This is a genomic window from Roseateles sp. P5_E4 (assembly GCF_054049255.1).
Window position 1 is genome coordinate 114,660 of record NZ_JBFUMS010000008.1, and the last position, 114,076, is coordinate 228,735.

General features: G+C 67.1%; 99 protein-coding genes and 2 pseudogenes (2 of these 101 only partly in view). 45 read left to right on the plus strand and 56 right to left on the minus strand.

The window, feature by feature from the left end; all coding sequences use genetic code 11:
• Positions 1–2,102, minus strand: partial view of a glycosyl hydrolase 2 galactose-binding domain-containing protein gene (locus ACXJLH_RS16670; RefSeq protein WP_457445359.1) — the 5' portion only. It extends 397 nt beyond the left edge of the window; the window shows 2,102 of its 2,499 coding nt (coding positions 1–2,102); the start codon lies at positions 2,100–2,102; its stop codon lies off the left edge, out of view.
• Between the two features lie 317 nt (positions 2,103–2,419).
• On the opposite strand from ACXJLH_RS16670, the gene ACXJLH_RS16675 reads away from it, so the two are divergent.
• Genes ACXJLH_RS16675 through ACXJLH_RS16705 form a run of 7 tightly spaced genes read left to right on the plus strand, consistent with a single transcriptional unit; the run spans position 2,420 to position 11,043 of the window.
• Complete coding sequence (locus ACXJLH_RS16675; protein WP_457445361.1) at positions 2,420–3,652, plus strand: extracellular solute-binding protein; 1,233 nt, start codon at positions 2,420–2,422, stop codon at positions 3,650–3,652.
• Positions 3,649–4,533, plus strand: a complete 885-nt coding sequence (locus tag ACXJLH_RS16680; protein ID WP_457323061.1) for a carbohydrate ABC transporter permease — start codon at positions 3,649–3,651, stop codon at positions 4,531–4,533. Before ACXJLH_RS16675 ends, ACXJLH_RS16680 begins: the two co-directional genes overlap by 4 nt.
• Entirely contained in the window at positions 4,530–5,408 is an 879-nt protein-coding gene (locus ACXJLH_RS16685) for a carbohydrate ABC transporter permease (protein WP_457445363.1), read from the plus strand. Before ACXJLH_RS16680 ends, ACXJLH_RS16685 begins: the two co-directional genes overlap by 4 nt.
• A gap of 1 nt (position 5,409) precedes the next feature.
• Entirely contained in the window at positions 5,410–7,569 is a 2,160-nt protein-coding gene (locus tag ACXJLH_RS16690) for a GDSL-type esterase/lipase family protein (RefSeq protein ID WP_457445365.1), read from the plus strand.
• The gene (locus tag ACXJLH_RS16695) at positions 7,566–8,864 is read left to right on the plus strand and encodes an AGE family epimerase/isomerase (RefSeq protein ID WP_457445367.1); all 1,299 of its coding nucleotides are present in this window, start codon (positions 7,566–7,568) and stop codon (positions 8,862–8,864) included. The genes ACXJLH_RS16690 and ACXJLH_RS16695 overlap by 4 nt, the downstream gene beginning before the upstream one ends.
• Before the next feature lie 4 nt (positions 8,865–8,868).
• A complete protein-coding gene (locus ACXJLH_RS16700; protein WP_457445369.1) occupies positions 8,869–10,005 on the plus strand; it encodes a glycoside hydrolase family 5 protein in 1,137 nt (378 codons plus the stop codon).
• 3 nt (positions 10,006–10,008) lie between these two features.
• A complete protein-coding gene (locus tag ACXJLH_RS16705; RefSeq protein ID WP_457445371.1) occupies positions 10,009–11,043 on the plus strand; it encodes a glycoside hydrolase family 5 protein in 1,035 nt (344 codons plus the stop codon).
• Here ACXJLH_RS16705 and ACXJLH_RS16710 read toward each other — a convergent pair.
• Positions 11,015–12,013, minus strand: a complete 999-nt coding sequence (locus tag ACXJLH_RS16710; RefSeq protein ID WP_457445373.1) for a saccharopine dehydrogenase NADP-binding domain-containing protein — start codon at positions 12,011–12,013, stop codon at positions 11,015–11,017. The genes ACXJLH_RS16705 and ACXJLH_RS16710 overlap by 29 nt on opposite strands.
• Before the next feature lie 89 nt (positions 12,014–12,102).
• Between ACXJLH_RS16710 and ACXJLH_RS16715 the strand changes: the two genes are divergently transcribed.
• Positions 12,103–12,690 (plus strand): TetR/AcrR family transcriptional regulator, encoded by a 588-nt coding sequence (locus ACXJLH_RS16715; protein ID WP_457445375.1) that lies wholly within the window; start codon positions 12,103–12,105, stop codon positions 12,688–12,690.
• Here ACXJLH_RS16715 and ACXJLH_RS16720 read toward each other — a convergent pair.
• Positions 12,687–13,643, minus strand: coding sequence for a tripartite tricarboxylate transporter substrate binding protein (locus ACXJLH_RS16720; RefSeq protein ID WP_457445377.1), 957 nt, complete (start codon positions 13,641–13,643; stop codon positions 12,687–12,689). The genes ACXJLH_RS16715 and ACXJLH_RS16720 overlap by 4 nt on opposite strands.
• 169 nt (positions 13,644–13,812) lie before the next feature.
• Here ACXJLH_RS16720 and ACXJLH_RS16725 point away from each other — a divergent pair, with 169 nt between their 5' ends.
• Positions 13,813–14,613, plus strand: a complete 801-nt coding sequence (locus ACXJLH_RS16725) for a class II glutamine amidotransferase (protein ID WP_056203912.1) — start codon at positions 13,813–13,815, stop codon at positions 14,611–14,613.
• Here ACXJLH_RS16725 and pgm read toward each other — a convergent pair whose 3' ends face one another.
• From pgm to garD, 3 genes are all read right to left on the minus strand, one after another.
• Entirely contained in the window at positions 14,614–16,269 is a 1,656-nt protein-coding gene (gene pgm, locus ACXJLH_RS16730; RefSeq protein WP_457445379.1) for a phosphoglucomutase (alpha-D-glucose-1,6-bisphosphate-dependent), read from the minus strand.
• 124 nt (positions 16,270–16,393) lie between these two features.
• Complete coding sequence (locus tag ACXJLH_RS16735; RefSeq protein ID WP_457445381.1) at positions 16,394–17,557, minus strand: tellurite resistance TerB family protein; 1,164 nt, start codon at positions 17,555–17,557, stop codon at positions 16,394–16,396.
• Between the two features lie 276 nt (positions 17,558–17,833).
• Positions 17,834–19,423 (minus strand): galactarate dehydratase, encoded by a 1,590-nt coding sequence (garD, locus tag ACXJLH_RS16740; RefSeq protein ID WP_457445383.1) that lies wholly within the window; start codon positions 19,421–19,423, stop codon positions 17,834–17,836.
• Positions 19,424–19,534: 111 nt separating this feature from the next.
• Here garD and ACXJLH_RS16745 point away from each other — a divergent pair, with 111 nt between their 5' ends.
• From ACXJLH_RS16745 to ACXJLH_RS16770, 6 genes are all read left to right on the plus strand, one after another.
• Positions 19,535–20,260, plus strand: coding sequence for a FadR/GntR family transcriptional regulator (locus tag ACXJLH_RS16745; protein ID WP_457445385.1), 726 nt, complete (start codon positions 19,535–19,537; stop codon positions 20,258–20,260).
• A gap of 107 nt (positions 20,261–20,367) precedes the next feature.
• Positions 20,368–21,279: a 5-dehydro-4-deoxyglucarate dehydratase gene (gene kdgD, locus ACXJLH_RS16750; RefSeq protein ID WP_056204504.1), complete on the plus strand. Its 912-nt coding sequence runs from the start codon at positions 20,368–20,370 to the stop codon at positions 21,277–21,279.
• A 31-nt stretch (positions 21,280–21,310) separates the two neighbouring features.
• Positions 21,311–22,273, plus strand: coding sequence for a Bug family tripartite tricarboxylate transporter substrate binding protein (locus ACXJLH_RS16755; RefSeq protein ID WP_457445387.1), 963 nt, complete (start codon positions 21,311–21,313; stop codon positions 22,271–22,273).
• 183 nt (positions 22,274–22,456) lie between these two features.
• The gene (gudD, locus tag ACXJLH_RS16760) at positions 22,457–23,785 is read left to right on the plus strand and encodes a glucarate dehydratase (RefSeq protein ID WP_457445389.1); all 1,329 of its coding nucleotides are present in this window, start codon (positions 22,457–22,459) and stop codon (positions 23,783–23,785) included.
• Positions 23,786–23,791: 6 nt separating this feature from the next.
• Positions 23,792–25,231, plus strand: coding sequence for an aldehyde dehydrogenase family protein (locus tag ACXJLH_RS16765; protein WP_457445391.1), 1,440 nt, complete (start codon positions 23,792–23,794; stop codon positions 25,229–25,231).
• 64 nt (positions 25,232–25,295) lie between these two features.
• Entirely contained in the window at positions 25,296–26,660 is a 1,365-nt protein-coding gene (locus tag ACXJLH_RS16770; RefSeq protein WP_457445393.1) for an MFS transporter, read from the plus strand.
• Here the strand turns inward: ACXJLH_RS16770 and pelA are convergent.
• Positions 26,644–27,948: a pectate lyase gene (pelA, locus tag ACXJLH_RS16775; RefSeq protein WP_457445395.1), complete on the minus strand. Its 1,305-nt coding sequence runs from the start codon at positions 27,946–27,948 to the stop codon at positions 26,644–26,646. The two genes, ACXJLH_RS16770 and pelA, sit on opposite strands and share 17 nt — an antisense overlap.
• Before the next feature lie 95 nt (positions 27,949–28,043).
• Here pelA and ACXJLH_RS16780 point away from each other — a divergent pair, with 95 nt between their 5' ends.
• Both ACXJLH_RS16780 and ACXJLH_RS16785 read left to right on the plus strand, forming a co-directional pair.
• Complete coding sequence (locus tag ACXJLH_RS16780) at positions 28,044–29,420, plus strand: metallophosphoesterase (protein WP_457445397.1); 1,377 nt, start codon at positions 28,044–28,046, stop codon at positions 29,418–29,420.
• A gap of 194 nt (positions 29,421–29,614) precedes the next feature.
• Positions 29,615–31,051, plus strand: coding sequence for a S41 family peptidase (locus ACXJLH_RS16785; RefSeq protein WP_056203945.1), 1,437 nt, complete (start codon positions 29,615–29,617; stop codon positions 31,049–31,051).
• Positions 31,052–31,133: 82 nt separating this feature from the next.
• Here ACXJLH_RS16785 and ACXJLH_RS16790 read toward each other — a convergent pair whose 3' ends face one another.
• On the minus strand, positions 31,134–31,523 hold the full coding sequence (locus ACXJLH_RS16790) for a nuclear transport factor 2 family protein (protein WP_457322576.1): 390 nt from the start codon (positions 31,521–31,523) through the stop codon (positions 31,134–31,136).
• The gene (locus ACXJLH_RS16795; RefSeq protein WP_056203956.1) at positions 31,520–31,987 is read right to left on the minus strand and encodes a VOC family protein; all 468 of its coding nucleotides are present in this window, start codon (positions 31,985–31,987) and stop codon (positions 31,520–31,522) included. The genes ACXJLH_RS16790 and ACXJLH_RS16795 overlap by 4 nt, the downstream gene beginning before the upstream one ends.
• A gap of 45 nt (positions 31,988–32,032) precedes the next feature.
• Here ACXJLH_RS16795 and ACXJLH_RS16800 point away from each other — a divergent pair, with 45 nt between their 5' ends.
• The gene (locus tag ACXJLH_RS16800; RefSeq protein ID WP_457445399.1) at positions 32,033–32,650 is read left to right on the plus strand and encodes a TetR/AcrR family transcriptional regulator; all 618 of its coding nucleotides are present in this window, start codon (positions 32,033–32,035) and stop codon (positions 32,648–32,650) included.
• 3 nt (positions 32,651–32,653) lie between these two features.
• Here the strand turns inward: ACXJLH_RS16800 and ACXJLH_RS16805 are convergent, their stop codons facing one another.
• The gene (locus ACXJLH_RS16805; protein ID WP_056203961.1) at positions 32,654–33,820 is read right to left on the minus strand and encodes an MFS transporter; all 1,167 of its coding nucleotides are present in this window, start codon (positions 33,818–33,820) and stop codon (positions 32,654–32,656) included.
• Between the two features lie 56 nt (positions 33,821–33,876).
• On the opposite strand from ACXJLH_RS16805, the gene ACXJLH_RS16810 reads away from it, so the two are divergent.
• The 6 genes and pseudogenes from ACXJLH_RS16810 (at position 33,877) to ACXJLH_RS16835 (ending at position 38,858) form a co-directional block, all read left to right on the plus strand.
• Positions 33,877–34,623 (plus strand): HesA/MoeB/ThiF family protein, encoded by a 747-nt coding sequence (locus ACXJLH_RS16810; protein ID WP_457322568.1) that lies wholly within the window; start codon positions 33,877–33,879, stop codon positions 34,621–34,623.
• A pseudogene (locus ACXJLH_RS16815) lies at positions 34,611–34,643 on the plus strand (hypothetical protein). The gene ACXJLH_RS16810 and the pseudogene ACXJLH_RS16815 overlap by 13 nt, the downstream one beginning before the upstream one ends.
• A gap of 47 nt (positions 34,644–34,690) precedes the next feature.
• Entirely contained in the window at positions 34,691–35,566 is an 876-nt protein-coding gene (locus ACXJLH_RS16820) for an LOG family protein (protein ID WP_457322566.1), read from the plus strand.
• Entirely contained in the window at positions 35,563–36,483 is a 921-nt protein-coding gene (gene rocF / locus ACXJLH_RS16825; protein ID WP_057300882.1) for an arginase, read from the plus strand. Before ACXJLH_RS16820 ends, rocF begins: the two co-directional genes overlap by 4 nt.
• 90 nt (positions 36,484–36,573) lie before the next feature.
• Complete coding sequence (locus ACXJLH_RS16830; protein ID WP_056203975.1) at positions 36,574–37,407, plus strand: phosphodiesterase; 834 nt, start codon at positions 36,574–36,576, stop codon at positions 37,405–37,407.
• Between the two features lie 29 nt (positions 37,408–37,436).
• Positions 37,437–38,858 carry an amidohydrolase family protein gene (locus ACXJLH_RS16835; protein ID WP_457445401.1) on the plus strand — a complete coding sequence of 474 codons (1,422 nt, stop codon included), beginning with the start codon at positions 37,437–37,439 and terminating at the stop codon, positions 38,856–38,858.
• A gap of 71 nt (positions 38,859–38,929) precedes the next feature.
• On the opposite strand, the gene ACXJLH_RS16840 is transcribed toward ACXJLH_RS16835, so the two are convergent.
• The 4 genes from ACXJLH_RS16840 to ACXJLH_RS16855 form a co-directional block, all read right to left on the minus strand.
• Positions 38,930–40,249 carry a sensor histidine kinase gene (locus ACXJLH_RS16840; protein WP_056203981.1) on the minus strand — a complete coding sequence of 440 codons (1,320 nt, stop codon included), beginning with the start codon at positions 40,247–40,249 and terminating at the stop codon, positions 38,930–38,932.
• A gap of 122 nt (positions 40,250–40,371) precedes the next feature.
• Positions 40,372–41,931 (minus strand): methyl-accepting chemotaxis protein, encoded by a 1,560-nt coding sequence (locus ACXJLH_RS16845; protein ID WP_056203985.1) that lies wholly within the window; start codon positions 41,929–41,931, stop codon positions 40,372–40,374.
• A 52-nt stretch (positions 41,932–41,983) separates the two neighbouring features.
• Entirely contained in the window at positions 41,984–42,442 is a 459-nt protein-coding gene (locus ACXJLH_RS16850) for a cache domain-containing protein (protein ID WP_056203988.1), read from the minus strand.
• Between the two features lie 171 nt (positions 42,443–42,613).
• On the minus strand, positions 42,614–43,426 hold the full coding sequence (locus tag ACXJLH_RS16855) for a DUF429 domain-containing protein (protein WP_457445404.1): 813 nt from the start codon (positions 43,424–43,426) through the stop codon (positions 42,614–42,616).
• Between the two features lie 38 nt (positions 43,427–43,464).
• Here ACXJLH_RS16855 and ACXJLH_RS16860 point away from each other — a divergent pair, with 38 nt between their 5' ends.
• Positions 43,465–45,171 carry a diguanylate cyclase gene (locus tag ACXJLH_RS16860; protein WP_457445406.1) on the plus strand — a complete coding sequence of 569 codons (1,707 nt, stop codon included), beginning with the start codon at positions 43,465–43,467 and terminating at the stop codon, positions 45,169–45,171.
• Positions 45,172–45,318: 147 nt separating this feature from the next.
• On the plus strand, positions 45,319–45,678 hold the full coding sequence (locus tag ACXJLH_RS16865; RefSeq protein ID WP_457445408.1) for a hypothetical protein: 360 nt from the start codon (positions 45,319–45,321) through the stop codon (positions 45,676–45,678).
• On the opposite strand, the gene ACXJLH_RS16870 is transcribed toward ACXJLH_RS16865, so the two are convergent.
• The gene (locus tag ACXJLH_RS16870) at positions 45,675–46,595 is read right to left on the minus strand and encodes a LysR family transcriptional regulator (protein WP_457445409.1); all 921 of its coding nucleotides are present in this window, start codon (positions 46,593–46,595) and stop codon (positions 45,675–45,677) included. The genes ACXJLH_RS16865 and ACXJLH_RS16870 overlap by 4 nt on opposite strands.
• Positions 46,596–46,697: 102 nt before the next feature.
• Here ACXJLH_RS16870 and ACXJLH_RS16875 point away from each other — a divergent pair, with 102 nt between their 5' ends.
• Positions 46,698–47,357, plus strand: a complete 660-nt coding sequence (locus ACXJLH_RS16875) for an NAD(P)-dependent oxidoreductase (protein WP_457445411.1) — start codon at positions 46,698–46,700, stop codon at positions 47,355–47,357.
• Between the two features lie 5 nt (positions 47,358–47,362).
• Here the strand turns inward: ACXJLH_RS16875 and ACXJLH_RS16880 are convergent, their stop codons facing one another.
• A complete protein-coding gene (locus ACXJLH_RS16880) occupies positions 47,363–48,271 on the minus strand; it encodes a LysR substrate-binding domain-containing protein (RefSeq protein WP_457445413.1) in 909 nt (302 codons plus the stop codon).
• A 119-nt stretch (positions 48,272–48,390) separates the two neighbouring features.
• Here ACXJLH_RS16880 and ACXJLH_RS16885 point away from each other — a divergent pair, with 119 nt between their 5' ends.
• Positions 48,391–48,798 carry a RidA family protein gene (locus tag ACXJLH_RS16885; protein WP_457445415.1) on the plus strand — a complete coding sequence of 136 codons (408 nt, stop codon included), beginning with the start codon at positions 48,391–48,393 and terminating at the stop codon, positions 48,796–48,798.
• A 32-nt stretch (positions 48,799–48,830) separates the two neighbouring features.
• Positions 48,831–49,862, plus strand: a complete 1,032-nt coding sequence (locus ACXJLH_RS16890; RefSeq protein WP_457445416.1) for an asparaginase — start codon at positions 48,831–48,833, stop codon at positions 49,860–49,862.
• Between the two features lie 24 nt (positions 49,863–49,886).
• Here ACXJLH_RS16890 and ACXJLH_RS16895 read toward each other — a convergent pair whose 3' ends face one another.
• Entirely contained in the window at positions 49,887–50,381 is a 495-nt protein-coding gene (locus ACXJLH_RS16895) for a hypothetical protein (protein WP_457445418.1), read from the minus strand.
• A gap of 228 nt (positions 50,382–50,609) precedes the next feature.
• Between ACXJLH_RS16895 and ACXJLH_RS16900 the strand changes: the two genes are divergently transcribed.
• From ACXJLH_RS16900 to ACXJLH_RS16915, 4 genes are all read left to right on the plus strand, one after another.
• On the plus strand, positions 50,610–51,266 hold the full coding sequence (locus ACXJLH_RS16900; RefSeq protein WP_457445420.1) for a TetR/AcrR family transcriptional regulator: 657 nt from the start codon (positions 50,610–50,612) through the stop codon (positions 51,264–51,266).
• 155 nt (positions 51,267–51,421) lie between these two features.
• A complete protein-coding gene (locus ACXJLH_RS16905; protein WP_457445422.1) occupies positions 51,422–52,873 on the plus strand; it encodes an efflux transporter outer membrane subunit in 1,452 nt (483 codons plus the stop codon).
• A 5-nt stretch (positions 52,874–52,878) separates the two neighbouring features.
• On the plus strand, positions 52,879–53,967 hold the full coding sequence (locus ACXJLH_RS16910; RefSeq protein WP_457445424.1) for an efflux RND transporter periplasmic adaptor subunit: 1,089 nt from the start codon (positions 52,879–52,881) through the stop codon (positions 53,965–53,967).
• Between the two features lie 12 nt (positions 53,968–53,979).
• Positions 53,980–57,078: an efflux RND transporter permease subunit gene (locus tag ACXJLH_RS16915; RefSeq protein WP_457445426.1), complete on the plus strand. Its 3,099-nt coding sequence runs from the start codon at positions 53,980–53,982 to the stop codon at positions 57,076–57,078.
• Here ACXJLH_RS16915 and ACXJLH_RS16920 read toward each other — a convergent pair.
• From ACXJLH_RS16920 to hutC, 6 genes are all read right to left on the minus strand, one after another.
• Positions 57,065–58,618, minus strand: a complete 1,554-nt coding sequence (locus ACXJLH_RS16920) for a methyl-accepting chemotaxis protein (protein ID WP_056204025.1) — start codon at positions 58,616–58,618, stop codon at positions 57,065–57,067. The two genes, ACXJLH_RS16915 and ACXJLH_RS16920, sit on opposite strands and share 14 nt — an antisense overlap.
• 150 nt (positions 58,619–58,768) lie before the next feature.
• Positions 58,769–60,166, minus strand: coding sequence for a formimidoylglutamate deiminase (hutF, locus tag ACXJLH_RS16925; protein ID WP_056204028.1), 1,398 nt, complete (start codon positions 60,164–60,166; stop codon positions 58,769–58,771).
• A complete protein-coding gene (gene hutG / locus ACXJLH_RS16930) occupies positions 60,154–60,954 on the minus strand; it encodes an N-formylglutamate deformylase (protein WP_457445428.1) in 801 nt (266 codons plus the stop codon). Before hutG ends, hutF begins: the two co-directional genes overlap by 13 nt.
• The gene (gene hutI / locus ACXJLH_RS16935; protein WP_056204033.1) at positions 60,951–62,138 is read right to left on the minus strand and encodes an imidazolonepropionase; all 1,188 of its coding nucleotides are present in this window, start codon (positions 62,136–62,138) and stop codon (positions 60,951–60,953) included. The genes hutG and hutI overlap by 4 nt, the downstream gene beginning before the upstream one ends.
• The gene (locus ACXJLH_RS16940) at positions 62,135–62,674 is read right to left on the minus strand and encodes a HutD/Ves family protein (RefSeq protein WP_056204036.1); all 540 of its coding nucleotides are present in this window, start codon (positions 62,672–62,674) and stop codon (positions 62,135–62,137) included. The genes hutI and ACXJLH_RS16940 overlap by 4 nt, the downstream gene beginning before the upstream one ends.
• A gap of 69 nt (positions 62,675–62,743) precedes the next feature.
• Complete coding sequence (hutC, locus tag ACXJLH_RS16945) at positions 62,744–63,463, minus strand: histidine utilization repressor (protein WP_457445430.1); 720 nt, start codon at positions 63,461–63,463, stop codon at positions 62,744–62,746.
• Between the two features lie 67 nt (positions 63,464–63,530).
• On the opposite strand from hutC, the gene hutU reads away from it, so the two are divergent.
• Positions 63,531–65,207, plus strand: a complete 1,677-nt coding sequence (hutU, locus tag ACXJLH_RS16950; RefSeq protein WP_457445432.1) for a urocanate hydratase — start codon at positions 63,531–63,533, stop codon at positions 65,205–65,207.
• A gap of 8 nt (positions 65,208–65,215) precedes the next feature.
• On the plus strand, positions 65,216–66,721 hold the full coding sequence (gene hutH, locus ACXJLH_RS16955; RefSeq protein WP_457445433.1) for a histidine ammonia-lyase: 1,506 nt from the start codon (positions 65,216–65,218) through the stop codon (positions 66,719–66,721).
• Here hutH and clsB read toward each other — a convergent pair.
• From clsB to ACXJLH_RS17005, 10 genes and pseudogenes are all read right to left on the minus strand, one after another.
• Positions 66,715–67,977: a cardiolipin synthase ClsB gene (gene clsB / locus ACXJLH_RS16960; RefSeq protein ID WP_457445435.1), complete on the minus strand. Its 1,263-nt coding sequence runs from the start codon at positions 67,975–67,977 to the stop codon at positions 66,715–66,717. The two genes, hutH and clsB, sit on opposite strands and share 7 nt — an antisense overlap.
• Positions 67,974–68,765 carry an endonuclease/exonuclease/phosphatase family protein gene (locus ACXJLH_RS16965; RefSeq protein ID WP_056204046.1) on the minus strand — a complete coding sequence of 264 codons (792 nt, stop codon included), beginning with the start codon at positions 68,763–68,765 and terminating at the stop codon, positions 67,974–67,976. Before ACXJLH_RS16965 ends, clsB begins: the two co-directional genes overlap by 4 nt.
• Before the next feature lie 79 nt (positions 68,766–68,844).
• On the minus strand, positions 68,845–69,315 hold the full coding sequence (gene nudB, locus ACXJLH_RS16970; protein ID WP_457321861.1) for a dihydroneopterin triphosphate diphosphatase: 471 nt from the start codon (positions 69,313–69,315) through the stop codon (positions 68,845–68,847).
• A 34-nt stretch (positions 69,316–69,349) separates the two neighbouring features.
• Positions 69,350–70,144, minus strand: a complete 795-nt coding sequence (locus tag ACXJLH_RS16975) for a CsgG/HfaB family protein (protein ID WP_457321859.1) — start codon at positions 70,142–70,144, stop codon at positions 69,350–69,352.
• Positions 70,145–70,287: 143 nt separating this feature from the next.
• Positions 70,288–72,081, minus strand: a complete 1,794-nt coding sequence (gene aspS, locus ACXJLH_RS16980; RefSeq protein ID WP_457445437.1) for an aspartate--tRNA ligase — start codon at positions 72,079–72,081, stop codon at positions 70,288–70,290.
• A gap of 87 nt (positions 72,082–72,168) precedes the next feature.
• Entirely contained in the window at positions 72,169–72,849 is a 681-nt protein-coding gene (locus ACXJLH_RS16985; protein ID WP_056204058.1) for a DUF502 domain-containing protein, read from the minus strand.
• 12 nt (positions 72,850–72,861) lie between these two features.
• Positions 72,862–73,167 (minus strand): FmdB family zinc ribbon protein, encoded by a 306-nt coding sequence (locus ACXJLH_RS16990; RefSeq protein WP_056204061.1) that lies wholly within the window; start codon positions 73,165–73,167, stop codon positions 72,862–72,864.
• A gap of 46 nt (positions 73,168–73,213) precedes the next feature.
• Complete coding sequence (locus ACXJLH_RS16995; protein WP_457445439.1) at positions 73,214–74,677, minus strand: sodium:solute symporter family protein; 1,464 nt, start codon at positions 74,675–74,677, stop codon at positions 73,214–73,216.
• Between the two features lie 159 nt (positions 74,678–74,836).
• Positions 74,837–76,300 (minus strand): annotated as a pseudogene (ubiB, locus tag ACXJLH_RS17000) (ubiquinone biosynthesis regulatory protein kinase UbiB); the annotation flags it as partial.
• A complete protein-coding gene (locus ACXJLH_RS17005) occupies positions 76,297–76,851 on the minus strand; it encodes a hypothetical protein (protein ID WP_056204072.1) in 555 nt (184 codons plus the stop codon). The pseudogene ubiB and the gene ACXJLH_RS17005, both read right to left, overlap by 4 nt.
• Positions 76,852–76,984: 133 nt before the next feature.
• On the opposite strand from ACXJLH_RS17005, the gene ACXJLH_RS17010 reads away from it, so the two are divergent.
• From ACXJLH_RS17010 to rfbC, 8 genes are read left to right on the plus strand one after another with little or no spacing between them, the layout of a single operon-like run.
• A complete protein-coding gene (locus tag ACXJLH_RS17010; RefSeq protein WP_157282104.1) occupies positions 76,985–78,373 on the plus strand; it encodes an undecaprenyl-phosphate glucose phosphotransferase in 1,389 nt (462 codons plus the stop codon).
• Positions 78,354–79,613, plus strand: a complete 1,260-nt coding sequence (locus ACXJLH_RS17015) for a hypothetical protein (protein ID WP_457353797.1) — start codon at positions 78,354–78,356, stop codon at positions 79,611–79,613. The genes ACXJLH_RS17010 and ACXJLH_RS17015 overlap by 20 nt, the downstream gene beginning before the upstream one ends.
• Positions 79,613–80,632: a UDP-glucose 4-epimerase GalE gene (galE, locus tag ACXJLH_RS17020; RefSeq protein WP_457445440.1), complete on the plus strand. Its 1,020-nt coding sequence runs from the start codon at positions 79,613–79,615 to the stop codon at positions 80,630–80,632. The genes ACXJLH_RS17015 and galE overlap by 1 nt, the downstream gene beginning before the upstream one ends.
• Positions 80,629–82,062, plus strand: coding sequence for a mannose-1-phosphate guanylyltransferase/mannose-6-phosphate isomerase (locus ACXJLH_RS17025; RefSeq protein ID WP_235532102.1), 1,434 nt, complete (start codon positions 80,629–80,631; stop codon positions 82,060–82,062). The genes galE and ACXJLH_RS17025 overlap by 4 nt, the downstream gene beginning before the upstream one ends.
• Positions 82,059–83,114: a dTDP-glucose 4,6-dehydratase gene (gene rfbB / locus ACXJLH_RS17030; RefSeq protein ID WP_056204081.1), complete on the plus strand. Its 1,056-nt coding sequence runs from the start codon at positions 82,059–82,061 to the stop codon at positions 83,112–83,114. Before ACXJLH_RS17025 ends, rfbB begins: the two co-directional genes overlap by 4 nt.
• A 4-nt stretch (positions 83,115–83,118) precedes the next feature.
• Complete coding sequence (rfbD, locus tag ACXJLH_RS17035; protein WP_457445442.1) at positions 83,119–84,000, plus strand: dTDP-4-dehydrorhamnose reductase; 882 nt, start codon at positions 83,119–83,121, stop codon at positions 83,998–84,000.
• An 8-nt stretch (positions 84,001–84,008) separates the two neighbouring features.
• Positions 84,009–84,893 carry a glucose-1-phosphate thymidylyltransferase RfbA gene (gene rfbA, locus ACXJLH_RS17040; protein ID WP_457445444.1) on the plus strand — a complete coding sequence of 295 codons (885 nt, stop codon included), beginning with the start codon at positions 84,009–84,011 and terminating at the stop codon, positions 84,891–84,893.
• Between the two features lie 5 nt (positions 84,894–84,898).
• Complete coding sequence (rfbC, locus tag ACXJLH_RS17045) at positions 84,899–85,450, plus strand: dTDP-4-dehydrorhamnose 3,5-epimerase (RefSeq protein ID WP_056204089.1); 552 nt, start codon at positions 84,899–84,901, stop codon at positions 85,448–85,450.
• Positions 85,451–85,467: 17 nt separating this feature from the next.
• Here rfbC and ACXJLH_RS17050 read toward each other — a convergent pair whose 3' ends face one another.
• From ACXJLH_RS17050 to pstS, 20 genes are all read right to left on the minus strand, one after another.
• Positions 85,468–86,559 (minus strand): sugar phosphate nucleotidyltransferase, encoded by a 1,092-nt coding sequence (locus ACXJLH_RS17050; RefSeq protein ID WP_457445446.1) that lies wholly within the window; start codon positions 86,557–86,559, stop codon positions 85,468–85,470.
• 84 nt (positions 86,560–86,643) lie between these two features.
• Complete coding sequence (locus ACXJLH_RS17055; RefSeq protein ID WP_056204096.1) at positions 86,644–87,969, minus strand: UDP-glucose dehydrogenase family protein; 1,326 nt, start codon at positions 87,967–87,969, stop codon at positions 86,644–86,646.
• A gap of 66 nt (positions 87,970–88,035) precedes the next feature.
• The gene (locus tag ACXJLH_RS17060) at positions 88,036–89,043 is read right to left on the minus strand and encodes an NAD-dependent epimerase (RefSeq protein ID WP_457445448.1); all 1,008 of its coding nucleotides are present in this window, start codon (positions 89,041–89,043) and stop codon (positions 88,036–88,038) included.
• A gap of 146 nt (positions 89,044–89,189) precedes the next feature.
• The gene (locus tag ACXJLH_RS17065) at positions 89,190–90,014 is read right to left on the minus strand and encodes a glycosyltransferase family 2 protein (protein WP_056204099.1); all 825 of its coding nucleotides are present in this window, start codon (positions 90,012–90,014) and stop codon (positions 89,190–89,192) included.
• Positions 90,015–90,042: 28 nt separating this feature from the next.
• A complete protein-coding gene (locus ACXJLH_RS17070) occupies positions 90,043–91,128 on the minus strand; it encodes a glycosyltransferase family 4 protein (RefSeq protein ID WP_056204101.1) in 1,086 nt (361 codons plus the stop codon).
• Between the two features lie 12 nt (positions 91,129–91,140).
• The gene (locus ACXJLH_RS17075) at positions 91,141–93,573 is read right to left on the minus strand and encodes a hypothetical protein (protein ID WP_457445450.1); all 2,433 of its coding nucleotides are present in this window, start codon (positions 93,571–93,573) and stop codon (positions 91,141–91,143) included.
• A 32-nt stretch (positions 93,574–93,605) separates the two neighbouring features.
• On the minus strand, positions 93,606–94,616 hold the full coding sequence (locus ACXJLH_RS17080) for an acyltransferase family protein (protein ID WP_457445452.1): 1,011 nt from the start codon (positions 94,614–94,616) through the stop codon (positions 93,606–93,608).
• Positions 94,606–95,961, minus strand: a complete 1,356-nt coding sequence (locus ACXJLH_RS17085; protein WP_457445454.1) for a hypothetical protein — start codon at positions 95,959–95,961, stop codon at positions 94,606–94,608. The genes ACXJLH_RS17080 and ACXJLH_RS17085 overlap by 11 nt, the downstream gene beginning before the upstream one ends.
• Before the next feature lie 6 nt (positions 95,962–95,967).
• On the minus strand, positions 95,968–97,182 hold the full coding sequence (locus tag ACXJLH_RS17090; protein ID WP_157282113.1) for a glycosyltransferase family 4 protein: 1,215 nt from the start codon (positions 97,180–97,182) through the stop codon (positions 95,968–95,970).
• 11 nt (positions 97,183–97,193) lie between these two features.
• Positions 97,194–98,330: a glycosyltransferase family 4 protein gene (locus tag ACXJLH_RS17095; RefSeq protein WP_162247866.1), complete on the minus strand. Its 1,137-nt coding sequence runs from the start codon at positions 98,328–98,330 to the stop codon at positions 97,194–97,196.
• Positions 98,327–99,580, minus strand: coding sequence for a lipopolysaccharide biosynthesis protein (locus tag ACXJLH_RS17100; protein ID WP_056204117.1), 1,254 nt, complete (start codon positions 99,578–99,580; stop codon positions 98,327–98,329). The genes ACXJLH_RS17095 and ACXJLH_RS17100 overlap by 4 nt, the downstream gene beginning before the upstream one ends.
• Before the next feature lie 91 nt (positions 99,581–99,671).
• Positions 99,672–100,379, minus strand: coding sequence for an exosortase-associated protein EpsI, B-type (gene epsI / locus ACXJLH_RS17105; RefSeq protein WP_082533011.1), 708 nt, complete (start codon positions 100,377–100,379; stop codon positions 99,672–99,674).
• 4 nt (positions 100,380–100,383) lie between these two features.
• Positions 100,384–101,220 (minus strand): exosortase B, encoded by an 837-nt coding sequence (gene xrtB, locus ACXJLH_RS17110; RefSeq protein WP_457445457.1) that lies wholly within the window; start codon positions 101,218–101,220, stop codon positions 100,384–100,386.
• Positions 101,221–101,343: 123 nt separating this feature from the next.
• Positions 101,344–102,201, minus strand: coding sequence for a CpsD/CapB family tyrosine-protein kinase (locus ACXJLH_RS17115; protein WP_056204125.1), 858 nt, complete (start codon positions 102,199–102,201; stop codon positions 101,344–101,346).
• Entirely contained in the window at positions 102,201–103,631 is a 1,431-nt protein-coding gene (epsF, locus tag ACXJLH_RS17120; RefSeq protein ID WP_457325249.1) for a chain length determinant protein EpsF, read from the minus strand. Before epsF ends, ACXJLH_RS17115 begins: the two co-directional genes overlap by 1 nt.
• A gap of 24 nt (positions 103,632–103,655) precedes the next feature.
• Entirely contained in the window at positions 103,656–104,393 is a 738-nt protein-coding gene (gene epsE / locus ACXJLH_RS17125) for a polysaccharide export protein EpsE (protein WP_235532104.1), read from the minus strand.
• 104 nt (positions 104,394–104,497) lie between these two features.
• Positions 104,498–105,490: an EpsD family peptidyl-prolyl cis-trans isomerase gene (locus ACXJLH_RS17130; protein WP_457445459.1), complete on the minus strand. Its 993-nt coding sequence runs from the start codon at positions 105,488–105,490 to the stop codon at positions 104,498–104,500.
• A 329-nt stretch (positions 105,491–105,819) separates the two neighbouring features.
• Positions 105,820–106,551, minus strand: coding sequence for a bifunctional demethylmenaquinone methyltransferase/2-methoxy-6-polyprenyl-1,4-benzoquinol methylase UbiE (gene ubiE, locus ACXJLH_RS17135; RefSeq protein ID WP_457390614.1), 732 nt, complete (start codon positions 106,549–106,551; stop codon positions 105,820–105,822).
• Positions 106,552–106,568: 17 nt separating this feature from the next.
• Positions 106,569–106,961, minus strand: a complete 393-nt coding sequence (locus ACXJLH_RS17140) for a gamma-butyrobetaine hydroxylase-like domain-containing protein (RefSeq protein WP_457445461.1) — start codon at positions 106,959–106,961, stop codon at positions 106,569–106,571.
• Positions 106,962–106,975: 14 nt separating this feature from the next.
• Complete coding sequence (gene pstS, locus ACXJLH_RS17145) at positions 106,976–108,019, minus strand: phosphate ABC transporter substrate-binding protein PstS (protein WP_457390613.1); 1,044 nt, start codon at positions 108,017–108,019, stop codon at positions 106,976–106,978.
• Positions 108,020–108,133: 114 nt separating this feature from the next.
• On the opposite strand from pstS, the gene ACXJLH_RS17150 reads away from it, so the two are divergent.
• Complete coding sequence (locus ACXJLH_RS17150; protein ID WP_457445463.1) at positions 108,134–110,164, plus strand: M13 family metallopeptidase; 2,031 nt, start codon at positions 108,134–108,136, stop codon at positions 110,162–110,164.
• A gap of 691 nt (positions 110,165–110,855) precedes the next feature.
• On the opposite strand, the gene ACXJLH_RS17155 is transcribed toward ACXJLH_RS17150, so the two are convergent.
• Positions 110,856–112,673, minus strand: a complete 1,818-nt coding sequence (locus ACXJLH_RS17155) for a S8 family peptidase (RefSeq protein WP_457445465.1) — start codon at positions 112,671–112,673, stop codon at positions 110,856–110,858.
• Between the two features lie 437 nt (positions 112,674–113,110).
• On the opposite strand from ACXJLH_RS17155, the gene ACXJLH_RS17160 reads away from it, so the two are divergent.
• Entirely contained in the window at positions 113,111–113,608 is a 498-nt protein-coding gene (locus ACXJLH_RS17160) for a hypothetical protein (RefSeq protein WP_056204144.1), read from the plus strand.
• On the opposite strand, the gene ACXJLH_RS17165 is transcribed toward ACXJLH_RS17160, so the two are convergent.
• Complete coding sequence (locus ACXJLH_RS17165) at positions 113,581–114,030, minus strand: HIT family protein (RefSeq protein ID WP_457445467.1); 450 nt, start codon at positions 114,028–114,030, stop codon at positions 113,581–113,583. The two genes, ACXJLH_RS17160 and ACXJLH_RS17165, sit on opposite strands and share 28 nt — an antisense overlap.
• Positions 114,027–114,076, minus strand: the 3' end of a protein-coding gene (locus ACXJLH_RS17170) for a DUF3683 domain-containing protein (protein WP_457445469.1). Its footprint extends 3,805 nt past the window's final position; 50 of the gene's 3,855 nt are visible here — the last part of the coding sequence; the start codon falls outside the window, past its right edge; it ends in the stop codon at positions 114,027–114,029. Before ACXJLH_RS17170 ends, ACXJLH_RS17165 begins: the two co-directional genes overlap by 4 nt.

A 114,076-nucleotide genomic window follows, 5' to 3' on the forward strand; every position in this document is an offset into this window, starting at 1 on the left:
CGGGTGCTGGCGAGCTGGCGTCCATCCATCGCGAACAGGCGCAGCTGCAACGCCAGTTCACAGGCCTGAGCCTCGCCGTTCATGACGGACAGCCGCGCCTGCCCTGCCTCCAGCCGCACGGCTACGGCCAGCGGCGCCAGGGCGCGGCGCACGGCATGCCAGGCCGGCTTGACCGTGCCCGAAGAGTCGATGAGGGCCCAGCTCGTCACAGGCCAGCAATCGTTGAGCTGCCAGACCAGGGCACCGCCCACGGCGCGCGCGCCGGGCCGCTGCCAGCGGCGGCGGAAGTCCTGGTAGGCCACCCGCATGGCCTCGGCCTGCACGAACTGCGTCGCGTAGACGTGATCCGCCAGCGTGCCGCCCACGCGCAGGTTGTCGGCCAGATAGACCGACAGGCGCCGATGCCCGTCCGGCCCCGCCGCCGAGCCGGCCTTGTTGTGCCACTGCACCGTGCGGCTCTCGGGGAAGCGCTCGGCTTTGGGCAGCACCGATTCGAACAAGGCCAGCGAGGGATGCGACTGCATGCCGAATTCGCTGACGAAGCGCGCCTGCACGTCGCCATAGCGTTGGTAGGGCAGCATCTGCTGGTGCCAGACCTCCCAGCTGTGGCGGTCGCCCACGGTCGCGTCGGAGGACTTGGCGCCGTCGCCTGGGGTGAAAGGGCTGCCCGGCCAGTAGGTGGTGTCCGGGTCCAGTGCCGCGCAGATCTCGGGCAGCAGGCCCTCGTAGATCGCCCGCGCCTCGAAGCGTTCGGCCGGCACGCCCGGGCCGGCCAGGCCGACGGACTCGGCCAGCATGTAGTCCTCGTTGTTGCCGCACCAGAGCGCCATGCAGGCGTGGTGGCGCAGACGCTTCACGGCGCCCTCAGCCTCCGCACGCACGCTGGCGAGGTAGTCGGCGTTGGCGGGGTAGAGACCACAGGCGAACATGAAGTCCTGCCAGACCAGCAGGCCGAGCTCGTCGCAGGCCTCATAGAAAGCCTCGTGCTCATAGATGCCGCCGCCCCAGACGCGCAGCATGTTCATGTTGGCCGCCGCCGCCTGGGCCACGCGCTCGCGGTAGCGCGCCGGCGTGATGCGCTCCAGCAGGTTGTCGTCGGGAATCCAGTTCGCGCCACCGGCAAAGAAGGCCTGGCCGTTGACCTCGAAATGGAAGCTGCTGCCCGCCTCGCCTTCGACGGGGACCTGCACAAGGCGCAGCGTGCGCAGGCCGATGCGGCGGCTGTCCTGCGCCACGACCTGATCGCCGTCCAGCAAGTGGGCCACCAGCGTGTACAGCGGTTGCCCGCCCAGGCCGCGGGGCCACCAGAGCTGGGCCTCGCTGACATTCAGCGTCGCACACGCTGCATCGGCTGGCACGACCTGGCGGGTCACGCTGCGGCCGTCGGCGTCCAGCAGCTCGAAGGCGCAGCGCAAGCCGGCGGCACCGGCGGGCCGCGCCGAGACCTGCAGCGTCGCGCGTCGCCCAGCCACATCCACGTCGCTGCGGCAGTGCAAGTCGTCGATGCGCGCCGACCAGCTGTGCCGGCGCACCGCGCGCCAAGGGCCGCTGACGAGGAGCTCGGGACCCCAGTCCCAGCCAAAGTGGTACTGCGCCTTGCGGGCATGCAGACGGGCGCTGTCGCCGTTCCAAAGCTGACGCTTGCCATGCACGGCCTCGACCTCGCGGGCACGCCCCAGCGGCGGCTCGAAGCACAGCAGCAGTTCGTTGCGCCCGGGCTGCAGGCGGCGGCGCACATCGACCCGGCGCGGCACGAACATGTTGTCCGATGCCAGCAGCTTCTCGCCGTTGAGCCAGACGCTGCAATAGGTGTCCAGGCCCTCGAAGACCAGGTCCTCGTGGTCGGCCAGTGCGCCGGCCTCGAAGCCCAGCCGCCAGGCCCAGCGGCGCTCGCCGACCCAGCGCACCTCGGCCTCGTTCATGCCGTAGAAGGGATCGGGAATGCGCCCGGCCGCCAGCAACGCGCCATGGGCCGTGCCGGGCACAGTGGCCGGCAGCCAGGCATCAGCGGGCAGGGCCGACAGCGCCGGCCCGCCAAGGCCCTCGGGCGCCTCGGCCAGCAGCCAGCCGTCATGCAGATCGATCAGTCGTTCAGGGCTCACGTGTCGGAGTCGTTGCGGTTGCGTTGCACACCAGCCCGCGGCGGGAGACCCCGAGCCGAACGGCACGCTTCGCCGTTCAGCCTCTGCGCCGCGCCTCAACGCGGCCGCGGCTTGTCTCCTGCTTCGCCACAAGCAAAGCTAAACATTGTTCTGTTGCGCATTCTGTTTCTCTACGACAACGCTAGCACTCGGGGATATTCCTGATGTTTTCTGGAAGAGACAGTCAACACAGCCGCTCAACTGCCGCACATAATCCGGTCCGTTTAGTAAACAACAACGAGACAAAGTGGCCAAGCCGGCCACGCGCTTCCCCCGCAATGAAAGCCCTGCTCACCCAGGCGGCGCTGGTCCTCGGTCTCGCTGCCGGCGTGCCACTCGCTCACGCCGCCCGCCTGGTCATCTGGATGGTGGGCGACGACAAGACGCCCCAGGTCATGCAGCCGGCCGTCGCCGCCTTCCGCGCCGCCCATCCGGATGTCACCGTGGAAGTGCGCGACGTGCCCTGGGCTGACGCGATGACCAAGTACTCCGCGGCACTGGCCAGCCGGCGTGGGCCCGATCTCGTCACCGGCAGCACCTCGTACGCGATCGCGCTCGGCGCCAAGGGCGCGCTGGTCGACCTGAACCAGGCTGCGCCCGACCTCGCCCGCCAGCTCGAACAGCACGCCAACCCCGGCGCGCTGCGCGCCATCCGCCGCCCGGACGGCCGCCTCTACGGCGCCCCCTTCGACATGCATGTGCAGCTGCAGTACTACCGCAGCGACCTGGCTGCCGAGGCACCCGGAGACTGGGAAAGCTTCATCCGTGTCGCCCGCGCGCAACGCGCCCAGGGACACGGCTTTGCACAGCAATGGGGCAATACCAGCTGGCTGGGCTTCTACCCCTACCTGCGCCAGGCCGGCGGGGCCGTCTACGACGCCAACTGCGCACGCGCCGTCATCGACAGCCCCGAGGCCGTGCGTGCGCTGACCTATTACGCGCGCCTGTACCACGAGCTGCAGGCACCCACGGATGGCTGGCCCGACGCCGACGGCGGCCTGGAAAGCGGCGCCTACGGGCTGATGCAGTCCGGCACCTGGCTGCTGTCGCGAATGGACATGGTTCACAAGGGCCTGGTCGGGCGGTGGGCCGCCGCGCCGCTGCCCATCGGCCCGACGGGCAAGCGCACCGCAGTGCTGGGCGGCACGGTGCTGGCCATCACACGCTTTTCGCCCAATCGCGAGCTGGCATTGGACTTCATGCGCACCGTCTACCAGCCCGAGGTCACGCGCCGCATGGCCGAGGCCGCGCTGGCCTACGGCGGCATGTGGCTGCCCTCCGGCCGGCAGGATCAGATCGCCACCCTGCCCCTGCCCCACCGTGAGGCCCTGCTGACCCAGCTCGCCGACGCCGAGGGCCCGCCGCCCTGCCCCGCATGGATGCGCCAGGACTACATCGTCACCCGCGCCGTGCAGCGCGTCGTGCTGGCCGGCGGCGACCCGCAGGTGGAGCTGAGCCGCGCTGCCGCCGTCATGAACCGTGCACTGGCCGCATTGGGATCGCAGCCATGATCTGGCGTCGCCATGGCCGTGACATGTTGCTCGTCGCGCCCTTCTTCGCCCTGTTCGGCCTGTTCGGCGTCTGGCCCGTGCTGCGCTCGGCCTGGCTGAGCTTCACGGACTACCACGCCACCGACGCCCCCAACTGGATCGGCCTGCGCAATTACGCCGAACTCTTCGCCGACGAGCGCTTCTGGACGGCGCTGGGCAACACCGCCACCTACATGGCCTCGGTGTCGGTCATCGCCGTGCTGCTCGGCCTCGTGCTGGCGCTGAACTTCGGCAGCAACTCGCGGCTGCACCAGTGGGTGCGCGTGGCCTTCTTCCTGCCGGCCGTGGCCGGCGGCGTCGGCGCCATCTCAGCCTGGAAGTGGCTCGCCAACTCCGAGGCCTATGGCCTGTTCAACAGCATCCGCGCGGCCGTCGGCCTGGAGCCGGCGCGCTTCCTCGGTGACCCGCAATGGACGATGCCCGTTCTCGTCCTCGTCGGCGTCTGGTCGGTGCTCGGCTACAACCTCGTCATCTTCGTCGCCGGCCTGCGCGCCATCCCCGAAGAGCTCTACCAGGCCGCGCGTCTGGACGGCGCCTCACGCTGGCAGCAGTTGCTGCACATCACGCTGCCCAACCTGCGCCCCACGCTGGTCTATGTGAGCGTGACCGGCATGATCGCCAGCTTCCAGGTCTTCTATGAGCCCTATCTGCTCTACGGCGCGGTCGAGACGCTCGGCGGCCCGCTGGACTCGGCGCTGATGCTGGTGACCTATCTCTTCGACCGGGGCTTCCGCCAGCTCGACCTGGGCCTGGCCTCGGCGGCCGCCTGGGTGCTGACGACGCTGCTGTTCGGCCTGACCTGGCTGAACCTCAAGCTGATCGGCCGGGAGGGCGGGCGATGAAGTGGACTCGCATCCTCCAGGCACCGCTGTGGCTGCTGGTGCCCGCCATGCTGCTGCCCTACTACTGGATGGCCGCCGGCGCCTTCAAGACCGTGGCCGAGCTGCTGCGCCAGCCGCCCACGCTGCTGCCCCACGCTCCCACGTCGCGCAACTTCTTCAACCCCGACTGGGCCGGCACCACGGCCGACCCCGACAAGCTCGCCGGCATCCTGCAAGTGCAGGTCGAGGGCCACGGCTTCCTGCGCTTTTATGCCAACAGCCTGCTCGTCACCATCGTCGTCACGGTCGTCAGCCTGCTGGCCGCGTCCCTCGTCGCCTTCGTGCTGACCAAGCGGCCCTTCCCCGGCAGCCGCTGGCTGTTCCGCGCGCTGCTGGTGTCGATGATGCTGCCGTGGGAAGTCACCATCGTGCCCAACTTCGTCACTGTGGCGCAGCTGGGCTGGATCAACACGTACGCCGCCCTGCTGGTGCCGGGCCTGGCGAAAGCCTTCGTCGTCTTCTACTTCCGCCAGGCCATGCTGAGCGTGCCCGACGAACTCATCAGCGCCGCGACCCTGGACGGCGCCGGCACGCTGCGCATCTGGTGGAGCGTCGTGCTGCCCATGCTGCGGCCAGCTCTGGCGGCGATTGCCATCCCGGTGGCGGTGGGCGAGTGGAATAACTTCCTGTGGCCGCTGCTCGTCGTCAACGACGCGGCCACGCTGACCCTGCCGCTGCAACTCGGCAAGATGGCGGGCGACCTGAGCTTCAACCCGCAATCGGCCGCCGTGTTGATGGCGGGGTCGCTGCTCGCCTCGCTGCCGGCCGTCGTGCTCTTCCTGGTTTTCCAGAAGCAGTTCGTTGCCGGGCTGCAAGCGGGCGCCACCAAGGGCTGACATGAGATTTCTGAAGGGATTCGCGTTGTACTTGTCATTGATGCTGCCGACCGTCGGCCAGGCGGCAAACGACCCACGGCTGCAGGCCGTCATGCAAAGGCTGGACGCTGGCGAGGCGATCACCTTGGCCACCATTGGCGGCTCCATCACGACCGGCTACGCCGCCCAGCCTCCCCGCGAGCGCGGCTGGGCGGCCCTGCTCGCCAGGTCGCTCGGCCCCAAGGCCAGGCTGGTCAACGCCGGCGTCAGCGGCACGGACTCCGCCGCCGGTGTGCAGCGGCTGCAGACGCAGGTGCTGGACAAGTCGCCCGACCTGGTCATCGTCGAGTTCGGCGTCAACGACCAGTGGCTGGATCCGGCCGTGCGCGGCAGCAGCTATGAAGCCATCCTGCGCCGACTGTTGACTTCCAAGAAGCCGCCCGCGGTCGTCGTGCTCGGCCTGACGCAGCAGGGCAACCAGGCGCGCGACGCGGTCGATGCGCAGCTGAAGCTGGCCGCTCACTACGGCCTCGCCGCGCTGGACTTCGGCCGCTGGATGCAGGCCCGCGTCGATGCCGGCGAAGACCGCTGGGCGGCTCTCTACGACGAGCCCGTCCACCCGAACGCCACCGGCCATCAGCGCATCGCGCTTGCGCTGGCCGAGACACTGCGGGCAGCCGCCCGCGGGCCGGTCGCCGCGCCCGCGCCGCTGCCCGATCCCGTCTACGGCCGCGCCCACGAGTTCACGCGGATGCTGGCCGGCGAGACCCTCAAGCCCTACCAGGTGCATGGCTTCGAGCGTGGCGGCGAGGTGCATCCCGAGTGGACCGGCCAGCAGCCCGGCTGGGTCAGCAAGGCCGACGATGCCGAGGCTCATTTTATCGTCTGGGGACGCGAGGTCGCGGTCTTCCACGCCGAAAGCGAGCACTACCGCAACCTCGAAGCCTGGGTGGACGACGGGCCCGTCGTCACGCTCCGCGGCCAGGTGCCGGAACGCAAGGGCTACCTCGGCTGGCACTACGCCGTCGTCGGTCGCGAGCTGGAGCCCGGCGCCCACCTGCTGCACGTGCGCGTGAAGAAGGACGAATGGACCGGCAGCGGCCGCCCGGCGAGCCTGCTGGCCGTCATGTCGGCCGGCATCTTCCCGCCCGAACTCCACCCGAGCGATTTCGTGCGCGAGGCGCCGTCAAGCAAGCCAGGCCTGATAGCCGCGGACGATCCCAAGCTGCGCTGGATCGGCCGCATCGGCAGCGCGCCCGGCGGCAAGCTGCTGGCGTGGAGCGGCAGCGAGCTGCGCGCCCGCTTCACCGGCGACCAGCTCACGCTGCGCCTGGCACCGTCGCGCGGCGGTATCAACCATTTCACCGTCGAGGTCGACGGCCGCCGCCACGCACTGGCGCTGCGCAGCAGCGGGCTGGCCGACTGGCGGCTGCCCTTGACGGCCGGAGAACACGAGCTGCGCCTCGTCAAGCGTACCGAGGCTTCGCAGGCTGAAAGCCTCTTCCTGGGTCTGCGTCTGGCCGAAGGCGGCAGGCTGCTCGACCCTCCGCCACTGCGCCCGCTCAAGTTCGAGTTCTATGGCGACTCCATCACCGCAGGCGCATGCAATGGCGACATCGGCGAAGACCAGTACGCCGACATGTCCACCCACGACGGCACGCGAGCCTATGGCGCGGTGACGGCTGCCAGGCTGGGCGCGGACTACGTCGGCATTGCTGTCAGCGGCATCGGCATCACGGCCACCTGGGACCAGTTGCTGATGCCCGAGGTCTGGAACCGTTATGCACCGCGGCTGGACGCACCGGTTGCGCCGCCCGAAGCACGCGCGCCCGACGTGGTGCTGCTCAACCTCGGCCAGAACGACCATGGCTTCCCGGCTTCGAAGGGCCAGACCATCGCCGCTGACTTCGGCCCGCGCTATCTCGCCTTCGTACGCGGCCTGCGCGCGCGCTACCCGCAAGCCAAGATCGTGCTGCTGATGGGCGGCATGTCGGCCCCGCGCGAACAACCCGCCATCCCGCGTGCCGTGCTGGGCGCCATGCAGACGCTGCGCGCGGAAGGCGACGCCAAGGTCTGGTCCTACCGCTTCGAGGCCTTCTCCTGGGCCCATCCGCGCATCGACGTGCATACCTTGATGGCCGACGAGTTGACCCGTTTCCTGAAAGACGAGGTGCTGAAATGATCCCAGTTCCCGACATGCGCCAGCCCGCAGCGTTGTGGGCGCACATGCGCCACACGCTGGACTTCTACGCGCCGCGTGCGCGCGACGAAACCGGCGGCTGCTTCCAGTTCTTCAAGGACGACGGCACGATCTACGACCGCCGCACCCGCCACCTCGTCAGCAGCACGCGCTTCGTCTTCAACCACGCGCTGGCCTGGCGCTGGTTTGGCGGACCTGTTCACGACGTCGCGCACGCACTGGCCTTCGTCAACCAGGTCCATGCTCAGCCGCAAGGGGGCTATGCCTGGGTGCTGGACTGGCACGACGGCCGCGCCACGGTGCTCGACGGCGCCAACCATTGCTACGGCCTGGCCTTCGTGCTGTTGGCCAACTCGCACGCCACGGAAGCCGGCGTGCCCGGCGCGCGCGAAGGCATCGCCGCCACCTTCGAACTGATGGAGCAGCACTTCTGGGAACCCGCCCACGGCCTCTACGCCGACGAGGCGACGCCGGACTGGGGCATCGGTCCCTACCGCGGCCAGAACGCCAACATGCACGCCTGCGAAGCCATGCTGGCCGCTCACGCCGCCACCGGTGAATCTCGCTACCTCGACCGTGCGCTGACCCTGGCCACGTCCATCGCCCAACGCCAGGCGGCGCTCGCGGGCGGCCTCGTCTGGGAGCACTACAAGACCGACTGGACACCCGACTGGGACTACAACCGCGACGACAAGACCAACATCTTCCGGCCCTGGGGCTTCCAGACCGGCCACCTCACCGAGTGGACCAAGCTGCTGCTGATGCTGGAGCGTCGCCTGGGCGCGGCGGCACCCGGCTGGCTGGTGCCGACGGCGCGCCACTTCTTCGACACCGCCATGCAGCGCGGCTGGGACGGCGTTCACGGCGGCCTCGTCTATGGCTTCGCGCCGGACGAATCATGGCGCCCCCCGCCTGCGGGTACGCAGTCGTCCCCCCGAGGGGGACACGCCGGCCTTGGGAGCGGCCCGGCGCCCGACATGAAGGTGTGCGACGCCGACAAATACTTCTGGGTCCAGGCCGAAAGCCTTGCCGCCGCCGCCTGGCTGGCCGTACGCACCGGCGACGACGCCTACTGGGCCTGGTACGACCGGATCTGGACCTACGCCTGGCAGCACTTCGTCGACCACGAGCACGGCGCCTGGTATCGCATCCTCGCGCCCGACAACAGCAAGGTCACCGACGAGAAAAGTCCCGCCGGCAAGACCGATTACCACACCATGGGTGCCTGCCAGGACGTGCTGGCCGCGCTCGGCGTGCAACCGCCGGCGCGGGGCTGACGCCATGGGCCGCCTTGCCACTGCCCTGCTGATCGCGCTGCTTGCTGCCTGCGGTGGCGGAGGTGGTGGTGCCGCCGCCGAGCCGGCACCGCCCACGCCCACAGACCCCTGGGCCGCCTACCCGACCACGCCGTCCGGGACACCGCCCGGCGCCTCGGCACAGGCCCGCACCGCCGCCGCGGCGCTGGGCGGCGGCATCAACTTCGGCAGCATGCTGGAAGCGCCCAGCGAAGGCGCCTGGGGGCTGAAGGTCGAAGACGAATTCATCCAGCTCGTCGGCCCGAGCGCCAGCCCGTCTTACAGCCAGGCGGTGCGCCTGCCGGTGCGCTGGAGCAACCACGCCAGCCTGGATGCCGCAGCCACCATCGATGCCGCCTTCATGACCCGCGTCGAAGGCATCGTCACCAAGCTGCTCGCGCGCAATGTCACCGTCGTGCTGAACATGCACCACTACCACCAGCTCGATGGCGACGCCGTCGAGTCGGGTGAAGCCAGCGTCGCGGCGGACGTGGTGCAGTTGCGCTTCCTGGCCATGTGGCGCCAGATCGCTGAGCGCTTCGCCAATGCCGGGCCGGGCCTGGTGTTCGAGCTCTACAACGAGCCGCACAACAAGCTCGAGGCCGACTGGAACACCCTGGCCTCGCGCGCCCTGCGCGTGGTGCGCGCCAGCAACCCGAGCCGTATCGTCATGATCGGCCCGGTGCAGTGGAACAGTCCCTGGGCGCTGTCCAAGCTGCAGCTGCCGGCCGACGCCAACCTGCTGCTCACCGTCCACCATTACGAGCCATTCACCTTCACCCATCAGGGTGCGGAATGGGTCAGCCCCTCACCGCCCGTGGGCGTGGATTGCTGCGACGCCACCCAGCTGGCCAAGATCCGCGAAGGCCTGGACCTGGCCGCCAACGAAGGCAAGCGCCTGGGCTACCCCGTGGTGGTCGGCGAGTTCGGCGCCTACAGCCGCGCGGCACTCGGCGCCCGGGTGCGCTACCTGAAGGCGATGCGCGCCGAGATGGCCGCCCGCCAACTGCCCTGGATGTACTGGGAACTGGCCTCGGGCTTCGGCCTCTATGACCCGCAAGCCCATGCCTGGCGGACCGACCTGGTCCAGGCGCTGTACGGCACCACCCTGACGAAGGACTGATCCATGAAGCTGCGACACCTCGCCACCACCTGCCTGCTGGCGTCCCTCGTCCAGGGCGTCTGCGCGGCCGAACTGCTGCCCTGGCGCGGCATCAGCCTGTCCAGCGCCGAGTGGGGCGAGAAGCTGCCCTTCCCCGGCATCTATGGCAAGGACTTCGTCTACCCGACGGTGGCCAGCACGGCCTACTACCAGGCCAAGGGCATGAATCTGATGCGCATCGCCTTCCGCTGGGAGCGCCTGCAGCCGGCGTTGAACGGCGAGTTCGACCCGACGGAACTCGCTCGCCTTCGCGAGTTCGTCGACGGCACGACCGCCCGCGGCCTGCATGTGCTGCTGGACCCGCACAACTACGCCGCCTACAAGGAGGTGCATGTCGGCAAGCCCGAGGTGCCCATCGCCGCGTTTGCCGACTTCTGGCGGCGCCTGGCCCTGCAGTTCAAGGACAACCCGAAAGTGCAGTTCGGCCTCGTCAATGAGCCGCGCAACATGCCGACCGAGACCTGGGGCCAGGCCGCCCAGGCCGCCATTGATGCCATCCGCAAGACCGGCGCTACCAACCTCATCACCGTGCCCGGCAACGGCTACACCGGCGCCTGGAGCTGGTTCGAGTCCAAGTGGTACGGCACACCCAACGCCGAGGTCATGGGCCAGGTGCGCGACCCGCTGGACCGCATGGTCTTCGAAGTGCACCAGTACTTCGACAAGGACGGCTCCGGCACCAGCCCCGAATGCGTCAGCCCCGAGACCGGCGCGGAGCGGCTCAAGCGCTTCACCGAATGGCTGCGCAAGAACAAGCGCCGCGCCATCCTGGGTGAGCTGGGCGGCGGCGCCAATGCCGTCTGCGAGCAGGCCGTGACCGGCGCGCTCAAGCATCTGCAGGCCAATGCCGACGTCTGGGACGGCTGGCTGTGGTGGGCCGGTGGCCCGACCTGGGGCGACTATTTCCTGTCCCTGGACCCCACCGCCGAGGGCCGCGACAAGCCGCAGATGCGCTGGCTGGCGCCTTTCCTCAGCCCAATTGCAGTTCAAACTCCCTGAGCGACTGAAGGAAGTCCTTGGCGTCGAAGGCCTCACCCAGGGCGAGCGCACCGCTGCGCTTGAAGGATGGCTGCAGCATGCGCTCGGCTGCCTCCACCACAAGCGGCGCCGACACCGCATAGATGTCCTGGCCACGGGCGATGGCCTTTCTCGCGCTCGCCCCTTCGCCGGCTTGGACCACCATCTCGAAGCGCTGCGCTGAACGGCCCTGCGCGTCACTGGCCTCGGGCGGCGGCGTGGTGGTGTCGCGGATCTCCTGCAGGGACGACAGCGTCAGCCACGAGCGCAGGTTCTGCACGCGCAGATGGCGGGCGATGGTGATGACCTCGCTGAAGGGCAGTTCGACCATGGCCTGCTCGCCGTGGCCCGCACCGAAGGTCCAGTCACGCTGGGCTGCGGGGGTCGGCATGCGCACGATCTGGCCGCCTTGCAGCACAACGCGCGGCACCTGGTTGCGCTCACCGGTCTTGCGCGTGCCCTCGGTGGGCCACCAGTGGTCCAGCGCGATGGCGATGGCCAGGTCGTGCACGGCGCCGTCGCCCATCAGCGCCGTCGCCAGCAGGTCAGCCAGCCCGCCATAAAAGCCCGCCGCCGGAATGATGGCGACGCCAGCCACGCGAGCCCGGGCATCGAAGTTCTCGAAGACGGCTTCAGCGCTGGCCTGCTCGGCGGTCACGTCGATATAGCCGCAGCCGGCGCGCAGCGCGGCCTCGATGACCGGCGCCGCCGTGTCGAGAAACGGCCCGGCGCAGTTGATGACCACGCCGCAGCCCTGCAGTGCCGCGTCCAGCGCGGCCGCGTCGTCAATGGTCGCGACCCGCGCCTCCACGCCAGCCGGCAGTCGCGACGCATCCCGCCCGATCGCCACAACCTTCAAGCCACGCCTCAGCGCCTCGTTGACGACGAATCGCCCGGTGTGCCCGCCGGCACCGTAGACCGCGACCGCCTTCTTGCCCAAATCCTTGCTCATGATCATCCTTTTGAAACGAGACAGACCTGTCTGTTCTTTGAACGATACAGAATGGTCTGTATCGTGTCAACACCGAATCGACCGCCGTGATGAACATGCCTGCTGAAACTGCCCCCGAAGCTCAGAACGTCCGCGAGCGACTGCTGGGCGTGGCGTCCGAGCTGTTCTACAAGAACGGCGTTCGCGCGGTCGGCATCGATCTGGTCATCGAGCAGGCTGGCGTCGCCAAGAGCAGCCTGTACCGCCACTTCCGCACCAAGGACGACCTCATCGTGGCCTTCCTGGAGCGCGAGGACGTGGACTTCTGGGCGACCTGGGACCGGGTCGCCGCGGAAAACGCGGGCGACGCGAAGGCCGAGCTGGAAGCGCACATGCGCTGGATCGGCGAGCGCCTGGGTCGCGCCAACTACCGGGGCTGCCCACAGATCAATGTGGCGGCCGAGTTCGCCGAGCAAGACCACCCGGCGCGAGGCGTGGCGCGCGCCCACATGCAGGCGCTGCGATCCCGCCTCACGGTCATCGCCCAACGCCTGAAGGCACGCGCGCCGAAGGTACTCGCCGCTCAGCTGGCCTTGCTCGTCAATGGCGCCTTCGTCAGCGCCGAGCTGCTGACGCCCGATGAAGCGACGGATGTGCTGCTGGCCGCGATGCGCGCCCTCGTCGAAGCCGACCGCTAGTCTTCCTTCATCTGCGCCGCCTTGGCCACCGGCGCCAGGCGGGCCTTTTCGGCGACGAGGAACTTGCGGAAGTCCTCGCGGCTGCCGCCCGTCGGGTCGATGGCCAGCGGGATGAGCTTGGCGCGCAGCTCGCTCGTCTTCAGCGCCGCATTCACGGCCGCATTGAGTTTGTCGAGGATGGCCTCGGGCGTGCCCTTGGGCGCGAACACGCCCGACCAATGGCCAATGAAAACGTCGTTGAAGCCCTGCTCCTGGGCGGTGGCCAGGTCGGGCAAAGCCGCGATGCGACGGTTCCACGTCGAGGCGATGGCCTTGAGCTTGCCGGCCTTCACCATCGACAGCACGACGGGGCTGGCCTCGGAGGTCGCATCGACCTGGTTACCGACAACGGCCGCCATGCCTTCGGAGCCGCTCTTGAAGGGCACGATCTGCAGCTTGGCGCCAGCCTTGAGCTTGAGCATCTCGGCCACGAAATGCGGCGTGCTGCCGGTGCCGGCCGTCGCGAAGTTCAGCCCCTGGCCTTTCCTGGACGCCGCGATCAGGCCCTTCAGATCCTTGATGGCCGAGTCGCCCGGCACGACGACGACCGAGGGGCTGACGGCCATCATGACGACGGGCACGAGGTCGTTCTCGGCATAGGGCATGCGTGTCTTGATCAGCGCATTGGTGATGACACCGGCCGCCGGCGTCAGGAAGGTGTAGCCGTCAGGCGCGGCCTTGGCCACATAGGCCGCGCCGATCATGGAGCCCGCGCCGGGTTTGTTCTCGATGATGATCGGCTGCCCCAGCTGCTTGGCCGTGGCTTCGGCCACCGTGCGGGCGACGATGTCGTTGGCGCCGCCGGGGCCAAAGGGCACGACGAAGTGCAGGGGCTTGGACGGCCAGGCCGTTTCCTGGGCATGGGCGGTCAGTGCAAGCAGCAGAGCTGCGACGGGAACAAGGCACTTCGGCACGGGCGTCTCCTGAAGGCGGTACAGCCCAGCCTAACGCCCTGCGGCGCGCCCGCGAAACGTGAGAACCCGCACAGGCATGAGCTCATGACAAAAGCTTTGTTGGGTTTTGTGTCATCGGCCTGCAGACTTGCAGCGTTGCCACCCGTACCGACAGCTTCCGCCACCACCGATGTGTGAGCTTTTCGCCCTCAACAGCCGCCAGCCGGCCGCCGCCACCTTCTCCCTCAGCGGCTTCGCCGCTCGCGGCGGGCGCACCGCAGACCATGTCGACGGCTGGGGCGTGGCCTTCCACGACGGCGAGCGCTGCGAAGTCACCGTTGAGGACAGCCCGGCGGCCGAATCCGAACTGGCGCGTCATTTCGGCCACCACCCGGTGCAGGCACGCAACATCCTCGCCCACATCCGCAAGGCCACCCAGGGCGCCCGCACCCTGGAGAACTGCCACCCCTTTCGCCGCGACTGGGCAGGTCGCACCTGGGTCTTCGCGCACAACGGCGACCTGAAGGACTTTCACCCCCAGCTGGACGGGAGCTTCACGCCGGCCGGCCAGACCGACAGCGAACGAGCCTTCTGCTGGTTGATGCAGAAGCTCCAGCAGCGCTTTGGCAACCAGCCGCCCGACTGGCAGCAACTGGCCGAAACGCTGACGCCCTGGATCCACGAGATCGCCGAGCACGGCCGCTTCAACCTGCTGCTGACCGATGGCCGCGCCATGCTGGCGCATGCGTCCACCAAGCTGCACTGGCTGCAGCGCCGCCCGCCCTTCGGCCACGTCTCCTTGCGCGATGGCGACCTGAGCGTGGACTTGGCCACCGTCAACAACCCGGCTGACCGCATGGCGCTGGTCTCCACGGAGCCGCTGACCCATGGCGAGGCCTGGCAGGCGTTCACAGCCGGTGAAGTGCGTGTGTTCCAGGACGGCGATTGCGTCTTCGTCAGCGAAGGCGTGGCCGAACTCGCGGCTGCCTGATCAAGGCGCAGCCAGCGCCTCGTCTACCACGCCGCGCGCTTCCTGGAGCAGCAGCTGCAGATGCGCCTCGTCGCGGAAGCTCTCCGCATAGACCTTGTAGATGTCCTCGGTGCCCGACGGCCGCGCGGCGAACCAGCCACTGGCCGTGCACACCTTGATGCCACCGATCGCCGCGCCGTTGCCCGGCGCACTGCTCAGCACCGCAGTGATGGGCTCGCCTGCCAGTGTCGTCGCCTGGACGTTCGCAACCGTCAGCGCGGCCAGCCTGGCCTTCTGCTCGCGCGTGGCCGGGCCTTCGACGCGGTCGGCGTGCGGTGTGCCGAGGGCCGCCGTCAGGCTCTGGTAGTACACCCCCGGGTCGCTGCCGGTGCGCGCCGTGATCTCGGCCGCCAGCAGCGCGGCGGCGATGCCGTCCTTGTCGGTCGTCCACACGCGGCCATCACGGCGCAGCATTGATGCGCCCGCACTCTCCTCGCAGCCCAGGCCCAGGCTGCCTTCAGCCAGGCCCGGCGCAAACCATTTGAAGCCGACGGGCGCCTCGAACAGCGGGCAGCCCAGGCGCCGCGCAATGCGGTCGATCAGCGCCGTCGTGACGACGGTCTTGCCGACGGCCGCGTTCGCGCGCCAGCCGGGCCGGTGGCGGAACAGATAGTCCACGGCGACGCTGAGGTAGTGGTTGGGCGGCATCAGGCCGGCACTGCGGGTGACGATGCCATGGCGGTCATGGTCGGTGTCGCAGGCAAAGGCCACGTCGAAGCGATCGCGCAGGCTCGTCAGCCTTTGCATGGCCCAGGGCGATGACGGGTCCATGCGGATCTGGCCGTCCCAGTCCAGCGTCATGAAGGCGAACCGCGGATCCACCTCGTTGCTGACAACCGTCAGTGGCAGGCGGTAGTGCTCGGCGATCGCAGGCCAGTAGGCCACACCCGCGCCACCCAGCGGGTCCACGCCCAGTTGCAGGCCGGCCGCGCGGATCAGGTCGAAATCAATGACCTGCCCCAGCGACGCCACATAGCTGCCGAGGAAGTCGTACTCATGGCAGGCCGACGTGGTGAGCGCCCGCTCGGCGTCCTTGCGCAGGACGCCTTCAAGCGAATGCTTCAGATACTCGTTGGCAGCCGCCTGGATGCCCGCCGTGACGTCGCTGCCCGCCGGCCCGCCATGCGGTGGGTTGTATTTGAAGCCGCCATCTCGCGGCGGGTTGTGCGAGGGCGTCACGACGATGCCGTCGGCGCGCTGCCAGCCTTCGCGGCCGCGGTTGTATTCAAGGATAGCCAGCGACACGGCCGGTGTCGGCGTGAACTGGCCCGCCGGCGCCAGCATCACGTCCACGCCATTGGCCACCAGCACCTCCAGTGCGCTGAGCACAGCGGGCTCGGACAGCGCATGCGTGTCGGCGCCCAGAAAGAGCGGGCCCGCGATGTCGCTCTGCTTCCTGTGGTCGCAGATGGCCTGCGTGATGGCCAGCACATGCCATTCGTTGAACGAGCCATCCAGGGCCGAGCCGCGATGGCCCGACGTGCCGAAGCTGACCTGCTGTTCGGCGCAGCTCGGGTCGGGCTGGCGCGAAAAATAGGCTTCGCGCAACGCCTCGACGTCGATGAGGACATCGGGTGGCGCGGGCTTGCCGGCAAGAGGGTGGCGTTCGGCACTCATCGTTCGGGGCTCTCCCGTTCTTCGGTGAGACCATACTGCCAGCATGGCGCGGCCACGGTGCCGGACATCGGCACACAGGCTTGCAGGCCCCGACCTACAGGCAACTCAATTGCCGCACGGCGTCTCAGCGGCCAGACCGTTTCTTGATTCGCTCAATGCCGGTCTTGGCAAAACTCACCGAGCGCTTGGCCGCATCCTGGACTTGGGCTGCGGCGGGCAGCTTGTCCTGAGCCCATGAGGCGGCCTTTTGCACGGACTGCTGGACCTGCGTCGCGGCTGTGCCGGCCGCGGCCTGCAACTGCTCGGGCGAGGGCAAGCGCTCACGTGTCCAGTCAGCGGCGTCCTTGGCCGACGTGCCCAACTGCTCGGCACCCGACCTTGCGCCATGCCACGCCTTGGTCGCTGCGGTGCCGGCCGCGGCCTGCAGCTCCTCGGGCGAAGGCAGGCGCTCGCGCGTCCAGCCGGCCGCCTCCTTGGCCGAAGCGCCCAGCTGTTCGGCCGCCTTGCCCGCGCCCGACCTGGCGGTGACCCAGGCCTTGGTGAGCGGGCCGTCAGGCTCTTGCAGCAACAGCGTCAGGCTGGCTGCCAATGCCGCCTCCTCGGCCTCGGACAGCGGACCGCCAGCCTCCAGCAATCGGCGCAGGAACTGGCCGAGATCGGCGGCGATGGCCTTGTGGTTGCAGTCGGGGTTGGCGTGCAGGAAGGCCGACAGCTCAGCGGCCACCTCCTCGACCGAGCCTTGCATCACGCCCGGCTCGATCTGCGCGATGGCCCGCGTGACGAAGCTGGCGTCCAGGCCCCAGTCGTCCACCAGGTGTTGCACCAGCGCTTGCCGCTCGGCAGGCTCGATGTGGCCATCCACCGCGGCCAGCCGCAGCGCCAGCGGCGCGATGAGGTCGAAGAGGGCCAGGCCCAGCGTGTCCAGCGGCGTGTTCAGGAACTTGGGGATCTCGATGACACGCGCGCCCTTGGTGTCACCCAGCCACCGGTACAGGCCGTAGCAGGCGCCGCCCGAGGCCAGCGCGGCCAGCGCCACCCAACCGATGGGCGTGGTGGCGGCCCCGATGCCCAGCACTCCCGACTTCACGACGGCCGCGCCCGCGCCTGCGGCGCCCAGCACGTCCCAGACCTCGCGGGTGCGGTTGATCATGCGCAGGGACTTGTAGGCGTTCTCGCCGATGGCGAGCCTGGCCTTGAAGCGCAAGGGCTCGGCGACTACCTGCGTCACGCCTTCAAGCGCGGTTCCGGGTTCGGCTGGGTCCACTGTCGGTTGCTGCTGGGTCGTCATGGCGACCAAGCATAGAACGAGAGGGTGCACATCGTGGACGGCGCGGTCTTCGGGCCGAGCGCCGGGCCGCTCCCTAGCCGGCCCGGTTGGCGATGTGCTCGCGGCTCGATGCCGCGAGCATCGCCGTCCCCTCGGGGGCTGAGGCCGGACACATGGCGCCCAGTGGGCGGCATGTGCCTGCCGAAGAGCTGCGGCGCGAGCCGCAGCGCGGTCTGCAAGACCGACTGGGCTTGCCCGCGTTTAGCAGGGCAAGACTGGGCGAGGGGCAGCGTTATTTCAGGTGACAGGCGCGGGGTTGAACAGCACCAGGCTGTTGTGCAGCTTCCAGTGCTCGGCCCAGGTCTTCTTGCGACCGCTGGCGACGTCGAGCAGCAGGCGGAACATCTCCCAGCCCGTCTCCTCGATCGTCGCCTCGCCGTCGGCGATGCGGCCGGCGTTGATGTCCATCAGGTCGTGCCAGCGGCGGGCCAGGTCGGTGCGCGTGGCGACCTTGACGACCGGGCACTCGGCCAGGCCATAGGGTGTGCCGCGGCCGGTGGTGAAGATGTGCAGATTCATGCCGGCGGCCAGTTGCAGCGTGCCGCAGATGAAGTCGCTGGCAGGCGTGGCGGCGTAGACGAGGCCGCGCTGGTCGCGCTTGAGCTTGTCGCCGGGAGCGAGCACATGCGAGATGGCCGAGCTGCCGCTCTTGATGATGGAGCCCATCGCCTTCTCGGCGATGTTGGACAGGCCGCCGGCCTTGTTGCCGGGCGTCGTGTTGGCCGAGCGGTCGACGCGGCCGCGGTCGAGGTAGCGGTCGTACCAGCCCAGCTCGCGAATGATGGCGTCCGCCACCTCGGGCGTGGCGGCGCGGCTGGTGAGCTGCTCCACCGCGTCGCGCACCTCGGTGTTCTCGCTGAACATGATGGTGGCGCCCGCGCGCACCAGCAGATCGGCGCAGAAGCCCACGGCCGGGTTGGCCGTCACGCCCGAGAAGGCATCGCTGCCGCCGCATTGCACGCCGACGACCAGCTCAGCTGCAGGCACGGTCTCGCGCCTGCGGGCGTTCAGGCGCTCCAGGTGAGGCTTGGCACTTTGCAGGATGTCTTCGAGCATGGACATGAAGCCCACGTGCACGTCATCCTGCAGGCAGATGGTCTCGGGGCCGCTGGCGGGGTCGCGTTCGTCGGTGATGGGGAAGGAGCCGGGCGGCAGCAGGCGTGCGGGCTGCAGCTTTTCGCAGCCGAGGCTCACCACCATCACCTCGCCGCCGAAGTTCGGGTTCAGCGAGATGTTCTTGAGGGTGCGGATGGGGATGACGGCATCCGGCGCGTCGATGGCCACACCACAGCCATAGCTGTGCTCCAAGCCGATGACGTCGTCCACGTTCGGGTAGCGCGGCAGCAGCTCGGCCTTGATACGCGCGACCGCCTGGGCAACGACGCCGGCCACGCACTGCACCGTGGTCGTGATGGCGAGGATGTTGCGCGTGCCGACCGAGCCATCCTTGTTGCGGTAGCCCTCGAAGGTGTAGCCGTCCAGTGGTTCAACGACAGCAGGCTTCACGGTGGCGATGGGCAGGCCTTCCAGCGCACGTGCGGCGGGCATCTGCAGCAGGCGCTCGTGCACCCAGCTGCCGGCGGGAATGGCCTTCAACGCATAGCCGATGGGCACGGCGTAGCGCAGTACCACTTCTCCCTCGGCGATGTCGCGCAGCGCGACCTTGTGGCCCTGCGGCACCTTGTCGCGCAGCGCCATCCCCGCGCCTGGGATGCCGTCCGGCAGCACGGTGCCTTCGGCCAGGCCGCCGTCGTTGGCAACGATGGCGACGTTGTCCTCAATGCGCATGCGCAGCGTCAGGGGCGGACGGGGGGAAACAGCAGTCATGGTTTGCCGAGGCGTTGCTACAGTTGAAGTTGTTGTACGTCGTCTAGTTGTCGTACAACTTCCGTCACTTTAGACGGCGCGATCATTTCAAAACTCCGGGAAAACCCGCGAATGCACGCCCCCCTCGCCCGCCGCCGGCCGCGCACGCTGGCCCTCGAACTGGTTGACTCGCTCGGAGACCGCATCCGGGCCGGCCAGTTGCAGGCCGGCGACAAGCTGCCGACCGAGGCGGCCATCATGGGCGAGTTCGAGGTCAGCCGCACCGTCGTGCGCGAGGCCATCTCCAAATTGCAGGCGGCTGGCCTGGTCGAGACGCGGCACGGCATCGGTACGTTTGTGCTCGGGCTTGGCGACGGGCCGTCATTCAAGATCACGCCGGAACAGTTCAGCACGCTGCAGGACGTCATCGCCGTGCTGGAACTGCGCATCGGCCTCGAGACGGAGGCGGCCGGCCTGGCAGCGCAGCGGCGCACCGCCGACAACCTCATTGCCCTGCGCAAGGCGCTGGACGCAGTTATTGCCGCCGTCGAAGCCGGCCAGGACTCGGTGGCCGCCGACTTCCAGTTCCACTTGGAGATTGCCCGCGCGACGCAGAACAGCCACTTCGCCGACCTGATGGCAACGCTGGGGGCCCAGATCATTCCGCGTGCCCGGCTGGAGCCGGTGGCGGACATGAGTGCGGAGCGGCTGGCCTATATGCGGCGCGTCAACGCGGAGCACGAAAGCATCCTCGACGCCATCACCAGCCAGGATGCCGAATCGGCTCGTGCGGCCATGCGCACCCACCTCTCCAACAGCCGCGAACGCCGCCGCAGGGCCCAGGCCGAAACCGGCTGACCATTAAAAATGGTTTCCAAGGGTTATCCCTAGTGATTGTGGATTTGATCCAAGTTGTACGATGACCTACAACTTCAGTCATCCCAACACCGAACGGAGACCCTCCCATGTCGCCCCAAGAACTCAAAGCCGTCCTCGAAGCCGGCCTGCTGTCCTTCCCGCTGACCGATTTCGACGCGCAGCTGAACTTCGCGCCCAAGCCCTACGCCGAGCGCCTGGAGTGGCTGCAACCTTACGGCGCCTCGGCGCTGTTCGCGGCGGGCGGCACGGGTGAGTTCTTCTCGCTGGAGCCGGGCGAGTACAGCGACATCATCAAGGTGGCCCTGGACACCTGCCGCGGCCGCACGCCCATCCTGGCCGGCGCCGGTGGCGGCACGCGAGTGGCCGTCCAGTACGCGCAGGAAGCTGAGCGCCTTGGCGCCCAGGGCGTGCTGCTGCTGCCGCACTACCTGACCGAAGCCAGCCAGGAAGGCCTCATCAATCACGTCGAGGCCGTCTGCAAGAGCGTCAAGTTCGGCGTCGTCGTCTACAACCGTGGCGCCTGCAAGCTCACGCCGCAGAGCCTACTGGTGCTGGCCGACCGCTGCCCCAATCTGATCGGCTTCAAAGACGGTCTCGGCGACATCGAGAAGTTCGTCTCCATCCGCCAGACGCTGGGCGATCGCTTCGCCTATCTGGGTGGCCTGCCCACCGCCGAGCTGTTTGCCGGCGCATACAAGGCCATGGGCTGCCCGGTCTACTCGTCCGCCGTCTTCAACTTCATCCCCAAGACGGCGATGGAGTTCTACAACGCCCACGCCGCGGGCGACACCGAGACCTGCAACCGTCTCGTGCGCGACTTCTTCATCCCCTACGTCGCGCTGCGCAACAAGGGCGAGGGCTATGCCGTGTCCATCGTGAAGGCCGGCGCGACGCTGGTGGGCCACACGGCCGGGCCGGTGCGGCCGCCACTGTCGGACCTGGCTGCAGCCGAGGTCGACGCACTCGGCGCGCTGATCTCCAAGCTCGGCCCGCAATAAGCCATTCCACAAGACCCACTGGAGACAAGCCATGAAGAAACTGCTGACCGCCTTGCTGCTCGGCGCCGCTGCCACCACCGCAGCGCTGGCTCAGGCCTGGCCCGCCAAGCCCGTGACGCTGCTGGTGCCCTTCCCGCCCGGCGGCTCCACCGACGCCATCGCCCGTCTGCTGGGCAACAAGCTGCAGGAGACCCTCGGCGGCAGCTTCGTCGTTGACAACCGCGGCGGTGCGGGCGGCACCATCGGCACCGGCATGGTCAAGCGCGCGGCGCCGGACGGCTACACCGTCCTCGTCTCGTCGCTGGGCCCGCTGGTCATCGGCCCGCACCTGCTGAAGAACCTGCAGTACGACCCGACCAAGGACCTCGACTACATCACCGTCGCCGTGCAGGCGCCCAACGTGCTGGTGGTACCCGCCGCGTCGCCGCACAAGAGCATGGCCGACGTGCTGGCCTATGAGAAAGCCAACCCCGGCAAGATGAGCTTCGGCTCCAGCGGCAACGGCAGCAGCGACCACATCACCGCCGAGCTGTTCTGGCTGCAGACCGGCACGTCGGGCCTGCACATCCCCTACAAGGGCGGCGGCCCGGTCATGACCGACCTGCTCGGCAACCAGGTGGATGCCAGCTTCATGAACATCAACACCGCGCTGCCGCAGATCAAGGCCGGCAAGCTGCGCGCGCTGAGCATCACGAGCGCCCAGCGCTCGCCGGTGCAGCCCGACGTGCCCACCATGGACGAGCTGGGCATCAAGGGGCTGCAGGTCTACTCCTGGCAAGGCGTGGCCGCGCCCAAGGGCCTGCCCGCCGACATCAAGGCCAAGCTGCATGCCGGCATCGTCAAGACCTTGAACTCGCCGGACATCAAACCGAAGTTGCTGGAGCAGGGTTTCGAGGTCGTCGCCAACACGCCCGAGCAGTTCACCGCCTTCCAGGCGAGCGAGTTCGCACGCTGGAAAAAAGTGATCGAAGAACGCAAGATCACCGCAGATTGAGCCCACCCCCGAGGCGCTGACGCGCCTCCCCCTCAAGGGGGCTGAGCTCGGACACAAACAGTCCTGAGGACTGTTTGTGCCTAGCGAAGGACAAGGCCTCTGGCCTTGGCAGCACCCGATAACCTGGCAGAGCCAGTTCCATGGGTGCCACTTGGTGGGGCACTACATCTTTGAAGTACTGACATGACCTCGACCCCCGTCATCAAGGAGCTGCGCGTTGTGCCCGTCGCCGGGCGCGACGGCATGCTGCTCAACCTCAGCGGCGCGCATGCGCCCTTCTTCACCCGCAACCTGTTGATCCTGACCGACAGCGCCGGGAACACCGGCGTCGGCGAGGTGCCCGGTGGCGAGAAGATCCGCCAGACGCTGGAGGACGCGCGCCAGCTGGTGGTCGGCCAGCCCATCGGTGGCCACCAGGGCGTGCTGCAGAAGGTCAGCCAGTCCTTTGCCGACCGCGACGCCGGCGGCCGTGGCCTGCAGACCTTCGACCTGCGCACCACCATCCATGCGGCCACCGCGATCGAGTCGGCCTTCCTGGACCTGCTCGGCCAGCACCTGGGCGTACCGGTCGCGGCCCTGCTAGGCGAAGGCCAGCAGCGCGATGCGGTGGAGATGCTGGGTTATCTCTTCTACGTCGGTGACCGCACGAAAACCGACCTGCCGTACAACAGCGAGCCCGGCGCCGACAACGCCTGGAGCCGACTGCGCCATGAAGCGGCGCTGACTCCCGAGGCCGTCGTCAAGCTGGCCGAGGCCGCCCGCGAGCGCTACGGCTTCAACGACTTCAAGCTCAAGGGCGGCGTGCTGCGCGGCGACGAGGAAGTCGAGGCCATCCGCGCGCTGCACGAGCGCTTCCCCGACGCGCGTGTGACGCTGGACCCCAACGGCGGCTGGCTGCTGAAGGACGCGATCCGGCTGATGCGCGACATGAAGGGCGTTCTCGCGTATGCGGAAGATCCCTGTGGTGCCGAGGATGGCTTCTCGGGCCGAGAGGTGATGGCCGAATTCCGCCGTGCTACCGGCCTGCCCACGGCCACCAACATGGTCGCCACCGACTGGCGCCAGCTCTCGCACGCGCTGTCGCTGCAGAGCGTGGACATCCCGCTGGCCGACCCGCACTTCTGGACCATGGCCGGCAGCGTGCGCGTGGCGCAGACCTGCCGCGACTGGGGCCTGACCTGGGGCTCGCACTCCAACAACCACTTCGACATCTCGCTGGCCATGTTCACCCACGTGGGCGCCGCCGCGCCAGGCAAGGTCACGGCCATCGACACGCACTGGATCTGGCAGGACGGCCAGCGGCTGACCAAGGAACCGCTGCAGATCATCGGTGGCCACGTCAAGGTGCCGGCCAAGCCGGGTCTCGGCGTCGAACTCGACATGGCTGAGGTGGAAAAGGCCCATGCCCTCTACAAACAGCATGGGCTTGGCGCCCGCGATGACGCGATTGCGATGCAATACCTCATCCCCAACTGGACCTTCAACCCCAAGCGCCCCGCGCTGGATCGGTAAGCATTCATGTTCAAGAACCTCATCAACGGCGAGTGGCTGGACGGCCACGGCGTCTCCCGCAACATCAACCCCTCGGACACGCGCGACCTGGTCGGCGAATACGCCCAGGCCGATGCCGCCCAGGCCGAGCTGGCCATCACGGCCGCCAGCGCCGCCTTCCCGGCCTGGAGCCTGTCGACACCGCAGCAGCGCTTCGACATCCTCGACGCCATCGGCACCGAGATCCTGGCGCGCCGAGCCGAGCTGGGCGACCTGCTGGCCCGCGAGGAAGGCAAGACCCTGCCCGAGGCCATCGGCGAGGTCGGGCGCGCCGGCTACATCTTCAAGTTCTTCGCCGGCGAGGCATTGCGCCCGGGCGGCGAGAGCCTGCCCTCGGTGCGCCCCGGCGTCGGCGTGGAAGTGACGCGCGAAGCCGTCGGTGTCGTCGGCCTCATCACGCCGTGGAACTTCCCCATCGCCATTCCCGCCTGGAAGATCGCACCGGCCCTGGCCTGGGGCAACTGCGTCGTCTTCAAGCCTGCCGACCTCGTGCCGGGATCGGCCTGGGCGCTGGCCGAAATCCTGTCGCGCAGCGGGCTGCCGGCTGGCGTGTTCAACCTCGTCATGGGCCGCGGCTCGGTCGTCGGCGAGAAGCTGCTGAACGACCCGCGCGTGGCGGCCATCAGCTTCACGGGTTCGGTCGCGACCGGCCAGAAGGTCGCTGCCGCCTGCGTCAGCCGCATGGCCAAGTTCCAGCTCGAGATGGGCGGCAAGAACCCCATGATCGTGCTGGACGACGCCGACCTCGGCGTGGCCGTGAACGCCGCCGTCAACAGCGGCTTCTTCTCCACCGGTCAGCGCTGCACGGCTTCGTCGCGACTCATCGTCACCGAAGGCATCCATGACCGTTTCATCGCCGCCATGGTCGAGAAGATGAAGACGCTGAAGGTCGACGACGCCCGCAAGGCCGGCACCGACATCGGCCCCGTGGTGGATGCCAGCCAGCTTGGCCAGGACACTGACTACCTCGGCATCGCCAAGAGCGAGGGCGGCAAGCTGGCCCAAGGCGGCGAGCGCATCGAGAAGAACGCCGATGGCGCGCCGGGCTTCTACCTGACGCCGGCCCTGATCACCGACACGACGCCCTCCATGCGCATCAACCGCGAAGAGGTGTTCGGCCCGGTGGTGAGCGTGCTGCGCGCCCGCGACTACGAGCACGCACTGGCCCTGTCCAACGACACGCCGTTCGGCCTGGCCGCCGGCATCGCGACGACCTCGCTGAAATACGCCACCCACTTCAAGCGCCATTCGCAGGCCGGCATGGTGATGGTCAACCTGCCCACCGCAGGCGTGGACTACCACGTGCCCTTCGGCGGCCGCAAGGGCAGCAGCTACGGCCCGCGCGAGCAGGGCCGCCACGCGGCTGAGTTCTACACAACCGTGAAGACGGCTTACACCCAAGCCTGATCCCACCGCTTTGGCACCACCGCCCGGCAAGAGGCGGAGCCGCTGCATTGCCCGGAGACAACCGATGAATACCGCCACCGCCACCCTGGCCCACGCCGCCAGCGCCACGCGAACGAAGAAGCGCTTCGCCATCCTGGCGATGCTCTTCATCGTCACGACGATCAACTACGCCGACCGCGCGACGCTGTCCATCGCCGGCCCGGCGTTGTCCAAGGACCTGGGCATCGACTCGGTGACGATGGGCTTCATCTTCTCGGCCTTCGGTTGGTCCTACGTCATCGCCCAGTTGCCGGGCGGCTGGCTGCTGGACCGGTACGGCTCCAAGAAGGTTTACGCCGCCAGCATCTTCATCTGGTCGGTGTTCACGCTGCTGCAGGGCGGCATCAGCTTCCTGACGGCGACCGCGACGACCGCCGTCGTCGTGCTGTTCGCGTTGCGCTTCCTTGTCGGCGCGGCCGAGGCGCCGTCCTTCCCCGCCAATGGCCGCATCGTCGCGTCCTGGTTCCCGGCCGCCGAGCGCGGCACGGCCTCGGCCATCTTCAACTCGGCCCAGTACTTCGCCACCGTGCTGTTCGCGCCGCTGATGGGCTGGATCACGCACAGCTACGGCTGGCCGGCCGTCTTCGTCGTCATGGGCCTGCTGGGCATCGTGGTCAGCGCCGTCTGGCTCAAGACCGTCTATACGCCCAAGACCCACCCCGGCGTCAACCAGGCCGAGCTGGACCACATCGCCGCCGGCGGCGCCCTGGTCAACATGGACCAGCCCGGCACGCAAAGCCGCAGCTTCGCGCCGGAGTCCCCCAAGCTCGGCTACATCAAGCAGTTGCTCTCCAACCGCATGCTGATGGGCGTCTACGTGGGCCAGTACTGCATCACGACGCTGACCTATTTCTTCCTGACCTGGTTCCCCGTCTACCTCGTCAAGGAACGCGGCATGTCCATCCTCAATGCCGGCTTCGTCGCGGCACTGCCGGCCATCTGTGGCTTTGCCGGCGGCGTGCTCGGCGGGCTGATCTCTGACGGGCTGCTGCGTCGCGGCAAGACGCTGACCGTGGCCCGCAAGACGCCCATCGTCATCGGCATGCTGCTGAGCACCAGCATGATCCTGTGCAACTACGTGGACAGCGCCGTGGTCGTCGTCGCCATCATGTCGCTGGCCTTCTTCGGCAAGGGCCTCGGCGCGCTGGGCTGGGCCGTCGTGTCGGACACCTCGCCCAAGGAAATCTCAGGCTTGAGTGGCGCGCTGTTCAACACCTTCGGCAACACCGCCGGCATCACGACGCCCATCGTCATCGGCTACCTGATCAAGGGCACGGGCTCGTTCAACGCGGCCCTGGTGTTCGTCGCCGCGAACGCGCTGGTGGCCGTGTGCTGCTACCTGTTCGTCGTCGGCGACATCAAGCGCTTCGAGCTCAGGAAGGACTCCTGACCCACCTGGCGGCCCAGGCTTCGTAGGCCGCGAGCGTCTTCAACGGCCAGGTCCCCCACCAGGTATAGCCGTTGCGCCGCTCCAGGCTGAGGTCGTTGACGTCGTCGTGCAGGCTCTTGTCGCGGTCGCCGAACACCGGCTTGAGCGTGACCGGGTCGTAAAAGCGCGACCACAGCGGCCCGGCACCGCGTTGCTCGATGAGGCGCCGGCCCTGCGCCTCGTCGAGCTTGACGAAGGCGCGGTCGCGTACGGCCAGGGCACGCAGCATGACGATGCCGCCCTTCACCGCGGCGACGACCGCCGGCGACGGGTCGGGCAGGCTCATCAGATAGCCCAGCGCCCGCGCGCTCTCGCCGCTGCTCAGTGCCGGCGGCTCGTAGTTGCGCGCCGAGGCCGGCGCCAGCGTCAGCGCGTCGTGCTGCTGGGCCCACATCGTTGGCTTGCCGTCGACGCGGATCTGCGTGGCCAACAGCAACTGCACCGCGCGCGCCTGTGCCGCCGCGGCATCGGCCTTCAACGCGGCTGGCAGGAAACCCAAGTCGAGCTCACCGCGTGCGGCAGCCCCCATCAGCTCGGCCACTTCGACGACGGCGTCGTCGTTCAGCGTGATGGCGTCGTGGTAGCCGCCCTGCAGCGGCCACACCTGGGGCCAGCCGCCGTTGGGAAACTGCGCCGCCAGCAGGTAGCGCAGGCCGCGCTCGGCCGCCTGGCGGTAAACGGCACCGGGCGCGTCGGGCTGCTGGGCCGCCACGCGGGCGAGGAAGCGGATCTCGGTGATGGTGGCGTCGTTGTCAATGGTGCCCACATAGCTCCACTGCGCGTCCTGGGCCAGGTCGAAGTCGCCCGGCGTTGCCCGCTTGGAGTTGTTGTCGGCCACAAACGCCTGGCCGGGCAGGCGCGGCGCGCGGTCGCGCGGCTGGTTCTTGCCCCAGCCGCCGGCGGGTGTCTGGAAGCTCAGGACGTTGCGGGCCACGGCCAGGGCTGCGTCGCCGGCATACCAGGCGGCGGGCTTGTCCAGCGGCATGCTGGCCTCGGCATGACCGCCCTCGGGCGGCGCCGGCCAGGCCGTCAGCCCCTTGCGCTCGGCCGCCAGCGCGGCGCGGTCGGCGGCGCGCTGGGCGTCGGAGCGCGCCAGATAGGCCACCCAGGGCCCGCGTTCAGTCCCCGGCAGCGCCGCGACCCGTTCGGCCGTCAACGGCTGGGCCGGCGGGATGACGCCGATCTGCGCTGACCAGGCCGACGAGCAGAGGGCCAAGGCAAGCAGGGTGAAACGGCAGGCAAGGGGCATGACGGGCGCCGAAGTTTGGGGGTGGCCGGCAATCTACCGGCTCGCGCAGGCCGCGAGGGCGCTAATCTCGCGCCGCTCACACAGTTGATCGAGACATGATTCATCGCGCGCGTTTCCCGTGGCTGGCCGTCCTGCTCGTGCTGGCCGCTTGTGCCAGCCCCCCGCCGCCACCCGCTGCGGCGCCGCCGGTCGGCTTGCAGCAGGCCTGGGTGCAGGCCGTCGCCGGGCCAGCCTGGGCGGTACGTGCGCTGACGGGCGAAGCCAGCTGCCCCACGCTGCGGTGGGGCAGCAGCGTCGCCGCCATGCAGGAACGCAGCGCTCCCGGCGACGAGCCGCCGCCCGCGGGCAACAAGGAGCCCGAGCGCAAGCCGACGCACTTCACGCTGCGTGCCTGCGAGGCGCCCTGGCCCGCCGATGCGGCCAGCGTGCAGGTGGACGACATCGTGCTGCATGCCCCCACTGCCGAAGCCCGCCGCATCGTCGTCATCGGCGATACCGGCTGCCGCCTCAAGGCCTCGGACCGCGACTTCCAGGGCTGCAACGACGCCTCGGACTGGCCCTTCCCACGCGTGCTGGCCCTGGCCCTGAGGCTCAAGCCCGACCTCGTCATCCACGTCGGCGACTACCACTACCGCGAAAGCCCCTGCCCGCCCGGCATGGCCGTCTGCGCCGGCAGCCCCTGGGGCTATGGCGACGACACCTGGCAGGCCGATTTCTTCCAGCCCGCCAAGGCCCTTCTGGCCGCCGCGCCCTGGGTCTTCGTGCGCGGCAACCACGAGGCCTGCGCACGTGCCGGCCAGGGCTGGCTGCGCTATCTGGACGCTGAAACCGGTCCGGCGCGTGCCTGCCAGCCCGCCGGCCCAGGCGTCAACGAGGGCGACTTCACCGCGCCCTTCGCCGTGCCGCTGTCGCCGCGCAGCCAGCTCATCGTCTTCGACTCCTCGGAGATCGGCAGCCGCACGCCGCCCCGGGATTCCCCCGCCTGGGCCCGCTGGCGCCAGCAGCTCGACCGCGTCGCAGAGCTGGCCCAGGGCAGCGCCCAGAGCCTTTTTGCCAGCCACCATCCCAGCCTGGCCTTCAGCCCCAGCCCGATCGGCGCGCCCCGCGCCGCCCGATCGGGCCTGACGCCCCTGCTGCAGGACGCGGCACCCGGCCGCCTCTTCCCGCCAGGCGTGCAGGCCACACTTCACGGCCACATCCACATGCACCAGGCCTTGGGCTTCGCGAGCAATCATCCGGTCACCCTCGTCGTCGGCAACGGCGGTTCGGCCGCATCAGGCCACGTCAACGACGCCGCGGCCCTGAAGCACGAACTGCTGCCCGGCGCCCGACTGGAGACGGTACGCATCCACACGGACTTCGGCCTGTCTCTGCTGACGGCCACGCCCGAGGGCTGGCAGCTGCAGGCACTGGATGCCCTGGGCCAGCCGCTGTCGACCTGCCGCCTGGCCGGCCAGAAGCTGAGTTGCTGATGGGCACGCCTCGTAACGAGTGCCTTTCGTCAGGGCGCACGAGAAGTAACGCCCGCGCATTCCATCACTGCGCACCCGATTTGAAGGGTTTCCAGCAGGTAAATCGATACAGCATCGAAAGCCCCCCCGGCTAAACTGGCCGCACCTGTCAAGCTGTTTTTGGCGGGAACCACGTTGATAGAGGACTCGGCTACATGAGCTCCAGATTGAAAGTCGCCGGTTGGGTTGCCCTCGGTGCCGTCGCAGGTGCACTCACCACCATGCAGCTGCAGGCCAATGCGCGCAGTACCCTGTCCCCCCTGCCGCTGGACGAAATGCAGCAGCTCGCGGCCGTCTTCGGCCTCGTCAAGAGCGACTACGTCGAATCCGTCGACGAAAAGAAACTGATCAACGACGCCATCGCCGGCATGGTGTCTGGCCTGGACCCCCACTCCCAGTTTTTTGACAAGAAGACCTTCAAGGAATTCCGTGAAGGCACGACCGGCAAGTTCGTCGGTGTCGGCATCGAGATCGGCATGGAAGACGGCCTGGTCAAGATCGTCTCCCCCATCGAAGGCTCGCCCGCCTTCCGCGCCGGCCTCAAGAGCGGCGACCTGATCAGCCGCATCGATGACACCGCCGTGCGCGGCCTCACCATCGACCAGGCCGTCAAGAAGATGCGCGGCGACCCGTCGACCAAGGTCAGCCTCACCATCTACCGCAAGGCCGAGAACCGCACCTTCCCCGTGACCATCGTGCGCGAGGAGATCAAGGTCCAGAGCGTGCGTGCCAAGGTCATCGAGCCGGGCTATGCCTGGATCCGCGTCAGCCAGTTCCAGGATCGCACCGTCGACGACTTCGCCAAGAAGCTCGAAGAGATCTACAAGCAGGAGCCCCATCTCAAGGGCCTGGTGCTTGACCTGCGCAACGACCCGGGCGGCCTGCTGGATGCCTCCATCGCCATCTCGGCGGCGTTCCTGCCCAAGGACGTCGAGGTCGTGTCGACCAACGGCCAGATCGCCGAATCCAAGGCCAGCTACAAGGCCAGCCCCGACGACTACCGCCGCCGCAGCAGCGACGACCCGATCAAGCGCCTGCCCGCCGCGTTGAAGAACGTGCCGCTGGTGGTGCTCGTCAACGAAGGCTCGGCCAGCGCCAGCGAGATCGTCGCCGGCGCCCTGCAGGATCACCATCGCGCCACCGTCATGGGTGCCCAGACCTTCGGCAAAGGCTCGGTGCAGACCGTGCGCCAGCTGGGCCCGGAAACGGCATTGAAGATCACGACGGCGCGCTACTACACGCCGAGCGGCCGCTCCATCCAGGCCAAGGGCATCGTGCCCGACGTGCTGCTGGACGAAACCGCCGAGGGCAATGTCTTCGCCGCGCTGCGCATGCGTGAGGCCGACCTCGAAAAGCATCTGAACAACGGCCCCGAGGACGAAAACGAAGCCCGCCAGAAGGCCCGCGAGGAAGCGCGCCAGAAGCTGGAAGCCGAGTACGCCAAGCGCGCCGAGCCGCCCAAGCCCCTGCCCGAGTTCGGCTCGACGGAAGACTTCCCGCTGATGCAGGCGCTGAACAAGCTCAAGGGTCAACCGGTCATTGCGTCCAAGTCGGCTGTCGAGCGCAAGGCCGAAGCCAAGACGACGGAATAACTACAAAGAGTCCTGACTTCAAAAAGCACAGGGGCCTCTCGCGAGGCCCTCTTTTTTTGCCCAACCGGTGCCACGCCCCTCCTCAGCCGGCAGGGGCGAGATGGGTCAGCACGCAGCGCCACTGTCCCTGCACCTGGCGGTAGACATCGGTGATCCATTCATCGGCGCTGATGGGCTCGCCCCTGAAAGTGCCGGTGTTGCTGCCCCGCCCGGTGACGACCGCCATGTCGCCGTACACGCTGGCCCGCACCACCTGCTTGGTCATCGAATCATGCGTCAGCATGCCGCTGGCTATGGCATGGAGGATGGCCTCGCGCGAGATCGGCCCCTTCTCCGGCGTCACGAGGGTCCAGTCCTCGGAGATGCATTGGGCGATGCGCTGGACGTCGTTGCTGACCATGGCGTCGTTGAAGCGATCTTCGAGCGCCTGGAATGCCCGCAGCACCTCGCCATCGGCGGGCGCGGTTGTCATGACGGGCTCCCCGCGACCATCGCGTCCCAGCGGCGTTGCATTTCGTCGACGCTGACCTCCTCCGCCTTGCTCGCAACGAACCAGCTGTAGCCGAAGGGATCGGCGATCAGACCGCTGCGGTGGCCATGGAACTCGAGCTTGACGGCACGCAGGACGGTGGCGCCGTGCCGCACGGCGTTCGCAACGAATGAGTCGGCATCGGCCACGTCGAGGTGGAACTTGACCGGGGAGCCGCCGATCGTCTCGGGCCCGACGGCCCCGAAGTCAGGATACTCGTCGGCAATGAAGACCCGTGTGGCGCCGAACAGCAGCTCGGCATGGCCGATGCGTCCATCGGACGGATCGATCAGCTTGAAGTCCAGGCTGGCGCCCAGGGCCTGGACGTAGAAGTCGATGGCGGCCTGAGCACCCCGAACCACAAGGTAGGGCGACAGGTTGTCGGGTGAAGTGCCGACTGCGGGCATGATGAATCTCCGGTGGTGTCGAATTAGATTACGATACGTCACGTAATGAGTCAAGCAACCGATCCGACACCACCGCGCAAGCCCGGCCGCCCGCCCAGCGAGGAGGCGCGCCGCCTCGCGCTGGCGACCGCCTACCGCATCCTGATCGAGGAGGGCCTGGGCCGGCTGACGATCGAGCGCGTGGCGGCCGAATCGGGCGTCAGCAAGCCGACGATCTACAGAACCTGGACCAATGCCCAGGACCTCGCGATGGCCGCCTTCATGGCGCACCCGGCCTCGGATGAACCGGTCTCACGGGCGAACTCCGTGCAGGCCGGCCTGCGGGCGCATCTGCGTGGCGTCATCGCCACCTTCGCCACGCCGCGCGGTCGCCAGATCACGCTGACCATGGCCTCCGCCGACCCCGACAGCGAACTGGCCAAGGCCTTTCGCAACCAGGTGATCCTGAAGAGCCGCGAGGCCGGCCGCCAGCTCATCGAGCGCGGCATGTCGCTGCACGAGATTCAATCCGGCATCGACATCGACGTGGCGCTCGACATGATCTACGGGCCGCTGTTCTTCCGGCTGCTCGTCGGCCACCGGCCGTTGTCGCTGCAACTGGCGGAGCAACTGGTCGAGACGCTCTTCAACGGAGTGGCGTCGGCGCAAGATCCGCTCGGCTGACGCTCATCGCCGCCGGGTCACGGCCAAGGCGCCCAGGGCCGCCACCGCGCCGAGGGCCGGTACTGCCCGCCAGCCCAACGATGCCAGCAGGGCCGAGCCCAACGCCGCGCCGCTGGCCATGCCGACGAACATCGTGCTGACGAGCACGGCATTCAGCCGGCTGCGTGAAGCCGGGTCCAGGCTGTAGACCACGCTCTGGTGCGACACCAGCGCGGCCTGCACGCCCAGGTCAAACACCACGGCCACGCCCACCAGCAGCCACAGCGAGGCCGGTGCCAGCGCCTGCACGGTGAAGGCGATGAACACCAGCAGCGCGCCGACGCGGATGACGGCCTGCGGGCCGCGCTTGTCCGCCACGCCACCGGCCAGCGGTGCTGCCAGCGCGCCCGCTGCACCGGCCAGGCCGAACGCCCCGGCCACCGCGCTGCCCTGGCCGAAATCCGGCCCCGCCAACACCAGGGCCAGCGTCGACCAGAAGGCACTGAAGGCCACGCTCAGCAGGCCCTGGGCCAGCGCAGCCCGGCGCAACGGGGCATGCCGGGCCCACAGTCCCGCCATCGACAGCAGCAGCGAGCCATAGCCCGCCGACGTCGCCGGCACGAAGTGCGGCAGGCCGCGCCACAGCAGCGGGATCAACGCCGCCACGGCCAGCGCCGCCACCGCGTAGACGGCGCGCCAGCCGGCCACCGCCGCCAGCGAGCCGCTGGCCACGCGTGACAGCAGGATGCCCAGCAGCAGGCCCGTCATGACCTGGCCCACGCGCTTGCCGCGCTCGGCCTCGGGCGCCAGCGTGGCCACTGCCGGCACGATGTCCTGGGCCAGCGTTGCCGTCAGGCCGATGGCCACGCTGGCGATGCACAAGGCTGCAAAGCCCGGCGCCAGCGCAGCGCAAGCCAGGGCGGCAACCAGAGCGACGGACTTGACCGCAATGATGCGGCGCCGGTCGAAACGATCGCCCAGCGGCGACAGCAGCAGAATGGCCGCCGCATAGCCGAGCTGGGTCAACGTGGGCAGCAGGCCGATGGCCGCGCTGCCGACGCCGAACTGCTCGGACAGCAGGCCCAGCAGCGGCTGCACGTAGTAGAGGGAGGCAACGGCCAGGCCGGTGGCGGTGGCAAGCAGCAGCGTCAGCGCGGGGCTGAGCGGGGCGACATGGGGCGCGGACTTCATCCCGCCAGTGTCGCGAGGGCCGGCAAATCCTGCGCTGCCAGGGCTATCCTGACACCATGAACGACGACGACCTGTTGCGCTATTCCCGCCATCTGCTGCTCGACGAGATCGGCATCGAGGGCCAGCAGCGCTTGCTTGACGCCAGCGCCCTGGTCATCGGCGCCGGCGGCCTGGGCTCACCGGTGGCCCTCTATCTGGCTTCGGCCGGTGTCGGCCGCATCACGCTGGTCGACCATGACACCGTGTCGTTGACGAATCTGCAGCGCCAGATCGCCCACGACATGAGCAGCCTCGACAAACCCAAGGTCGACTCGGCCGCCGCCCGCATGGCCGCGCTGAACCCCGGCGTGCAGGTGCGCGCCCTCGCGCAGAAGGCCGATGCCGCCCTGCTCGACGAGGAAGTCCCGCGCGTAGACGTCGTCCTCGACTGCACCGACAACTTCGCCACCCGCCACCTCGTCAACGCCGCCTGCGTGCGCCACGGCAAGCCGCTGGTCTCGGGTGCGGCCATCGGTTTCGACGGCCAGATCAGCGTCTATGACAGCCGCTCGCGAGAGCAGCCCTGCTATGCCTGCCTGTTCCCACCCGAATCCGGCTTCGAGGACGTGGCCTGTTCGACGATGGGCGTGTTCGCACCGCTGGTGGGCATCATCGGCGCCATGCAGGCCGCCGAGGCGCTGAAGCTGCTGGCCGGCGTGGGCGAGCCTTTGGCCGGGAGGCTGCTGATGCTGGACGGCCGGCGCATGCAGTGGAGCGAGATCGCCATGCAGCGCGACCCCGAATGCTCCGTCTGCGGCGGATGAAATCCCGCGAACGCCTCTGAATGGGGCGGAAAATTCCGTCCCGACCTGCCCACAATCCTTTTTCCCCATGAAGCCCACCGACGTCCCGACGCGCAACTTCCCGACCGCCAAGGAAGAGTGCCGCGACCTGCCCCCTCACCCCGACTACGACGGCCCGGGCGCCGCCTACAACCTGGCCTTCAAGGACGAGACCTTCCTGCTGCGCCAGGACATGCGCGCCGTGCGCATGCAGCTGGAGCTGATGAAGCCCGAGCTGATGCAAAACGAGCAGGGCGTCAAGTCCACCATCGTCATCTTCGGCAGCGCCCGCATCCTGTCGGCAGAGGCCGCCCAGGCCCTGCTGACCGTGGCCGAGGACCGCGGCGACGAAGCCGGCGCGGCACGAGCGCGCCGCCATCTGGCGATGAGCCGCTATTACGAGGAAGCGCGCCGCTTCGCGCAGATCGCCACCGCCGCTTGTACCGAGCGCGGCAATCATGTCGTCGTCGCTACCGGCGGCGGCCCCGGCATCATGGAGGCCGGCAACCGCGGCGCCTACGACGTCGGCGGCAAGAGCGTCGGGCTGAACATCGTGCTGCCGCACGAGCAGTACCCCAACCCCTACATCACGCCGGAGCTGTGCTTTCGCTTCCATTACTTCGGCCTGCGCAAGATGCACTTCCTGATGCGCGCCGTCGCCCTGGTGTGCTTCCCCGGGGGCTTCGGTACGCTGGATGAACTGTTCGAGACGCTGACGCTGATCCAGACCAAGAAGAGCCGGCCGCGTCCCATCCTGCTGGTCGGCCGCGAGTTCTGGACCAAGCTGATCAACATCGAGCTGCTGATCGAGACCGGCATGATCAATCCCGTCGACGCACAGCTCTTTCACTACGTCGAGACGGCCGAGGAAGCCTGGGCCATCCTCGAATCCGCTCCTGAACTCGCCAGCCCCTCAACGCCATGACCAAACTCAGAAACGTCTCCCTCATCGGTGTGCCGACCGACATCGGCGCCGGCGCCCGCGGCGCGAGCATGGGCCCCGAGGCCATGCGCGTGGCGGGCCTGGCCGAGGCGCTGCGCGCCCGCGGCGTGGACGTCATCGACCGCGGCAACCTGGCCGGCCCGTCCAACCCCTGGCTGCCGCCGACCGACGGCTACCGCCATCTGCAGGAAGTCGTCGCCTGGAACCAGGCCACCCACGACGCCATCTACGCCGAACTCAAGACCGGCCGCCTGCCCATCATGCTGGGCGGTGACCACTGCCTGGGCCTGGGTTCCATCAGCGCCGTGGCCCGCCACTGCCGCGACACCGGCAAGAAGCTGCGCGTGCTCTGGCTGGACGCGCATGCCGACTTCAACACCAGCGAGCTCACGCCCAGCGGCAACATCCACGGCATGCCCGTGGCCTGCCTGTGCGGCTTCGGCCCCAAGGAACTGGTCGAGATCGGTGGCCATGTGCCGGCCATCTCACCGAAATGGATCCGCCAGATCGGCATCCGCAGCGTCGACGAGGGCGAGCGCGCCTTCGTGCACGAACACGACCTGGAAGTGTTCGACATGCGCTTCATCGACGAGATGGGCATGCGCCACACCATGGAGCTGGCGCTGGCCACGCTGGACGACAACACCCATCTGCACGTCAGCTTCGACGTCGACTTCCTCGACCCCGTCATGGCGCCCGGCGTCGGCACGACGGTCGGCGGCGGCCCGACCTACCGGGAGGCGCATCTGTGCATGGAGATGATCGCCGACACCGGCCGCATGGCTTCGCTGGACCTCGTCGAGCTCAATCCGGCGCTGGACGAGAAGAACAAGACGGCGCTGGTGGCGGTGGACCTGATCGAAAGCCTGTTCGGCAAGTCGACGCTGATGCGCAAGTAGGCGCGAGATGAAGCCCCCACGCTCGCTTCGCTCTCTGCCCCCCGAGGGGGTGTGTCAACGCCTTCGGACGGCCGGGCGGCGCTGACAAGTATGGACGCCACGCCCTATCTGCTGGTCCAGCTCAGCGACCCGCACATCACCCATCCGGGCCGGCTGATCTCCGGCCGCGTCGACACCGCCGCGGCGTTGCGCCACGCGGTTGAACGCGTGCTGCAGATCCGCCCGCGCCCGGTGGCCGTGCTGGTCAGCGGCGACCTTGTCGATGCCGGTCACCCGGCCGAGTACGCGCAGCTGCGCGAGCTGCTGATGCCGCTGGTCGATGCGGGCCTGCCGCTCGCGCTGCTGCCCGGCAACCACGATGCACGCGGCCCGCTGCAGGAGGCTTTCGCGGGCCTGGCCCGCGTGCACCGCGGCGAACCCGGCGCGACGGCCATCCAGTACGCGCTGGACCTGCCCGGCCCGCTGCGACTCGTCGTGCTCGACAGCCTGATGCCCGGCCGGCCCGAAGGCGGTTTCGACGATGCGCGCCTGGCGCAGGCCCAGGCCCTGCTGGCCGAGCGGCCCGACATGCCCACGCTGGTCGCCCTGCACCACCCGCCGCACGCCACCGGCCTCGCGGCCATGGACGCGATGTCGCTGCAAGCGGGCCTGGCCAGCTTCGAGGCACTGGTCGCTGCCCACCCGCAGGTGCAGCGCGTCGTCTGCGGCCATCTGCACCGCATGACCTTGGGCCGCATCGCCCATGCCGCGGTCATCAGCGCGCCTTCCACCGCCCACCAGGTCGCACTGGACCTCGCGCCCGACGCACCGCTGGCCCTGGCGCTGGAGCCCGCCGGCTGGCTCATCCACGCCTGGGGGCCGGGCCTGCCTCTGGTCAGCCATCTTGCGCTGGCAGGGGACCACGAGCGCATCGCCGACCTGTGAGACCGCCCGCGCATGCGAGGATGCGGCGCATGAAAAGGCCACTCGCGCTGCTCGCGCTTTCACTCGCCCTGCAGGCCCTCGCGCAAGCGCCGCCAGTGCCGGGCGACACCGAGCGCTACACCCTCTTCAACGCGCCCGTCACCCTGCTGCGAAATGCCCAGCTGTTCGACGGCACGGGCGGGGCACCGCGCGAGCACATGAGCGTGCTCATCCGCGACGGCCGCATCGCCTCGGTGGCCCCGGACGCCGAGCTCAAGACCCCGGCCGGCGCGCTGGTGAAGGACCTGGCCGGCGGCGCGCTGATGCCCGGCTTCGTGCTGCTGCACGAACACCTCTTCTACCCGACCGAGCGCGGCAGCTACGGCGCCTTCTTCCAGAGCTTCCCACTGTTGTATCTCGCCGGCGGCGTAACGACGATGCGTACGGCCGGCAGCATGAGCCCCTATGCCGACCTCAACACCTGGAAGGACATCAAGGCCGGCACCGCGCCGGGCCCCGACCTCGACGTGACGGCGCCCTTCCTGAATGGCATCCAGGCCTTCGTCGCGCAGGTGCCGCGGCTCGCATCGGCCGATGACGCCGTGCGCCAGGTGGGCTACTGGGCCGATGTCGGCGCGACCTCGTACAAGGGCTATATGCACCTGACGCGCGAGCAGCTCGACGCGATCGTCAAGGCTGCGCACGAGCGCAAGGCCAAGGTCACGGCCCACCTGTGTGCGGTGACTTACGCTGAAGCCACGGCCATGGGCATCGACAACCTGGAGCATGGCTTCTTCGCGGCCAGCGATTTCGTCGAAGGCAAGCAGGCCGACGCCTGCCCGAGCGGCGACGCAGTGCCGAAGTCCCTCGACGCGCTGGCCGTCGACGACCCGCGCATGTCCGCCCTGCAGCGCCAGATGATCGAACGCAAGGTGGCCCTCACCTCGACGCTGACCATCTTCGAGACCTTCTCGTATGGCCGCCCGATGGCCCCGGCCGCGGCGCTGGACCTGCTGATGCCGCAGCTGCGCGAGCAATACGTGCTGCGCTACACCGCCATCCAGCGCGGTGGCCCCAACCCGCATGGGCGCATCCTTGCGAAGAACATGATTTGGGAGAAGCGCTTCCACGACGCTGGCGGCCTGCTCGTCGCCGGCACCGATCCGACGGGCTATGGCGGCGTCATTCCCGGCTGGTCGTCATTGCGGCAGTTCGAGCTGCTGCGCGAAGCCGGCTTCGACACCGCGACGGCGGTCAAGGTCATGACATCCAACGGCGCGACCTATCTGGGCCGCACGGCCGATGTCGGCCGCGTGGCCCCTGGCCTGCGCGCCGACCTCATTGCCTTCGTCGCGCCGCTGGATGCGGCCAAGCCAGCTTTGCCTGAAGTGGCGTGGACGATGAAGGCCGGGCGGGCGTGGGACCGGGCCAAGATCCTGAATGCATGGAAGGGGCAGGTCGGCTTGCGATGAGGCCTTTCGCGCTCGCGCCGGCGCTGGGACTCTGCACTCGCGACCGGCACGCCGATGCCGGTGCGGGCGGGCTACTTTGCCGAGCCTTCGTCGTACCGCCTGGGCAGCAGGATGCGGAAGGTCGTGCCGACACCGCCCTGGGATTGCAGCTCGGTGGTCGCATCCAGAAGATCGCAAAGGCGCTTGACGATCGACAGCCCGATGCCTTCGCCCGGTTGCTGCTGGACCGGCCGCGCGTCTTCCGGCGAGGGATGCACGTCAGCCAGGTCCACGCTGACATGCGTGATCGCGCCCGTGGCGTGGTCGGCCACGACCTGCTTGGCCTGGTCGGTCGCTTCCTCCAGCGCGCCCGCCAACTGCGAGCCGGGCCCGGCGTGAAAGCCCGGCCCAGTATCGCTGACCTCGAGAAACCAGCGTTCCATGTCGCCAGACGCACAGTCTCCGCAACTGACCGTGACGCCGCCACTGCGTGTGTACTTGATCGCGTTGATCACGAGGTTCTGGGCGATGCGCCGGGTCTTGACCGCGTCGCCCTCCACGGGCAAGGCGGCGACCCCGTTGAACTTCAGGTAGAGCCCGCGCTCCTGTGCATGCGGCTGCAGGTCTTCGCATAGCGCGCCGAGCACCGCGGCGGCATCGACGAGTTCCAGGTTGCGGTGTTCGAGGCCGCCCTGCAAGCGGGCGAGGCTGGTCACGTCGTTCAGCAGATGGCTGAGCGAGCCGACATTGCGGTCAAGCAGGCGCAAAAAGCCGCCGCGCATCGGCTCGGACGCCTTTGGCGACGCGAGGCCCGCGGTGACGGTGGCCACGACGCCGAGGCTGCCGCGCAGGTCATGCGCCGCCTGCTGCCACAGGCTGGCGCGCTCCTGCTCCAGCTCGCGCAAGGACTGCAGGGCCTGTTCGAGATCGCGGATATGGCTGCTCGCCTCGATCTGCTGCAGCTGGAAATATTGCGACACGCTGGCGCTGATGGCGTCACCGCATTGCTGCGCCCAGATCCTGCGCGCCTCGGCCATCACCGCGAGGTGGAGCCCGGAGTTGGCGGCCGCGTAGTCCTCCAGCTCCACCACGACACACTCGTTCAAGCGCCCGAGTTCGCGTGTCACCTCGCCAAGGTCGAAGCCTTGCTGCCAACGGTGCAAGCCGTGGGCTGCGGCGTCGCCCTGATGGCGCTCGTCATCGTCCACGTCCGCCGCCATCTCGCCGCCGGCCAGCTTGCGCTCAAAGTTGACCAACAGCGCTGGAATGTGGTCGTGGAGCTGGGCCCGAGGCAGCGCGGCCCCACTGGTCAGTGCCGGGTCAGACGTCACCGCCATCCGCCATGCCTGCAGAATAGCGCCGCGCCGACGCTTCAGGTGGGTGCCCAATGCTGCATGTTCCAAGGATTGCATCGAGGCGTCCTCTGTTTGCCCGACGGGGCAAGTCGCATTCTGAGTGACGAACCCGGTTCGCGTCGCGGCAGGCCCGAGTAACAGGTCAGGCGCCGCAGGCCAAGTCGTGACCTCCCGTCACCTCACGTGATCGTGAAAACCTGGATGGTCCGCATCAGTTCCCTGGATTGCTGCTTCAACGACTCCGCAGCCGCCGCAGCCTGCTCCACGAGCGCGGCGTTCTGTTGTGTCGCCTGGTCCATGCGGCCGACCGCCACGTTCACCTGCTCGAAGCCGGAAGCCTGCTCGGCGTTGGCGGAAGACATCTCGGTCACCATGGTGGACACCTGCTCGATCGAGGCGACGATCTTTTGCATGGTCTGGCCGGCATGCTGCACCTTGTGCGAGCCATCGCTGATCCGGTTCACCGAGTCGCCGATGAGGGTGCGGATCTCCTTGGCGGCCACGCCGCTCCGCCCGGCCAGCGCACGCACCTCCTGAGCCACCACCGCGAAGCCGCGGCCCTGCTCGCCGGCGCGCGCGGCTTCCACCGCTGCATTGAGCGCCAGGATGTTCGTCTGGAATGCGATGCCATCGATGACGCCGATGATTTCGCTGATCCGCTTGGCCTGGTCGTTGATACCCTGCATCGTCTGGACCACGGCGTCCACGGCCGTGCCTCCTTCGCGCGCGAAGGCCCAGGCATCGGATGCAATGCGCGTGGCCTCTTGCGCCGTCGCAGCATTCGTGCGGATGGCCTCGGCCAGCTGCGCCATGGTGGCTGCCGTCTGCTGCAAGGCCGCGGCGGTCTGCTCGGTGCGCATGGACAGGTCCTGGTTGCCCTGCGCGATCTCGCCAGACGCCGTATCAATCTGGTCGGCCGCTTCACGGATGTTGTTGATGGTCTGGCTCAACTGCAGCGACACCTGATCGAGCGCACGGAGAACCTGCCCCGTCTCATCGCGCCCGGCCTGGATCTCATGCCGCCGCAGGTTGCCGCCCGCCACGTCCCGCGCGATATCCAATGCCCGGCGCAATGGGCCGGTGATGACGTTGACGCACACCCAGATCACGACGGCCGACAGCAGCAATGCGGCCGCGGCCAGCCCGATGGTCAGGCGGTTGCCGAAGGCGACGGCATCCGTCGCCGCCGCCGCCTGCGCCCGGCCGGAAGTCAGCTGCTCTTCCGTCAATACGGCGGCCTGCTTCTTCAGTTCTGCGAAGGCCCCTTCTGCACCCGTCATGAACATCGCCGAAGCCGCCAGGCCGCCACTCTTCATGTCCAGCGCGCCGGCGGTGGCCTTCTCCAGCTTCGCGAGGGCAGCCTCGATGGCATCGAAGCGCTCCGCCAGCTGCGGCCGCTGAGCGGCTGCAGCCCTCATGCGCGCGATGTCGGCGTGCATGCCTCGGAAGACCTCAGGGATCTGCGCATCAAGGCGCGAGATGACCTCTGCCTTCATGCCCGCACCCTCATAGGCCAGGCTTTGCATGATCAGCCCGTAAGCCAGCATCGCCCGCTCGCTGAAGGCACTGGTCTCCGCGACGCTTGGCAGGCCCTGGCTGGCGATCAACTCGACTGCATGGGCCGTTCGCACGTTGGTCAGGTAAGCCGAACCCGAGGAAACGAGCAGGCACACCACCACAAGCACTGGTGCCAATGCGACCTTCGCGGCCACGGGCAAATCATTCAGGTTCTTGAACACGATGGCTCCCGGTGAGACCCTCGATCCGGCCGATCCACGCCGCTATCGCTTCTCAGCGATAGATGCCGACGCCAACGAAGCCCTCCGGCTTGTTGATGCGAACGACGTAGCTGGTCTTGTCCTCGATCTTCTTCGTGGCCGGGTGCACCCATTGGTAGTCGACCCAACCGGCGCCCTTCCTGGCGGCGGCGATCATTTCCTTGTTGAACTCCTTGCCGGTGGAGTCCTTCACGTCGTTGAAGTTCTTGCCGACGAGCTTCTCGTTGGCGCCGTGATAGATCATCACGCCGTCCATGCTCTGCGCGAACACGTACATGTCCTTCGGATGCCATTTGGCGTCGGCGAAGTCCTTGAACGCCTGCTCGCTACCCACCTTGTTCACATGCGCGGCGGCCGCCTCGGCCAAGGCCTTGGCTTCGTCCTTCGTCCCGCGCGCGGGGTCGGCGGCCGACGCGGCACCCATGGCGGCGCTGCAAGCGCCGATCAAGATCAAGCGACGTAAGAGGTTCATTGGATGGTCCTTCCAAAAACATCAAGAGGTTCGACTCGCGAGCTTGCAGATCGGCAGGCTCGATTCGATCTTAAGCACCATCAAGCCGGTGCGATAGCCGAAAAGTCGAACAACCGTCGAGTCGTCCAGTTATCTTCTGCACAACGGTCGGCGGCGCGGCGGCAAGCGATTTCACGCGCTGACGATCCACCCCTCGATCGGGTCCGCGCCCTGCGGCCAGCCATGGTCCGGCTGCTCGGCCGCCCAGGCCGCCTGCAGCATCGCCAGCACCGCGTCCAGGCTGTCGCCGCTCGCATCGGCAACCAGGTCGTCGCGCTGTGCATGGCTCAGCTTCAAGCGCAGGCCCAGCCGCGTGCGGCCCTGTTCCAGGCCCTCGACGATGTCCTTGCGCGCGATCAGCCGTTCCGGCGTCTGCGCGGCCTTGGTGTCGCTCTTGTAGGAGCGCCGGCCGATCAGCTCGCGCGCCAGCAGCCCCGGGTAGGCCTCCAGCGCCACGCGGGTCGGGTCGCCCGTCAGATGACCCGGCAGATGCACGCCCGCCGCAATCAGCCGCGGCACGCCGGCATGCAGCATCCAGGCCACCGGCGGGTTGACCCATTTCATGCTGGGGCTGGCGCCGGCCGGGCCGTCGCAGGCGCGGTGGGCGAACTTGGCGCCGGCCGGGCGCGCGTCGCAGAAGGCGGCAAAGCGGTCTCGGATGTCGACTCTGCTCAAGGCGGCGTAATGGGCCATCAGCGCGGCATAGTCGGTCGGCCAGCCGAGGTGGTCGACGAGTTCACGCGGCAGGCCGAAAGGCAGGTCAAAACCGGCCACCCAGGGCCCCGGCCGGGCCAGCCAGCTGGAAAACTCGTCCAGGCTGTGTAGCGCTACCAGGCCAGCAAGGCGGACGACGGCGCCATGCCGCTGGCCGCCGGCGACCCGGATTGGCTTGGCTGCCCGAGGCGCACTCGTGAAGTCAACCCCGAAAACAGCGATGTCCGTCATGCCCGGCATTCTGGGCCTAGGCAGAATCGGCTGGTTCCATGTCAGCCCTCCTCGACCTCCCCGCCCTGCCTGCCGAAGACCGCGGTTTTGACGCCGCCGCATTCGACGAGGCCTTTGCCGCCGCACGCCTGCGCGCCGCAGCCGGGGCTTATGAAACGTCCAGCGAGGCGCTGGAGCAATTGCTGCTGACCTGCCCGCCGGCCCAACAGCGCCGGCGCGCCGAAACCCTGGCCCTGCTGGCGCACCAATATCCGCGCCTGGGCAAGCTGACGGCGAGCGCGCGCTGCTCGACGGAGGCGCTGGCCCTGGCCGAACGCCTGGACGACGACGGCTTGCTGGCCGACGCACTGACCAGCCAGTGCTATGTCTACGGCCAACTGCTGATGGGCCGCGAGGCGCTGGAGTCGGGCATGAAGGCGCTGGCCGCCGCACGCCGCGCCGCCGACCCGGTGCGCGAAGCCTGGGCGCTGAACCGCGTCGGCGTCGCCTATTCCAGCCTGGACAACCCCGTCCAGGCCTGTGCATCGGCCGGGCAGGCGCTGGAGATCGCCGCCCGCACCGACTGTGCCGAGGTGCTGTTCTCCTGCCACAACAACCTGGCCTATTTCTGGCTGCGCCGCGTCGAGGAGGCCCGGACCCTGGGCGACGCCACAGCCCTGGCCGACGCCGTAGCCAGTGCCCGCCGCACCGCGGATCAAGCCACCGTGCTGGCCCGCCAGTCCGGCAGCCCCTTCCAGGTGGCGGTGGCCGTGTCCAACCTGGTCAACGCGCTGCTCGCGGGCGGCCTGTTGAACGACGCCCTGCCGCTGCTCAACGAATTCGGCCATCTCGCCCACGACCACGGCTACCGCACGCTGGCCGTCGAGGCCGACGCGCAGCGCGCCGTCTTCCTGCGCCTGAAGGGCGAGCCCCTGCAGGCCGCACGCATCCTGGAGGCGCTGCTGCAGGCCGCTGCGGAGCCGCCGCCCAAGCTGCGCCGCCTGCTGATCCGCTCGCTGTACGAGACCTACAAGGCCTGCGGCCAATACCGCGAGGCCCTGGTCTGGCTGGAGGAACTCGTCGGCCTGGACCGCCAGATCTCGCGCGACAACCTCGTGCTGCAGACCGAGGTCATCCTGATCCGCGACCAGGTCGAGCAGGCCCAGGCGCGCGCCGACAGTGCCACCGCCGACGCCCGCCGCGAACGCGCCCGCGCCGTGCATCTCGAGACCGAGCAGGCGCGCCTGCGCGAGCACGCCATGGCCCTGGACCGCGCCGCCCACGAGGACGTGCTGACCGGCCTGCACAACCGCCGCCACGCCGAGTTCGCCCTGCCTCTGCTGGTGGAGGGTGCGCGCATGGCCAACCAGGTCATCAGCGTCGCTGCGCTGGACGTCGACCATTTCAAGCGCATCAACGACACCCATGGCCACGCCGTCGGCGACGCCGTGCTGCAGCAGCTCGCCCAGCTGCTGCGCCATCGCCTGCGCAGCGCCGACCTGCTGGCCCGCATCGGCGGTGAAGAGTTTTTAGCCGTGCTGGTGGGTATCGCCCCCCAACAGGCCGCCGAGATCTGCGAGCGACTGCGCCTGGCCGTCGTCGAACACGACTGGGCCGCCGTCACGCCGGGCCTGCTGGTGCGCATCAGCGTCGGCATCTCGGGCGGCGCGCCGCAGCAGCATCAGGGCGACAGCCTGCTGCTGCGGGCGGACCAGGCGCTGTATGCGGCCAAGCGGGGTGGGCGCAATCGGGTGCACGTGGATTGAGGATCTGGCGGCACTAGATTCCGGCAGAGCCGCCATGCTCATCACGCAATTTCGGGTTGCGCGCAAGCATCTCCATTCGTCCGCGTCTCCCCATCTCAATCAGCCCTCTACAGCGCGAGATATCCAGTGAAGATAGGCTCTACGAACGTGACCCTGGCTGGATTCGCTACTTTTTTCCTATTGGCATTTGCGTTCTATGCGGCCGTTCAAACCCCTTTAGCGGCCTTCGCCAAACATTGGTTCATCTGCGGGGCGATCGTTCAATATCTATGCAGCTTGCCAATGGAGAAAAGTGCCAAGGCACTGCATGACCACATGAGTGCGATTGGTAAGCCGCTTCCAAAGAGTCGTGACGCCATTTTGGCCGCCGCCAAAGAGAGCCCTCATCTGATTCCAGGATTTCTGCTTGAGAAATACAACCTCTGGCAATCGGTATCCATCTTTCTTGGTGGCGCCTTGCTTTGTTCCATCATCTTGATGGCAATTTCATACTTGAAATTCATTTAGGGACAGGTAAGCAGCGTCGCGAAATACCGCTTCAACGCCTCGATCGCCACCCTCACCTTGGCCGGCTCGCCCTCGCGCTTAGGCGTGACGGCCACCACCGGCATCGGCATGAAGCGCCATTGCGGCAGCAGGCGCACCAAGGTGCCGCGGGACAGCTGAGCCAGCACGTCCGCATAGCCAAGGCGGGCGATACCCAGACCCTGCTCGCACATCTGCTGCAGCGCCACATGGTTGTTGCTGGCGATGCGCACAGGCACCTGCAGGCGTTGGCTCTCGCCACTGGCGCCGTGCAGCAGAAGGGCAATACTCGGCGCGGCGTCGCCGGCGTCCTGCGTCTCGGCGGCCCAGGCCAGCCAGTCGAAACCGGGCAGATCGGCGGGCGTCGCAGGTTGTCCATGGCGCTCGACATAGGCGGGCGCGGCGCACAGCACCATCTCGACCTCGCACAGTGGCCGCGCCAGCCAGTTGGAATCGGCGAGCTGGCCGACGCGCACCGCGATGTCGATGCGGGCGTCGATGAGGTCGATCATGGCGTCGTCCACCAGCAGGCGCAGCCGCAGCTGCGGCGACTGGGCCAGCACCGGCGCCAGGGCCTGGGCGATATGGGCCGCAAAGCCCACCGGTGCGGCGACGCGCAACTCACCGCTGGGCGCATCGCGCGCCTGGGCCAGCGATTCGGCCGCCGCGCGAGCCGCCTCGACGAGGCGCAGGCAATGCGGGTAGCAGCGCTCGCCGGCCTCGGTCAGCGCGAGCTTGCGTGTCGAGCGGTGCAGCAACGTGACGCCCATCTGGCGCTCCAGCGTGCGCAGCGTCTGGCTGACAGCCGAAGCGCTCATGCCCAGACGCCGCCCGGCCGCGCTCATGGAGCCGGCGGCGACCGTTTCGGCAAATACGGCAAAGGGCTTGAGCTCGTCCATCCTTAAGCACCACTTCAAGGTCTTGGCGATTTTTACCGTCTTATCGCCGGATCGTGAAGCCCATATCGTTCATCCATCGCTTTCAATCCTTTGGAGAACCTCATGAACATCGCTCTCATCGGCGCCACCGGATTCGTTGGCACTGCCGTCCTCGCCGAGCTGCTGCAACGCGGCCACCAGGTCACCGCCCTCGTGCGCGACCCCGCCAAGCTGGAAGCGCGCCCGGGGCTGACCGCCGTCGTTGGCGACGCCTACGACGCCAAGGCCGTGGCGGCCACCGTGCGCGACCATGACGCCGTCGTGTCGGCCTTCAACCCAGGCTGGAACGAGGCCGAGCTCTACGACAAGTTCCTGCGCGGCGCGACCGCCATCACGCAGGGCGTGGAAGCCAGCGGCGTCAAGCGCTTGCTCGTCATCGGCGGCGCAGGCAGCCTGTTCGTCGCGCCCGGCGTGCAGCTGGTGGACACGCCGGACTTCGCCAGCCATGTGCCGGCCAACATCGTCCCCGGCGCCCGTGCGGCGCGCGACCACCTGACCGCCCTGCGCGGCAACACCCAGCTGGACTGGACCTTGCTGAGCCCGCCGGCCCTGCTGGCCCCGGGCGAGCGCAGCGGCAACTACCGCGTCGGCGGCGAGCAGCTGCTGATGGCGGGTGACGCCCCCGCCGGCATCACGGTGGCCGACCTGGCCGTGGCCATCGCCGACGAGATCGAGCAGCCGCGCCATCTGCGCGCGCGCTTCACCGTCGCCGCGCCGCTCTGAGGCCGTCAGCGCGGCAGTTGCCGCGCCAGCAGCGCGGCGACCCAATCGATGAAGACCCGCAGCCGTGCGCTGACATGGGGGTTGGGCCGGTAGGCCAGGTACAGCGGCATTGGCGCGAGGCGCCAGTCCTCGAAGACGGGCCGCAGCTCACCGGCGGCGACGTGCGCATCGGCCATGTAGCGCGGCAACCAGAGCAGGCCGATGCCGGCCAGCCCGGCGGCGAGGTAGGCATTGCCGTCGTCCACCGTCAGCGTGGCTCGGCCGGCGACTTCCACGATCTCGTCGCCGTGCGTCATCGCGTACATCAGCGGGCGGCCGGCGCGGGCGCCGCGATAGCCCACGACGCGGTGGTGCGTGCCCTCCAGCTCGCGCGGGTGGGACGGCACGCCGGCGCGCGCCAGGTACGCCGGTGCCGCAAACACGCCGAGCTGCAGCTCGCCGACACGGCGCGCCACGAGCGAAGGGTCGGCCAGCTCGCCGCCACGCACGACGCAGTCCACGTTGTCGCCGATCAAATCCACGAAGCGGTCGCTGACGCCAAGCTCCAATTCCAGCTCCGGATAGCGCGCGTGAAAGCCCGGCAAGGCCGGCACCAGCACCAGCCGCGCCAGCGGGCTGGGCACGTCGACACGCAGGCGCCCGCGCGGCACGCCCGACGCGCCGGCGAGGCTGCTCTCCACCTCGTCCAGCTCGGCCAACAGGCGCACCGCCTGTGCGTAGTAGGCGGCACCGTCGGCGGTGGCTTGCACGCGCCGCGTGCTGCGGTTCAGCAAGCGCACGCGCAGCCGCGCCTCCAGCTCCTGCACCAGCTGGGTCACCCGCGTGCGGCTGAGCTGCAGCGCATCGGCCGCCTTGGTGAAGCTGCCCGCCTCCACCACTCGCACGAACGCCTGCATGGCATCGAAGCGGTCCATCGCGCCCTCCTTGGGTCGCGATTGTCCAATGCGGCAAAACAGTGGTGTCCGCCGCAGCGTCTAGCTCGAAAGAGAGCCGTTGCCTAGAGTGGAGCCATCGTTTTTTTCTGGAGATTGCCATGACCCGACGCGACGTCGTCTTCCCCGCCGGCCGCCAGGCCCTGTACGAGCACAACCGCTATTCACCGGCGGTGCGCGCCAACGGCCTGCTGTTCGTGTCGGGCCAGGTGGGCAGCCGGCCAGATGGTTCACCCGAACCCGACCTCGAGACTCAGGTGCGGCTGGCTTTTGACAACCTCAACGCCGTGCTCGCCGCCGCCGGCTGCAGCTTCGACGACGTGCAAGACGTGACCGTCTACATCGTCGACCCCGAGGCCAACTTCGAGAAGATCTGGGCCATCGTGCCCGAGTATTGGGGCGAAGCGCCCTACCCCACACTGACCGGCATCGGCGTAACCTGGCTGTACGGCTTCAAGTTCGAGATCAAGGTGGTAGCCAAGCTGCCGGAGGCTGCGCAGGCGGTTTAGGCTTGCGCCTTTGCCTACCGTCCGAGCGGCCCATGAACCCCGTCCTCATCGAAGTCCTGCGCGGCAGCACCGTCGACTCCCGCCATGCCGGCGCCCTGGCCATCGTCGACGCCTCGGGCGCCGTGCACACGGCCCTGGGCGATATCGACCGGCCCATCTTCCCGCGCTCGGCGGTCAAGCTGCTGCAGGCCCTGCCGCTGGTGGCCAGCGGCGCGGCCGAGACCTTCGGCCTGACAAATGAAGAATTGGCCCTGGCCTGCGCTTCGCACAGCGGCGAGCCCGAGCATGTGGCGACGGCCGCCGGCGTGCTGGCCAAGTTGGGGCTGACGGCCGACGCGCTGGAATGCGGCACGCAATGGCCCAGCCGCGAGCCGGTGCTGCGCGGCATGGCGACGCGCGGCGAGGTCGCGACGCCGCTGCACAACAACTGCTCGGGCAAGCACAGCGGCTTTGTCTGCGTGGCTTGCCTGATGGCGCGCAATGCTGGCGCCGAGCCGGCCGAATTCGCGCGCGGCTATGTCGCGGCTGAACATCCCGTGATGCGCGAGGTGTCTTCCGCCTTGTCAGCCGCAACGGGCGTGGACGTCGAGCAGGCCCCGCGTGGCATCGACGGCTGCTCCATCCCGACCTTTGCCTTGCCGCTGCGTTCACTGGCACTGGCATTTGCGCGCTGCGGCACCGGCCAGGGGTTGTCCGACGAGAACGCCCGCGCCGCGCGCAGGCTGCGCCAAGCGGCCGCCGTGGCACCCTTCATGGTGGGCGGTACGGACCGTTTCGACACCCGCGTCATGCAAGCCTTCGGCGAGCGCGTCTTTTGCAAGATCGGCGCCGAGGGCGTCTATTGCGCGGCCTTGCCGGAGCTGGGCCTCGGCGTCGCGCTGAAGATCGACGACGGCGCCGCCCGTGCGGTCGAAGCGGCTTTTGCCGCGGTCGCACAAGGCCTGCTGAAGACCGAAGACAAGCTGTTACGCAGCTACAGCCACTTGCAATTGAGCAACTGGCGCGGCATCGACGTCGGCGCGCTACGGCCGGCGCAAGCGCTCACCCAAGCGCTCGCACCTTAGCCCTAGCACTGACCGCTGACCGCCTCAGTGGCGGTCGCGGCGCGGCGGCAGTGCCTGATCGGCGTTGTTGTTGCTGCTCGGCGTATCGGTCGTGGTCGTCGTGGTCGTGCTCGACGTCGTGGTGTCGGTGCTGCTTGGGTAGGCAGGCGTGCTGGGCTGCGTCTGAGCCGGCATGGGCGGTGCGGCGCTGACATCCGTCGCCGGCGAGATCGGTGGCGAGGCCTCGCTGGTCGTTGTCGTGGCAGGCTGCGGCTCGATGCTGGCCACAGGCGCCGCAGGAGCCGGGGTCTCGGCGGGCATCGCTACTGTCGTTGTCGTGTCCACCGGATTGGGCTGGCTCGTCGTGTCCAGCGGATTGGTGGGCGTGGCCTCGGCCAGGGTCGGGGCCGTATCGGCGTCGCGCGACAGGCCGGCGGTTTCATCGCTGGAGCGCGTGGACGCGCAGCCGGCGACACCAATCACCAGGGCGGCCGTCGCCAGCGCAACGGTCGTCGACAAGGGGTTGAATTTCCTGCTCATGATGAACTCTCCAAGGTTGATGAAGCGGTTCACGCTGCCATCACCTGGCAGCGCGGCGCGGCCGACGCCGCCTGTGCAGGCCGGCAAAGACCGTTCCCGTGCCGGAAGCACCCCCTGCCGGCGGAGCCCATCTGATGCCTTGCTTGGCGCGCCGTCAGTCGCCAGTCGATAAGAAACGATACAAAACGCGACCAAGCAAGCGCTTGGTTGGCTTTACAGTCCAGCCCCATGCGTGCTGTGAATCCCCCCTCGTCCGCACCCTTGCCGCCGCGCGAGCGCCTGCTGCGGGAGGCCATGCGCCTGTTCGGCGAACGCGGCTTCGACGCCGTGCCGACGCGGGAGATCTGCGCCGCCGCGGGCGTCAACCCGGGTGCCATCCACTATCACTTCGTTGACAAGGACGGCCTCTACCGCGAGGTGCTGCGCCTGCCGGTGCAAGAGTTGCAGCAACAGCTCACCGGTTTCGATGACCCGGGGCTGGACCTGCACGAGTCCATCCGCCGCTTCCTGCAGCCCTTCCTGTTCGACGATGGCGCCTGCAGCGCCCAGATGTTCTTCCGCGAGATGCAGGCGCCCAGCCCGATCTTCATGCAGACGGTGGCGCAGGAAGTCGGGCCCATCTTCGACCGCTTCGCCCGCCTGCTGGCCCGCCACGCCGGCCTGGACGAGCCGACGGCCGCCATCCACCAGCTCGCCATGGGCCTGCAGGCCATGGCTCACGACTACTCCATGACCCGACCCATGCTGGACGCCTTCCACCCCGAACTGCTGGCCGACGACCCCCTGCTCGAGCACACCTGCGCCCGCCTCGCCGACTGGGGCTGCGCCCTCGTCGCCTACGAACGCGCCAAACATGAAGCCCCTCGTCCAGCCGCACACCGCTGAACGCGGTGCGTCTGACCGGTCCCCCCTGGGGACGGCGATGCCCGCGGCGTTGAGCCGCGAGCACATCGCCAGCGCGGGCCGGCTCGGGAGCGGCCCAGCGCTCGGCCCGGAATACCCCCTCTTCAGGTACCGCGAACACGCAATGGACAACTGAAATGATCCCCCCAAGAAAAATCCTCGCCGCCCCTCTGCTGGCCCTGCTGAGCGCCTGCATGACGGCGCCCACCGCGACGCCGCCGGCCGCCACGGCCATCCCCGCCGCCTGGCGCTCGCCGCTGCCCCACGGCGGCAGTACGGCGGCACTGACCCAATGGTGGGCGGCCTTCGAGGACCCGCAGCTGGCCCGCCTCATCGAGCGCGCCGAGAGCGGCAGCCCGACGCTGGCCCAGGCCGCCGCCCGCCGCCGCCAGGCCGAGGCCAGCGCCACCCAGGCCCGTGCCGCCCTGCTGCCCCAGCTGACGGCCAATGCCCAGGTCCAGCGCGGTCGCAACCTCAACGCCGTCCCCGGCATCAGCAGCCAGGGCAGCGCCCAGTTCAACGCGAGCTGGGAGATCGACCTCTTCGGCGGCCAGCGCGCCGCCGCTGCCGCGGAGAACCTGCAGGCCCAGGCCGCGACGTCGGACTGGCATGCCGCACGCGTCAGCCTCGCTGCGGACGTGGCCCAGGCCTATGTGCAACTGCGCCTGGCCCAGGGCCACGAGGAATCCACGGCGCTGGACACCCGGTTTGCCGAACAGATTGCCGGCTGGGCGCGCGAGCAGCAGAAGGCCGGCCTGATGAGCGCCAGCGACGCGGCCATCCTGAACACCGAACGCGCCGCGGCCTCCGCCGCTCGCAGCCAGTGGCGGGCCGAGGCCCAGATCGCGCTGCAGAGCCTGGCCCTGCTGTGCGGCGAGCAGGCCCAGGCCCTGGCCAAGGAGCTGGCGCCGCCGGCCATCGCCGACGAAAAGTTCGAGCTGCGCCGCAGCCAGCCCAAGGCGCCGGGCTTTGACGTCAGCGCCCTGCCCGCCCAGTTGCTGGCCCAGCGCCCCGACGTCGCCGCCGCCCACCAGCGCTGGCTGGCCGCCACCCAGCAGCAGCGCAGCGTCGAGGCCCAGCGCTGGCCGCAGCTCAGCCTCGGCGCCCTGGCCGGCGAGTCGCGGCTGCGCGTCGGCGGTGCCAGCAGCAGCGCTTCGATGTGGGCCGTCGGCCCATCGTTGAGCCTGCCCTTGTTCGACGGGGGCCAGCGCAAGGCCCGCGCCGAGGGCGCGCAGGCCGCCGCCGACGAAGCCGCCGCGGCCCTGCAAGCCCGTTGGCAGACGGCCGTCGCCGAGGTGGAGGAGGCCCTGCAACGCGTGGCCGCCGGCGCCGAGCGAGAGCGCGAGATCGATGCCGTCAAGCGTGAATGGGAGGGCATCGCCCTGCGTTCCTTCTCCCAGGCCCAGGCCGGCCTGCAGAGCGGCGTGCAGCGCAACACCACTTTCCGCAACGCGCTGGTCGCCTACGACGCCGTGCTCAGCGTGCGCGCCGAGCACGCGCTGGCCTGGATCCGCCTTTACCGCAGCCTGGGTGGCGGCTGGACCGCCGACGCCCCCACGACGAACACGAACACCGCCTCCGCGCGCTGAACGCCATGAAGATCCGCATTCCTTTCCTGACCACCGCACTCACCGTCGCCCTTGCGGCGGCCTTTGTCGCTGCCCTGTCCAGCCCCGCCTTCGCCGCCGACGCCGCCAGCGCGGCGCCCAAGGCGGCGCTGACCGTCAAGCGCGTCGTCGCCCAGGCCGGCACCTGGCCTCAGACCCTCGCCGGCACCGGCTCCATCGCCGCCTGGCAGGAGGTCGTCATCGGCGCCGAGATCGGCGGCCAGCGCCTGGCTGCGCTGCTGGTCGACGTGGGCGACCGCGTCAAGAAGGGCCAGTTGCTGGCCCGCTTGAGCCCCGGCACGCTGGAGACGGATCTCGCCGCCAGCAAGGCCGCGCTGCTGGAGGCCGAGGCCTCGGCGCGTGAGGCGCATCAGACCGCCGAGCGCGTGAAAACGCTGCAGGGCAGCGAGGCGCTGTCGCCCCAGGCCATCGACCAGGCCCTGGCAGCCGACGCGGCCGCGCAGGCCCGCGTGGCTGCGGCCAGGGCGCGCGTGCAGGCCGACCAGCTGCGCCTGTCGTACACGCAGATCACGGCGCCCGATGACGGCGTCATCAACGCCCGCATCGCCACGCCCGGCGCCCTGGTGCAGCCGGGCCAGGAACTGTTCCGCCTGCAACGCCAGGGCCGCCTGGAATGGCGCGCAGAGGTGCCCGGCGCCGAGCTGGCCCAGCTCAAGGTCGGCCAGACGGTGCGTGTGCAGCCCAGCGGCGCTCAGGCCGTGGAAGGCCGCGTCCGCCGCGTCGCGCCGCAGATCGACCCGCAGACCCGCAACGGCCTGGTCTATGTGGACCTGAAGGCCGGCGAGGCTTTGCGTGCTGGCCTGTTCGCCCGCGGCGACTTCGTGCTCGGCGAGAGCCAGGGACTGACGCTGCCGCAGACGGCGGTGCTGCTGCGCGATGGCTTCAGCTATGTCTTCCGCCTCGACGGCAGCAAGGTGCGCGAGCAGAAGGTGCAGCTCGGCCGCCGCGAGGGCAACCGCGTCGAGGTCAAGTCAGGTCTCGCCGCAGGAGCGGCCGTCGTCGAGTCTGGCGTGGGCTTCCTCGCAGACGGTGACACGGTTCGCGTGGCGCAGTAAGGAGACGCCACCATGTTCAACGTCTCCCGCTGGTCCATCGCCAACCCGGTGCCGGCCATCATGTTCTTCATCATGCTGACGGCGGCCGGGCTCTACGGCTTCAAGCAGATGAAGATCCAGCAGTTCCCCGACATCGAACTGCCCACCATCGTCGTCAGCGCCTCGCTGCCAGGCGCAGCACCCGCGCAGATGGAAACCGAGGTCGCCCGCAAGATCGAGAACTCGGTCGCCACGGCCCAGGGCGTCAAGCACATCTACACCAAGGTGCAGGACGGCATCGCCACCGTCACCGTCGAGTACCGCCTCGAGAAGCCGCTGCAGGAAGCCCTGGACGACACCCGCGACGCCGTCGCCAAGGTGCGCGCCGACCTGCCGGCCGATTTGCGTGACCCGGTCATCACCAAGATGAATCTGTCGGGCATGCCCATCCTGACCTACACGGTCTCGAGCAATCGCATGGACGACGAGGCCCTGTCCTGGTTCGTCGACAACCAGGTCACGAAGCGCATGCTGTCGGTGCGCGGCGTGGGCTCGGTGGCCCGCGTCGGCGGCGTCAGCCGCGAGCTGCGCGTGGAGATCGACCCCAGCCGCCTGCTGGCCCTGCGCGTCAGCGCCGCCGATGTGTCGCGCCAGTTGAAGCAGGTGCAGCAGGAGGCTCCCGGCGGCCGTGCGACGCTGGGCGGCTCCGAGCAGTCGCTGCGCACCATCGCCACCGTGCAGACGGCCGCCGAGCTGGCCGCGCTGAGCATCCCGCTGCCGGACGGCCGCCACGTGCGGCTGGACCAGGTCGCTGCCGTGACCGACACCCTGGGCGAGAAACGCGCCGGCGCCTTCCTGAACGGCAAGTCCGTCGTCGGCTTCGAGATCGTGCGCGCCAAGGGGGCCGGTGAGGTCGACGTGGCCGAGCGCATCCGCGCCGCGCTGGAAGAACTCAAGGCCGCCCACCCCGACATCACCGTCACCGAGGCCTTCAACTTCGTCGACCCCGTCATCGAGAACTACGACGGCAGCATGAAGCTGCTGCTGGAAGGCGCGGCGCTGGCCGTGCTGGTGGTCTTCCTGTTCCTGCGCGACTGGCGCGCCACGTTTGTGAGCGCCGTGGCGCTGCCGCTGTCGGCCATTCCGGCCTTCCTCATCATGTACTGGATGGGCTTCACGCTGAACGTCGTGACGCTGCTGTCGCTGTCCCTCGTCATCGGCGTGCTGGTGGACGATGCCATCGTCGAGATCGAGAACATCATGCGCCATCTGACGATGGGCAAGACGCCGCTGGAAGCCGCTCGCGAGGCGGCGGACGAGATCGGCCTCGCCGTCATCGCCACCACCTTCACGCTGATCGCCGTCTTCCTGCCCACCGCCTTCATGAGCGGCGTGGTCGGCAAATTCTTCGTGCAGTTCGGCTGGACGGCCTCTATCGCCGTGTTCTTCTCGCTGGTCGTCGCCCGCATGCTGACGCCGATGATGGCCGCCTACATCCTGAAGGCGCCCAAGAAGGCTCACAAGGAACCGTTCTGGATGGCGACCTACCTGGGCTGGGCGCGCTGGGCCTTCACGCACAAGGGCAAGACCCTGGCCATCGCCGCGGTCTTCGGCGTGGCCGCCTGCACGCCGCTGTTCATGGGCGCCATCCCCGGCGCCTTCATCCCGCCGGACGACCTGAGCCAGACGCAGATCAGCATCGAGCTGCCGCCGGGCAGCACGTATGAGCAGACTGCGGCAATCGCCGAGCAGGCGCGCGCCGCCGCGGCCGCGCACAAGCAGGTCAGGCTGGTCTACACGGCCGTGGGCGGCGGTAGCGCAGGGGGCGACCCGTTCGCGATGAGCGGTGCGGCCGAGGTCCGCAAGGCCACGCTGACGCTGAACCTGACGGCACGCCACGAGCGCCGCGGCATCAGCAAGCAGCAGATCGAGCGCGAACTGCGCGAGAAGCTGGAGAACATCGCCGGCGCCCGCATCAAGGTGACCTTCGGCGGCTCCAACGACAAATACCAGCTCGTGCTGGCCGGCGAGGACGGCGAAGCGCTGGCGGCCCATGCGGCCAAGGTCGAGAAGGAGCTGCGCGCCCTGCCCGGCATCGGCCAGGTGACGAGCAGCTCCAGCCTGCAACGCCCCGAGCTCATCGTGCGCCCCGACGCGGCGCGCGCGGCCGACCTGGGCGTGTCCACCGCGGCGATTGCCGACACGCTGCGCATCGCCACGGCCGGCGACTACGACCAGTTCCTGCCCAAGCTCAACCTCAGCCAGCGCCAGGTGCCCATCGTCGTGCGCCTGCCCGACGCGGCGCGCGCCGACCTGGCCCTGCTCGGCCAGCTGACGGTGCCCGGCACACACGGCCCGGTGCCGCTGCAGCAGGTGGCCGAACTGACGCTGACCAGTGGGCCGGCCCAGATCGACCGCTTCGACCGCCTGCGCAACGTCAACTTCGAGATCGAATTGAACGGCATGCCGCTCAGCGAAGTGCAGGCGGCCGCCGCGGCCCTGCCCAGCATCGCCAACCTGCCACCGGGCGTGAGCAAGGCCGAGATCGGTGACGCCGAGGCCTTTGCCGAACTGGGCCAGGGCTTTGCGCTGGCGATGGGCACGGGCGTGGCCTGCATCTACATCGTGCTGGTGCTGCTCTTCCATGCCTGGGTGCAGCCGGTGACCATCCTGGGCGCCCTGGTGCTGTCCATCCCGGGCGCCATCCTGGCGCTGTTCGTGACCGGCACCGACCTGTCGATGCCGGCCATGATCGGCATGATCATGCTGATGGGCATCGCGACCAAGAACTCCATCCTGCTGGTGGAATACGCCATCGTCGCCCAGCGCGAGCAGGGGCTGACGCGCCTGGAGGCGCTGCTGGATGCCTGCCACAAGCGCGCCCGGCCCATCGTCATGACGACGCTGGCCATGGGCGCAGGCATGATGCCCATCGCGCTGGGCTTCGGCACCGACCCGAGCTTCCGCGCGCCGATGGCCATCGTCGTCATCGGCGGACTGATCACCAGCACCTTCCTGAGCCTGCTGGTGATTCCGGTGCTCTACGAGGTGGTGGACGACTTCATTCAGCGCGTCAGCCGAAAGAAAAAGGCGCAGCCGGAAGGAAAAGAAGGCGCCGTCAGCTCAGCTTGAACACGGCCACTGATTGAGATAAGTCGTCGGCCTGCTGCTGCAGGCTGGCGGCCGCCGCGGCGGATTCTTCGACAAGCGCGGCGTTTTGCTGCGTCATCTGGTCGAGGCTGGCGATGGCCTGGCCGATCTGGCCGATGCCGGTGCTCTGCTCGCCGGTGGCGAGGCTGATCTCTGACACGATGGAGCTGACCCGCGCGATGGCGTCAATGATCTCGTGCATGGTCTGGCCCGCGCGGGCCACCAGTGCGGTGCCGCTGTCCACGCTCTCGCCGCTGCTGAGGATCAGGCCCTTGATCTCCTTGGCGGCCTCGGCCGAGCGCTGGGCCAGCGTGCGCACCTCGCCAGCAACAACGGCAAAGCCACGGCCCTGCTCGCCCGCCCGCGCGGCTTCCACGGCCGCGTTCAGCGCCAGGATATTGGTCTGGAAGGCGATGCCATCAATGACGGAAATGATGTCGCCGATCTTGGTTGACGACGCACTGATGCGGCCCATGGTCTGCACGACCTCGTCCACCACCGCGCCGCCGCGGCGCGCCACCTCGGCGGCGTCCGTGGCCAGCTTGTTGGCCTGGCGCGCGGATTCGGCGTTGTGCGTGACGCTGGCCGTCAACTCCTCCATTGCCGAGGCCGTCTCCTGCAGGTTGGACGCGGCCTGCTCCGTGCGGTTGCTGAGATCCTGGCTGCCGATGGCCACCTCGCGTGAGGCGGTGGCGATGCTGTCGGTGCTGCTGCGCACGCCGGTGACAACCTCGGCCAGCGAGTCCTGCATGCCTTGCACGCCGCGCATCAGCGCGGCGGTCTCATCGCGGCCCTCGGCCCGCACGGGCTGGCTCAGGTCACGACCGGCAATGCGCTGGGCGCTGAGGATGGCGCGGGCCAGGGGCTCCAGGATGGAGCGGATGTTGAAGAAGGTGTAGGTGCCGATGACCAGCACACCGCCAATGATGACCAGCGTCAGGTCCATGCGGATGGCCTTCTCCTGCTGGTCGAGCACCGCAACCTCCTCGGCCGAATGCTTGTCGACCTTCTCGGTCATCTCGGCGAGCGACTTGTCCATCGACCGCACCGTGCCCTTGATCGGCTCCATCGCCTGATTGGCCGCCGCGGTGTCGCTGAATTCGCCCTTGGCCACGCGCTCGGCAATGCCGTTGAAGCCGCTGCGGTAGTCCTGCAACAGCTTGATGAGCTCGGCCGGCATCTGCTTGACGTCGGGCGCGATGTCCAGCTTGGCGACCTTGTTCAGACTGGTAGAAACCTTCTCATAGGTTTCGCCCCATTCCTTGCGGTAGCGCTCGACGGCCTTGGCGTCCGCAAGGTTGATGAGCAAGTCCTTCTCGTAGCGCCGCAGGTTGCCGACGCCGGCGCGTATGTGGGCCAGTTGAGTCAGAGACTCGACGTCGTTGTCGAGGTAGTGAACGAACTTCGCCTTGGCCAGCGACAGGCTCCACAGCCCGTGCAGGCCGATCACCAGCATCGCCGCGATGGCGAGGCCCGCCAGTGCATAGAGCCGCGCCTTGATCGTGAAATTGCTGAGCTTCATCGCCACTCCTCACCACGAACGCAAGCCGCAACGGGCGGCACCGTCGTCCCTCGCAGCCGCAGCCTGTCGACCCAGGAATGATCACAGCGGCGTGATTTATTAGAGGTCGTGGCGCGAGCCTAGTCCTTTGTCAGGCGGCCGCCAAGGGGCTCAAGCCCCCGGGGTGGCGTCAGGCGACCACAGCTCACGCATGGCTGCCTCGAAGGCATCCCCCACCCGGGTGGGGGCCCGCCACGGCCGGGCCCGGCCGGCCACCCAGACCGACTGCCAGGGCGAGCCGTTGCTGCCAAAGACGACAGCATCCAGCAAGGCTTCGTCGGGCAGGCCACGCAGCGCATCGGCGTCGCGATTCAGCACCAGGGCGTCGGCGCGGGCGCCGGGCGTCAGGCCCCAGGCCGCGAAACCGGCAGCGCGGGCGCCACCTTGGACGGCAGCATCGAAGAGCCGGGCCGCGCTGGACGGCTGGCTGCCGGGCGCGGACGCGACATTGCGCTGGCGCAGCGACAGGCGCTGGCCGTACTCCAGCCAGCGCAGCTCCTCCACCCAGCCGCGCGTGACCTGGCTGTCCGAGCCCACCGTCAGCGGCACCCCACCCGCCAGCCAGCGCGGCAGGTCGGCCAGGCCGTCACCCAGGTTGGCTTCGGTGCCGGGGCAGATGACGATGCCGGCGCCGCTGCGGGCGACGGACTCGATCTCGGCCGGTTCAGCATGGGTGGCATGGACCAGCTGCCAGCGCGGATCCAGATGACCCTCGTCCGCCAACCACTGGATGGGGCGGCGGCCGGTCGCAGCGAGGCAGTCGGCCACCTCGGCCGTCTGCTCGGCCACGTGGATGTGGATGGGCAGGTCGGCCGCGCCGGCCAGATCCCGCAGGCGGGCGATGTCGCGCGGCGAGGCGCCGCGCAGCGAATGCAAGGCCACGCCGGCATTCACGCGCGGCAGGCCGGCGGCCAAGACGCGCTGGCTGGCGCGCCAGACCCAGTCGGCATCGGCGGCAAAGCGGTGCTGGTCGGGTCTCAGGTCCGTGTTCGACGCATTCACACCGAAACCGCTGCGCGTGTAGACGACCGGCAGCAGCGTCAGGCCGATGCCGACGTCCTCGGCCGCCTCGGCCAAGGCCCAGGCCATCGCCAATTCGTCTTCGAAGTGCTGGCCTTGCGCGGGGTGGTGCAGGTAATGGAACTCGCAGACCTGGGTGTAGCCACCGCGAAGCATTTCGGCATAGAGCTGGCTGGCGACCGCGCGCAGCTGCTCGGGCGAGATGCGCAGGGCCAGGGCATACATGCGGTCGCGCCAACTCCAGAAGTCGTCCTGCCCGGCGTCGCGGCGCTCGGCCAGCCCGACGAAAGCACGCTGGAAGGCGTGGCTGTGGGCATTGACGAGGCTGGGGATGACCGGGCCGCCGAGCTTCTCCGCGTCTGGCGGTGCCGACAGGTTGACCGTAATCTCCGACCAATGGCCATTCGCGTCGACGCTGAGCAGCACGTCGCGCTGCCAACGGCCATCCACCCAGGCCAGGCTGGCGTGCAGTCGCTTCAAGGCTGCCATGCGAGCATCTCTTTCAACATCTTTTCGATCAACGGCGCCACGTCAGTCGCCAGGGCGTTGTCGTAGGCACCCGAGGGCTGCGCTGCCTCGTTCATGTAGCAACGCTGGCACATCTCCAGCTGAACCGCGTGCACCCCGTCGCCCGGGCGGCCATAGTGGCGAGTGATGTAGCCGCCCTTGAAGCGGCCGTTGACGACCTGGCTGAATTGCCGCTGGCTGGCCAGCAGCGCGGCCAGGCGGTCGGTGATGGCCGGCGCGCAGGAAGCGCCATCGGCCGTACCGAGGTTGAGGGCCGGCAACCGGCCCTCGAACAGCCAGGGCAGCTCGGAGCGGATGCTGTGGCCGTCAAAGAGCAATGCATGGCCGTGTTCGGCGCGCAGGCGTGTCAGCTCCGCCGCCAGCGCCTCGTGATACGGCTGCCAATAAGCCTCGCGGCGCGCGGCGATCTCGATGGCGTCCGGCTCGGTGCCGTCGACGTAAAGAGGGTCATCGGTGAAGAAACGGGTCGGCACCAGGCCGGTGCCTCCCGAAGCGCCGGGATAGAGAGGCTGATCGTCGGGTGGCCGGTTCAGGTCGATGACGTAGCGGCTGTAGCGCGGCACGATGAGGCTGGCGCCCAGCGCTGATGCCAGCGGGCCGTAAAGGCGCTCCAGGTGCCAGTCGCTGTCCTCGCTGGCCAGGGCGCGCGGCACCAGGCGCTTGGCCAGCTCGGGCGGAATCTCCGTGCCGACATGCGGCAGGCTGATCAACAGCGGCGCGCGGCCCTGCTGCAGGCGATAGACGCTCATGACCCTCCCTGATTTCCTTGGAAGACCCGTTCTTTCAGCGGGTTATGCCCAAAGCATGCTGCCAGCTCGCGGGGGTGCGCGCTATCCCAGACACAGAAGTCGGCGCGCTGGCCAGCCACGAGCTGACCGCGGTCGGTCAGGCCCAAGGCACGGGCGCCGTTGACGGTCAGGCCGCGCAGCGCCTCCTCGGGTGTCAGGCGGAACAGCACGCAGGCCATGTTCAACATCAGCAGCGGCGACAGCGTCGGCGAGCTGCCAGGGTTGTGGTCGGTGGCGATGGCAATGGGCACGCCGGCCTCGCGCAGCGCGGCAATCGGCGGCAGCTGGGTTTCGCGCAACGCATAGAAGGCGCCGGGCAGCAGCACCGCGACGGTGCCCGCCTCGGCCATGGCCCGAACACCGGCCGGGCTGAGGAACTCAAGGTGGTCGCAGCTCAGTGCTCGGTAACGGGCCGCGAGCTGGGTGCCGCCCTGGTCACTGAGCTGCTCGGCGTGCAGCTTGACCGGCAGGTTCAGCCGCTGCGCTGCGTCGAACACGCGCGCGACCTGGGCCGGGCTGAAGGCGATGTGCTCGCAGAAGGCGTCGACCGCATCGACGAGGCCGGCCTCATACAGGTCGGGCAGCCACAGGCAGGCAGCGGCGATGTAGTCGTCGGCATCTGCGAACTCGGGCGGCAGGGCATGGGCGGCGAGATAGGTCGTGCGCACGTCAATGCCCAGGCCTTGGAGCTGGCGCGCGACGCGCAGCATGCGCGCCTCGGTGGCGGCGTCCAGCCCATAGCCGGACTTGACCTCCAGCGTTGTGACGCCCTCGCGGATGAGGGCCTGGGCGCGCTTGCGGGCGGCGGCCAACAGCTCGGCCTCGCTCGCCGCACGTGTCGCCGCGACCGTGGAGCGGATGCCGCCACCAGCCTTGGCGATGTCGGCATAGCTCGCGCCATGCAGCCGCTGCTCGAACTCGTTGGCGCGGCTGCCGCCGTAGACGAGATGGGTGTGGCAGTCCACCAGCCCCGGCGTGACAAGGGCACCATGCAGTTCGATGGTCTGCTCGGCCGCAGGAGCCTCGGCGCTCGGGCCGACCCAGCGCAGCAGGCCGTCCTCGACCAACAGAGCGCCGTCGTCGATCAGGCCCCAGCCATGCTCGCCGGCCAGCGTCGCAAGAACCCCGCCGCGCCATAGCTTCATGTATCGGGGCCCCAGGTCAACCACCAGGCATTGCCCTCGCCCGTGAAAACGCAGCTCTGCGCCACCGGGTCCTCACACCAGGCCAGTGTCAACGGCGCCATCGGCATCGCGCGGTGGCCATGCTCGAGCAGGCCGCCGTTGACGGTGAACAGGCCCACCCAAGGCGTCTTGGGCAACAGCACATGGTGGGCCGACTCGACCTCCAGGTTGCCGCGCCTCTCCATCACGTTGAAGACATCGGTCTCACCCTTGATGAGCTCGGCCTCGGGGGCGAGGCCACCGTCGAAACGCAGCGGCTCGTCGCCGATGCTCTGCGGCCAGTCGAACAGGCGCAGGCCCGCGCCGCCGATGACGGCCAGCCAGCGGTGCACGCCGGGGAAGGCCGAGAACGGCCCGTCACGCTCGACGCGCGCGACGCTGACGCGGACTGCCCAGTCATGGGCGTGCGGCCAGGCGAGCAGCTCGCGCGTGGTGCCGCCCGTGTTTTTCCAGGCCTGCGGCTGCACGTCGGCCGCGCTGACCCTGCTCCAACTCATGTTCTTTTCCTTGCGCTCAAGCCCGCCTCACGGGAGTGGAGCATTTTCCGCAGCTCTGTGCGGCGCAGCTCATGCCGCGAAGCTCCCTTGCAATTGGTAACGTGCTCCGGGGTGGGTCAGTTTCACGCTGGTTACGGCAACACCGCGGCTGTAAGTGATGCGTTTGACGACCAGGCAGGGGGCGCGGCGGTTGATGCCGAGCAGCTTGGCTTCAACCTCGCCGGGCAGGGCCGCCTCGATCATGTAGCGCGCTTCGGACAGCGGCGCCACCTCCAGCAGGTAATGCGTCGGCGTGATGCGCGTGAAATCCTGTGAAAGATAGTCGGGCGCACTGGCCGGGTTGACGGCACGCTCCTCGCACTGGATGGCCATGCCGTTCTCCAGGTGCACGATGAGGCTGAGGAAGATGGGCGCACCACGCTTGAGGCCGAGCTCGGCCGCCTGCTGCGGCGTCGCCTTGCCCTTCAACAGCGCATGCACGCGCGCTTCGTGCATGCCGCCGCGCTCGAGGATCTCCTCATGCACGTCACGCACATTCAGCGTCGACGAGATGCGATGCAGCTGGGCGACGAAGCTGCCCACGCCCTGGACGCGCTCGATCAGCCCTTCCTGCACCAGCTCGCGCAACGCCCGGTTCACCGTCATGCGGCTGACTTCGAACTGGGCGACAAGAGCGCCTTCGCTGGGCAGCAGATCGCCGGCCACCCAGTGGCTGCTGGCGATGCCTTCGCGCAGATGGTTCTTGACCTTGAGGTACTGGGGTTCGGGGCTGGCCGGGCTTCTGGGCATGGGCGCCATCCTAGTTGACTTGACTTGTATAGACAACTAGAGTTCGCGGCACTTTCAGGAGTACCCGATGCCAGCCCTGCCCCGCCCTGTCAAAGCGCCCACCGGCACCCAGCTCAGCTGCAAGAGCTGGCTGACCGAGGCTGCCTACCGCATGCTGCAAAACAACCTCGACCCCGCCGTGGCCGAGAACCCGGACGCGCTGGTGGTCTACGGCGGCATCGGCAAGGCGGCGCGCAACTGGGAGGCGTTCGACGCGATCTGCAAGTCGCTGCGCGAACTCAACGACGACGAGACGCTGCTGATCCAGTCCGGCAAGCCGGTCGGCGTGTTCCGCACCCACCCGGACGCGCCGCGGGTGCTGCTGGCCAACTCCAACCTCGTACCGGCCTGGGCCACGTGGGAGCACTTCCACGAGCTGGATCGCAAGGGCCTGATGATGTACGGCCAGATGACGGCTGGCAGCTGGATCTACATCGGCAGCCAGGGCATCGTGCAGGGCACCTACGAGACCTTTGCCGAGGCCGCGCGCCAGCATTACGGCGGCGTGGCCAAGGGCCGCTGGGTGCTGACGGCGGGCCTGGGCGGCATGGGCGGCGCCCAACCGCTGGCCGCCACCTTCGCGGGCTTCTGCTCGCTGAACATCGAATGCCAGCAGTCGCGCATCGACTTCCGCCTGAAGACCCGTTATGTCGACGAGCAGGCGTTTGATCTGGACGACGCGCTGGACCGCATCGCCAAGTACACGGCCTCCGGCGAGGCCAAGTCCATCGCGCTGCTGGGCAACGCGGCGCGGCTGATCCCGCAGCTTGCCGAGCGCTGCAAGCAGGGCACGGCCATCAGGCCCGATCTGGTCACCGACCAGACCTCGGCGCACGACCTCATCCACGGCTATCTGCCGGCCGGCTGGAGCGTGGAGCAGTGGAAGGCCGCAGCAGCCGACCCGGCCCAGCACGCCGAGCTGAAGGCGGCTGCCGCCAAGAGCTGCGCCGACCATGTGAAGGGCATGCTGGCCTTCCAGCAACTGGGCATCCCGACGGTGGACTACGGCAACAACATCCGCCAGGTCGCGCTGGACCAGGGCGTGGCCAACGCCTTCGACTTCCCCGGCTTCGTGCCCGCCTATGTGCGGCCGCTGTTCTGCGAGGGCAAAGGCCCGTTCCGCTGGGTGGCGCTGTCGGGCGACCCCGAGGACATTCGCAAGACCGACGCCAAGCTGAAGGAGTTGTTTCCCCAGCATGAAGCCCTGCACCGCTGGCTGGACATGGCCGCCGAGCGCATCGCCTTCCAGGGTCTGCCCGCGCGCATCTGCTGGTTGGGGCTGGGCGAGCGCCACCTCGCGGGCCTGGCCTTCAACGAGATGGTCAAGAGCGGCGAGCTGAAGGCGCCCATCGTCATCGGCCGCGACCACCTGGACAGCGGCTCCGTCGCCAGCCCCAACCGCGAGACCGAAGGCATGAAGGACGGCTCGGACGCCGTATCCGACTGGCCGTTGCTGAACGCACTGCTGAACACGGCTGGCGGCGCCACCTGGGTGTCGCTGCACCACGGTGGCGGCGTGGGCATGGGCTACTCGCAGCATTCCGGCGTCGTCATCGTCTGCGATGGCACCGACGCGGCCGCGAAGCGCATTTCGCGCGTGCTGTGGAACGACCCGGCCACCGGCGTCATGCGCCACGCCGACGCGGGCTACGACACCGCCGTCGACTGCGCGAAGAAGAACGAACTGAACCTGCCTTCCCTGTGAAGTCTTCTATGAAACTCATCCCCGGACAACTGACGCTCGATCAACTCGCCGACATCGCCGCCGGCCGCGCTGCGCTGCAGCTCGACGACTGGCGTGCCGTCGACAAGAGCGCCGCCCTGGTCGCTGCCGCCGCCGCGGGCGATGCGCCCGTCTATGGCGTCAACACAGGATTCGGCAAGCTGGCGAGCACGCGCATTGCCAAGGACCAGCTCGCGGCACTGCAGCTCAACCTGATCCGCAGCCACGCGGTGGGCGTCGGCGCGCCGATGTCGCCCGAGGTCGTGCGCCTGATGCTGGCCACCAAGGCGGGCAGCCTGGCGCGGGGCTTCTCCGGCGTACGCCGCGAGGTCGTGCAATCCCTACTGGATGCGCTCAGCGCCGGCTTCGTCCCCTATGTGCCCTGCCAGGGATCGGTGGGCGCCAGTGGAGACCTGGCGCCACTGGCTCACCTCACACTCGCGCTGATGGGAGAAGGCGAGGCGCTGGTGGCCGGCAAACGCATTCCGGCGCGCGACGAACTGGCCCGCCTGGAGCTGCGACCACTGACGTTGGCCGCCAAGGAGGGCCTGGCCCTCATCAACGGCACGCAGGCCAGCACGGCCCTGGCCCTGCACGCGCTGCTGCGCTTCGAGGGCCTGTTCGCCACGGCCCTGGCCAGCGGCGCGATGACGCTGGACGCGGCACGCGGCAGTGACGGCCCCTTCGACGCCCGCATCCACGAGGTGCGCGGCCAGCCGGGCCAGATCGAGGTCGCCGGCGTCTACCGCGAGCTGCTCGCCGGCAGCGCCATCCGCCAGTCGCACCGCGAGGGCGACGAGCGCGTGCAGGACCCGTACTGCCTGCGCTGCCAGCCTCAGGTCATGGGCGCCTGCCTGGACCAGGCCCGCCACACCGCCGGCGTGCTGGTGCGCGAGGCCAATGCCGTCACCGACAACCCGCTGGTGTTCGACGACGTGATGATCTCGGGCGGCAACTTCCACGCCGAGCCGGTGGCCTTCGCGGCCGACAACCTGGCCCTGGCCATCGCCGAGGTGGGCGCCATCGCCGAGCGCCGCATTGCCATGCTGATCGACCCGGCCATCTCGCGCCTGCCGCCCTTCCTGACGGCCGACGCCGGCCTGCACAGCGGCTTCATGATCGCCCACGTGACGGCCGCGGCCCTGGCCAGCGAGAACAAGAGCCTGGCCCACCCGGCCAGCGTGGACAGCCTGCCGACCAGCGCCAACCAGGAGGATCACGTGTCGATGGCCACCTTTGCCGCGCGCCGCCTGCACGCCATGATCGACAACACGGCCCACATCGTTGCCATTGAGCTGCTGGCGGCGGCCCAGGGCATCGACTTCCTGCGTCCGCTGCAGAGTTCGGCGCCGGTGGAGGCCCTGCACACGCGGCTGCGCGCCGACTGCGCCAGCAGCCCGGCCGATCACTACCTGGCGCCGGACATCGAGCGCGCGGCCGCATTGGTGCAGGCCGGAGCGCTCAAGGCCGAGCACGCGCCGGGTTTCGCTCAGTAGCGCCCCGCCGCGCCTGCGACGCGCAAGAACACGTAGGCAAACCACACGACGACGGCCTTGTGCAGCAAGGCGCGCAGGCCGGTACCGGCACGCTCGCCGACGCGCTGCGAGACCGCGATGGCGGCCTCGATCTCGCTGGCGAGTTGAACCGCGAAGCCGGCGTCCTGCACGACGACGTTGGCCTCCAGGTTGACCAGCAGTGACAGCGGGTCGATGTTGGAGCTGCCGACCGTGGCCCACTGGCCGTCGACGACGGCGACCTTGGCATGCAGGAAGGCTGGCGTGTACTCGTAGATCTCGACGCCATGGCCGAGCAGGTCCGCATACAGCGCTTCGGCAGCCCAGCCCGCGATCCGGTAATCCAGCTTGCCTTGCAGGAGCAGGCGCACGCGCACGCCGCGGTCAGCGGCGCGGCGCAGGGCATGGCGAATGCGTTGACCGGGATAGAAATAAGGGCAGACCACGTCGACGCTCTCGCGGGCGTCGGTGATGGCATCGGCATAGGCATGCTCGATGGTGCGGCGCCGGCGCAGGTTGTCGCGCAGCACGAAGGCGGCGAGGACCGGTTGCAGATGCGACACCGGCTCGCCCAGCCGCTGCGGCCCACGCCAGAGCTGAGTCACCCAGAGGCCGAAACGGCGCCGCAACGGCACGTAGTCGATAAGCGCATCGTCGAACTCCCGGCCCAGCCAGGCGCGTGACCAGATCGAACGCACGCTCTGCGCGACCAGGTCAACGAGGCCGCCACTCACCTGCACGGCGAAGTCCAGCCGCGGCAGCTCGGTGACGCCATGGTGCATGTCCAGGCGATCATCGATGACGTTGATGCCGCCGACGAAGGCCTGCTCGCCATCGACAACGCAAAGCTTCTGGTGCAGGCGGCGCAACTGGCCCGGCTGGAACCAGCGCCACCAGCGATCCATGGGCCGGAACACCGCCAGGGCCACGCCGCTGCCGGCAAAGCGCTCGCGCAGCGTCCTGATGCTGGCGTTGCTGCCGAAGCCATCGACGACGAGGCGCACGCGCACGCCACGCTGATCCGCCGCAATCAAGGCATCGGCCAGGGCCAGCGAGGTGGCGTCGTGATGAAAGATATAGGTCGCCAGCCAGACCTCGCGGCTCGCGCCGTGGATGGCTGCATGCATGCGCGGGAAAAGCTGCTCGCCGCCGCGCAGCAGTTCGACCTCGTTGCCACCGACGAAGCCGGGGTCGGCGGCCTGGTGGCGTCGGCGCCGCCTAGACCCCAGGCGCCTCATTCGAGGGCCAGCTCCACAATCAGCGGCAGGTGGTCTGACATGCGCGACCAGCTCGGGCCGCGCGGCACCTGAACGCCGGTGCAGCGCAGGCCACGCATGTAGACGCGGTCCAGCGCGAACACGGGCAGGCGCGATGGAAAGGTGGGGGCCCGAGTCCGCCCGTGCGGCGCCGTCGCGCGACGCAGGCCGTGGGCACGCATGGGCGTGTCCAAACGCTCACCCCAGTCGTTGTAGTCGCCGGCAACAAGGAACGGCGCGCCCTCGGGTACGTTGTCGCGCACAAAGCTGGCGAGGCGGTCGACCTGGCGCATGCGGCTGGAATGAATCAACCCGAAATGCGCGACGACGACGTGCACGACCGTGCCATGCCAATGCACCGGCACATGCAGCAGGCCCCGTTGCTCCAGGGAGTGGTCCGACACGTCGTGGTGGCCGATGTCGCCCATGGGCCAGCGCGACAGCAGCGCGTTGCCATGCTCGCCGAACTTGGTCGTTGCATTGGTACGGTAGGCCACCTCATAGCCTTCGGGGGCGAGGAACTCGGCCTGGCCCTTCTCGGGCCAACCGAACCAGGTGCGGTCGAAGTAAGCGGCTTCGCGGTGATGGAAGAGACGCACCTCCTGCAGGCAGACGAGGTCGGCGTCCATGGCCTCCACACCCATCTGCAGGTTATGGATCTCCAGGCGCTTGGCCGGCCCGAGGCCGCGCACGCCCTTGTGGATGTTGTAGGTGGCCACGCGCAGCACTTCGCCGGGCGGGTGAGGGGTGGGGCGGGCGACGGATCTCATGGCATCTCAGCGGCGTACGGCCGCCCGATGCCGCTGAGCGCCCCCTCGGGGGGCAGCGAACGGAGTGAGCGTGGGGGCTTCATAAGATTGCGGCGCTGAAGCGGGGCAGTTGCAGCACGGCTTCGGCGTTGGATGGTGAGAAGCAGCGGTCGGCCGCCTCATGCCAGGGCAGCCAGAGCCACGATAGATGCTCGCGCGGAGCCAGTACCGGCGTCAACGCCTCAGGCAGTTGTAGGCCGAAGACGTGTTCGGTATTGCGTGTGACGCCCGGGGCGTAGCGATGGCGCCAGTGAGGGTAAATCTCGTAAACATTGGCGAGATGCCAGTCGCGCAGCTCACCGCCCAATGCGGCGATGTCGAAGCCCGTTTCCTCCAGCACCTCTCGGCGTGCGGTCTCCGCGGGCGCCTCGTCGGGAGTGTCCTTGGAGCCCGTGACGCTCTGCCAGTAGCCGGGATGGTCAGCGCGCTCGATGAGCAGGACCTGCAGGTCCGGCGTGTGGATGACGACGAGGACGGACTCGGGGATCTTGAAGGGCTTGGCCGGGGGCATGCGGCCAGCATAGCGCCGGCAAGCCCATGAAGAATCAGGTCTTCTTGCGCCGCGCCACCTCGGGCGGCAGCTCCTTGGCCTGCAGCTCGCGCACCTGGGCGACGAGCTGGTTGTGGGCGTCCAGGAAGGCCGCAGCGATGACCTTGCCTTCGTTGGAATTGCTCCAGCCCGCGCCGGCCGCGCCACCGAGCTTGCCCAGCACGGCGCCGCCGACGCCCAGGTCGGCCACCTCGACCGAACCGGTGGACGCAGCGACCTGCTCGGTGGTCTCGTTATCGGTCAGCAGCAGGGCTGCCTGGGCCTGCTTGAGCTTGACCTGCTCGGCCGCGCCGACGAGCTTGTTCAGATAGGGAATGGCCTGCAGGATGCCGCCGATCTGGCGGCCCGCGTCCTGCTCGCTGAAGGTGAGGCTGGGTGTCAGGCTGTACTGGGCCTCATAGCCCTTGCCCTTGCTCACCGTGTTGCCCTGCTGGCGCAGGATGCCGGCTTCCTTGAGTTCCTGCTCGCGCACGGTCGCCTTGAGGCCGGCGGCGCGGTCGACAACCCGGAAGCAGCCGCTCTGCTGGGCCAGCAGGCGCACCAGGGGCACGGGGCTGGACGGCAGCTGGTAGCTGCTGGAGTAGGCATAGCCGTTGGGGTTCTCGACCAGGGCCAGCGTCGCAACGGGTGCATCACATTTGACGAGCTCGCGGCTGGCCTTGTGGGCGCCGGCCGGGCCGGCCGAGCCGCTGATGACCGAGCCGCCGTCGCCCAGCGTGGTAGACGATTTGCCGCAGCCGACGAGCAGCAGCGCGACAACGGGAAGAGCGAGCAAGGGACGGATGTTCATCGGCGGGAGTCTGCCTTGCCCCTCACGCCGACCCGTCCCAGGAAAGCGGGACGGCCGGACGCCCTCTCCCCCGGGCCTGCGGGGGCGCCATCAAGAAAAAAGCCTCGCGACCGCGAGGCTTTTGGTGCCGGAGCCGTGCGGGCTTACTGCGCCGCAGCCGCCGAATTGCGCAGGCGGATGTGCAGCTCGCGCAGCTGCTTTTCGTCCACCAGCGACGGCGCGCCGGTCAGCAGGCACTGCGCGCGCTGGGTCTTGGGGAAGGCGATGACGTCGCGGATGGACTCGGCCTTGGTCATCATCGTGACGATGCGGTCCAGGCCGAAAGCCAGGCCGCCGTGCGGGGGCGCACCGTACTGCAGCGCGTCCAGCAGGAAACCGAACTTGATGCGCTGGTCTTCCGCGCTGATGTTGAGCGCCTCGAAGACCTTGGCCTGCACCTCGGCACGGTGGATACGCACCGAGCCGCCGCCCAGCTCCCAGCCGTTGAGCACCATGTCGTAAGCCTTGGCGATGCACTTGCCCGGGTCCGACGTCATCAGGTCCTCGTGGCCGTCCTTGGGTGCCGTGAACGGGTGGTGAACGGCCGCCCAGCGGTTGTTCTCCTCGTCGTGCTCGAACATCGGGAAGTCGACGACCCACAGCGGCGCCCAGACGTCGTTGAACAGGCCGTTGGCCTTGCCGAACTCGCTGTGGCCGACCTTCAGGCGCAGCGCACCGATGGCGTCGTTGACGATCTTGGCCTTGTCGGCGCCGAAGAACAACAGGTCGCCGTCCTGGGCGCCGGTGCGCTTCAGGATCTCGGCGACGGCGTCGTCGTGCAGGTTCTTGACGATGGGCGACTGCAGGCCTTCGCGGCCCTTGGCCACTTCGTTGACCTTGACCCAGGCCAGGCCCTTGGCGCCGTAGATCTTGACGAACTCGGTGTAGGCGTCGATCTCGCCGCGGCTCATGGACGCGCCCTTGGGCACGCGCAGCGCGACGACGCGACCACCCGGCGTGGTGGCCGGGCCGCTGAACACCTTGAAGTCCACCGTCGTCATGGCGTCGGTCAGCTCGGTGAACTCGAGCTTGACGCGCAGGTCCGGCTTGTCGGAGCCGAAGCGGTGCATGGCTTCCGCGTACTTCATGACCGGGTAGTCGCCCAGCTCGACGTTGAGGTTCTTGCGGAAGACGTGGCGGATCATGCCCTCGAACATCGAGCGGATCTCTTCCTCGGTCAGGAAGGAGGTCTCGATATCGATCTGCGTGAACTCGGGCTGGCGGTCGGCGCGCAGGTCCTCGTCACGGAAGCACTTGGTGATCTGGTAGTAGCGGTCGAACCCCGACACCATCAGCAGCTGCTTGAACAGCTGGGGCGACTGCGGCAGCGCGAAGAAGTGGCCGTCATGCACGCGGCTGGGCACGAGGTAGTCGCGCGCGCCTTCCGGGGTGCTCTTGGTCAGCATCGGCGTCTCGATGTCGACGAAGCCGTGCTCGTCCAGGAACTTGCGGACTTCCATCGCAACGCGGTAGCGCAGCATCAGGTTGTTCTGCATGTAGGGGCGGCGCAGGTCCAGCACGCGGTGCGTGAGGCGGGTCGTCTCGCTGAGGTTGTCCTCGTCGATCTGGAAGGGGATGGGCACCGACGGGTTCAGCACCTCGATCTCGTGGCAGAGCACTTCGATCTTGCCGCTGACGAGGTTGGCGTTCTCGGTGCCGGCCGGGCGGGCGCGCACCTTGCCGACGATCTTGAGGCAGAACTCGCTGCGGACGTCCTCGGCAATCTTGAAGCTGTCGGCGCGGTCGGGGTCGCAGACGATCTGGACCAGCCCTTCGCGGTCGCGCAGGTCGATGAAGATGACGCCGCCATGGTCACGGCGGCGATGGGCCCAGCCCATCAGGGTCACGGTCTGGTCGAGCAGCTTTTCGCTGACTTGGCCGGCATAGCAGGTACGCATGGGATTTCTCCGAATTCTTTTCAGGGGGTGTTCTTGGGGCGCTGGCGAGCTCGCTCGGCTCTCAGGATTGAACGCCTGCCGGGGCGTTCAACCCGGCTGGTTTCGCGCCGCCTCGTCGGCGATGGCGCCGAGGTCCACGGGATGGGGCAGCGGCGCCACGGTGCCCATGGAGATGATGTATTTCAGCGCCTCGTCCACCGTCATGTGCAGGGGCTTCACGTCCGACCTGGGCACGATGAGGAAGAAGCCCGAGGTCGGGTTGGGCGTGGTGGGCACGTAGATGCTGACGTGCTCGTCCTCCAGATGGCAGGCCACCTCGCCGCTGGGCGTGCCGGTCACGAAGGCGATGGTCCAGCTACCGGCACGCGGGTACTGCACGAGGACGGCTTCGCGAAAGGCGTTGCCGCTGCTGGAGAACAGCGTGTCCGACACCTGCTTGACCGAGCTGTAGATGCTCTTGACGATGGGGATGTGGGACATCAGCCGGTCCCATTGCGTCAGCAGCCATTGGCCGAAGATGTTGGCAACGAGGACGCCGGTGGCCAACAGGCCACCGACCAGGATCACCAGCCCCAGGCCGGGCACATGGCGCAGCTCAAGGATGGCCTCGCGCAGCGAGGCCGGCATGATCAGGGCCAGCGCGGCCAGCATGGACCCGAAGACGCCGTTGACGACGTCCAGCACCTGGGCCAGCACCCAGATCGTGATGGCCAGCGGCAGCCAGACCAGCAGGCCGGCAACGAGGTATTTGCGTAAGGAAGCGCCCACGAAGCTTTTCGGTCAGTGGCAGGCGCAGGAGCCGCCGCAGGAGGTGGAGGAAGACGGCGATGCGGATGCTTCAGCCTTGGCGGCTTCGGGCTTGGCAGCATCGCTGGCGGCCGGGGCCGCGGGGGCGGCGGTCGAGCCACCCTTGAAGTCGGTTGCATACCAACCCGAGCCCTTCAGCTGGAAACCAGCTGCGGTGACCTGCTTGGAAAAGCTCTGCGCCGCGCAGGCGGGGCAGGTGGTCAGCGGCGCGTCGGACAGCTTTTGCAGCACATCCTTGGCGTGGCCACAGGCGCTGCAGCGATAGGCGTAGATTGGCATGGTCGGGCTCGAAGAGACGCAAAGCCCGACATTTTAAGGGACACGCTCAGGGATGAGGCTGGAGATGGTGGCTGACGTGCTCGCGACGGTCGGTCAGCACCTGGGGCATCAGCGAGCCGACCACCATGCCCGCCAGCGCCGCCAGCAGGCCGGCCAGTTGCCCCGGGAAGAGCTCGCCCCAGGTCGTCACCTGCGGGAAAAAGGCCACCCAGACGGCGATGCCGGCAAAGATCGAGAACACCGCGCCCTGGGTGGTCGAGCGGCTCCAGTACAGACCAAAGACCAGCGGCACGAAGGCGGCGACCAGGGTGACCTGGTAAGCGGCGCTGACGAGGTCGTAGATGGACGTGCCCTGCAGCGCGATGGCGTAGGCCAGCACGGCGAAGGCGAAGATGACGAGCGTGACGCGCATCGCCACGAGAGACTGCTTGTCGCTCATGCCGGGGCGGATCTGCTTGAGGATGTTCTCGACGAAGCTGGTCGTCGGCGCCAGCAGCGTGGCCGACGAGGTGCTCTTGATGGCCGATAACAGCGCACCGAAGAACAGGATCTGCATGAACAGCGGCATGTGGCCCATGACGAAGCTGGGCAGCACGCGCTGGTAGTCGTTCTGGGCCAGCTCCAGCGCCTTGTCGCCCATGACGGCCACGGCGGCCAGCACGATGAACATCGGCACGAAGGCAAAGGCGATGTAGCTGAAGCCGCCGATCATGGCGCCGCGCTGGGCCGTCTTGGCGTCCTTGGCGGACATGACGCGCTGGAACACGTCCTGCTGCGGGATGGAGCCCAGCATCATGGTCAGGCCCGAGCCGAGGAACATGGCCATCTGGGTGAAGCTGGGCTCGGGGAGGAAGCGGCCGAGGTCGCGCGATTTGGCCAGGTCCAGCACCTTGCCGGCGCCGCCGGCCAAGTCCGAGGCAAACACGGCAATGACGCTCAGGCCGATGACCAGCACGATCATCTGGATGAAGTCCGTCCAGGCCACGGCCAGGAAGCCGCCGATGACGACGTAGACCAGCACCGCCAGCAGACCGACGACCATGCCGGTCTGCGGGCTCATGGCGCCGTCGGTCAGGATGTTGAACACCAGCCCCAGGGCCGTGACCTGGGCCGCCACCCAGCCGAGGTAGCTGAGGATGATGGCCAGCGAGCAGAACACCTCGACGCCCTTGCCGAAGCGCTGGCGGTAGAAGTCGCCGATGGTCAGCAGGTTCATCCGGTACAGCCGGGCGGCAAAGAAGGCACCCACCAGCACCAGGCAGAAACCGGCACCGAACGGGTCTTCGACGACGGCACCCAGGCCACCCTGCACGAACTTGGCGGGCAGGCCCATGACGGTTTCGGCACCGAACCAGGTTGCGAAGGTCGTCGTGACGACCATGATCAGCGGCAGGCTGCGCCCGGCGACGGCGAAGTCGCTGGTGTTCTTGATCCGCGTGCCGGCCCAGACACCGATGCCCAGCGTGCCGAGCAGATAGAGCACGACGAAAACGATGAGCGTGGTGTTCATGAGCGCAATAAGGGCCGAAAAATTTGGCGCGGATTATGAGGGCGCGGCTGGCGAGCCTCGCTAGGGGCTGATGTCCAGAAAGCGCACGGTCAGCCAGGCCACGGCGACGCCGATGGCAAAGCCCGCGGCGCCCCAGAGCAAACCGGAAAGCAGCCGGTTGGTGCGCCGAAGCTCGCGCACGAGAGCGCGGGTCTCGGCGTCGTCGGCACGCCGGGCCTGGCTCTTGAGGGCGTCGTGCAGCAGGCGCGGCAGCTCGGGAATGAGCTGGGCGAAGCGCGGCGCCTCCTTCATCAGCTGCTTGTTGAACGCCGGCCAGCCGACCTGCTCGTTCATCCAGCGCTCCAGGAAGGGCTTGGCCGTGGCCCAGAGGTCGAGTTCGGGATCGAGCTGGCGGCCAAGGCCTTCGACGTTCAACAGCGTCTTCTGCAGCAGCACGAGCTGGGGCTGGATCTCGACGTTGAATCGACGCGAGGTCTGGAACAGCCGCATCAGCACCTGGCCCAGCGAAATGTCCTTCAGCGGCCGGTCGAAATGAGGCTCGCAGACGGCGCGGACGGCGCTTTCCAGCGCATCGACCCGGGTTTCGGGCGGCACCCAGCCGGAAGCGATGTGCAGCTCGGCGACGCGCTTGTAGTCGCGCTGGAAGAAGGCGATGAAGTTCTGGGCGAGGTAGTCCTTGTCCACCTCGGTCAGCGTGCCCATGATGCCGAAGTCCAGCGCGACGTAGCGGCCGAAGGTCTCGGGCGCCAGGCTCACCTGGATGTTGCCCGGGTGCATGTCGGCGTGGAAGAAGCCGTCGCGGAACACCTGGGTGAAGAAGATGGTCACGCCGTCGCGGGCCAGCTTGGGGATATCGATGCCGGCCGCCTCCAGCGCCGGGCGGTGCGAGATCGGCACGCCCTTCATGCGCTCCATGACGATGACCTCGGAGCTGCACAGATCCCAGTGCATCTCGGGCACCATGATCAGATCCAGCTCGGCCATGTTGCGGCGCAGCTGGGCGGCATTGGCAGCCTCGCGCACCAAGTCCAGCTCGTCGTGCAGATAGGTGTCGAACTCGGCAACCACCTCGCGCGGTTTCAGGCGCCGGCCATCGGCGGAGAAGCGCTCGATCCAGACAGCCAGCTGGCGCATCAACGACAGGTCGTCGTCGATGATGTCCAGCATGCCGGGGCGCAGCACCTTGACGGCGACCTCGCGGCCGTCCTTCAGCGTCGCGAAATGCACTTGGGCGATGCTGGCGCTGGCCACTGGCTCGGCGTCGAAGGTGGCGAACAGTTCCTCCAGCGGCCGGCCGAAGGCGCGCTCGACGATTTCACGCGACAGCGCCGCCGGGAAGGGCGGCACGCGGTCCTGCAGCTTGGCCAGCTCCAGCGCGACATCGAGCGGCAGCAGGTCGCGCCGCGTCGACAGCACCTGGCCGAACTTGACGAAGATGGGGCCGAGGTGCTCCAGCGCCAGCCGCAGGCGCACGCCGCGCGGCTGCTGCCAGCGCCGGCCCAGCCGGGTCAGGCGACGCAGCAGCCTGAAGCGCTTGCGACGCAGGCCCGACAAGGCCAGATCATCGAGACCGAAGCGCCAGACCGTCCACAGAATGACCAGCAGCCGCGAGACAAACCTCATGCGCCGCTACCGGACGTCGTCGTCGCAAAACGCGCGGCCATGCCCGACAACGTGCGCCGCAAGGTGCGGCCGAACTGGGCGAGCTGGCGGGCGGGCAGCGGCCCGACGATGCCGGCCAGATCGTCCTCGATGTCCCAGCGCAGGTTGTCCATCAACCAGTGCATCTCGCCAGCGAAAGCGGCATCGCCCTGCACGCTGACGGTGGGCGCCTCTCCCGTGAATGCACCCAGAGCCAGCTTGGCGGGGTTGGATGCATCGATCTCGATGCGCAGGCCGCCGGCGCCCGCCGGGGCGGCGTCCAGGCGTTCAAAAAGACCCGCTGGTGTGACACCGAGTATCAAATCAGGCGCCGCCGGCAGCAGGCTAGGCCAGCCTGCCAGGTGGACGACGAGCCCACGCCCAGCCAGCGGCCGCAGGCGTTGCGCCGCGATGGGCTCCCGCGACACGACATGGTTGATCAGCAAAACAAGGCGATCCTGCAGGGCCGGCATCAGCAAGGGCGTGATGGACGGCAGCGGAGGCAGGGGCGGCAGGGGCCAGGAAGCAGACATATACAAGATTGTAGGCAGCGGACCATGAACAGGGGACGCCGACGGTTCGGCCGTCAAATTTGTTGGTAGAGAATCCCTGATCCTTTTTCAGCCTCGGGTACACCCTGACCCGAGGACTACCAAACCCACCAAGATGTTTGAGGACCGCAGCTACAAGAGGACGTTCTACAGCGCACCGCAGTCGGTCGAATCCCTGATCGCCGCTTTCCTGGAACCCGGCATCATCGTTCTGACCTTTCTTGTCGTGAACGGTCACTTCGACGAGCCGGTGCTGCGCCCCACCCTGACGCTGTGCCTGCTCGTCTTCGCCCTCACCTTCCCGGGCCGCAACCGCTTCAGCGACCACCCGGCCAGCGCCCTTGTGGACGTGCTGTCCTCCTGGCTGGTGCTGCTGGGCATCCTGCTGCTGTGCGGCTACGCCACCAACAGCCTGCACTATTTCGAGGACGAGGTGCTGCTGTGGTGGGCCGTCATCACACCTGCCGTCCAGATCGCCGCCATCGAGACGGGCCGGCGCATCCAGCAATGGCGGGCACGCGACCCGGGCGCGCGCCGTACGGCGGTCGTCGTCGGCGCGGGCGTGCTTGGCCACAAGGTGGCGCGAGCGCTGCGCGACTCTCAGGGCGTCGTCTGCCTGGGCTATTTCGACGACCGTGCGCCTGAGCGCCTGCACCCGGAAGCCGGCGCCTCCATCCTGGGCACCCTGCCCCAGCTCAGCGAGTTCGTGCGCGACAAGGGCGTGCGCGAGGTCTACATCACCCTGCCCCTGGGGTCGCAGCCTCGCATCGTCGAGTTGCTGGAACAGGTGCAGGGCACGACGGCCTCGCTGTTCTTCGTGCCCGACGTGTTCGGCATCAGCATCATCCAGGGCCGCCTGCAGGACATCTCGGGCGTGCCGGTGGTCGGCATCTGCGAGACGCCCTTCACCGGCACCAACCAGCTGATCAAGCGCGTCAGCGACGTCGTTCTGGCCACGTTGATCCTGATCCTCATCTCGCCCATCCTGCTTGCCCTGGCCATTGGCGTGAAGCTCAGCTCACCAGGCCCTGTCATCTTCAGGCAGAAGCGCAACGGCCTGGATGGCGAGGAGATCATCGTCTACAAGTTCCGCTCCATGCGGACACAGGACAACGGTCCCGTGGTCAAACAGGCCACCAAGGGCGACGCGCGCATCACGCCCTTTGGCGCCTTCATCCGCCGCACCTCGCTGGACGAACTGCCGCAATTCATCAATGTGTTGCAGGGCCGCATGAGCATCGTCGGGCCGCGCCCGCACGCCGTGGCCCACAACGAGGAATACCGCAAGATCATCAAGGCCTACATGGTGCGCCACAAGGTCAAGCCGGGCATCACCGGCTGGGCCCAGGTGAATGGCTTGCGTGGCGAGACCGACACCATCGACAAGATGGTGGCACGCGTCGAATACGATTTGGAATACCTGCGCAACTGGTCACTGGCCCTGGATCTGCAGATCATCTTGCGGACCGTGAGGTTGGTGGTGTTTGATCGCCATGCCTATTAAGCCTGCTCGCCATTGCCACCGTTGGACCCGGCTTGCGCTGCTGATCGCCGCGCTTTCAGCGGTCCAGTCCGCGCACGCTCAGACCGATGACACGACGCCCTTTTATGTCGGTGCATCGTTAGGTGTTGCTCATGTCTCAAATGTGTACCGACAGTCAAGCGCCGCCAACGATGACACAGTGACCAGCGCCGGGGTTCTGGGCGGCATCGACACGAAGCTCGGTCGTCAGCATCTGACGGTGGACGGCTCGCTGCAGAGCAACCGCTATTCAACGATTAGCGAGCTCAACAATCGCTCCTACACCTTGCGCAGTGCGCTCAATTGGCAGACGGTGGGTAATCTGTCGGGAGTGCTGAGCGCCAAATCGGACCGATCCCTCGCTGACTTCAACATCGGTAGCGGCGTCGATCCCATCCTCAAGAAGAACATCGAACGCGAGGACGAATACCAGGCCTTGGTCCGCCTTGGCGTACTGACGCGGTATACGCTGGAAAGTAGTTGGACGCACCGCCGCCGGGACTTCAGCGCCTCGGAGTACGACCGTTTCGACTTCGAGCAGAACACGGGTTCCCTCGGCATCTATGCCACGCCCGGCGGCAATGTCAGGCTGGGCCTGGTGGGGCGACGCACCAAGGGCAAAAACCCGCACTATCCCATTGGCCTTGCCGTTGACCCGCAGACGGCGCAGGTTGTCGTCGTCTCGGTACCTAATGACTACACCCGGGACGACTTCGACTTCACCACCAAGTGGAGCACCGGCGGCCGCAGCACGCTAAACACGCGCATCAGCCGCAGCAAGTCAAAAAACAGCCTCGATGACCGGTTACGCGATTTCAGCGGCACCACCGGTGCCATCGGCTGGAACTGGCAGCCCACAGCCAAGTTGCAATTGAACCTGCAATATGCGCGGGACACCGGGCAGGAAAGTGTCGTCCAGACGGCTGACCTGAACCGGGTCTACACCACCTATCAGCTGGGCGGCACCTACGCCGTGACAGGCAAGGTCAGTCTCAGCGCCAAGGCGAGCCGGAACCGCGCCACACGCACCAGCACGGCAGGTGCCGCCGTTGCCGATGCGCTGGACGACTTCAAGACGTACAACCTGAGCATGCGCTGGGCGTTCACACGCGGCCTCAGCCTGGGCTGCCAGTACGACCGTGCCAGCCGCAGCAGCAGCATTGCCCAGTACGTGTACACCGCCAGCAGCTACGGCTGCACGGGTCAAGCCATCTTCTTCTGATGACCACCATCCTGCTCACGGGTGCGACAGGCTACATCGCGTCGCACACTTGGCTGGCTCTCCAGCAGGCGGGCTATCGCGTCGTCGGCGTGGACAACTTTTCCAACAGCTCGCCCGTCGTGCTGGAAAGGCTGGCGGAACTGGCCAGCACCCCCATCGAGTTCGAACGTGCCGACGTCTGCGACGCCGCGGCAATGGACGAAGTCTTCGGCAGCTACAAGCCGGCCGCCGTCGTTCACTTCGCCGCCTACAAGGCCGTGGGTGAATCGGTCGGCCAGCCTCTGGCCTACTACCGCAACAACGTCGGTGGGCTGGTCAACACCTGCGAGGCCATGAAGCGCCACGGTTGCACGCGCATGGTGTTCAGTTCCAGCGCCACCGTCTACGGCGCTCCGGACAAACTACCCCTGCGCGAGGACGCACCGACCTCGTCGACCAACCCCTACGGCGCGACCAAGCTGATGGGCGAGCAGATCCTGCACGACCTCGGCATCGCCGATCCAGCCTGGCAGGCCGCCTGCCTGCGCTACTTCAACCCAGTCGGCGCCCACGAGAGCGGCCGCATCGGTGAAGACCCGCGCGGCACGCCCAACAACCTGATGCCCTATGTCGCCCAGGTGGCGGTGGGCCGGCGCACCAAGCTGGCCGTCTTCGGCAATGACTACGCGACGCCCGACGGCACTGGCGTGCGCGACTACATCCATGTCAGCGACCTGGCCGAAGGGCACGTCGCTGCACTGCGCTGGCTGCTGGCCAATACCGGCTCGTTGACCGTCAATCTCGGCACCGGCCAGGGCTACAGCGTGCTCGACCTGGTGCGCGCCTACGAAGCCGCCAGCGGCCGCAGCGTGCCCTACGAAATCGTCCCGCGCCGCCCTGGCGACATCGCAGCCTGCTGGGCCGACCCGGCCCTGGCGCGCGAGTTGCTTGGCTGGGAGGCCAAGCTCGATCTCGCCCGCATGTGCCAAGACAGTTGGCGCTGGCAACGACTCAACCCTCACGGTTTCAATCCCGCATGACCCACGTTCAACCCGTCATCATGGCCGGCGGCTCCGGCACCCGGCTCTGGCCTCTGTCGCGCAGCGGCTACCCCAAGCAATTCCTCGTGCTGTCCGGCAACGAGAGCCTGTTCCAGCTCGCCGCGCGCCGCCTGGCCGCGCTGGCCTCGCCCGAGTTCGAGCTCGCCGGTCCCTGCATCGTCGGCAATGAGGAGCACCGCTTCCTCGTACTGGATCAATTGCGCGAGACCCGGCAGGAGCCCAGCAGCGTGCTGCTGGAACCGCTGGGCCGCAACACTGCCCCGGCGTTGACGCTGGCCGCACTGGCCGCACTCGAGGGCGGCAAGGACCCCGTTCTCGTCGTCACGCCGGCCGACCAGACCGTTACCAACCCGGCAGCCTTCACCGCGGCATTGCAGGACGCGGTCCGCATCGCGGCCGAAGGTGCCATCGCCATCCTGGGCATCACGCCAGACCGGCCCGAAACAGGCTACGGCTATATCCGCACCTCGGGCGACGCCGCGGGCCTGGTGGTCGCACAGTTCGTCGAGAAGCCCAACCTGGAGACCGCCCAGCGCTATCTGGCCGAAGGCGACTACTACTGGAACAGCGGCATGTTCGTGCTGCGTGCCAGCGTCTGGATGAAGGCGCTGGAACGATTCCGCCCCGACATCGCCGCTGCCACGCGCGCTGCCTGGGATGCGCGCAAGACCGACGCCAAGTTTGTGCGCCCCGGCAAGGCCGAGTTTGCCGCTGTGCCCAGCGAATCGGTCGACTACGCCGTCATGGAGCGCTGCCCCGGGACGGACATCCCCTTGCGCATGGTCGCGCTGGATGCCGGCTGGAACGACCTCGGCGCCTGGGAAGCGGTCTGGCAGGTCTCCGAGAAGGATGCCGACGGCAACGCCTTCGTCGGCGACGCCTTGATCGCCGACAGCAAGAACACCTTGGTGCACGCCACCAGCCGCTTGGTCGGCGTCGTCGGCCTGACGGACATCATCGTCGTCGAGACGGCCGATGCCGTGCTGGTCAGCGACCGGTCGCGCAGCCAGGAGGTCAAGCAGATCGTCAACCGCCTGGGCGCCGAGCAACGCGGCGAGCATGCCCTGCACCGCAAGGTGCACCGCCCCTGGGGCTGGTATGACAGCATCGACTCGGGCGAGCGTTTCCAAGTCAAGCGCATCATGGTCAAGCCGGGTGCCTCCCTGAGCCTGCAGATGCACCACCATCGCGCGGAGCACTGGATCGTCGTGAGCGGCACGGCCGAGATCGTCAACGGCGACAAGACCATCCTGCTGACCGAGAACCAGTCCACCTACATCCCGCTGGGTCAGACGCATCGCCTGGCCAACCCGGGCAAGGTGCCGCTGGAGATCATCGAAGTGCAGTCTGGCTCCTATCTCGGCGAGGACGACATCGTCCGCTTCGAAGACACCTACGGCAGAACATGACCATCCTCGTCACCGGCGGCGCCGGCTTCATCGGCAGCAACTTCGTGCTGGACTGGCTGCGTGAGAGCGACGAGCCCGTCGTCAATCTCGATGCGTTGACCTACGCTGGCAACCTCGAGAACCTGGCCTCGCTGGACGGTGACGCGCGTCACGTCTTCGTCAAGGGCGACATCTGCGACCGCGGCCTGATCGACAGCTTGCTGGCCAAGCACCGCCCCCGAGCCATCGTCCACTTCGCGGCTGAGAGCCATGTAGACCGCTCCATCCACGGCCCCGGCGCTTTCATGAAGACAAATGTCGAGGGCACGTTCACGCTGCTGGAAGCGGCACGCACTTATTGGGGCGGCCTTGAAGGCGAAGCCAAACAAGGCTTTCGCTTCCACCACGTGTCGACCGACGAAGTCTATGGCTCGCTGAAAGCCTCGGATCCGCCCTTCGCCGAAACCAACGCCTACGAGCCCAACAGCCCGTATTCGGCCAGCAAGGCGGCCAGCGACCACCTCGTGCGCGCCTGGCACCACACCTATGGCCTGCCGGTCGTCACCACCAACTGCTCGAACAACTACGGGCCCTATCACTTCCCGGAGAAGCTGATTCCGCTGCTGATCGTCAATGCGCTGGCAGGCAAACCCCTGCCCGTCTATGGCGACGGCCAACAGATCCGCGACTGGCTTTACGTCACCGATCACTGCAGCGGCATCCGTGCCGTGCTGGCAGGCGGCCAACTGGGCGAAACCTACAACATCGGCGGCTGGAACGAGAAGGCCAACATCGACATCGTCAAGACGGTGTGCGCCTTGCTCGACGAACTCAAACCCTCGGCGGACGGCCCCTACGAGCGCCTCATCACCTATGTGAAGGACCGCCCCGGCCACGACCGCCGCTACGCCATCGACGCACGCAAGATCGAGCGCGAGCTGGGCTGGCGCCCGGCAGAAACCTTCGAGACCGGCATCCGCAAGACGGTGCAGTGGTATCTGGACCATCCAGACTGGGCCGCCCGCGTGCAAAGCGGCGCCTACCGGGACTGGGTTGCCAAGCAATACAGCTGAAGCCATGAAGATTCTTCTTCTCGGCAAGGGTGGCCAGGTCGGCTGGGAACTGCAACGCTCACTGGCTGTGGCAGGCGAAGTCATCGCAATGGACCATGACGACGGCGCGGACTTCACCCAGCCCGAAGCGCTGCTTGCCCGCGTCAGAGACATTGCCCCCCACGTCATCGTCAATGCCGCTGCGCATACCGCCGTCGACAAGGCCGAGAGCGAGCCCGAGCTCGCACGCAAGATCAACGCCACCGCCCCTGCCCTGCTGGCCATCGAGGCCAAGCGTACCGGCGCTTTGCTGGTGCACTACTCGACGGACTATGTCTTCGACGGCAGCGGCAGCCATGCTCGCGATGAGGAAGCCCCCGTCGGGGCGCTCAGCGTCTACGGAGCAACCAAGGCCGAAGGCGAGGACGCCATCCGCGCCAGCGGCTGCCAGCATCTGATCCTGCGCACCAGCTGGGTTTATGGCGCCCGCGGCGGCAACTTCGCAAAGACCATGCTGCGCCTCGCCGCCGAACGCGAGCAGCTCAAGGTCATCGCCGACCAGATCGGCGCGCCAACAGGCGCCGACCTGCTGGCCGACCTGACCGTCCACATGCTGCGCGCCGCGCGCGTGAACCCTGCGCTGACCGGCACCTATCACGCGGTCGCTGGCGGCGAGACGAGCTGGCACGAGTACGCCCGCTTTGTCATCGAGTTCGCACGTGCACAGGGCAAGGTCATCAAGGTCGCGCCGGACCAGATCCTCGCCATCCCGACAAGCGACTACCCCACACCCGCGAAGCGCCCGCTGAACTCGCGCCTGGCCACGGCCAAGCTGCAGCAGTGCTTCGGCCTCGTCCTGCCGCCTTGGCAGCAAGGCGTGGAACGCATGCTGAACGAAATTCTTTAAGGGCTCCGATGAATAACCGCAAGGGCATCATCCTCGCTGGCGGCTCCGGCACGCGCCTGCACCCGGCCACGCTGGCCATGAGCAAGCAACTGCTGCCGGTGTACGACAAGCCCATGGTCTATTACCCGCTGAGCACGCTGATGCTCGCGGGCATCCGCGACATCCTGCTCATCAGCACGCCACAGGACACGCCTCGCTTCGAAGCCCTGCTTGGTGACGGTTCGCGCTGGGGCCTGAACATCAGCTACTGCGTGCAGCCTAGCCCTGACGGCCTGGCACAGGCCTTCATCCTCGGCCGCGAATTCGTCAATGGCTCGCCGAGCGCCCTCGTGCTGGGGGACAACATCTTCTATGGCCATGACTTCGCCGGCCTGCTGGGCAGCGCCACGGATCGCGACGGCGGCGCCAGCGTCTTCGCCTATCACGTGACCGACCCCGAACGCTACGGCGTGGTCGACTTTGATGCCCAGCAACGTGCGCTGTCCATCGAAGAGAAGCCGAAGAGCCCGAAGAGCAATTACGCGGTGACGGGCCTGTATTTCTACGACGAGCAGGTCTGCGACATCGCGGCGGCCATCAAGCCCAGCGCCCGCGGTGAACTCGAGATCACCGACGTCAATGCCCAATACCTGCGCCAGGGCCAGCTCAATGTCGAGATCATGGGCCGTGGCTATGCATGGCTGGACACCGGCACCCACGACAGCCTGCTCGAAGCGGGCCAGTTCATTGCCACGCTGGAAAAGCGCCAGGGGCTGAAGGTGGCCTGCCCGGAAGAGATCGCCTACCGTGCAGGCTGGATCGATGCTGCACAGCTTGAAACCCTCGCCAAGCCCCTTGCGAAGAATGGCTACGGCCAATACCTGCTCAAGCTGCTGACCGACAAGGCCTTCTGAACACGATGCAAGTCACGCCAACCGCCCTTCCCGAAGTCCTGCTCATCCAGCCCAAGGTCTTCGGCGACGCCCGCGGCTTTTTCATGGAGAGCTGGAACGAGGAGCGCTTCAACCAGGCCCTGGGCTACGACGTGCACTTCGTGCAGGACAACCACTCGCGCTCCGCGCGCGGCGTGCTGCGCGGCCTGCACTACCAGCTCGACCCACATGCTCAGGGCAAGCTCGTGCGCTGTGTCTCCGGTGCCGTGTTCGACGTGGCCGTCGACATGCGCCGGTCCAGCCCCAATTTCGGGCGCTGGGTCGGCTTCGAACTGTCGGCCGAGAACCAGCGGCAAGTCTGGATCCCGCCTGGCTTCGCCCATGGCTTCGTCGTCGTCAGCGAAACCGCGGACTTCCTCTACAAGACCAGTGGCCGCTACGCACCCGAGTGCGAGGGCGCAGTGCGCTGGGATGACCCGACCATTGGCATCGAATGGCCGCTGGACGGACTCATCCCGCAACTGTCGGCAAAGGACGTCAGCGCACCACTGCTGGTTGAGGCCAAGACCTTCACCTGAGTCGATCGGCCCGCAGCTCAGGCGCGCGCGTCACCCCAACGCAGCGGCGTCACCTCGTCGCCGACATAGCTGGTGTGCCCGGTGCGATCCACGCAGTACTGCGGCGAGATGATCATCTCGCGCACCGTCATGCCTTCACCGATGCGCGTGTGCTCAATGAGCACGGCCCGCTCAACGACCGAACCGGCGCGCAGGTGAGATCCGTGACCGATCCAGGTAGGTCCGATCACCCGAGCACCTGACTCGATACGCACGTTGGAGCCGATATACACCGGGCCCTCGATGTGGACCTTGTCCCAGTCCACCGACGTGTTCAGCCCCACCCACACCTGCGGCCGCACCTCGCGCCCAGGGATGTCCATTTGCGCGACGCCGCCGGCCATGACCTGCTGGGTGACGGCCCAATAGTCGGTCACGCGGCCGATGTCGATCCAGTTGAACGGCCGCTTCTGCGCAAAGAAGGGCAGGCCCTTCTCCACCAGCAGCGGAAACAGCTGGCTGCCGATGTCGAATTCGACGCCCGACGGGATCAGGTCGAGCACTTCGGGCTCGAAGATGTAGATGCCGGTCGACGCCAGGGTGCTCCTCGCCTCCTCGGGCTTGGGCTTTTCCTGGAAGGAAGTCACCCGGCCCTCGGCGTCAGCGACAACAATGCCGTAGTTTTTGGTCTGGTCACGAGGCACTTCGAGAGTAACGACGCTCGCGATGGCTCCCTTGGCCTTGTGCTCGGCAAGCGCCGCGGCGATGTCCAGATCGATGACGGCGTCGCCGCACAGCACGAGGAAGGTTTCATCGAAGAAACCGCCGAAGTCCTGGATCTTGCGCATGCCTCCTGCCGATCCGACCGGCTTGCAGATCACCTCGCCTTGCTCGCGAACGCCTTCGTAGGAGTAACCTAGCTCAACGCCCCACCGGTGACCCGAGCCGAAGTAGTTCTCGATCTTCCAGTGCATGAAGGCCACGTTGACCATGACCTGCTTGACGCCATGGCGCGCCAGATGCTCGACCAGATACTCCATGACCGGCTTGCCCAGGATGGGCACCATCGGCTTGGGCGTGTGCTTCGTCAACGGGCGCACCCGCGTTCCCTGGCCCGCGGCCAGGATCATTGCTTTGGCCATGCCGGCCTCCTAACGTAGTGACGGTTGCACCAAAGCAAGCAAGCGGCGGGCCTGCCGCACACAGTTAGGGGGTCAGCCGCGGCCGATACCTCGATAGTCGATGCCCAGCGCCTTCATCAGCTTGGGGTCGTAGAGGTTGCGGCCGTCGAAGACAACAGGTGCCTTGAGCTTCGACTTGATGGCGTCGAAATCCGGCGTGCGGAATTCCTTCCACTCCGTCACGATCAGCAGTGCGTCCGCGCCCTGCAGCGCCGCCTCGGCGCGCTCGACCAGCGTCACGTCGTCACGCGGGCCAATCACGCGAGCCGTTTCCGGCATCGACACCGGGTCGTAGGCTGCGACGGTTGCACCGCGCCGGGTCAGCTCATCGATGATGACCAACGATGGTGCCTCGCGCATGTCGTCGGTGTTCGGCTTGAATGCCAAGCCCCAGATGGCGAAGCGGCGGCCCTTGAGGTCGTCGCCGAAACGCGCCACGACCTTGTCGACCAGCACGCGCTTCTGGCGTTCATTGGCTTCTTCCACGGCGGTCAACACCTTCAGCGGAATACCGTTGTCGGCGGCGGTCTTCACCAGCGCCTTGACATCCTTCGGGAAGCAGGAACCGCCATAACCGGCGCCAGCGTAAAGGAACTGATAGCCGATGCGCGGATCAGAGCCGATGCCGCGCCGAACCAGCTCGATGTCGGCGCCCACGCGCTCCGCCAGCAGCGCCAGCTCGTTCATGAAACTGATGCGTGTGGCCAGCATCGCATTGGCGGCGTACTTGGTGAACTCGGCGCTCTTCACGTCCATGACCAGCATGCGGTCCTGCGTGCGGTTGAACGGCGCATACAGGGCGCGCATCAACAGCGTGGCCTGCTCGTCGTCGGAGCCAATGACGACGCGATCAGGCTTCATGAAGTCGTCGACCGCCGCACCTTCCTTCAGGAACTCAGGATTGGAGACGACGGCATATGCCATGTCTCCGAGGCCACGCTTTTCGAGTTCTTCCTTGACCGCAGCGCGGACCTTGTCGGCTGTGCCGACCGGCACCGTGCTCTTGTCGACGATGACCTTGTAGTCCGTCATGCGCTGGCCGATGGAGCGGGCCGCGGCCACCACGTACTGAAGGTCGGCCGAGCCGTCTTCGTCAGGCGGCGTGCCCACGCCGATGAAGAGCAGCGTGCCGTGCTGTACGGCCATGTCCACATCGGTGGTGAACTGCAGGCGGCCGGCCGCCACATTGCGGCGCACCACTTCGAGCAGGCCGGGTTCGTGAATAGGGATCTCGCCGTCGTTGAGGACGCGGATCTTTTCGGGATTCACGTCCAGACAAACCACGTGGTTGCCCATTTCGGCCAAGCAGGCTCCGGTGACCAGGCCCACGTAGCCGGTGCCGATGGCGGTGACTTTCATTCTCAATCCTCGTGCAAAAAACGGTTAACCCGTTTGTAACGCAGTCACGTGACGGTCCAGTGCCATTCAGACCTTGTAGTAGTCCCGATACCAGGCGACAAACCGCTGGATTCCTTCAGGTACAGGCATCGCCGGACGGAAACCCGTCCACTCGGCCAGCTCCTCGACATCAGCATGCGTAGCCGGCACATCACCATCCTGCATGGGCATGAAGTTCTTGACAGCCTCGCGGCCCGCGGCCTGCTCGATGGCCTCGATGAAGCTCATCAGCTGGATGGGTGCGTGGTTGCCGATGTTGAAGACGCGGTAGGGGGCGCTGGAGCGCGCCGGATCGGCCTTGTTGGGGTTGTAGTTGGGGTCGGCGGTAGCCGTGCGGTCCAGGACGCGCACGACGCCCTCGGCGATGTCGTCGATGTAGGTGAAGTCGCGGACCATCTTGCCGTGATTGAACACGTTGATGGGCCGCCCTTCGATGATGGCCTTGGTGAACAGGAAGAGCGCCATGTCCGGCCGGCCCCACGGGCCATACACCGTAAAGAAGCGCAGGCCCGTCGTTGGCAGCCCAAAGAGGTGTGAATAGGTGTGGGCCATCAGCTCATTGGCCTTTTTCGTCGCGGCATAGAGGCTGATGGGGTGGTCGACGCTGTGGTGCTCCGAGAACGGCATCAGCGTGTTGCCACCGTAGACGCTGGAGCTGGACGCATAGGCCAGGTGCTGCACACCGCCGCGGCGACAGCCTTCCAGGATGTTGGTGAAGCCAACGATGTTGCTGTCGATGTAGGCGTGGGGGTTTTCGATTGAGTAGCGCACGCCGGCCTGCGCCGCCAGGTGCACCACGCGTTCGAAGCGCTCATCGGCAAACAGCTTGGCCATGCCGGCGCGGTCGGCCACATCCATTTGCACGAAGCTGAAGCCCGGGTTGGGCGTCAGGCGGGCCAGGCGATCGTGCTTGAGCTGCGGGCTGTAGTAGTCGTTGAGGTTGTCCAAGCCCACGACCTGGTCACCACGTGCCAGAAGGATCTGGCAGACATGCATGCCGATGAAGCCGGCAGCGCCGGTGACGAGAACTTTCAAGACCAATCCTCCAAAAAAGCCAACGCCGATTGTCGTGCAGCGCACAGCAGGGCACGATCATCGCCCCACCCCCGAGACAAGGTCGCTCGAGTTGGCCCGGGCCTTGCCAGCGAGCGCCCGCGCGACCGAAGAGGGACGCTCCCGGTTCAGTGGCGCCGGAACAGACCGGCGACTCCCGGCTTGGTGAGCAGCGGCACGCGATAGTTGCTCATGAATGTCTTCAGGCTCTTCAGGTGCATACGCGCCGAGCGGCTGAAGACGTCTACGCTGGCTCGCTGATGATCGTGCACCAGCACCGCGCCGGCGCAGCAAACCACCTGATGACCCGACTTCCAGACGCGGGCACACAGATCCACGTCCTCCATGTACAGGAAGTAGCTTTCGTCCATGCCACCGATGGAACGGAAAAGATCTGTACGAATGACGAAGCCCGTACCCATCACCCAGTCGGCGTGAAAGGGCGCGCCGCTGGCCCAGGCGTCCATCATCATGTGCGAGGCGACCGACTTGCGAATGAAGGGCAGGTTCCCCAGACGGGATCGCCGGCCGATGATGTCCATCAGGCTGTAGAAGCGCCGCGCGGAAAACTGCCTCGACCGATCGGGGTTCACCAGGTCCAAGCCGATCAGCCCGACCTTGGGCTGCGTGTCCAGGAGCTCCAGCGCCTTCTGGATCGACTGGTCGACGAAATAGGTGTCGGGGTTCAGCACCAGCAGGTATTCAGAATCAACCTCGGCCAATCCGGTGTTGATGCCCGCCGAGAACCCGCCATTGCGGTCGGAAGCGATGAAGCGGACACCAGGCGGCAGCTGGGCGCGGAGCACCGACACGGAATCGTCCGGGGACGCGTTGTCCACCACGATCACGTCGGCATCCCGCTCGATGACACCGTATTGCTGCATCGAGGCGACGCACTTCAGCACCAGGCGGGGCGTCGCGTAATTGACGATCAAGGCAGACAACTTCGACAAGGCATCTTCTCCAACTCAGGTTCTGAACTCAACGACGCTGCTTGAGCTGCAGCGTGGCATCGACGTACAGCAAGGCCGACTGCAACGCCTCGGCCGAGCGTTCCCACGTGAACGTCTCGAGGATGGCTGCTGCCGCGCGCTTGCGTGCTGCACCAGCACATGCATCTTTTAGACCCGCAAAGGCCGCCTGCCACGATGCCGAAGATCCCAGCTGCACGAACTGGGCCGCATCGCCCAGCACCTCGCGAAGCACCGGGATGTCAGCCGCGATGACGTGGGTGCCGCTGGCAAGGGCCTCCAGGGGCGGGATGCCAAATCCCTCCCAAAAGGACGGATAGAGCAAAGCGGCAGCACCTTGATACAGCTGGCGCAGCCGGGCGTCATCCACGTAGTCCAGGAACTCGATGCGGTCCCGCAGGCCGAGGCTTTCGGCCTGAGATTCGAGCGCCTTGCGGTAGTCGCCACCGCAGGACGCCACCACCAGCCTGTACTCGTCGGACCACGCGGCGCACTCGGAGAGCACCTCCTGCACGTTCTTGTGCGGATACCGTGCACCAACCATCAGCAAATACGGCGGGGCAGCAGCTGGCAAGACGTCAGACGATGCTGGCGCGAACCGCGCCGCATCGACTCCGTTGGGCACCACATGGATGCGTTCCAGTGGGAACTTGTAGTGCTCGGCAATGTCGCGGCGGGTGGTCTCGGACACCGTGAACACCGCCGCGCACTGCTTCAAGACCCGCGGCAGCAGGTGCCGGAAGTACCAATACTGCATCCGATGCTGCTGGGGAAAGCGCAGGCAGATGAGGTCGTGAATCGTGATCACTTGGCGCGCCGCCCGAGGCAGTGCGTGGTGCGTCGGCGAGTACAACAGCCGGGCGCCGGGCAACTCCACCGAGCGCGCCCACAGTGCGCGCTTGATGGCCGCCCCGCGGCTTGCGCCGATCGCCACGCTGGCGGGAGCCGAAACCAGCCGCGGCGCATCCGGGACAAAACCATGCCCCGCCACCACCGAGATCTCAAACCGCTCCGACAGCGCCTTCGCACAGCGTTCGGCATAGACACCGAGCCCCGTCGGGCGCGCGCCCAGCATCGACAGATTCACAACCAGCATCTACTCCATCCTTTATAGGGCTCGCATCTCCGAAATCACGAACGCCGTCTTGTCGGTCGCCGTCCCGCCTCCGCCAGCAAAGCCGATCGACATCTGCGCCACCGAACCAGCGGCCAACGCGCTCTTCTTGACTGTCGACCAGTCCGCCAACCGCGCCGTCGCGAACAGCGCCGTGTGCTGGACTACGCCGCTCGCCAGTTTCTCGGTTGCCAGTGGCAGCAACCAGATTGCACCGTCCTTGTCCACGGCCTGCATCATCAGCGGCTTGAGCGGATAGGCCACGCCGGCAAGCGGGGCTGCCTTGAACGAAACCCCGTTCAAGGTGGATGCGACGGTCGCCGGCACATCGGCAATCGGGAACACCCAGCCGTCACCCGCGATGTTCAACGTCGAACGCGAGATGAAACCATCCATGCAGGAGTTGCCGGTCGAGGACTTCGCCTCCAGCGTCATCGAGACAATGGGCGCGGACCGGGTACGCCAGGTCAGGCAAACCGGCGCCGATAACTTCGCGCCCAAGGCCGCTGCGCTGGTGTCGGGCACCGACACCGTGCGCACGACCAGCGCGTCCGTGACGCCGCCGCTGGACACCGAGGCGCGCATGAAGCCGCGCACGCCTGCCGTCGAGCCGGCCTTGAATTCACAGGCAAACGGCGTCGACGTATTGGGCCGTACGCCAACCGCCACCTGCCTCTGCACCGGCACCATGTCGCTGCTGCCCGAGCAATCCACGTTCAGCGTCTGTGCCACTATGGAAGAGTTCGCCAGCACGGCACCGCTGACGCGAACGGTGCTACCTGCCACCGTGGCCGCTTCGAGCGCATGAGCACCCACGACCTCCTTGCCAACGGTCCCCGGCGCCTCGATGTCGCCGACGATACGCAGCGTCGCACGCGCCGCGACTGACGCGGCCGCCGCGGGCAGCTTGGTGATGCCGACCAGGCTGGTTGAAGTCGTGGCGACGAGCACGGGCTCACTGCCGCCCAACTCGCTGCGGTTCAGCGGGCGGCCGAACATGTCCCAGAACTTCGCATCGGCGGGCCACTTGGCCGAGGCCGCCTCGTCACCCCAGGCCACCGCGACGACACCGGAAGTACCGTCACCGAAGAACACGGCGGACGAAGCGGAATTCGCCACGTGGCGATAGCCCGCCAACGGCTTGCCGTTCACGTGCCGCACCAATGCCGCCAGAGCCGCATAGGACGGGCGCGGTGAAAAGTCGGCATTCAACACGCCCCAGTTGGCGCGGCCCTGCTCGACGAGTTCCCGGAAAAAGAAGAAGAAGACGCGCTCGTAGCCCGCAGCGAACCCGGATGCATAGGTCTTCACGAGGAAAGCCGCTTGCGCCCGTTCGGTCGCGGCCGTGATGGGACCCGCGGTGCCCGTCGGACCCTGCACGCCCAGGCCGGTCTCGGTGATCCAGCCCGGCTGACCCGTGGCGCCGCCGGCGGCGTCGATTGGAGCGACGCTGGCCGCAACGAACTCCAGCGTCTGGTCGGGATTGGCGTAGTAATGCTGGTTGCGCAGATCCAGCGACGCCACGCCGCTGTTCTCGTAGGTCGCCTTGAAAAACTCGTCGAGCCCGCGGGACGGCGCTCCACCCAGCACCTTCAATTGCGGCCGAGCCGACTTCACACCTGCATAGAACGCCTTCAACTGCGAGGCATATTGCCAGGGCGTACCGAGGTAGAAATCGGTGTTCTGCTCATTCCAATATTCGACCCCGTCAAAGTACGGACCCATGTCGCGCGCAAACGCCGCGCCGAAAGCCTGCAGCGCCGCAAGGTCGCGTGGCGGCTTGCGGTCGCCCGACGTCACCGTGTCGCTGCTGTAGCGAGTAAAGGCCGGTGAATCGTGGAACGACGTCACTTGCGAGAAACCTGCAAGGGACAGCCTGCGGGCCACGTTGAGGAATCGCCCCCACAACGGCGGGTTCACCGCAGCGGTGAGCTGCACCTGGGACCAGCGCAGTCGGTCACGCACGGAGCCGACACCGGCCGCCGACAAGGCATCGATGGCCTTGCCTATCGACTGATCATCGCCGCCGTACCAGCTCAGACCCGCGTCCATGCCGAAACGCTTGTCCAGTTTTGGGCGAGTGGCCGGGATGACCACAAAGGAGACCGGCTTGACCGCCACCTCTTCGGGCACCTGGACGGTAAGCCTGTAGAAGCCCGGCGTGAGTGCAGGCAGCGTCAGCAGGTTGCTCGACGCATTGAGCACGAAATTGTCGGCACGGTAGGCAAATTGGCCGTCGACATCGCGGACGGTGATCGATGCGGTGGCTTTCGTCCCCCGCACGATGAGCCATTGGCTTGGCAGCGTGTCGACGATGAAACTGCCATTCACGGGCGTCGGATCCGCGGTCGCCGCGGACACGATGACGGAAAAGGCAACTCCGCTGGCGAAGATACCCAAGCGACGCACAAACTTGATGCTAAACATATATTCCCCTTTCAGGGTTTAATTGCCCCTATTTATGTGGTCTTCTTGGGGTAAAAAATCCATTCCAAAACAGCATATTTTCGAATTGCGAAATCAAGAGCAAGCGGCACTATCAACCCACATGAAAATCCAACCATCGCACCACCGAACCCATCTATGCGAGTGCTAATCCTGCTTTGCACATAATAGTGAAACAGGAAAATCACCAGCGATCGTTGCCCTATGTACTCCAATGCCGAACCCGCCTTACCGCGGATCAGAACGCATAGTCCTGACACGACCAAGACGCAAACAACAGCGAAGGGCAATGTGCCAACGCCCTCAATGAGGCGATGATTCAAATCGAGAACCATTAAGCCTAGACCTGAAGCGTACCAACCGATGGCAGCCACCAAGGCGGCCAACACTAAGATCCATACGGGGTGATGAGCTGAACTTCCTACGAGATGTAAATAACGTCGCCTAACTGTAATTCCGAACGCAAAAAACGCTAAACCTACGGGCACAAGATCTAAGGACCAAGGGAGTGCCCGATAGGTGACGGTATCACGGTCGATTTCAATACCCGGCATGGCATAACGGGACGTCTGTGCGAAAATTAGCAGAACAAGCAAAATAACAAGTAAACGCGGCGTGCGCATTTCACTTGTGTTGCGAAGCGTCACAAGTTGAGCGATGCCGACCAGGAAGAGACATGGAAGAAACCAAATGTGTGGCTGCGGCATGAGGTCGCCTACGCCTGCAATCACACCGATCAAGTTCGCAACAAGCGCGCGCCAATCCAATTTCGCAGCTATTAAAGAAAATAATATGCCACAAACAAAATATGGGACCAACAATGCCCGAAGACGACTGCGAAGATACCTTGTGAGCGGAACCTCTTTGTGCACTAGGCCAGCCGCATAAAAGAACAACGGCATGTGAAACAAATAAATCACAGCATGAAGCTGATGGTGCTTCAACCATGGATTGTGCCCAAGAACAACCAGGACGATACCGATCCCTCTCAGCCTGTCAATCCAATCAAGACGTTCAGCGGGCATATCTGGGCAAAAGGAATTTGCCGGTTTCTCGAGCAGGTAATGTAGCGACGAGCAATACAGCGACCATAAAGGGCTCATAATAAAGCCCAAACACGCTCATCATCAGCCACGCGCAATAGAACGATGCCAGCGGCACAGCCAAAGCGCCTCCACCCGCGCCGGCCATTCGATTAATTACCACCCAAATAYGCCACGAAAGGTACAACCAAAAGGACATTCCCGCCAGACCACAACTGACCACTATTCCAAGAAACCCATTGTCAATTGGCACGCCCGCTTTGATGTTCGAGTTGAACACCCAACCCAAACCGAAGAGCCATGCCAATGGGCCCTCGACATTCAAGTAGTGGAGGTAATAGTTGACACCATAGAGTCGAGCGTCGAGCGACTTGGCCGACACCAAATACCTAAAATCCCTGAGTGCATCGACGTTCATGATGAACGCTTCGATCACATACCGCAGGAAGAACACGCCAACTCCAGCCACCATTAAAACAATGGGCAGCCACACCGGAAACAACGATGCACGGTTGACCTTTGACCGCAAGTATCCCCATATTGTGAGAAGCGAAACCGCTACCGCGGTCAGATAGACCGCTCTGGTTAGCGTGGCAATGCAGCCAGCGAGAAGAACGAGCCCGACAAGTCGCCAAGCAAGCCGTTTGGAGAATGCCGGCGCGAGAAGTGATCTGTAAAGACAGATCACCAGGGGAATACACAAAAATATACCCAGGTCGTCTGCATGCGAGAAAAATGCGGAGCCCCTGACGCGCCCTCCCGTCGTCGCATTAATGGAATTGACGGAAGCAGTGATGTAATAGCCGAACGAGAAAAGATTTTTAGTAACTGCCTGCACCACCCCAATTGCTGCCATAACGACACCAAAAGCGACCAAATACATCGTCAGTGGCCCCGATTTCACCGAGCCCGAAACTATTGGCGAGACCGCAAAAAACATCAGATAGAAGAAATACACGTGAAAGGACAGGAGTATCCCCACCACGGGCAATGACTGCGTGTTTGCGTTCACCATTGCTGCCAGCAATAGAAAAGCGGCGAACAGCCACGTGGCCGCAATAATGTCTGGCGCGCCGATCGCCATCTCGCGACCGCGATTCAGCAGGCGCAGCGAGAACATCGCCAGCACCAGCAGCGTGAGCAGCGTGACGGAGGGCGTCGGTGCATGCAGCCGCTTGAAGAGATAGTCCCAGGCGCCGCCCATCAGTGTCACGGTCCAGATGCCAACGAAGAGGATCCCTCCGACGCTCAGGAAGAGGTTGCCGGTGGACGCTGGCTGACGCGTGGAAGCGCCCGGCGTTTTCAGCGAAGCTGCAATGAAACCCATAGGTCCTTACCCCCGGTGCTGCACGGTTTCGTACAGGTCGATGTACTCGCTGACCACGCGCTCTGGCCTGAAGGTGGCCGCCAGCGCCAGAGCCGTCCTGCTGATCGCCTCGTAGCGGTCAGCGTCGTCGTAGGCGGCCTGGAGCTGAACAGCCAGGCCATCCGCTGCATGGATGTCGAACAACCAGCCCGTTTCTCCGGGCTTGACGAGCTCACCGCTGCCGCCGGTTGCGGAGGCGATGACGGGTACGCCGTGGGCGAAAGCCTCGAACAGAACCCGCGACAAGGGCTCGGCCCACAACGATGGCACCACACAAACATCGACCTGCTTGAAGAACTCGGGCTGCGGCACGACACCCAGGAACTTGACCGGCAAGCCCTCAGCCAAGGCCCTTAGATGAGCGGTGTAGCTCGGTTCTCCTTCTCCGGCAATCACCAGTTCGACGGCATGGCCCTGCCAAGGGCCGCGAACGAGGCCGGCAAAGGTCTTGAGCAGCATCTCGACGCCTTTGTGCGCCGTCAAGGTGCCAATGAAGCCCACCACGAAGGGGCGCCCGTCGCGCCTGGGATGGCGCCGCGCATCGATGGGCTGATCGGTGCGGTAGCCGTTGTAGATGACGGAGTGCCGCGCCTGCGGGAACGCGCCTTCCTCAAGGTGACGGTCCAGCGTGTAGCGGCTGTTGCCCACGACGGCCGTCACCTGCCGGGTCGCGGCAATCTTGTTGGCCGAAAGCAGCTTGCACTGGAAGCAGCGATCGGTGCCGCAGGGTTGGCCGCCGCGAAAGAAGCCGTAGTTGGCGCAAAGGAGGGCGTAGTCCCTCAGCGTGTGCACGATGGGAATGCGCCTGCGCGACGCGGCGCCCCAGACCGATACCGACAGCCAGGCGAGGTTGTTGGTGTGGACGACGTCGGGGCGGAATGCGTCAAGTGCCTCGTCGGCATGGCGCAAGCTGCCCGCGGTGTAGGTGTTGTGGAGGTGGAAGGCGGCTTTGCGCAAGCCCGATGGCAGGCTGGCGGGCAGCCGCCGCGCAATGTTGGCCGAGGGGCGGCGGAAAACGCGCACCTGCCCCACGCGTTCGGTCTCGGCCGCCGGTTCGCCCGTGGCCAGCACGGCCACTTCATGCCCGTCGGCGGTCAAGGCATCCGCCAGGATCTTCAGCGACCGCTCGGCGCCGCCGACCTGGTCAGGGAAGTAAAAGGAATTCACCATCAACACACGCACGTCAGCCCCTCCTACAAATCGGCATAAGTGAGGTCAGCGCACCGTTGCCAGCTGAACTCGCGGGCGCGCGCCACGCACGCGCCGGCAAGCTGGCCGGCGGCGTTGGCGTCGAGCATGGCGAGCAGCTGTGCTGCGATGTCGGCGGTGTCGCCGGGTTTCGCGAGGAAACCGGTGACGCGGTCCTGAACGACTTCGGGCACCGCATGGGCGGCGGTGCTGACGGTGGGCAGGCCCTGGAACGCCGCCTCCAGAAACACGAGGCCGAAGCCTTCGACGCGCTCTTGATCCGGCTCTGCGGCCAACAGGAAGGCGCGGCTCTCGGCATACGCGGCCCGCACGATGGCGTCGGGCTGCGCGCCCGCGAAGGTCGCGCGAACGCCCAGGCGCTTGGCCTCGGACTGGAGATGCGTCGCGTAAACGGGGTCGACGGGCCGTCCGATGGCCAGGTAGCAGATTGTCTGGCGCTGGCCTGGCGGCAGTTGGGCGATAGCCTGCAGCGCCCGGAGATGGCCCTTGCGCGGGTCGAGCCGCGCCACGGTCAGGACGATGCGGTCTCCCTCGGTCGCCCCGCACAGCCGCCTGACTTGCGCGCGCTCTTCGGCGCTGGCCGGCTCAGCCCAGTACTCCGCCACGCCGAGGGGCGTAACCCGGCGCTCGACGGATGCGGGCGGCGCGAGTTCCCGCTCGACGAGCGAGAGCGTGAACGCACTGTTGGCGCACACGCGGTCCAGGCGATGGACGGCCTGACGAGCCCTCAACCATCTCGCCGAACGAGACCGCCCGAGGACGATGGCGTCCGTGCCGTGGAAGGTCATGACGGTCTTCACCGCACGGGGCACGCCGCTCCACGGCAACGCCAGCAGCAGGGGCCAGTCGGCGACGTGGACGACGTCATAAGTCCGCTGCCTCAGTTGCCGCCGCAATGCACGAATGACGGTGAGCAGCGTCCGGTTCGAATACACGTCGCCAGGAAATCTGAACACCCCAGCGTCGTCCTGCGACGGCGCTGTAGCACTTCTCGCAAAATCAGGCGCCAGTACATCGACGCGGTGCCCGCGGGCCAATGCGGCGCTTCGCACCTCGGCACAATACCGACCAATACCTCCGGGGTACGGCGGATATTCATGCGTGGCGATCAGGATATTCAACGCGACTCCTTCTGGCGACGGTAAAGGGTGATAACGAGGGCGGCGATGATGACCGCGAGCAACAGTTCGCTCGCCAGGCATGTGAGGGCGGCACCCGGCGCCCTGAATTGCGGTATCACGACCAATGCCGTCGCAAGATAGAAAACGACGACGACAAACTGGGCCACCATCCGGTAGCGCTGGTACCCCGCGCCGGACAAGGCGTCAGACAAGGTGTAGTGAACAGCCTGGATCACAGGCAGCACCGCCAGCCATTTGATCAAGGGGATGGCCTTCGCATAGCCCGCGCCAAAAACAAGAGGCAAATAATCAGCGCCCAGGACCAACACGGCGGCGACTCCCAACGAGTAAGGCAAAGCGAACGTGAGCACCCGCCGCGACAAGGCCAGCGCCTGTGCAATTCCGCCTTGCCCTTGCCGGAAGAACCTGCCCGCCGCCGCGTCGAGCATGGCGCGCACCGGCATGAACGACATCGCCGCGACCCGGTAGGCCGCCGCATAGGTTCCCACGTCGGCGGCGGTGCCGAAACGCGCCAGAACGAGTTTGTCCGCATCGGTGTAGATGGCCTTGGCCAGCGTGCCGAGCGAGAAATCGGTGCCATGCCCGAGGTCTTTGCCGATCGCCTTCCAGTCGACGGATAGGCCGCCCGCCGCGCGGGCCATGAACCAGATCAGCGCCGCGGCGAACATGATCGAGAACGCCAGGAACAACGAGGCCCACACCAGTGCCGTGACGCGGTCGGAAACGATGATCGCGACGAGAACGCTGGCCACGCGCGCACAGGATGTCGCCACGTTGATCACGGAGGCGCGCCCCTGCTGCTCCAGGGCACTGAACAATTGAGCCGCTGTGACAGCGGTTCGCATGAAAACCAGTTCGCCCAGCAGGACGATCAGGGCAACGCCGAAGGCGACCGGCGTGGACGAGATCATCACCACCGCAGCAGCCCCAATGGCCGCGCCTGCAGACCCGGTGACCAGTTGGACGCTCAACGCATTGCCGAGCGCAACCGGTGCGTGTTGCGCTTCCCGCGCGACGCGCATCAGCATCACGGAGCCATAACCCAACCCCGCCAGCGGCAACAACAGCGAGGCGGCGGAATTGATGGTGGCCAATGTGCCGTACTCAGCAGCACCCAGGCTGCGCGCCAGCAGCGCGAAGTTGATCGCCTGCAGCACGACCACAGCCAGGCTGCCGCCCAGCATCTTGCTGGCGGCACGTTGGAGGCTGGTTTTGGTGTCGCTCGACATGAGTGGTGATCAAAAGTTTGGCGCAGGGCTACATCAACACCGCCCGAAGCCGGCGAGCAAGATTCAGACCTGTGATTGCCGTTCGACGCCGCTACGCGTTGAACGCGACACTGCCGAGCAACACCGATCGGTGCTGTTTCGGAATGCCTCTCAAGAGGGCGTTGACGAAAATGTCCTGCAGCTGGTACGCCGCGCTCGTGTCGCCTGAAATCATGGACACCCTGAACAGCAGACCGTCGGGGATCTTCCCGTTCAACCCGTAGGCCAGGCGGGCCCGGTTCTGCTCGAACCAGCCCCTGACCACGTCATCCCCGATGCGCATCCAGTAGGTGATCGGTTCGACGCGGCTGCCGAGCTGGCCAATCAGTCGCATCACGGGCAGCGACGAATCCCCCACATGCATGACGTCGGGATGCAATTGGCTGACCCTGAATCCCTGGGCCGCATAACAAACCTCTGGCTTGTGGAGCTGCAATGCGCGCGACTGGTTGGCTCCATAGGCCAGCGACAACATGATCCGTTCGCCAGCACGGTTGACGTAGGTGCGCGAGAGGATCTTGTCGTAGATCGCATTGAGCGTGTTGGCGACGTCCGCCGCCACCTCCAGCGGCACGATGCTTCGATCCAGCGTCCAGCCCTCAAAAGCTTGCGGGATGATCCGGTCAAGATCCGGCATCTGATCGGGCCGCGTGATCGTCGGCTTGGGCTGGAGCAGCTCGCCCGCCACGGCGGCGCCGGTCATGAGCCCCGCCGCCAGCACTGCCCGGCGGCGCAAAGGGAGAGGGGATCGCTGGTTCATGAGCTCAACCCAATTCAGTGTGCGCCCGGGTGGCCGGCACGAATTTCCCGATCAGCTTGTCGACGACCAGCATCAGGAAGAGTGCCACCATGAAGAGGACCATCCCCGCGAAACCGTGGACAAACCCCTGGCCCGCTTCGTCCCCGAAATGGTAAGTGATCAACACCAGGATGATGACCCGAACGATATTCGCGCAGAACGACACCGGAATGAGGACCGACGCGAGCAAGACGTTCCGAAGCGGTGACGTGTAGCCCATCAGATTCATGTACAGCAGCCCCAGCGCTTCGAGCGTGAACATGGAATTCAAACCGGCACAGGCATCGGCCACCAGCAGTTGATAAGGGCCGACCGACAAGATCACGCCACTGCGCGCGATCGGGTAGCCGGCCATGTGCATGATGGATTCCGCGACATAGGAAACTGCCGCCTTGAGAGGCGTGGTGACCACCTGCACGAGCACGCTGGGCAAGGGCACCATGAACAGCATGAACAACAGCGGAAACGCCAATACTCGCAGGCCTGCCGACCCTTTCATCAAGTGACAGACCGCGGCGAGCACGAAGATCTGAGACAACACTTCGAAGCTATCGAGCTGCTGCGTGCGGCCGAGCAGGTAGAGCGGCATGCCGATGGCGAACAGCAGGCCGGCGACGAGGAAGCTGCCCTTGTTGTCGGGCAGCGCAGCAACCTGCTCACGCCGCCGCCAAGCCAACCAGAACGATATGGCCAGGATGATCGGGCCGTGGCCTTGTTCCGCCGATGCCCAAACGGTCTGCGAGAGGCCGACATAGGTCGGCACGTACATGAGCGCAAAGGCAACGAGCAGGGGCAACCACACCGTCCAATAGTTGCTCCACGGGACGCTTCGAGCCGTCGGACTAGATACCGAAACCTTCAACATGTCCCGTGGAACCAATTCTCAAACGTTAGACGGATTGCCCAGCACGCTGGCCGGAGTTGCTCAAAATTCGTTGACCACCACACCTGCCACGACGGCCGGCGTTTCCGCCAAGTTGCCGACGAGATCCTGTAGCGCCGAGATACGCCCGTGATCCTTGCGGGCAAGAACCAGCGCCGCGCCACATCGCGCAGCGATCACCACGCTGTCGCTGCCATAGCAAGCGGCCGGGCTGTCCACCACGACATGATCGAACTTCGTGGCCAGCTCGCGCATGAGCAGGCCAAATGCGGGCCGTTCAACCAGTTCCAGCGGGTTCGGGGGCGTGGTGCCCACGGGCAGGACGAACAGGCTTTGCACGTTAGGCACCTGCTGGATGACCTTGGCCTCCGCGCGGCCGCTCAAGATGCCGGAAAGGCCGGCATCGTTACTCACGCCAAACACTTCGTGCTGACGCGGATGCCTCATGTCGGCATCGACCAACAAGGTACGCCCGCCAAGCTGGGCCAGAACCACGGCGAGGTTCGCCGCAAAGTAGGTCTTTCCGTCACCACTGTCGGGGCTCACCACGGCAATCGCCCTGCGCTGCTGGCCCTCGTTGTAGAGCCGCATCATGATCTGGCTGCGCACCGCGCGGAAGCTTTCGGCCTGCACACCGAACGGCTGGTTCAGGGCGACGAGCTCGGGATTGGCTTTGCGCCGCTCATCGTCCGCTGCCAGCGGATAGTGGAACTGTTGGGCCAGGGCGAACATGACGTCGTCATTGCTCGCGAACCCGAGTGCGACCGCTGCCTCGCCAAAGCGCAGGCCCTCACTTCGTTGCTGTTGGACGATTTTTTCGACTTGATCGGCAGACAGCAGCCGCAGGTCCTTGAGGATGCTCCCTATGGAGCGGTCAGCCACGTTTTCGTAAGACGTCATCAAATGCTCCGGCCGGAGTCAGGGGCGCTGAGCGCCGGTGCGCCAGGCGAATGGAGCATCGGACGTGCGGGGTTGAACCGTTTTGCCGTTGGCTTGGGAAGCGTGCCCAGCACCGGAAGACCCAATGCCGTCACCACATCCTCCAGCGCGCGAATGCGGCGGTCGTTCAATTCGAGGATGAGCGCGACGCCCACCGCCAGCAAACCGCCCAGCAAGATACCGACTGCCGTATTCAGCAAGAGTTTCGGGCTGCTGTGTTCCGCGGGCGGCAGCGCGACGGTCAGCATGCTGGCATAGCTCTGCGTGTTCTGCGCCTCGAGTCCGGTCTGGCTCAGGCGGGCGGCCAAACCATCGTAGATGCGCTGCGCATTCTCGACCTCCCGCTGCAGGACGGTGACCTCGTCCCGCGAAGACTTCAGTTCAAGAACCTTCATGCGCTGAGCATCCAGCGAGGCCCGGACCTGCCCCTCACGAGATTTGTTGATCGTGTTGCTGACCGAGACGCCGCCCGAAATCCGCGTCGTTTCGCTGTCGATCTTGCGCTTCAGTTCGGCAATATTGGCCTTCGTTTCGCCCACCTGCGGATTCGCGTCTCCCAGGCGCTGCGACAGTTCCTGCAGCCGTGCTTCCGCGCGGCTCAAGTCGAGCTTCAGGCCCCCAATCACCGGGTTGTTGATCACCTCTTGGAGCCGATCAGTCTGGGTGCCCTGGGCCTGGGTCTGGCGGCTCGAGCTTTCCGCGGAGATGGCCTGCAGCTGCGTCAGCTGACTGCTGAGTTCGTTCAATCTCGCGTTCTCGACGTCGAGCCGTTCGTCCGTGGCGATGATTCCCTTTTCACGCTGAAAGGCCGACAGCTTGGCCTGGGCTCTTTCAAGCGCTTCGCGGGCGTCATGGGTTTGCGTATCGAAGAACTTCCTGAAATTTTGCGCAGGGTCCGCGCGCAGTTCCAACGTGGTGGCGATATAAGCCTTTGCGTATGCATTCGCCAGCGCGGCGGCGAAGGTGGGATCCTGGCTCTTGAACGAAATATTGATGACGTTGCTTTCCCGACTCGGCTTGACGTCAAGATAGTTTTGCAGAAAGAGAATCACGTACTGCTCGATGGTTCCCTTCCCTTCACCATCGTCCTGCCACTGCTCCCGAATACCCGGAACTTCCGTCAATTTGAGATCGCGAATGACGCGCAGCGCAACGCGATCGCTCATCAGGATATCCAGCTGCGTCGCCATGAAGCTGGGCATGATCGCCGAAGGATTGACGAAAGCGGTGATCGGGTCGGGCTTGACGTCGATCACCACGCTGGCTTCGCCCTTGTACTTCTTGGGCAGCACCAGGCTGATCACGACGATCGCCGTGACAACAAACGCGAAAACACCAAGCGCCGCCCACTTTCTGGCGCGCAAGACAGCGATGAATTGAGCAAAAGTCATTGTTCCCGTCCTGGCTCAGAGCTCTTAGAAGAGGCTTTCACGCACGTAAACGACGTCCCCGTCCTGGACCTTCTCGTCCATCGCGGGCGTGACGACCTGGACGCGCCCATCGGCAGACTTTCGGTGCACACGGACGCCCCGCTCGGTACCGCGCTGGGTCAGGCCACCCCCAACCGCGAGCACCTGCATCAGGGTCATGCCGCGCTCCAGGCGCATCGGCCCGGGGCGCTGCACCTCGCCATAGATATAGACCAGCGGAGCACGGTCCACCCAGAGCACGTCGCCGTTCTGGATCAGCACATCGTTGACTCGGCCCTGCTCCGCGGCGGGACCGAAGACGGTGGGCAGGTCGATTTCCGTGCGGAAGGGCTTACCGTTGCGCATGCCGGTCAGCACGAGTTGGTCACCGCCCGTCGTCGCAACGCCACCCGCATTGGCCAGCAGGTCGGTCATGCGCATGTCAGCGGTTTCGATCGGGAAGCGGCCGGGGCGGTTGACCTGGCCCAGCACGCTGGCCTGGTTGCCCTTGATCTGCATCAGGACAAGCGTGACCTGTGGCGACTTGACGAAGTTGCCGCTCTTCAAGCCTTCGGCGATGAGCTTTTCGGCGGCGCTGACGCCCAAGCCGCCAATGCGGATGTTGCCGAGCAACGGGTAGCTGATGACGCCTGTTTCTGACACCCGAGTTTCGAGTGTCAGGTCCGGGTTCTGATACACGACCACACGGACGACGTCGCCAGCGCCCAGATGATATTCAGCCATGGCGGGAGCAGCCGCCTTGGCAGGGGCAGGAGCCTGAGCCTGCACGCACGCGGCCGCCAAACCGAAAGTGGCGGCAAGAAGCAGTTGGTGAAAACGAATCTTCATCATTTCAGACCCATACCCTTGGAGATCGAAGCCGAATCAAGACCGCTGGCCGCCGGGGCAGCAGCGGGAGCAGGAGCAGGCGCCTCAGAGGTGACCGGCGCCACGGGCGCAGGCGCAACAGGCGTTACACCGCCAGCCGCCGAAGCCGCCTGCGCGAACTTGCCGACGTATTCGATCTTGGAACTGTCACGCAGCGCCTTGATGTCCCTCTGCACGACTTCGGCCTTGCGCTGGTTCATCAGGAAAGCTTCGATGGCAGGGCGGGCGCGGACTTCATCCACGGGCTGGCTGCGCGAGCCGACGAGGAAGAGCACCGTCATCCCGTTGGGGCTGGGGCTGACCATGGAGTCGCCATCCWTCATCTTGGCAATGGCGTCCAGGCCGGCCAGGGGCAGTTGCTCAGCGGCGCGCACGGCCTGGTTGCCGTTGAAGCGGATGTCGGCCGACTTCAGGTATTCAGCGAACTCGTTGAGGTTCTTGGCCGCCGCGAGCTTGGCGCGAATGGTCTCGAACTGCTCCGGTTTGGCCTCGATCTGCAGTTCCTGCAGGCTGTAGATACGGCGGTCCTTGAACAGGGCCGGCTTGTCGTTGTAGTACTTGGCGATCTCCTCGTTGTTGGGCTTGGCAACGCTTTCGCCAACGCGCTCGGCGTAAGCCCGGGCGATGATCTCGCGCTTGGCGGCTTCGATCTGCTGCACGACGCGCGGGTCGCGGTCGAGCTTTTGCTCCTGCGCCTTCTGGACCGCCAGTTCCTGGTCGATCAGGCGCTCCAGCACCTGGCGGCTGGCGGCCTCGGCCTGCTCCGGCTTGAGGCCCTGCTGGCGCTGCAGCACGAAATTGATCTGGTGGACGGTGATCTCTTCCTTGTTGACCTTGGCCGCCGTCTGGGACGCCTTGTCGCCCTTGTCACCACCGCAGGCCGTCAGCAGCGCCGCAACGGCGACGACTGCCAAGAGCAGGTGGGCACGGTGCTTGTTCTGTCGGTTTGCCATCTGATGAAGGTCCTTGTTATGCAGAGAAAGGGCACCCGCCCCAAAGAGCGAACGAGTGTAGCGGCGCGATATGTCGCTTCTGCGGGGCCCACGAAGCCATAACTGGGTTCGTCGGCGGTCGGCAGTTAGAGCAAATACAAGCGGGAAGTTCCCAGGACCCCACGTTCTTGGGGGGTGGTCGCTTGCGATTGAGGATGACGCCTCCCGGCGTCATGTATCAGGCACTCGGTATCCGGTATTCCGTATTCGGGCCGAGCGACGGACCGTCCTGGCCGGCCCGCCTTGGCGATGTGCTTGCCGCGTTCAGCGGAGCAAGACTGGACGAGGGGCTAGCACTTGATCCCGGCGTGCAGGGCGACGATGCCGGCGCTGAGGTTGTGGACGTCCACATGGCCGAAGCCCGCCGTCTTCATCATGGCCTTGAGCGTGGCCTGGTCGGGATGCATGCGAATGGACTCGGCCAGGTATTTGTAGCTCTCGGCGTCGCCAGCGAACAGCGAACCCAGCTTGGGCAGGATGTTGAAGGAGTACCAGTCGTACGGCTTCTTCAGCGGCTCGGCGATGCGCGAGAACTCCAGCACCAGCAGCCGCCCGCTCGGCTTGAGCACGCGGCACATCTCGGCCAGGGCCTGCTCCTTGTGCGTCATGTTGCGCAAGCCGAAGGCAACGCTGACGAGGTCGAAGCTCTCGCTCTTGAAGGGCAGCTTCTCGGCGTCGGCCAGGCTGGTGGGCAGGATCAGACCCTCGTCCAACAAGCGGTTGCGGCCCTGGCGCAGCATGGCCTCGTTGATGTCGGTGTGCACGACGAGGCCGGTCTCGCCGACCTTGCGGGCGAAGGCGCGCGACAGGTCACCGGTGCCGCCGGCAATGTCCAGGGCTCGCTCGCCCGGCTTCAGGTTGGCGACCTGCACGGTGTAGGCCTTCCAGGCCCGGTGCATGCCGGCCGACATGAGGTCATTCATCAGGTCGTACTTGGAAGCGACCGAGTCGAAGACGCCACGGACCTTGGTGGCCTTCTCGTTCTCGTCGACCTGCTGGAAACCGAAATGCGTTTGAGTCATGGATTCAGTGCCGGGATTCAATGCGAATGGCAGCTGCCGCCACCTTTGACGGGCATGGCGTCGTCGCGGCTCTTGCCAGCGACGGCAAGGCGGGCCTCGTAGTCGCGCCAGAGAGCGTCCTGCTGGCTGCCCAGCTTGTAGAGATAGTCCCAGGTGAACAGGCCGCTGGCGTGGCCGTCCGAGAACTCGGGCCGCACGGCGTAGTGGCCGACCGGCTCCAGGCCGGTGATGCCCACGTCGCGCTTGCCCGTCTGCAGCACTTCCTGGCCCGGGCCATGGCCCATGACCTCGGCCGAGGGGCTGTAGACGCGCATCAGCTCGAAGGGGATGTGAAAACGCGCGCCGTCGTCGAAGGCGATCTCCAGGACGCGAGAGTGCTGGTGGACGGTGAGTTCCGTGGGAGCGGCCATCCGCAGAGTTTCGCTCAGAACGACTGGTAGGCCGGCAACTGGCCGTCTTTGGGCCGCACCTGCGTGAAGCGCGCTGCCAGACGAGATTGCACGCCGATGGGCAGCGGCGCGAAGCCGGTGCCGCGGGTCAGGTCGTCGCCATGCATGAAGCACCAGTAGAGGAACTTCAGCGCGCCCTGCGTCCTGGTGGCCGTGGCGGGTTCGGCATCCACCAGCACGAAGCTGGTCAAGGTGATCGGCCAGGCGTCGTTGCCCGGGCGGTCCAGCAGCGTGGCGAGGTCGTCGCCCTGGCGGTGCATGTCGCTCTCCAGGACGGCGGCACGAAAGCCCTGCTCGGTCGGCAGCACGAAGCGGCCGGCCGCGTTGCGCAGCTTCACGGCGGCCAGCTTGTCGCGCAGCACACGGTCGTAGGAGACATAGGCGATGGCACCCGGCGTGGCGCGCAGCGTCTGCACCATGCCGTCATTGCCCTCGGCCTTCAGCGGGTCGCTCGGCCAGGCGGGCAACTGGCCGATGCCGACGTCGGTCTTGAACGCGGCCGAAGCGCCCGCGAGATAGCGGCTGAAGCCCTCGGTGGTGCCCGATTTCTCGGCACGCACGACGCGCTTGATCGCCAGGCCCGGCAGGCCGACACCCGGGTTCAGCGCCGCGATGCGGGCATCGTTCCAGACCTTGATGCGGCCCTGGAAGATGTCGGCCAGCACCTCGCCGTCGAGCTGTAGCGGCGCGGCCAGCGGCAGATGGACGACCGGCACGACGCCACCGATCAGCATCGGGATCTGCACCAGCTTCTGCTTGGCCAGCTCGGACGGCGGCAGCGGCGCGTCGGTGCCGCCGAAATCCACCTTGCGGGCACCGATCTGCTTGATGCCGTCGCCCGAGCCCGTGCCCTTGTAAGCAACGGCGCCGCCGCCGGCCTTCTCGAAGGCGCGCGCCCAGGTCTCGTAGACCTTGGATGGAAAGGTGGCGCCCTGCCCTTGCACGGGTTGGGCAAGGGCCGCTGAGGACAGCAGAAGTGAGGCAGCGAGGGCCAGCATCGGGCGCAGGAAAACGGGCATGACCAGGAGCAAGTGACTTGGTGAAAACCCGTAATCATGCCTTGTGTCTTCCGGCCCGCGATGGCGGTGGCCGCTCTAATCTCCCGGTTTCACGGCTTCCAGCTCGTCACCTCCATGCCCCGATTCGCCCGCCATTGCCTGGCCGCTGCCACCGCCCTGCTCGGACTGGCCGCCACCGCCCAAGCCCTCGACCTGAGCGGCCTGTCCAAGGACGTCAGCCCCTGCGACGACTTCTACGCCTTCGTCAATGGCAACTGGGAGGCCGCCACCGAGGTGCCCGCCAGCCGTGGCCGCATTGGCAACTTCGATCAGCTGCGCCAGAACAACGACGCGGTGCTGGACAAGGCACTGAAGGAATTGGCCGACAAGCCGGCGCTGCAGAACACACCGGGCCTGAAGCTCATTGCGGCCTATTTCTCAAGCGGCATGGACGAGGCCGCCGTCGAGGCGCGCGGCATCAGTTCGATCACGCCGCTGCTGAACCGGATTGACGGCCTGCAGCGCCGCGAAGACCTGCCGACCCTGCTGGCGCTGCTGAACCGCAGCGGCATCCACGCGCCCCTGAACTTCAGCGTGCAGGCCGACCGCAAGGACACGCGCCGCAACGTGCTGGCGCTTTCGCAGTCGGGCCTGGGCCTGCCGGACCGTGACGACTACTTCCGCAGCGACGAACGCACCCGCACCGTCAGCGCCGCCTACCGCAGCTTCGCCCAGACCCTGCTCGCCGCCGCCGGCCGTCCGGCCAGCGACGCCGAGCTGGACGCGCTGATCGGCTTCGAGGCCCAACTGGCCGAGGCCACCCGCGAGCGCGCCAGGCTGCGCGATCCGAACGCCAGCTACAACCCGATGAGCCCGGCGGAACTGGCCGCCGCCGCACCGGGGCTGGACTGGAGCGCCTACCTGGCCGTGCTGACCGCGGGCGCCAAGCCGCCGCAGCGCTTCCTCGTGGGCCAGCCGGAATTCGCCACACGCGTGGCCAAGCTGACCGCCGATGCGCCGCTGGACCTGTGGCGCCGCTACCTGGCGGTACGCGTGCTGGACACTTTGTCGCCCCGCCTGCCCAAGGCCTACGCCACGGCCTCGTTCGAGTACCGCGGCAAGACCATCACCGGCTTGCAAGCCCCCCCGCCGCGCAGCGAGGACGTCATCTTGCAGATCGGCGGGCGCACCGGCGGCGAGCCGATGGGCCTGGCGCTGGGCGAAGTGTTCGTCACACGCGCCTTCTCGCCCGAGGCGCAAAAGCGCGCGGGGCTGCTCGTGGAAGACGTGCGCGCCAGCATGAAGGAGCGCATCGAGAAGCTGGAATGGATGACGCCTGGCACCAAGGCCAAGGCCTTGGAAAAACTGGCCAGCATGCAAGCCAAGATCGGCGCGCCCGAGAAGTGGCCGCAATACGAAGGCCTGCAGCTCGGCGCCAACGACTATGCCGGCAACTGGCTCAGGGTCTCGCTGTGGCACAGTGGCCAGCAGGTCAAGGACCTGGATTCGCCGGTGGAGCGCGGCCGCTGGCGCATGGCGCCGCACATCGTCAATGCGCAGGCGGGCGGCCTCAACGAGATCACCCTTCCGGCCGGCATCCTGCAGCCGCCGTTTTTCGACGCCAAGGCTGACGATGCGACCAATTACGGCGCCATCGGCACGGTCATCGGCCACGAGATCACCCACCATTTCGACGACAGCGGCCGCAACTTCGATGCCATCGGCTCATTGACCGACTGGTGGACGCCGGCCGATGCCGCCGGCTACAAGGCCCGTGCCGACAAGGTGGCCGACCGCTACGCCGCAATCTCGCCGCTGCCCGGCTACAACATCAACGGCCGGCTCACGCTGGGCGAGAACATTTCCGACATGTCGGGCCTGCCCATCGCCTACGAAGGCCTGCAGCGCGCGCTCAAGCGCAGCGGTGGCGCGGACCGGAAGATCGAAGGCTACACGCCGGCACAACGCTTCTTCATCAGCAACGCGCTGGTCTGGCGATCCAAGGTGCGCACCGAGTTCCTCATCAACCAGGTGCGAACCGACCCGCACTCGCCGGCCAAGTTCCGCGTGCTGACGCCGATGAGCAATTCGGCTTACTTCGCGCAGGCGTTCTCGTGCAAGGCGGGGAGTGCGATGGTGGCGAGTGATCCGCTGACGGTGTGGTGAGTCGGGTTGTTGATTGAACTGAGACGGGGCTTCGGCCCCGTTTTCTTTTTTGGTCGCTCTTGCCGCGGTCCTCATGACCCGTGTGCAGTGCCGCGGGAATCCGCCCCGCGAGGGCGGGTAACTTTTCTCTGAACGCGCCAGAGAAAAGTCACCAAAAGAGGAGCGCTCAATGCAATCCGCACTCCAGCGGGATCAGGCGCTCGCGTTGCTCGAATCGGGCCGCGCCCCGAAGCGAGCCGCTGCGCTCTCGCCCACCACTTGTGCAGAGCACCAGCTATCGGACCTTCAAGCCGCTTAAGTCGCGGCTGCACGCCGGCGCCCGACAAATACCAAACAGCCGCGTCGCTCGGGCGACGCTGCATTTGGTTTTCTGATGAGCACGGCGTGCAGCCGCGCGTCGGACGGCCCACGGATCCGATGGATGGCGCTCGTGACAAGTCAGACGCGAGAGCGCAGCGGCTCGCTTCTTGTCGCAGCGCCAGTGGATGTTTTCGCGCGCCGCTCATGGCGGCGCCGCGATGGTGTGCGGTTCAGCGCCTCTTCTTTGGTGACTTTCTTCTCGCGCCGCAGAAGAAAGTTACCCGGCCGCCGGGACGGACTCCCGGCAATGCACCGAACAAAGAGAACAACCGCAAATGCCACAAAGAAAAACGGGGCCGAAGCCCCGTTCCCATTCAACCAACCAAACCGCTTACCACTGCAGCTTCAGCGTGTACGAGCCCGTGCCGCTGTAGCGCAGCACCTGCACATACAGCGTCACCGAGCCCGAGCCGCCATTGGCGTAGCTCGCGCTGTCGACCTGCCCCGCCGCCTTCTCGCTGCTGGCCAGCGTCGTGCCGGAGCTGTTCTTGACGTAGAGGTCGAAGTCGTTACTGCTGCTGCCCATGGTCAGCGTCGCGGCCAGCGTCTTGCCGGCCGGCAGCGTCACCTTGAAGTAGTCGGTGTCGCTGGTCGAGCCGATGGTGCCGGCCACGTTGGCCGGTGCCGAGACGGTGTTGGCCGCCGAGATCGAGCCGTTGGACTCGGTCTCGTTGACCGTCGGCAGGCCGCCCGTGCCCGTGATGGCCGCCACCGCAGCCGCCGCATCCAGGATGCCGGCGCCGCATTGCGAGCAGCTGCCCGGGAAGGCTCGCGCGCTGCTGATCAGCGCGGCCTTGATCTGGTCGGGCGTGGCGGTCGGCTTGGCGCTCATCATCAGCGCGACGACACCGGCCACATGGGGCGTGGCCATCGACGTGCCCTGGTAGTAGGCATAGCTGTCCGAACCCGGCGCCTTGGTGCCGGCGTTCAGCGTGCTGAGGATGCCGTTGCTGCTGCTGGAGCGCACATCACCACCGGGCGCCGCCAGCGTCACGATGGAGCCGTAGTTCGAGTAGTAGGCGCGAGCACCATTGCGATCCGTGGCTGCCACGGCAACCACGCCGGAGCAGTTCGCCGGGTTGGAGTTGCTGGCGTTCTGGTTCTCGTTGCCGGCTGCGACGATGACGCTCGTGCCGCGCGAACGGGCGCTGTTGATGGCATTCTGCGAGGTCGTGTCGCAGGCGCCGCCGCCGCCCAAGGACATGTTGATGACCTTGGCCGGCGTCGCGTTGGCGGGCAGCCCCGAGACGCTGCCGCCCGAGGCCCAGACCATGCCGTCGGCGATGTCGGAGGTGTAGCCGCCGCACTTGCCCAGCACGCGCACGGGTTGCACCTTGGCGTTGAAGGCGATGCCCGCGACGCCGGTGGCGTTGTTGGTCTTGGCCGCAATGGTGCCGGCCACGTGAGTGCCGTGCCAACTGGAGTTGCTGGCCGGCTCGCCGGTGCCGCACTCGCCCGCGGCGGTCCAGTCGCCCGGGTCGCTCGGGTCGCTGTCACGGCCACTGCCGTCGTTGGAGACGGCCGTGTCGTTGATCATGTCGTAGCCGGCGACGATCTGGCCCGACAGGTCGGCATGCGGGCGGTAGCCGGTGTCGATGACGGCCACGACGACGCCCGAGCCGGTGGACAGGTCCCAGGCCGCCGGGGCGCGGATGCCGCCGGTCGTCTCGTACAGGTCCCACTGCGAGCTGTAGCTCGTGTCGTTGGGCGTGAACATCGGGTACATCTTGCGGTCGGGTTCCGCGTAGGCGATGTTGGGGTCGGCGGCCTTGAGCTGGTTGGCCAGGCTCAGCATTTCGCCGTGCGAGAGCGCCTTGTCGAGCTTGTAGATGTGGGCGCCAGTGCCCATCTGGCGCAGCACGCGGGCCTTGGCGCCGCGCAGGGCCAGTGCCGAGTTCACGACATTCAGGCGAGCTTCCAGTGCGTTGGTAGCGATGCCGACGGCGCGCAGTACGGTGGCGTCCTGGGCATCAACCTGGGAGGCGTCGCGGTAGCTGACGATGAGGCGGTCAGTACTGCTCGCACGCACCAGGCTGGCAACGCCCACGTCGACCTGGGTGTTGGATACGCCAGCCTGGCTGGCACCCGCCGTCAGCAGGCCACAGGCCAGTGCGAGCAGGGTTCTCTTGTTGGCAAAAGCAAAACTCATTTGTGGTGGTTCCGGAAAAGTCACCGTGGCGGACGGCGCACCGGCTCGGCCCGCGGGATCTCCACGAGGAGCACCACTGTGTTCAGCTCGCCGGCAGGACTCAACCCAACAACAAAACCGTCCTGGCCGACATGGCGCATCCGAAGCGGGCCGCAGTGTGTCCGTGGCGCGAAGGCAGCCTTGTCACCAGCCGCAGTGACGGAAGTAACCCTAGCGGGCAATCACGGATGACAGCGCCCGTGACCAATGGCATGCGCACGCTCGAGCGAGCGAAACAAGCCGGCTGCAATTCGGTCGCGGTTTTCAGCGGGTCGTCGCATGGCACTGGCAACTCATCGCTTGCGGCTTGGGGCCGCTCATTCACGCGCCTAGCCTGAACACAGGTCGACGCGTTTTGCGGCGCCCGCCCCCCCACCAAGAACCCACAGGAGCTCGTCATGTCCAACCGCTATTCGATTGCCCAGCGCACCCCTTTGCTCAACAGCCTGTTTGCCGGCGTCGCCTGTGCAGTCGCGCTGACCCTGACTGCAGGCCCCGCGCTGGCCGCCCCAGGGGATCTGGAGCGCGTCGAAGTCAGCGGCCGTGTCGTCGAGGCGCCCGTGCGCTACGACATTCACGACGCCTGCGCCAGCCTCGACCGCCAACTGCAGGACGCGCTGCAGACCACCTGGGAGAACGAGCGCCGTGTCGGCCAAGTGAAGGTGCAGATCGTCATCGACGGCGGTGAAGTCACTGCTGTCAGGACCGACGGCATCTCCAACCGCATCGAGCGCACCGTGCGCAACGCGGCCAACATGTTGGAGTGCGGCCCGCAGAAGACGGCCGGCGCGCAGATCTATCGTTTCCGCGTCGACTTCATCGATCCCGACGACCGCAACAACCAGCAGGTCGCCGGCGCCGGGCGTGGCTATCGGATCGCGATGGTCAACGAGTGAAGCACGGCGGCGTCGACGCGAGCAAGCGCCAGCGGCAGGCGCTCTACCGCCGGGCCGCCCAGTTCGCGCTGGGGCATGGCCCAGATTGGCGCTGGGAAATGGCTGTCCCAGTCGAAACGCGCGACGATATGCCAGTGCAGATGAGGCACGACATTGCCGAGACTGGCGATGTTGACCTTGGTCGGCGCGAGCAAAGACCTTAAGGTCCGCTCGATCTCGGTGACAGCGTCCATGCAGGCGTGTCTATCCGTGACCGACAGGTCACTGAACTCGGCGACATGGGCGCTCCAGATGAGTCGGTAAAAGGCCGGGAAACGTTGCGCTTCGTCGCCATCGACGACGCGCACGACGCGGAACTGCGGCGTGCGAGCGACGACGAGGCCGCCGTCGCCATCACACAGCGGACACAGCACGCCGCTCACACCAGCACCCGCTCGATGCCGCCGTTGTTGGCCTTGGCCACGTACT

Excerpts from the sequence above, each read along its gene's own strand:
- ACXJLH_RS16675 (WP_457445361.1), top strand. The coding sequence starts at position 2,420 with ATGAAAGCCCTGCTCACCCAGGCGGCGCTGGTCCTCGGTCTCGCTGCC.
- ACXJLH_RS16680 (WP_457323061.1), top strand. The coding sequence starts at position 3,649 with ATGATCTGGCGTCGCCATGGCCGTGACATGTTGCTCGTCGCGCCCTTC.
- ACXJLH_RS16685 (WP_457445363.1), top strand. The coding sequence starts at position 4,530 with ATGAAGTGGACTCGCATCCTCCAGGCACCGCTGTGGCTGCTGGTGCCC.
- ACXJLH_RS16690 (WP_457445365.1), top strand. The coding sequence starts at position 5,410 with ATGAGATTTCTGAAGGGATTCGCGTTGTACTTGTCATTGATGCTGCCG.
- ACXJLH_RS16695 (WP_457445367.1), top strand. The coding sequence starts at position 7,566 with ATGATCCCAGTTCCCGACATGCGCCAGCCCGCAGCGTTGTGGGCGCAC.
- ACXJLH_RS16700 (WP_457445369.1), top strand. The coding sequence starts at position 8,869 with ATGGGCCGCCTTGCCACTGCCCTGCTGATCGCGCTGCTTGCTGCCTGC.
- ACXJLH_RS16705 (WP_457445371.1), top strand. The coding sequence starts at position 10,009 with ATGAAGCTGCGACACCTCGCCACCACCTGCCTGCTGGCGTCCCTCGTC.
- ACXJLH_RS16710 (WP_457445373.1), bottom strand. The coding sequence starts at position 12,013 with ATGAGCAAGGATTTGGGCAAGAAGGCGGTCGCGGTCTACGGTGCCGGC.
- ACXJLH_RS16715 (WP_457445375.1), top strand. The coding sequence starts at position 12,103 with ATGAACATGCCTGCTGAAACTGCCCCCGAAGCTCAGAACGTCCGCGAG.
- ACXJLH_RS16725 (WP_056203912.1), top strand. The coding sequence starts at position 13,813 with ATGTGTGAGCTTTTCGCCCTCAACAGCCGCCAGCCGGCCGCCGCCACC.
- pgm (WP_457445379.1), bottom strand. The coding sequence starts at position 16,269 with ATGAGTGCCGAACGCCACCCTCTTGCCGGCAAGCCCGCGCCACCCGAT.
- ACXJLH_RS16735 (WP_457445381.1), bottom strand. The coding sequence starts at position 17,557 with ATGACGACCCAGCAGCAACCGACAGTGGACCCAGCCGAACCCGGAACC.
- garD (WP_457445383.1), bottom strand. The coding sequence starts at position 19,423 with ATGACTGCTGTTTCCCCCCGTCCGCCCCTGACGCTGCGCATGCGCATT.
- ACXJLH_RS16745 (WP_457445385.1), top strand. The coding sequence starts at position 19,535 with ATGCACGCCCCCCTCGCCCGCCGCCGGCCGCGCACGCTGGCCCTCGAA.
- kdgD (WP_056204504.1), top strand. The coding sequence starts at position 20,368 with ATGTCGCCCCAAGAACTCAAAGCCGTCCTCGAAGCCGGCCTGCTGTCC.
- ACXJLH_RS16755 (WP_457445387.1), top strand. The coding sequence starts at position 21,311 with ATGAAGAAACTGCTGACCGCCTTGCTGCTCGGCGCCGCTGCCACCACC.
- gudD (WP_457445389.1), top strand. The coding sequence starts at position 22,457 with ATGACCTCGACCCCCGTCATCAAGGAGCTGCGCGTTGTGCCCGTCGCC.
- ACXJLH_RS16765 (WP_457445391.1), top strand. The coding sequence starts at position 23,792 with ATGTTCAAGAACCTCATCAACGGCGAGTGGCTGGACGGCCACGGCGTC.
- ACXJLH_RS16770 (WP_457445393.1), top strand. The coding sequence starts at position 25,296 with ATGAATACCGCCACCGCCACCCTGGCCCACGCCGCCAGCGCCACGCGA.
- pelA (WP_457445395.1), bottom strand. The coding sequence starts at position 27,948 with ATGCCCCTTGCCTGCCGTTTCACCCTGCTTGCCTTGGCCCTCTGCTCG.
- ACXJLH_RS16780 (WP_457445397.1), top strand. The coding sequence starts at position 28,044 with ATGATTCATCGCGCGCGTTTCCCGTGGCTGGCCGTCCTGCTCGTGCTG.
- ACXJLH_RS16785 (WP_056203945.1), top strand. The coding sequence starts at position 29,615 with ATGAGCTCCAGATTGAAAGTCGCCGGTTGGGTTGCCCTCGGTGCCGTC.
- ACXJLH_RS16790 (WP_457322576.1), bottom strand. The coding sequence starts at position 31,523 with ATGACAACCGCGCCCGCCGATGGCGAGGTGCTGCGGGCATTCCAGGCG.
- ACXJLH_RS16795 (WP_056203956.1), bottom strand. The coding sequence starts at position 31,987 with ATGCCCGCAGTCGGCACTTCACCCGACAACCTGTCGCCCTACCTTGTG.
- ACXJLH_RS16800 (WP_457445399.1), top strand. The coding sequence starts at position 32,033 with ATGAGTCAAGCAACCGATCCGACACCACCGCGCAAGCCCGGCCGCCCG.
- ACXJLH_RS16805 (WP_056203961.1), bottom strand. The coding sequence starts at position 33,820 with ATGAAGTCCGCGCCCCATGTCGCCCCGCTCAGCCCCGCGCTGACGCTG.
- ACXJLH_RS16810 (WP_457322568.1), top strand. The coding sequence starts at position 33,877 with ATGAACGACGACGACCTGTTGCGCTATTCCCGCCATCTGCTGCTCGAC.
- ACXJLH_RS16820 (WP_457322566.1), top strand. The coding sequence starts at position 34,691 with ATGAAGCCCACCGACGTCCCGACGCGCAACTTCCCGACCGCCAAGGAA.
- rocF (WP_057300882.1), top strand. The coding sequence starts at position 35,563 with ATGACCAAACTCAGAAACGTCTCCCTCATCGGTGTGCCGACCGACATC.
- ACXJLH_RS16830 (WP_056203975.1), top strand. The coding sequence starts at position 36,574 with ATGGACGCCACGCCCTATCTGCTGGTCCAGCTCAGCGACCCGCACATC.
- ACXJLH_RS16835 (WP_457445401.1), top strand. The coding sequence starts at position 37,437 with ATGAAAAGGCCACTCGCGCTGCTCGCGCTTTCACTCGCCCTGCAGGCC.
- ACXJLH_RS16840 (WP_056203981.1), bottom strand. The coding sequence starts at position 40,249 with ATGCAATCCTTGGAACATGCAGCATTGGGCACCCACCTGAAGCGTCGG.
- ACXJLH_RS16850 (WP_056203988.1), bottom strand. The coding sequence starts at position 42,442 with ATGAACCTCTTACGTCGCTTGATCTTGATCGGCGCTTGCAGCGCCGCC.
- ACXJLH_RS16855 (WP_457445404.1), bottom strand. The coding sequence starts at position 43,426 with ATGACGGACATCGCTGTTTTCGGGGTTGACTTCACGAGTGCGCCTCGG.
- ACXJLH_RS16860 (WP_457445406.1), top strand. The coding sequence starts at position 43,465 with ATGTCAGCCCTCCTCGACCTCCCCGCCCTGCCTGCCGAAGACCGCGGT.
- ACXJLH_RS16870 (WP_457445409.1), bottom strand. The coding sequence starts at position 46,595 with ATGGACGAGCTCAAGCCCTTTGCCGTATTTGCCGAAACGGTCGCCGCC.
- ACXJLH_RS16875 (WP_457445411.1), top strand. The coding sequence starts at position 46,698 with ATGAACATCGCTCTCATCGGCGCCACCGGATTCGTTGGCACTGCCGTC.
- ACXJLH_RS16880 (WP_457445413.1), bottom strand. The coding sequence starts at position 48,271 with ATGGACCGCTTCGATGCCATGCAGGCGTTCGTGCGAGTGGTGGAGGCG.
- ACXJLH_RS16885 (WP_457445415.1), top strand. The coding sequence starts at position 48,391 with ATGACCCGACGCGACGTCGTCTTCCCCGCCGGCCGCCAGGCCCTGTAC.
- ACXJLH_RS16890 (WP_457445416.1), top strand. The coding sequence starts at position 48,831 with ATGAACCCCGTCCTCATCGAAGTCCTGCGCGGCAGCACCGTCGACTCC.
- ACXJLH_RS16895 (WP_457445418.1), bottom strand. The coding sequence starts at position 50,381 with ATGAGCAGGAAATTCAACCCCTTGTCGACGACCGTTGCGCTGGCGACG.
- ACXJLH_RS16900 (WP_457445420.1), top strand. The coding sequence starts at position 50,610 with ATGCGTGCTGTGAATCCCCCCTCGTCCGCACCCTTGCCGCCGCGCGAG.
- ACXJLH_RS16905 (WP_457445422.1), top strand. The coding sequence starts at position 51,422 with ATGATCCCCCCAAGAAAAATCCTCGCCGCCCCTCTGCTGGCCCTGCTG.
- ACXJLH_RS16910 (WP_457445424.1), top strand. The coding sequence starts at position 52,879 with ATGAAGATCCGCATTCCTTTCCTGACCACCGCACTCACCGTCGCCCTT.
- ACXJLH_RS16915 (WP_457445426.1), top strand. The coding sequence starts at position 53,980 with ATGTTCAACGTCTCCCGCTGGTCCATCGCCAACCCGGTGCCGGCCATC.
- ACXJLH_RS16920 (WP_056204025.1), bottom strand. The coding sequence starts at position 58,618 with ATGAAGCTCAGCAATTTCACGATCAAGGCGCGGCTCTATGCACTGGCG.
- hutF (WP_056204028.1), bottom strand. The coding sequence starts at position 60,166 with ATGGCAGCCTTGAAGCGACTGCACGCCAGCCTGGCCTGGGTGGATGGC.
- hutG (WP_457445428.1), bottom strand. The coding sequence starts at position 60,954 with ATGAGCGTCTATCGCCTGCAGCAGGGCCGCGCGCCGCTGTTGATCAGC.
- hutI (WP_056204033.1), bottom strand. The coding sequence starts at position 62,138 with ATGAAGCTATGGCGCGGCGGGGTTCTTGCGACGCTGGCCGGCGAGCAT.
- ACXJLH_RS16940 (WP_056204036.1), bottom strand. The coding sequence starts at position 62,674 with ATGAGTTGGAGCAGGGTCAGCGCGGCCGACGTGCAGCCGCAGGCCTGG.
- hutC (WP_457445430.1), bottom strand. The coding sequence starts at position 63,463 with ATGCCCAGAAGCCCGGCCAGCCCCGAACCCCAGTACCTCAAGGTCAAG.
- hutU (WP_457445432.1), top strand. The coding sequence starts at position 63,531 with ATGCCAGCCCTGCCCCGCCCTGTCAAAGCGCCCACCGGCACCCAGCTC.
- hutH (WP_457445433.1), top strand. The coding sequence starts at position 65,216 with ATGAAACTCATCCCCGGACAACTGACGCTCGATCAACTCGCCGACATC.
- clsB (WP_457445435.1), bottom strand. The coding sequence starts at position 67,977 with ATGAGGCGCCTGGGGTCTAGGCGGCGCCGACGCCACCAGGCCGCCGAC.
- ACXJLH_RS16965 (WP_056204046.1), bottom strand. The coding sequence starts at position 68,765 with ATGAGATCCGTCGCCCGCCCCACCCCTCACCCGCCCGGCGAAGTGCTG.
- nudB (WP_457321861.1), bottom strand. The coding sequence starts at position 69,315 with ATGCCCCCGGCCAAGCCCTTCAAGATCCCCGAGTCCGTCCTCGTCGTC.
- ACXJLH_RS16975 (WP_457321859.1), bottom strand. The coding sequence starts at position 70,144 with ATGAACATCCGTCCCTTGCTCGCTCTTCCCGTTGTCGCGCTGCTGCTC.
- aspS (WP_457445437.1), bottom strand. The coding sequence starts at position 72,081 with ATGCGTACCTGCTATGCCGGCCAAGTCAGCGAAAAGCTGCTCGACCAG.
- ACXJLH_RS16990 (WP_056204061.1), bottom strand. The coding sequence starts at position 73,167 with ATGCCAATCTACGCCTATCGCTGCAGCGCCTGTGGCCACGCCAAGGAT.
- ACXJLH_RS16995 (WP_457445439.1), bottom strand. The coding sequence starts at position 74,677 with ATGAACACCACGCTCATCGTTTTCGTCGTGCTCTATCTGCTCGGCACG.
- ACXJLH_RS17005 (WP_056204072.1), bottom strand. The coding sequence starts at position 76,851 with ATGTCTGCTTCCTGGCCCCTGCCGCCCCTGCCTCCGCTGCCGTCCATC.
- ACXJLH_RS17010 (WP_157282104.1), top strand. The coding sequence starts at position 76,985 with ATGTTTGAGGACCGCAGCTACAAGAGGACGTTCTACAGCGCACCGCAG.
- galE (WP_457445440.1), top strand. The coding sequence starts at position 79,613 with ATGACCACCATCCTGCTCACGGGTGCGACAGGCTACATCGCGTCGCAC.
- ACXJLH_RS17025 (WP_235532102.1), top strand. The coding sequence starts at position 80,629 with ATGACCCACGTTCAACCCGTCATCATGGCCGGCGGCTCCGGCACCCGG.
- rfbB (WP_056204081.1), top strand. The coding sequence starts at position 82,059 with ATGACCATCCTCGTCACCGGCGGCGCCGGCTTCATCGGCAGCAACTTC.
- rfbD (WP_457445442.1), top strand. The coding sequence starts at position 83,119 with ATGAAGATTCTTCTTCTCGGCAAGGGTGGCCAGGTCGGCTGGGAACTG.
- rfbA (WP_457445444.1), top strand. The coding sequence starts at position 84,009 with ATGAATAACCGCAAGGGCATCATCCTCGCTGGCGGCTCCGGCACGCGC.
- rfbC (WP_056204089.1), top strand. The coding sequence starts at position 84,899 with ATGCAAGTCACGCCAACCGCCCTTCCCGAAGTCCTGCTCATCCAGCCC.
- ACXJLH_RS17050 (WP_457445446.1), bottom strand. The coding sequence starts at position 86,559 with ATGATCCTGGCCGCGGGCCAGGGAACGCGGGTGCGCCCGTTGACGAAG.
- ACXJLH_RS17055 (WP_056204096.1), bottom strand. The coding sequence starts at position 87,969 with ATGAAAGTCACCGCCATCGGCACCGGCTACGTGGGCCTGGTCACCGGA.
- ACXJLH_RS17070 (WP_056204101.1), bottom strand. The coding sequence starts at position 91,128 with ATGCTGGTTGTGAATCTGTCGATGCTGGGCGCGCGCCCGACGGGGCTC.
- ACXJLH_RS17075 (WP_457445450.1), bottom strand. The coding sequence starts at position 93,573 with ATGTTTAGCATCAAGTTTGTGCGTCGCTTGGGTATCTTCGCCAGCGGA.
- ACXJLH_RS17080 (WP_457445452.1), bottom strand. The coding sequence starts at position 94,616 with ATGCCCGCTGAACGTCTTGATTGGATTGACAGGCTGAGAGGGATCGGT.
- ACXJLH_RS17100 (WP_056204117.1), bottom strand. The coding sequence starts at position 99,580 with ATGTCGAGCGACACCAAAACCAGCCTCCAACGTGCCGCCAGCAAGATG.
- epsI (WP_082533011.1), bottom strand. The coding sequence starts at position 100,379 with ATGAACCAGCGATCCCCTCTCCCTTTGCGCCGCCGGGCAGTGCTGGCG.
- ACXJLH_RS17115 (WP_056204125.1), bottom strand. The coding sequence starts at position 102,201 with ATGACGTCTTACGAAAACGTGGCTGACCGCTCCATAGGGAGCATCCTC.
- epsF (WP_457325249.1), bottom strand. The coding sequence starts at position 103,631 with ATGACTTTTGCTCAATTCATCGCTGTCTTGCGCGCCAGAAAGTGGGCG.
- epsE (WP_235532104.1), bottom strand. The coding sequence starts at position 104,393 with ATGGCTGAATATCATCTGGGCGCTGGCGACGTCGTCCGTGTGGTCGTG.
- ubiE (WP_457390614.1), bottom strand. The coding sequence starts at position 106,551 with ATGACTCAAACGCATTTCGGTTTCCAGCAGGTCGACGAGAACGAGAAG.
- ACXJLH_RS17140 (WP_457445461.1), bottom strand. The coding sequence starts at position 106,961 with ATGGCCGCTCCCACGGAACTCACCGTCCACCAGCACTCTCGCGTCCTG.
- pstS (WP_457390613.1), bottom strand. The coding sequence starts at position 108,019 with ATGCCCGTTTTCCTGCGCCCGATGCTGGCCCTCGCTGCCTCACTTCTG.
- ACXJLH_RS17150 (WP_457445463.1), top strand. The coding sequence starts at position 108,134 with ATGCCCCGATTCGCCCGCCATTGCCTGGCCGCTGCCACCGCCCTGCTC.
- ACXJLH_RS17155 (WP_457445465.1), bottom strand. The coding sequence starts at position 112,673 with ATGAGTTTTGCTTTTGCCAACAAGAGAACCCTGCTCGCACTGGCCTGT.
- ACXJLH_RS17160 (WP_056204144.1), top strand. The coding sequence starts at position 113,111 with ATGTCCAACCGCTATTCGATTGCCCAGCGCACCCCTTTGCTCAACAGC.